Here is a 115,343-nt window from a genome sequence, read left to right as displayed (position 1 = left end):
CGGCTACACCGGTGACGAGCTGCTCATGCTCGTGGTCCGGGACCTGTCCGGAACCGTCGACACCGAGGCGGAGCTGGCGCGCTCGCAGCGGCAGACGGAGATGATCCTGCGGGCCGCGTCGGAAGGCGTCGTCGGCACCGACACCGACGGGCGGATCGTCCTCGTCAACCCGGCCGCCGCCCAGATACTGGGATACCGGGCCGGTGAACTGGGCGGCAAGGAGCTGCACAGCCTGGTGCTGCACTCGCGTGCCGACGGCTCGCCGTTCCCGTACGAGGAGTCGCCGCTCGCCGACACCCTGCGTTCCGGGCGCAAGCACCGGGTGCGCGGGCAGGCGCTGTGGGCCAAGGGCGACCGGAAGGTGCCGGTCGACCTGACCACCGCGCCGGTACGGGACGGGGACCAGCTCGTCGGCGCCGTGATGACGTTCACCGACCGGCGGCCGTTCGACTCCCTCTCGGAGGAGAAGGCCGCGCTGGAGAAGACCCACGCGCAGGAGCTGGAGCGGCTCTCCGAGGAGCACGCCTCCGACCTGACGGCACTGCGCCAGCAGCACGTCACCGAGCTGGAGGAACTGCGCGAGAGTCTCGCGGAGGAGGTCGCGGCCGGCGAGGAGCGGTACGCCTCGCTCGCCGAGCGGGAGAAGGACCGGTACGAGGCGCTGGCCGGCCGGCACGAGCAGCTGCTCACGTTGCTCGGGCAGTCGCTGCGCGGGCCGCTCGACGAGCTGCGCCGCGAACTGGCCGCGCTGGCCGCCGACGACGCCGGGCAGCTGTGGCCCGAGGCCAACCAGGTGCTCCACCATCTGTCGGCCGGTTACTCGCGCATCACGACGCTGATCGACAACGTCCTCGGGTACCAGCGGCTGGACACGGGCGCCGAGGACATCACCCGTACGAAGGTGCTGCTGGACGCCGTCGTCGCCGCCGGTGTGGACGGTGCCGTCGAGCTGATCGGGCCGGGGCGGGTGCAGTTCGCCGTCCACGCGCCGCCCATCGAGGCGGAGGTCGACCCGCAGCGGCTCGCCACCGCGCTCGCCCATCTCGTGGCGGATGTCGCCGGAGTCGACGCCACGGGCAACACCCCCGTCTCGGCGGGCGGTTATCTGGACAACACGGTCGTGGTCGCGGCAGCGCAGCGCGGAGAGGTCGCCCGGATCGAGGTGCGCGGGCCGTACGCCGGCGGAGACCCGGTGCACGAGCCGATCGTGCGCGGGATCGTGCGCGCCCACGGCGGTGTCCTCCAGACGCACGAGGTGCCGGGCATGAGCGGCAGCGCGTACGTGCTGGAGGTGCCGCTCGGCGGCGGAGCGGGTGCGGTCGCCGGGGGCGCGGGCCAGGCAGCGCTCGGGGGGCGGGCAGCCGTCCCGGACCAGGCGGCGCCCCCGGGGCAGACCGCCCTTCCGGAGCGGACGCCGGGTGCCACGGTCGAGGCGGCTGCCGACGACGGCGGCATGGATGAGCAGGGGGTCGGCGGAGGGCGGCGGCGGGCGCGCCGGGGCTCCACGGACGCCTTCCTGGAGAGTGACGTGGCCGGCGCGGTCGACGCCGGTGACCCGGACGCCCTGCCGACCGGGCGACGCCGGCGCCGGGCCTCCGCACCCGTCGGGGAACCGGCCGCGCTGCTACCGCCCGCGGTACCCGCGGAGGCTCCGGAGGCCGCGTCCGGCGGCACCGGACGGCGCCGTGGCCGGCCTTCCGGCATCGACGGCGGTGACGGTACCGGCGCGCCTGCCGGCGAGGCCGGCGGTACGGGCATGGTCGAGAACGTGGCCGCCGAGGGCGCCGTGGTGACCGCGGCCGAGCACGCCGCGGGGGCCGCCGCCTCCGGTACGGGGCTCGGTGGCACCGTGCCGCCGCGGGGCGTCCCCGTGCCCACGGGCCGGCGCGCCCGCCATGACTCCGACGCCCGGCAGGCCGCCCTGCCGCCGGCCCTTCCCGTGGCGGGCGGTGCTTCGCACGCGGTGCCGGCGCACGGTGCGGGCCTGGCTCCCGGGGAGGGTGCGCAGGCGGCCGGGGACGACGACGGGCAGCCGACCGGACGGCGCCGGCGGGCGCTGGCCGCCGCGGCGGAACGGGCCGCGGCGCAGGACGCGGCGGCGGGCAATCCGCGCGCGGTCTTCGCCCTGCCCCCGGCCGAGGCCGACCGGGCCCCCGACACCCCTGACACCGCGAACACGGCGGACACGGCCGACGCGGTGGTCCCGGGTACGGGTTCGGGCCCGGTGGTGCCGGTAGCGGCTCCGGGCGCCGTCGCGCCCGTGGTGGCGGGCACCGGTGTTCCCGGGGAACCGGCCACGGACGCCCCCCTCGCTCCCGCACCACCCGCGGTCCCGGCAGCCTCCGGGACGCCGGGTACCGGCGCCGGTCAGCCGCATCAGCCGCCGGCCGCCGGTCCCGGGGAGTTGCCCGGCCAGGTGCAGATGCCCGCGCAGCAGCCGGTGTCCGTCACGGGGATCCCGGGCGCCCCGGGCTTCCCGGGTGAGGACGGCCGGCACGACGCCGTACCGCTCGACCAGTCGGAGGACCACACCCCGCCGCAGCCGCATCCCACCAGCGCCCCGACCGGCCGGCGCCGCCGGGCGGTGGCACCCGGGACCGTCCCGGGGCAGGCCGTCCACGGACAGTCGGCTCCCGGACAGGCGGCTACCGGGCAGCCGGTGCCGGCGGCGCCCGTCGCTCCCGGCCAGGCCCCGCACGGCACGGCCGTACCGCCGGCTCCCGGGCACCCGGGACACGGCGTCCCGGCGCAGGGTACGGCCGGAGCGGGCATCCCGGTCCAGGCCGGTCCCGCCGTGTCCGCGGGCCGGCCGCAGGCCGCGGCTCCGGGTGCCGGGCAGGCGGGCCCCGGTACCGGGTCCGGCGCCGTCGCCCAGGGCCGGCCGGCCACGGCCACCCAGCCCGTCGTCCCCGCCCAGGGCACGGCGCACGGCCAGCCCGTGCCCGGCCCTCAGGGAGCACATCCGTCGACCACCCCGGCCCACGGCACCGCCGCACACCCCGCGTCCGTCGGCCAGGCCCGGCAGCAGGCCACGGCCGTGCCGGCCCAGGGCACGCACGGACATGCCCGGCCCGTCCAGGCCCCGGCGGCACAACTTCCGGCCGGGCAGCCCGGGACGCCGTCCGCCGGCAGTCCGGCCGTGCCGCCGGGTGTCCTTCCGCCGCCCACGGAGACCGGTGCGGCGGGGCAGGCCCTGCCCGTACCGCCCGGTGCCCCCCGGCAGTGGCCGGGCGCCGGCGACACCGGCGGTGCGGGGACACCCACGCCCGCGCCCGGCACTCCGCTGCCCGGCACCCCGTCGACCGGTGGACAGCCGCTGCGGGCCGCGCAGCCGTTGCCCGCGGAGGCCGCGGGTGGCACGCCGGTCGACCCCGACTCGACGCAGGGGCGGGCGATCAGCGTCCGTACCCTCGGCCAGGGCGTGCCGTTCGCACGGCAGGCCGCGCAGGTGCAGCAGCCGACGCCGCCTCCCCACGCGCCGGGCGGTTCGGGCCGGCGGCGCAGGCTGGGCACGCCACCCGACCCGGCCGCCCGTCCGGAACCGCAGCCGGAGCAGGCGGCCCGGCCGCACCCGTCGGCCGGACCGGCGCCCGCCCAGCCGTCGCTGGGCGGCCAGGCACCCCTGTCCCCCTCGCGGCAGGCCGCCGGGACGGAGGGGATCGGTCGGTCGTACGCCATAGGGGCGCCGGGGCCCGACGCCGCCGAGGGGCCGGAGCCGCTGGACGGGCCGGGCGGGGCCGTCGAGGTGGCGGACAGCCCGCGCCCGCAGCCGCTGGACGACGAGCTGCCCCCGGAGCCGCTGGACAACCCGCGCCGGCTACTGGTGTGGCCCGCGCCGGACGTCACGACCCAGCAGGCGCTCAGCGACCGCGGGTACCGGCCGGTCATCGTGCACTCCCGCGAGGAGGTGGACGCGCAGATCGCGGCCTTCCCCGCCGCGCTGTTCGTGGATCCCCTCACCGGGCCCATCACCCGTACGGCGCTCCAGTCGCTGCGGCAGGCCGCCGTGGCGGCGGAGGTGCCGGTGCTGGTGACGGCCGGGCTCGGGCAGGCGACGCGCGAGGCGGCGTACGGCGCCGATCCCGCCGTCCTGCTGAAGGCGCTGGCCCCCCGGGACAGTGAGCAGCATCCGCCGCGGGTGCTGCTCATCGAGGAGCACGCGGAGATCGCGCTGGCGCTGACCTCGACGCTGGAGCGGCGCGGGATGCAGGTGGCGCGGGCCGCGAGCGACGACGACGCGGTGGCGCTGGCGGGGCAGTTCCGGCCGAACCTGGTGGTGATGGACCTGCTGCAGGTGCACCGGCGGCGGGCCGGACATGCCGGGATCATCGACTGGCTGCGGGTGAACGGACAGCTCAACCGCACCCCGCTCGTCGTCTACACCGCCGCTGTCGACCAGGCCGACCTGCCCCGGCTGGCCTCGGGCGAGACCGTGCTGTTCCTCGCCGAGCGGTCCACCAGCACCGAGGTGCAGAGCAGGATCGTCGACCTGCTCGCGCGGATCGGTACCAACTAGCCGCGCGGGTCGGTACCGACCGGTGCCGACCCGCCGCGCGGGGTGGCCGGCCGGATCGGACGCCCCGGTCGGCCGGGTGTGCCGGACGCCGGGGTCAGCGGGCGACCAGTCGTCGGGCCGCTTCCCTGACCGAGGCGCGCAGGCGGTCCCGGTCGGTGTCCTCGGTACCCACGACGATGCGGCGCATCTGGGGGACGACGGCGGCCCAGTTGGCCAGGCCGATGAGGAGGAAGAGCAGGTCGCGGGCCGGGATCGCGTCGGTGATCACGCCCCGTTCCTGGCCGTCCCGGAGCGCGTCGATCTTCTGCCGGTAGTGCTCCTGGCGCCCGCTCTCATCGGGCAGTTCGGTGTCGGCGCCGTACTCCAGGCCCTCCCAGAAGAGCAGGCGGAGCACCTCGGGGTGGGCGGCGTGGTAGTCGATCACGCGGTCGGTCCAGCCCTCGATGTCGTCGGGGGTCACGGGGACGGCGACGGCCAGGTCGAGCATCGACTTCTCCAGGACCCGGGTGAACAGCTCCGCCTTGTTGCCGAAGTAGGCGTAGATCAGCTGTTTGTTGGCCTTCGCCCGGTCGGCGATGCGGTCGATGCGGGCGCCCGCGATGCCGTGCCGGGCGAACTCGGCGAGCGCCGCGTCGAAGATGCGGGCTCTGGTGGCCTCGGGGTCCCTGACTGCTCCCATGCGGACAGGGTAGAGCGCGGCGGGCGTGAACCAACTATTTGGTTGCCACGGAGGGCGGGAATGCGGGGGCCGGGTGCGCTGTTGCAGATCCCAGGTTCCAACCAACCAGTTAGTTGTGCGAGTGCCCAGTCCGTCACGCGAGCCGGTTCCCAAGGAGTAGCTCCGCCCATGCCGTCAGCGACCAGCAGCCAGCAGGCACACGAGATCCGGGTCCCCGCACGCGGACGGCCCGCCGCCTCGGGCTCCCTCTTCCTCCTCCTCATCGCCGTCTGCACCGCCGTCACGGCCGCCAACATCTACCTCGCGGCCCCGCTGCTCCCCCTCATCGCCCACGACTTCGGCACGGTCCCCTCGGCGGTGACCTGGATCGCCTCCGTCGCCCAGTTCGGCTACGCCGCCGGACTGCTCTTCTTCGCCCCGCTCGGCGACCGCGTCAACCGGCGCCCGCTCGTCGCCGGCCTCTCCGTCGCCACCGCGGTCGCCCTGGTCGTCGCCGCCGTGGCCCCCGGCACCGCGGCCCTCGCCGCTGCCGTGTTCGCCGCCGCCGCCGCGACCGTCGTCCCCCAGCTGCTCGTCCCGCTGGTCGCCGAGCGGGCACCCGCCGACCGGCGCGCCCGCCATGTCGCGGCGGTCATCGCCGGACTGTTCACCGGCATCGTCGCGGCCCGCGTCCTCGGCGGTCTCGCCGGACAGGCCTTCGGCTGGCGCTGGGTGTTCGCCGGGTCCGCGGTGCTGACTCTCGCCCTGGGACTGGCCACCGCCCTCGCCCTGCCGGTGGAACGGCGGACCCGGCAGGGCGCCCTGTTCTCGGGCATAGCCGAGCTGCCGGGGCTGCTGCGCCGCTCCCCCGACCTGTGGCGGGCGTGCGTGCGGCAGGCGGGGATGTTCGGCGCCTGGAGCGCCCTGTGGACCACCCTCGCGCTGCTGCTGACCGGCCCCTCGTACGGCCTGTCCACCGCGACCGCCGGGTTCTTCGGCCTGTTCGGTCTCACCTCCACCGCGGTGGCGCCGCTGGCCGGCGGCCTGGTGGACCGGTTCGGCGCCACGCGGGTCGTGGGCACGGCGTATCTGCTGGCCGCGGTGGCCGTGCCGCTGTTCTGGCTGGGCGGACACGTGCTGGTCGCGCTGTGCGCCGCCGCGATCGCGATCCACGCCGCCCTGGTCGCCTCCCACGTCGCCAACCAGACCTTGGCCCTGACCACGACCTCCACCCCGGCCACCGCCAACACGGCCTATGTCGTCTCCGGTTTCGCCGGCGGCGCCCTCGCCTCGGCCGCCGCGGGCCCCGCCTTCGGCCACTGGGGCTGGGGCGGGGTGTGCGCGGTGGCGGCAGTGTGGCTGGTGCTGGGCTGGGCGGCCACGGCGAGCCGGCCGGGGCGGTAGGAGCGGTAGGGGCGGTAGGGGCCACTCGGGGCGGCGATGAGGGCCCCGCCCGGACGGACGGGGGCCCGACGGCATCGCCGGCCCGGGACCGTCGGCGGCCGCCGTGCGGCACGACGGCCATCGGGTCGTACGGGGCCCATGGGGTCGTACGACCCGATGGCCCTGCGGCGCCCACCGGGCGTACGGAGCCCACCGGCCCTGCCGCGCCCACCGGGTCGTACGGAGCCCACCCGCCCTGCGGCGCCCACCGGGTCGTACGGAGCCCACCCGCCCTGCGGCGCCCACCGGGTCGTACGCCTGCCGGGCGAGCGCCCGCGCCGCTCAGAGAGTGGTGACGTCCAGGCGGCCGTCCGCGTAGTGCCTGCGCAGCACCTTCTTGTCGAACTTGCCCACGCTCGTCTTCGGCACCGACTCGATCACCGTCCAGCGTTCCGGCAGCTGCCACCTGGCGATGTGGCCCTCCTCCGCGAGGAAGGCGCGCAGGGCGGTGAAGTCGGTGGTCGCGCCCTCGCGGAGGACGACCGTGGCCAGCGGGCGCTCGCCCCACTTCTCGTCGGGTACGGCGACCACGGCGGCCTCGGTGACGTCCGGGTGGGACATCAGCGCGTTCTCCAGCTCGACGGAGGAGATCCACTCGCCGCCGGACTTGATGACGTCCTTCGCGCGGTCGGTCAGGGTGAGGAAGCCGTCGGGGGAGATCGTGCCGACGTCACCCGTCTTCAGCCAGCCGTCCTCGCTGAACTTGTCGGCGGGGCGCAGGGGTTCGGCATCGGGGCCGTTGTAGTAGGCGCCGGCGATCCAGGGGCCGCGCACCTCCAGCTCGCCCGCCGACTCGCCGTCCCAGGGCAGGCGTCCGCCGCCGGGACCGGTGAGGCGGGCCTCGACACCGGCCGGGAAGCGGCCCTGGGTGAGGCGGTAGGCCAGTTCCTCCTCGGTGCCGACCGCGTGGGCCGGCGGGCGGGCCACCGTGCCCAGCGGGGAGGTCTCCGTCATGCCCCAGGCGTGACAGACCCGCATGCCCAGCTTGTCGAAGGCCTCCATCAGGGAGGGCGGGCAGGCCGAGCCGCCGATGGTGACCTGGGTGAGGGAGGAGACGTTCCGGGGGCGGGCGGTGAGTTCGGCGAGCAGGCCCTGCCAGATGGTGGGCACGGCCGCGGCGTGCGTCGGCTGCTCGGTCTCGATCATCCCGGCGAGCGGGGCGGGCTGGAGGAAGCGGTCGGGCATCAGGAGGTTGACGCCGGTCATGAAGGTGGCGTGCGGCAGGCCCCAGGCGTTGACGTGGAACTGGGGGACCACGACCAGGGAGGTGTCCTGGTCGGACAGGCCCATCGACTGGGTCATGTTGACCTGCATGGAGTGCAGGTAGATCGAGCGGTGGCTGTAGACCACGCCCTTGGGGTCGCCGGTCGTGCCGGAGGTGTAGCACATGGCGGCGGCCTGGCGTTCGTCCAGCTCCGGCCAGTCGTAGTGGGTGGACCGGCCGGCGATCAGCTCCTCGTACTCGTGCACCCGCGCGCCGGCGCCGGCCAGCGGGGCGCGGTCGCCGGGGCCGGAGACGACGATGTGCTCCAGCGTCGGCAACTTGGGGAGCAGCGGCGCGAGCAGCGGGATGAGCGAGCCGTTGACGATGACGACCTTGTCGGCCGCGTGGTTGACGATCCACACGAGCTGTTCGGCAGGCAGCCGCAGGTTGAGGGTGTGCAGCACGGCGCCCATGGACGGGATCGCGAAGTACGCCTCGACGTGTTCGGCGTTGTTCCACATGAGCGTGGCGACCCGGTCGTCGCGGCTCACCCCCAGCTCGCCGCGCAGGGCGTGCGCCAGCTGGGCGGCGCGGGCGCCGATCCCGGCGAAGGTGCGCCGGTGCGGCTCGGGCTCCCCGGTCCAGGTGGTCACCTGCGACGAGCCGTGGACCGCCGCCCCGTGGGTCAGGATCCTCGAGATCAGCAGCGGTACGTCCTGCATGGTGCTCAGCACGGCGGGGTCCTCCTGGGCGACATTGCCTACGCGGTGGGAGAGGTCGCGCTGATTCTGCGCACATACCGCGCGGTATGTCACTAGGGGGAGGAAAATTGGGGGCGGCGCGCGAGGGGGTCAGCGGACGAGCACCAGCTCCGCGTCCTCCCGCAGCTTGCCGAGCGCGCGCGACACCGCCGACTTCACCGTGCCCACCGACACCCCGAGCACCTCGGCGGTCTGGGCCTCGCTGAGATCCTCGTAGTAGCGCAGGACGACCATCGCCCGCTGCCGCGCCGGCAGCTTCATCACCGCGCGCCACATGGCGTCGTGCAGGGCCTGCCGCTCGGCCGGGTCCTCGCCGCCGGGCGCACGGTCCGGCTCGGGCAGCTCCTCGCAGGCGAACTCGTCCACTCTTCGTTTGCGCCACTGCGAGGTCCTGGTGTTCAGCAGCGCCCGGCGCACATAGCCGTCGAGCGCCCCCTGGTCCTCGATCCGTTCCCACGCGACGTACGTCTTGGCGAGCGCGGTCTGGAGCAGGTCCTCGGCGTCGCACGGGTTGGCGGTCAGCGAGCGCGCGGCGCGCAGCAGGACCGCCTGGCGGGCGCGCACGTACGAGGCGAACGACGGGTAGGCGGGGCTCTCACCGCCCGGGCGGAGCCGGGTGTCGTGGAGGGTCTGCCGCGCTGGTGCGGCGGCGGCCGAGGCGCTGGTGCACACGGGCGTGGTCATGGCTCCACGCTAGGAGCGGGCCCCACTCGGCGGATCGCCCGCAGGTCCCGAAGCGAAGTCCCCCTCAGGTTGTAGGTGTAGGGCTGGCTCCACCTCCTGTAGGTGGAGTACGGGGTGCTTCCGTCTGCGGGTACGTCCCGGGAACCGCCTGCGGGTACGTCCCGGGCATCCGGCCGCCCGCCCACCGCGGTTCTCCCCACTCCACCACCTTCCCTTTTTCGAACATACATACGAACATGGAGTCATGGCCACCACCGACCGGCAGGCCACGACGCTGGCCCTCGCACATGCCCTGTCAGCCGCCGAACGCGGCCTGGCCGTCATCCCCCTCTCCCGGACGAAACTCCCGGCCCTGCGTTCCCCCCACCACGGCGACCCCGACCCGGCCGGCCCCCGCTGCCACGGCCGGTGCGGCCGTTACGGCCACGGCGTGTACGACGCCTCGGCCGACCCCGTCCGCGTCCGCGCCCTCTTCGCCGCCGCCCCCTGGGCCACCGGCTACGGCATCGCCTGCGGACTGCCCCCGTACCACCTGATCGGCGTCGACCTGGACACCAAGTCCGCCACGGACTCCTCGGCCGCCCTGCGCGAACTGGCCCTGCGCCACCTGTTCACGATCCCCGAGACGGTCGTCGTCCTCACCCCCAGCGGAGGCCGCCACCTGTGGCTGACCGGCCCACCGGACGTCACCGTCCCCAACTCGGCCGGCCGCCTCGCTCCCGGGATCGACATCCGCGGCGCCGGCGGCTACCTGGTGGGCCCCGGCTCCCGCACCGAGCACGGCGTCTACGCCACGGCCCCCGGCACCACCGCCCTGCACCCCGCCCCCTGCCCGCCACCCCTCCTGCGCCTCCTCCAGCCCCCGCCGCGCCCGAGCCACCCGGCACCGCCCGTCCCCGGCGACCACGGCCGCGGCCTGGTCCAGTTCGTCCTCGCCGCGCACGAGGGCCAGCGCAACACCCGCCTGTTCTGGGCGGCCTGCCGCGCCTACGAGAACGGCATCGGCCCGGCCCTGGAGGCCCCCCTGACCGAGGCGGCCCTCCACACCGGCCTCTCGGAACGCGAGGCCCGCGCGACGATCGCCTCCGCGGCCCGCATGGCGGCCCACCGCCCCTGACCTGACGTCAGACGGGCCCTCCGGCGCTCAGGCCCGGACGCCGACAGCCGACAGCCGACAGCCCCCGACCGGCGTGTGCGGTCGGGGGCCGTTCACCCGCGGTGGGTGTTCGATAAGGCGACGAGGGAAACGGACGACGCGCCGGAAGCTTACGGGGGCCATGATCACTCGCGCCGAAGCAGCTCCAGCCCAAAGCCGTTCCACCACCCTCGATATGCGGCTTCAGGTGGTTCGCTGAAGTCCTCGCCGATAAGACGCAGGGCCGATTTTTTGATGCTTTGAATCGTTGCAGATTCCACAGAAAAGTGCCCACTCGGTGCGACGGCGGGCTCGACCTCTTGCTTCGTCGTGGGCACCGTGATGAGCTGGAAGTGCCCTGCTCGGAGCTCAGTTGGTGCCGAAGCATCGTGGATTCGAGGGCAACAGACAGGGCGGTGCTGGTTCAGGCAGTTTTCTCTGCTCAATTCATATATTCACACCAAATCGAGCCATATTCGATCTCATTGAAGCGTAAATGCCATGAAAATCTTCCCGGGCGCTTACCGAATCACACAGGTTGCCACCGCTTTCATCCTGGCAACCTCAGGACTGATCGGTGTCGTCGGCACCTCCAGCGCTACGGTGCCGTCGGCGACTCCGACGCTTGCGTGTGTCTCTGATGCCGATTTGGGCATACCAGGCAACTACCTGTACTGCGACAACGGCGTCACCTACGACCAGCAGACCGGACAGCCGGTCCACAGTAGCGGCCACGTATCCGAACAGACATACCAAAACATAAAGAACGCCATCGGTTGATCCACGCAGCATCACGGTCGCTCGGCGCGGGCGCGGGCCGGCCCCTGGGGCCGCGGCGAACTACGGCCCATGAGTCGAGTCCCATACCGAGCCCATGTGGGGTCCGGTCGTCCTCAGACGGACGGATGAGCCCTTGATACCGTCCCGCCTGTGAAGGATGTGCACGGGTGGCCGAAGGCAAGACACCTGCTCGTGGCCTGGCTCATTACGACGCCGGCCTTCTGGGCGGTGGGCAGGCTGACGGGAGAGCGTGAGGGCATCGTTTTTTGCGCCGTCCTCGCTGCCTGGGTGACCGCGTGCGGTGAGCTTGCGCCCAAGTGGCGTCGGTACCGCCGAGCAAGGAAGCAGGCCCGGAACGCTGCCAGTAGCCGGCACCTGGTCGATGGTGCCCCTCTCGTGCCCGTTCAGCCGGGAAGCAACGGGGAGCCACGGTTGCTGGCGGACAACGCTCATGAGAACGGCCCCTGACCGATTTACCTGGTCAGGGGCCGTCCACGTGCGGTGGGTGTGGGATTTGAACCCACGGTGACTCGCGCCACGACGGTTTTCAAGACCGTTCCCTTAGGCCGCTCGGGCAACCCACCTGCGCCCCGGCCCACCTGGGGCGGAGCGGGTACAGACTACCGGGCACGGACGGCAAGCGGGGAGCATGGTCCACACGGGGTCCACAGGCTCTCGTCTCGGGTGCCGGCCCTCCCCTTCCCGGCTCCGCTGCGCTCCTGCCTCCGGCCCGCTCCGCCGACGCGCGCTCCTGTGCGGATAGGGCCGGTGGCCATGAGTCGATCACCGGAGGGGACACGCCACGGTCGAAGCAGTGCCTCCGGCGGGGATCGGCCGGCACCGGGATGGAAGGGGCGCCGCTCCCGGCTGGTGTTCCGCACGATCTGGAGCCCTTGGAGCAACGACCTAGCGGCCCGGCTGGCGCTCCGCCAGCACCCCGCACAGGTGATCGGCAGCCCTCGATGCCCCCGGCGTTTGGCGGGGAGCGTCAACCCCGGTTCAATGACGTCGAGTTGGTCATGTCACGGGACCGTTACGGCGTCGTCTTGGATCAAGGACCGACGCATCCGCTCGACTCCTGGGCCCCTCATAATGATCAACTACGGCCGAGGAACGCCCGCGCCTCAGCCCCAACCGATTGATCACGGGGGAACTGACACATGATCCGCAATCGCCGCAAGGCCTTCCTTGTCTCCGCCGCGTTCCTGGGCAGCACCCTGCTGATGACGGCGTGCAACCAGAGCGACGACGCCGCCGACAGCTCCTCCGGCAAGGCCGGCGCGTCTGCGACGGCGAGCAAGTCTGGTGCCACAGGCGTCAGCGGTGCCCCCGCGTCCTCCTCCGGTTCCGGGAACACGTCCGGCGGCAGCACGTCCGGTTCCGGGAACACGTCCGGCGGCAGCACGTCCGGTTCTGGGAAGACGTCCGGCGGTGGCACGTCCGGTTCTGGGAAGGCGTCCGGCGGTGGCAGCACGTCCGGTTCCGGAAGCACGTCCGGTTCCGGGAGCACATCCGGTTCCGGTGAGACCGTCGTGGAGGGCCTCAACAAGGGCAAGGGCGTCAGCGGCACCTGGTACGGCATCGTGCGGTACGTGGCGCCCGGCAAGTACCTGGTCGACGGTCCTGCGACCCAGGGCTCCGGCGGTGAGCAGCAGGCGTTCTTCCTCGCCGAGGACACCGTGATCCTGGGCGGGGGCCAGATCTGCGGCACCGCCGGCTCCAAGGTGGACGCCCCCTGCGAGGAGGCCGACCTGGAGAAGGCCGCCAAGAAGGGCGTGGAGGCCAAGGTCGTGGTCAAGAACGGCATAGCCACTCAGATCACCGACGGTGCGCTCCTCTGATCCGATGGCTCGCAACGAGCAGAGGCGGTCTGCCGGAAGCCACGCTTCCGGCAGACCGCCTCGCTCATTGCCGCGTCTCGGCGTCCATGACCTGCGGTGCCACCTGGCTCCGTTCCCACGGAAACGGGGTCACGCTCGCGCGTTATTCAAGACCGTTCCCTTAGGCCGCTCGGGGAACCCACCTGCGCCCCGGCCCACCTGGTGCGGAGCGGGTACAGCCTACCGGGATCGGGGCCGGGTGCGTCAGCTGTCGCCCACTCGGGCTCCCAGGGTGAGGTCGGCCGTGTGTTCCTGGCCGCCCCGCTTGTAGGTGACCGTCACCTTGTCGCCGGGCTTGTGGGTCCAGATCTCGCCGATCAGGGTGGGGCCGCTGTCGATCACATGGTCGTCGAGCTTGCTGATGAGGTCGCCGGGCTTGAGGCCGGCCTTGTCCGCGGGGCCGCCGGACTCGACCGCGGCGGAGCCGCCCGTGCCCTGGTCGGTGATCTTCGCGCCGTCGCTGGTGTCCTCCAGGGAGACGGAGGCACCGATCTTGGCGTACACGGGCTTGCCGGTCTTGATCAGCTGCTGGGCGACGTACTTGGCCTGGTTGATCGGGATGGCGAAGCCCAGGCCGATGGAACCGGACTGGCCCGAACCGCCGAACCCGCCGCTGCTGCTGGACTGGATCGCCGAGTTGATGCCGATGACCGCGCCCGAGGAGTTCAGCAGCGGGCCGCCGGAGTTGCCGGGGTTGATGGACGCGTCCGTCTGGAGGGCGCTCATGTACGAGGCCTTGCTGGTGGAGCTGCCGTCGCTGGAGGCCACCGGACGGTCCTTGGCGCTGATGATGCCGGTCGTCACCGTGTTGGACAGGCCGAAGGGGGCGCCGATGGCGATGGTCTCGTCGCCGACGGCCACCTTGTCGGAGTCGCCGAGGGCGAGGGGCTTCAGGTCCGAGGGGGCGTTCTTCAGCTTGATGACGGCGACGTCGTAGCCCTGCGCGTGGCCGACGATCTCGGCGTTGTACTTCTTGCCGTCCGGGAAGGTGGCCGTGAGCTTGCCACCGTCCACCGCGTCCGCGACCACGTGGTTGTTGGTGACGATGTGGCCCTGGGTGTCGAAGACGAATCCGGTGCCCGTGCCGCCCTCGCCGTTGCTGCTCTCGGCCTCGATGGTGACCGTGCTGGGCAGCGCCTTGCCGGCGACGTTGGCGATCGTGCCGGGCGCGCGCTTGACCTGGGCGGCGCCGTTGTCGGAGGCCGAGACCGTGGTGGAGCCGTGGTCGTCGTGGTCCCTGGCCAGGGTGTAGCCGAGGCCGCCGCCCAGACCGCCCGCGACCAGCGCGGCCACCAGGACCGCCGCCACGAGGCCGCCGCGTCCGCTGCGCGGCTTGGGGGCGGGCTGCTGGTACGCGGCTCCCCAGCCGGCGCCGGGGCCGCCGGAGCCGCCGTCACCGTAGGACGGGGTGCCCGGCGGCGGGGGCGGCCAGGCGCCGCCGGCGGCCGGGCCGGACTGGTGCGCCTGGCCGGACTGGTGCGCAGGACCGTGCCCGGACGCCGCGAACGCCGCGGGGGCCTCGGGCGCCCCGAAGGCCGCGGGGGCCTCGTGGGGCACGGGCGGGAGCGGCGCCGTCGGCGCGTTCCCCCCGGGCACGGGGCCCTGCGGGGAGGCGTCGTGAGGGGCCACCGGCACGGGAGGTGCGGACGGGGCCGGGGGTACCGCGTTGCCCTCGTTCTCGGTGCTCACAGCTCTTCTCCTCGATCCACGCCTGTGTCGTCGGTCGCACTCGGTCGGTAGTCAGCTTTTCCCACGGGCCGTCAGAGCACCATAAGCGGTGGCTGTGGGTCCCAGACTCTTCTTTATATAGGATATTTGACGCAAAGGTTATACAAAGGAACAGGGCGACCACTCTCGTTCGCCGACCGGCCGTGCGGGCGCCGCCCGCGCACCCGATGACGGTGGCACCATGACGCGGTGACCCACGCACCACAGCACTCCATCCAGGTCGTCGCCCACCGAGGCGCCTCCGAGGACGCCCCCGAGCACACCCTGGCCGCCTACCGTAAGGCGATCGAGGACGGCGCGGACGCCCTGGAATGCGATGTACGGCTCACCGCGGACGGCCATCTGGTCTGCGTCCACGACCGGCGGGTGAACCGTACCTCCAACGGCCGCGGCGCGGTGTCCGCGCTGGAGCTGGCCGATCTGGCGGCCCTCGACTTCGGGTCCTGGAAGACGCGCGAGGCCTGGCACGGGCGGGACGAGGAGCCCGACTGGGAGCACCGCCCGGAGGACCGCGAGGAGACGTCCGTGCTCACCCTGGAGCGGCTCCTGGAACTGGTCGCGGACGCCGGGCGGCGGGTGGAGCTGGCCATCGAGACCAAACACCCCACGCGCTGGGCCGGCCAGGTGGAGGAGCGGCTGCTGACCCTGCTGAAGCGGTTCGGCCTGGACGCGCCGGACCCGGCCGCCGGTTCGCAGGTGCGGGTCATGAGCTTCTCGGCGCGCTCGCTGCACCGCGTGCGTGCCGCGTCGCCGACGCTGCCGACGGTCTACCTGATGCAGTTCGTCTCACCCCGGCTGCGCGACGGGCGGCTGCCCGCGGGCGTGCGCATCGCGGGCCCCTCGATCCGGTTCGTGCGCAGCCACCCCGCGTACGTGGAGCGGCTGAAGCGGGCCGGCCACCAGATCCACGTGTGGACCGTGAACGAACCCGCCGACGTCGACCTCTGTGCCGGACTGGGCGTCGACGCCATCATCACCAACCGCCCGCGCGCGGTGCTGCGGCAACTGGGGCGCTGACCCCCGTAATGCGGAAATCTCGGGATCCGAGACTCGGAGTCCCGGGATTCCGGCCGCTTTCCGAAAGCCCGAAATCCTGCTATTTCGCTGAAATCCGACGGCTTACGTCACGGAAAGTGCTCCGGCGCGTTCGCTGCGTACGGTCTTGCCCCGAGTGCGTCATCGGAAGGGGACCGGCCGGTTTCCGGCACAGACCGATGGGGCATCCACACCGTGGCGTGGGGCGAAGGAGGTCTCGGGGGTGGCGTTGGTGGTGGCACAGGAGGTGCCCACGTCGTCGAGCATGGCCGTACCCCATGGTCCTGCGGGCGTGGGGAAGGCGCGGCGCCGGATGCGTACGCAGCTGCGCGGCGGTGGGGTCGCGGAATCGGTCGTGGACGACGCCGTACTGATCCTTTCCGAACTCTTGAGCAACGCCTGCAAACACGGCCGGCCCTTGGGCGACGCGCCGGCCGGGGACGGGGACGTCCGCGCCGCCTGGCGCGTGGACGCACGCGGGCGGCTCATCGTGGAGGTCACGGACGGCGGCGGCCCGACCCGCCCGGCGCCGGCCACCCCGTCGGTGACCGCGCGCGGCGGTCGCGGGCTGAACATCATCACGGCCCTCGCCGACGACTGGGGCGTCCGGGACGACGTCCACGGTGAGGTGACGGTCTGGGTGCTGGTCCATGAGGACGTTCGCAATCCCGATGCCGGGTGCCGTCACGGCACGCTCGCTACGCGCGTCACACCGGCCGCACCCGGCACGCCCGGTGCACTGCCGGAACTGACACTGGCGGACCTGGCGTCCACGGACATGACCCTTCCGGACCTCGCGGCGGCGGATGCGCCCCTCCCGGACCTGACCTCGCCGGACCTGACCATGCCGGACCTGACCTTGCCGGGCCTTCCGTGCACCGACGGCACCCTGCCGCACCTGGCGTCCGCCGACGGCACCCTGCCGGACCTCACCCTCCCGGACCTGGCGCTCCCGGACCTGCCCGCCCTGGGCCTCGCGGACGCCTTCGAGGACCTCGACTGAGCCCGGCGGCCGGGGCCGGCTCCGGTTCCGGCCCGCCGGGGGCCGTCGTCCACAGGTTCACACCTCCGGTGTCGAGCGCGCGCACGTTGTCCACAGGTTCCCGTCGCTCCCGGTCCGAACGGCTAGGCTCCGGACGTACGAGAAGCGCCGTAACCGGGAGACCCCACCATGGCCAAGAAGCGACCCCAGACGAAGGCCAAGCCGCAGCTGACCGACGGGGAGATCCCGGTCGTCGGCGCCCGCGAACCCTGCCCCTGCGGCAGTGGCCGGCGCTACAAGGCCTGTCACGGCCGGGCCGCCGCGCATGCCGCGACCGAGCTGGTGCACCGCCCCTTCGAGGGACTGCCGGGCGAGTGCGACTGGGTCGCCCTGCGCGAGCTGGTCCCGGCGGCGACGGCGGAGCTGACCCTCAAGGACGGCCTGCCCGCGGGCGTCCCGTCGGTCACGCTGGCCACCGTGCTGCCGATGGCGTGGCCCGCGCTGCGCCGCGACGACGGCTCGATCCTGATCGGCCTCCAGAACGACACGGCGTCCGGCGACATCAGCCGCGACCTCGCGGACACGCTGCTGCGCGCGCTGGAGGCCGAGCCCGGCAGCCCGGTGCAGGGCCGCCGTGCCCCCGCCGAGGGCCCCCGGCTCCAGGACCTGCTCGACCCGGAGGGCGCTTTCGAGCCGGTCGTGCACAGCGGCTTCGAGTTCTGGGTGCCGGACGCGGAGAACGCCACGCCCGAGGTGACCGCCTCACTCGAGCGGGCCAACGCCGCCGCCATCCCGACGGTGAAGCTGGCCGGGGTGGACGCCGCGTACTGGTGCCGGACGCCGGAGAAGAACCACCTGCGCTGGGTCATGCCGTACCCGGAGGAGCAGCTTCTGGACGCTCTCGCGCGACTGCACGCGGCGGGGCGCTCCAGTCTCGGTGACGGCACCCGGCTCGTGGGCTCCTTCCGTGCTCACGGCCTCACCGTGCCGGTCTGGGACTTGCCGAGCGAGGTCGGGGCGGAGGACGTGGAGAAGCCGGCCGCCGAGTTCGCCGAGCGACTGGCCGCCGCGCTCGCCGTCACGGAGCCGCTCACGGCGGACGAGCGCCGGGCGCGCGGCGGACTCACCAACCGGCAGGTCACGCTCAGCTGACGCGCCACGCGCGGGCGCGGCGGGGGGGGGGGGGCCGCCGCGGGGGCCGGGGCGGCCCCCCGCGGCGCCGGACCGCACAGCAGGTGACTCCTGTCACAACTCCCCGTCGTGACAGGGAAATCGGTGTCCGAATAGCCCAGACGGAATTTGCGAACCGCCGATCTCTTGTTACGGTTCCAGTAGCCCGGTTGCTGGTGCATCCCCCGTCGCCAGCAACCGGGCCTTTCCATGTCCACAGCCGCTGTACAGCACCTCTGTGGATGTCAACTCCCCGGTGAGCGCTACGAGTTGCTGCCCGAGCGCAGCAGCAGCGCCCCGTCGGTGCCGTGCGCGGCGAACTCGGTGACGGCCGAGTAGGCGTCCGGCCGGCCCCGGCTGTGTTCGCGGGGCGTCTCACAGGTGGCGGGCTCGTCGCCGGTATCCGTGACACAGCGCATCTGCACCGTCCGGCCGCCCGGCCCCATCAGGCTCAGCACGGAGTCCAGCGACTCGCCGGTGGCGTTGCGGTAGTAGGTGCGCGCCCAGGTGTCCGCGCCCTGCGTCATCACACAGGTCTGCGCCTCGATACCACCGGGAGAGGTGAGTCCGGGGCCGCAGCGGGCGGCGGTGGCGAGGCCCAGGCCGAGCAGGAACGGGGAGCGGCCGGAGTGGGCCGTGCGGGCCTTGGCGTCGCCACGGGGGGCGGTCGGCACGGCGGCCCGGCCGGTGCCGGCCCCCTGTCCCGCGGACGCCACGGCCAGCGGCAGCGCGGCGACGGCCGCCACGACGCCCAACAGGGCGAGCAGACGGAGTCTTCGGCCGTCCGGCCCGCCGCGGAACGGCTGGAGGGCGCTGTGTCCCCGGGAATGACGCGGCATGAGCCGAACAGTACGAGCGGAGGGGGCCCGTCCGCCGCGTCCGCGCCCGACATCCCCTACAACTCGGGTGCGCTCACACCCGTACGAGTGAGGGCGTCGACCACGGCGTCCACCACGGCCTCCACGTCGGGCACCCACGGCGAGGCCGAGCCGGGCAGCGGGGCACGCTCCCAGCGGACGGCGCCCTGGCCGGTCTCGGAGGGAGGCAGGGCGACATAGCCGCCCTCGCCGTGGAAGCGCAGGGAGCCGGGGACGAAGTCCTTCGCGTAGAGCAGCTCGCCGAGCTGCTCCATGGAGTACGGCTTGACCAGCAGCGCCCACCGGGTCGGCGCGGCGATCACCGGGCCCAGCCGCATGCCGCGCCGGTCGAGCAGGGCGAGCGCGCGGGAGGCCGCGAGCGCCGGCAGGCTGACCGCGCAGGGCGCCTTGCCGCCGGTGGCCATGATGACCGGCGCGGCCGGCCGGTTGGTCCACCACCAGCGCACCAGGCGCGCGTCGGTGGTGGCCGCGAGCAGGCCGGGGTCGAAGGGGTGCGCGCCGGGCACCGTGCATTCCGGGTCCGGGCAGGCGCAGCGGGCCCGTCCCTGCGGGTCCGGAGCCACGCCCGGGAGTACGGGCCACTGCCATTGCGCCGCGAAGGTCAGGGCCGCGCTGATCAGCTCAGGCCGCCCGTCGTTCCGCCTGGACAGGAGCCTGCGTCGCCTTCCGAGGATCTCGCGCATCAGCGCTCGTTCCTTTCCGTTGCACCGCTGGCAACACCGTGGTCCACATCACACCATGTGTCGATCGCTTCACTGTGCGTACCTGTTGGCGCATCACACCCTTGCGCACGGCAGGGGGAACCCCCGGGGGGTCGAGCGTGGGCCGCGTCCATGGTGCGTCTATCACATGCACGGCTGCGGCACGGGGGTGGCGAAGTCTGGCGTTTCGCCGTCGCGCGTGGTTCTTCCGCCTCCGCCACGGGAGGATGGGGCTCGGCCGTCGGTGGCTATGACGCCCGGGTCCGTCGCCAGGTTCCGGGCGGTCCCCAACCACCCCTGGCCTTCTCCGAGTACGTACCCAACACGACCGCTGTGACGCTCCGTGGAGCAAGGCCAGTCGACCGCAATGAACCGATACCTAAGACAGTTTTGAGCCAACTTGCCGGTAAGGCAAGGAGTTCGAGAAAACCTCGTCCGCCCCATGGACACCAGGAATCCTCGCAGGACAATGCTGGACATCCCCTCACGAGTGCGTGTACATGTGGAGACACTGCCAGCGGCGCAGAATGACATGGGGGTTTGCGATGCTTCTGAGCCATACGCACCGGTCTGAAAGCCGGACACCATGAACGCCCCGCACCCTCCGAAAGTGGCCGGAATCGATCCGACGGTTCCCACGCCCGCCCACACTGTCGCGCCCACCTCTCCCGCCTCCGTCCCCGCCTCCGTCCCCGCTCCCCACCCGCCCGCGCCCGGCGCCGTCCTCCAGGACCGGCTGGCCGGCTGGGTCTCGGACCTCACGACCCTGCACGAACTGACCGAGCGCCTGACGCGCACCAACGCCCTGGACCCCGCCCTGCACGAAGTGCTCGGTGCCGGTGCGTCCCTCGTCGGCGCCCGTCGCGGCCTGGTCGTCCTGGAACCCGGCGACGGCCACGGCCCCCGCACCACCCTCGGCCTCGGTCTCGGCCGCGCCGACCTCGGCCTCATCGAGACCGTCCCGCACGGTGCCCTGCCGTACGACACGGGCGGCGGCGCCGAGATCGTCCACCCCGATCTGCTCGCCGAGGACGGCCTCGACCCGCGCCACCGCGAGGTGGCCGCCCGCCTCGGCTACGCGGCCAGCTACGCCGTGCCCCTCGCCACCGCATCCGCCGGCCGCCTCGGTGCCGCCGTCTGGTTCTACGACGAACCGGCCGAACCGCACGAACGGCAGCGCCACCTCGCCGGCCTGTACGTCCGGCACGCCACCGAGCACCTCGCCCGGCTGCTGGAGGTGGAGCGCACGCGCGCGTGCATGGCGACCATCACCGAGGAGCTGCTGCCCGCCCGGCTGCCCCGGGTGGCCGGTGTGCAGCTCGCCGCCCGGCACCTCACCGGCCCGCGCGGCGGTGGCGACTGGTACGACGCCCTGCCGCTGCCGGACGCCGCGCTCGGCCTGTCCGTCGGCTCGGTCACCGGCTCCGGGCCCAGCGCGGTGGCCGCCATGGGCCGGCTGCGCGCGTCCCTCCGGGCGTACGCCGTGATGGAGGGCGAGGACCCGGTGGCCGTCCTGTCCGATCTGGAGCTGCTGCTGCGGCTGACCGAGCCCGCACGCTCGGCCACCGCCCTGTTCGCCTTCTGCGAGCCCGCCCTGCGGAAGGTCACCCTGGCCGGCGCCGGACACAGCCCGCCGCTGCTCATCGGGGAGCGGCGCACCGAGTTCGCCGAGACCTCCGTCTCCGCCCCGCTCGGCATGCTCGCCTGCTGGGAGGCGCCCAGCGTGGAGATCGAGGCACAGGCCGGGGAGACGGTCCTGCTCTACACCGACGGCCTGCTGCACCGTACCGGCGACCCGATGGACCGCGCCTTCGCCCGGCTGCACGCGGCCGCCGCGGGCGTCCCGCGCGCGGTGCGCCATGATCCGGGAGCCGTCGCCGACCACGTCCTGCACACGGTCCTGCCGGACGGACTGGACGCGGCGGACAGCGACGAGGACGTGGTCCTGCTGGCGGCCCGCTTCGACTGAGCCCCGAGCCCGGGACCGGCATGACCGGGCATAACAGGTCATCCGGCCCCGGTCCCCCCGCGCTACGACCGTACGATGATGGAGGTCCCCGCTCGGCCACAAGCAGGAGCGTCGCGGGCCCCGGGGGAGATCACATGGCGTATCGAGGAGGATCACGTGTCCGACGAGCTCAACCCGGCTGTGCCCGACTCCGCTACCGCGGAGGGCCCCGAGACCGAGTCCGACGAGCCCATCAAGCAGCGGAAGAACGGCCTGTACCCGGGCGTCTCCGACGAGCTGGCCGAGAACATGAAGTCCGGCTGGGCCGACACGGAGCTGCGTGACCTGGAGCCGGTCGAGCAGGCCGGGCACACCGCCCGCCGCCGTGCCGCGCTCTCCGCCCGCTTCCCGGGCGAGCGCCTGGTGATCCCGGCGGGCAACCTGAAGACCCGCTCGAACGACACGGAGTACGCCTTCCGCGCCTCCGTCGAATACACCTACCTCACCGGCGACCAGACCGAGGACGGCGTCCTCGTCCTGGAGCCCACCGCGGACGGCCACCAGGAGACGATCTACCTCCTGCCGCGCTCCGACCGCGAGAACGGCGAGTTCTGGCTCTCCGGCCAGGGCGAGCTGTGGGTCGGCCGCCGCCACTCCCTCACCGAGTCCGAGGCGCTCTACGGCATCCCGGCCGCCGACGTGCGCGAGCTGGCCGAGCAGCTGCGCGAGGCCACCGGGCCGGTCCGCGTCGTCCGCGGTCACGACACGGGCATCGAGGCGGCCCTGACCGACAAGGTCACCGCCGAGCGCGACGAGGAACTGCGCGTCTTCCTCTCCGAGGCCCGGCTGGTCAAGGACGAGTTCGAGGTCGGCGAGCTCCAGAAGGCCGTCGACTCGACGGTCCGCGGTTTCGAGGACGTCGTGAAGGTCCTCGACAAGGCGGAGGCGACGAGCGAGCGCTACATCGAAGGAACGTTCTTCCTCCGTGCGCGGGTGGAGGGCAACGACGTCGGCTACGGCACGATCGCCGCCGCCGGCCCACACGCCTGCACCCTGCACTGGGTCCGCAACGACGGCCCGGTCCGCTCCGGCGACCTGCTCCTGCTCGACGCGGGCGTGGAGACGCACACGCTGTACACCGCCGACGTCACGCGCACGCTGCCCGTCAGCGGCACGTACAGCGAGATCCAGAAGAAGATCTACGACGCCGTGTACGAGGCCCAGGAGGCCGGCATCGCGGCCGTACGGCCGGGCGCCAAGTACCGCGACTTCCACGACGCCGCCCAGCGTGTCCTCGCCGAGAAGCTCGTCGAGTGGGGACTGGCCGAGGGCCCGGTCGAGCGCGTCCTGGAGCTGGGCCTCCAGCGCCGCTGGACGCTGCACGGCACCGGACACATGCTGGGCCTGGACGTGCACGACTGCGCCGCCGCGCGCGTGGAGACGTACGTCGACGGCACGCTGGAGCCGGGCATGGTGCTCACCGTCGAGCCGGGCCTGTACTTCCAGGCCGACGACCTGACGGTGCCGCAGGAGTACCGGGGCATCGGCGTCCGCATCGAGGACGACATCCTCGTCACGGAGGACGGCAACCGGAACCTGTCCGCCGGGCTCCCGCGGCGGTCCGACGAGGTCGAGGCGTGGATGGCCGCCCTGAAGGGCTGAGCGGTACGAACGGTACGAACAGGATGATGATGGCCGGGCACCACGGCGGTGCCCGGCCATCGGCACGGGGCGGGCGCGCGAAGGTCTGACGCGCCCGGGGGGAGGGTGTGCGTGGACGGTCTCCGGTCCGGTGTGGGCGTGGACCTGCACCTCGAACCCGACGCGGCGGACGGGCGCCGGGCCGGGCTGGAGCGGGCCCTGCGGAACGCCGTGCGGGACGGGCGGCTCACCCCCGGCGCCCGGTTGCCGGCCACCCGGCGCCTCGCGGCGGAACTCGGCATCTCGCGCGGCACCGCCAAGGCCGCCTACGACCAGCTCGTCGCCGAGGGCTACCTGACGGCCCGGCAGGGCTCGGGCACCCGGGTCGCCGAGCTGCCGGCCGTCCGGGTGCCGCGGCCGGAGCCGTCCGCACGCGCGCGTGCCCCGCGTTTCGACCTGCGCCCCGGAAGCCCCGACGTCAGCGCCTTCCCGGCCGCGGCCTGGCTGCGCGCGCTGCGCCGCGCCATCGCGACGGCACCCTCACTGGCGTACGACTACGGCGACCCGCGCGGCCGGATCGAGCTGCGCACCGCGCTCTCCGGCTACCTGGGGCGGGTACGGGGGGTACACGCACCACCGGAGCGGATCGTCGTCACCTCCGGGTACGTACAGGGCCTGGCGCTCCTGACCCGGGTGCTGGACGGCGCCGCGGTCGCCATGGAGGACCCGGGGCTGCCCTTCCACCGGGAGGTGGTGCGGCGCAACGGCGGGACGGTGCTGCCCGCCCCGGTCGACACGCGCGGGGTACTGCCGGAGGAACTGGGCGAGGCGGCGGCCGTGGTGGTCACGCCGGCCCACCAGTATCCGACCGGGGTGACCCTGCGGCCCGAGCGGCGCCGGGCGCTGACCGACTGGGCACGCGCGCGCGGCGGCCTGGTCGTCGAGGACGACTACGACGGCGAGTTCCGCTACGACCGGCAGCCGGTGGGCGCGTTGCAGGGGATGGCGCCCGGCCAGGTGGCCTACCTGGGCACGGTCTCCAAGACCCTCGGCCCGGCGCTGCGGCTGGGCTGGATGGTGCTGCCGCCGCACCTGGTCGACGCGGTCACCGACGCCAAGCTGCACAGCGACCACCACACCGAGACCATCGGCCAGCTCGCGCTGGCCGAATTGATCGACAGCCACGCGTACGACCGGCACGTGCGGGCGTGCCGGCTGCGCTACCGGCGGCGCCGGGACCAGCTCCTGCACCGGCTGGGGGCGCAGTGGAGCGTACGCGGGATCGCGGCCGGGCTGCACGCGCTGATCGAGGTCCCAGACGAGGCCGAGGTGCTGGCCCGCGCGGAGACGGAGGGCCTGGCACTCGGCACCCTCGGCGAGCACTGGCACACCCCGGCCCCCGACCGGCCCCAGGGCCTGGTCGTCGGCTACGGCACCCCCCGGGAGCGGACGTACCCCGAGGCACTGGAGGCGCTGGCGAGGGTGCTGGGCACCGGCGGCTGAGACGGCGCGCCCACGAGGGGGTGCACCGACACCGGGGCCTGCCTGTGCCGGGGCCGTCCTGTGCCGGGTATGCGCCGGCAAGGGGGCGCGCCGATGACGGGCGAGTTCGCCACCGGGCGCGTCCACCACCCGGGCGTCCCCAGCACACCTCGCGCGCGCCGGCCGCCGCCGTACGCACCCGGTGGCCCTGCCGGGCCGTCAGGCGGTGAGCAGGGAGGGGTCCTTCGTCCACTTGAGGATCTTGTCGAAGCTGACCACCGTCCCGCCCCGGCCCGGCTTGGGCCCGATGTGGACGTGGTCGGCGAGTTCCCGGATCAGACACAGGCCGCGGCCGTGCTCGGCGTCCGGGCGGGCGGGCCGGATGTCCTGGGTGCGGACGGTGCCGGACCCCCAGTCGGTCACCTCGATACGGCACTTCTCACCGTCGAGGTACGCGGTCACCCGGTACGCCTCCGAGGCGCCGGGCGCGGGGTCCCCGCCGTGCTCGACGGCGTTCGCGCAGGCCTCGCTCAGGGCGACGGACAGGTCGTACGAGATCTCCGGGTCGACGCCCGCCGTCTCCATGGTGCCGATCAGCAGCCGCCGGGCGAGCGGCACGCTCGCGGCGTCACGCCGCAGATGGAGTGACCACCAGATGCTCATGCTCCAGCCTCCCGGCCGCGGCTCGACATACCGTTACCTATTGCCGCCTGTAGGCGCCCGTAAGCACAGCGTGGGCGTGACGCCGCCCATACAGCCGATGCGCCGGGGGAGGAATCGGTGTATGAGGGGACGGCGCGACCGCCCTGCCGTGGGCGCCCGGCGGGCGCAGTGCGATGATGACCGCGCCATGACTGCCCCCCACCCGCGCACGGCGCGCCCCGGAGCCGGTCTCCGGATACTGCGGGCCGCGGTGTTCACCGCGGTCTGTGTCGCGCTGGCCGCGGCCGGGCACACCCTGGCCTCCTGCGCGCGCGTGCCGCTGTGGACGCTGGGCGCGGGCTTCCTCGGCTCCCTGCTGCTCGTGGCCCCGCTCACCGGGCGGGCCCGTTCGCTGCCGGGTATCGCCGCGCTCCTCGCCCTCGGCCAGACCGTGCTGCACACGCTGTTCGGGCTGGGCCAGCACGGGGCCGCCGCGGCCACCGGCGGGATGACGTCGATGGCGTCGTCCGGGCCGGCGTCCTCCGCCGGCGGAACGCTGAGCGACAGCGCGCTCGTCGAGCAGGCCGCGCGCCTGGTGTGCGGCTCGACCCCGTCGTCCCTGACCCCGGGGCACGCTTTCCGGCTGCTGCTCGACGCGCACCTCATCGACCGCGCCGGCCGGCCGACGGGCGCCCTGCCCGCCCTGCACCACGCGCACGACGCCACCGGCGCCACCACGGGGCTGCTGCCCTCGCTGCCGATGCTGCTCGGCCACGTGCTCGCGGCCGTCATCGCCGGCTGGCTGCTGCGCCGCGGAGACCTCGCCGTGCTGCGGCTGATCGAGCTGTCGGCGCACGGAGTCGTGGAGGGGGCGCTCGTACGGTCCCTGCGCGCGGCGCTGGCGCTGGCGCACGCCCTGTGCGCCGGGCTGCTGCCCGCGGCCGACCCCGGCCCGCGCGGCCGCCGTACCGACCGCGACGAGGCACCGGCCCCGCACACAGCCGTACTCCAGCACACGGTGATCAGGCGCGGCCCGCCCGCCGCCGCGTTCCGCCTCGCCGCCTGACGCGACCCCCGCTCCACGGACCCCGGTGGGCCGCCGACACGCGGCACGCGCGCGTGCACCCCTTTTCCCGGCGGTACGGCCGGCATCCCGGCCCCGCACGCGCGTATTCCTCTTCACCACCGGACTCACTCAGAGTGGAGTACCTCCTTCCATGAAGGCTTCTCGTGTCGCCGCCGCCGCTGCCGTCGCCGGCTCGGCCGTCCTCGTCCTGTCGGCCCCCGCTTTCGCGCACGTCAGCGTGCAGCCGGAGGGCACCGCGGCCAAGGGCGGTTACGCGGTCGTGGACTTCAAGGTCCCCAACGAGCGCGACGACGCCTCGACCACCAAGATCGAGGTCAACCTCCCGGCCGACCACCCGATCGCCTCGGTGATGCCGCAGCCGATCCCCGGCTGGAAGATCGACGTCACCAAGTCCAAGCTGGCCAAGCCGCTGACCATGCACGGCGAGAAGATCGACGAGGCCGTCACCAAGGTGACCTGGACCGCCGACGGCAAGGGCATCGCCCCCGGCTACTTCCAGAAGTTCCCCCTCTCCCTGGGCGCCCTGCCCGAGAACACCGACCAGCTGGTCTTCAAGGCGGTGCAGACGTACTCGAACAAGGAGGTCGTGCGCTGGATCGAGGTGCCGCAGAAGGGCCAGGACGAGCCGGAGAACCCGGCGCCCGTCCTGGAACTGACCGCCGCCTCCGGTGACGACCACCCCGGCACGACGGCCGCCGCCGACGACACGGACGGCAAGAGCGCGAAGACGGCCGCCGCCGGGGACTCCGGCAGCGGCAGTGACACCACCGCGCGCGTGCTCGGTGTGATCGGCATCGTCGCCGGCGTCGCGGGCGTGGCCTACGGCGTCCTCGCGGGCCGCCGCCGCACCGCCTGACCCCTTTTCCCCAGCGCGCGCCGGGCGTCGTACGGCACTGTCCGCCGGCCCCGGCCGAGGACCCCTCGTACGACCCCGGTGCGCGCCGGAATTCACACATCTGGGACATTTTTTCTATGCGCAAGAAGACGTTCGCCGCGGCCGTGACGCTCGCCGCCGCCGCCCTGACCCTCTCCGCCTGCGGCACCGACGGCAACAGCGACGCGCCGGTCGCCGTCGTCTCGGGCGGGTCGGACGCGGGCAAGGGCGCCACCGTTCTCGACCCGCCGTTCAAGAAGCCGGACCTGGTCCTCACCGACACCCACGGCAGGAAGTACGACCTCCGCAAGGAGACCCAGGGCCACCCGACCCTGCTCTACTTCGGCTACACCCACTGCCCCGACATCTGCCCCACGACGATGAGCAACATCGCCGTCGCCCAGAAGACGCTGCCCAAGGCGGAGCAGAACGATCTCCGGGTCGTGTTCGTCACCACCGACCCCGGCCGCGACACCCCCGCCGAGCTGGGCAAGTGGCTCAAGGGCATCGACTCCCGGTTCATCGGCCTCACCGGCGACTTCGCCGCCGTCAAGGCCGGTGCCCGCTCGGTCGGCATCTCCGTGGAACCGACCACGAAGGACAAGAACGGCAAGCTCGTCTCGGTGCACGGCACCCAGGTCATCGCCTTCTCCCCGAAGACGGACGCCGGTTACGTCCTCTACGGCGAGGACACCACGGTCGACGACTACAGCCGTGACCTGCCCAAGCTCGTCAGGGGAGCCAACCCGTGAGGCGTCGCACGGCCGTCCTGGCCGCCGGCGCGCTCGCCGGCGCCCTGACGCTCACGGGCTGCTCCCGGTCCGGTTCCGGTTCCGGGCCGGACCGGGCCGAGCTGTCCGTCAGCTCCCCGTACATGCCCCAGCCGGTCTCCGCCGACATGGCCGCCGGTTTCCTGACGATCACCAACCGGGGCGGCGCCGGGGACGAACTGACCTCGGTCAGCAGTGACGTCGCCGGCCAGGTCACCATGCACAGCACGGAAGGCGGCGCGATGGCGGAGAAGTCGTCCTTCGCGGTGCCCGCCCACGGCCGGCTCGTCTTCGAGAGCGGCGGCAACCATCTGATGTTCGAGAAGCTGAAACGCGCGCCGAAGCAGGGCCAGAAGGTCACCGTGCAGCTCACGTTCGCCCGGTCGGGGCGCCTCACCGTCGAGATGCCGGTGGAGTCCGCCACGTACCACCCGTCGACCGGCCACTGAGGGAGGGACCACCGTGACCCGGACCATCACCCCCCGCCTGCGGTACCTGGTGCTGCTGTTGCTCGCCGTCACCGGCGCGCTGCTGGCGGGCGCCGGACCGGCCTCCGCGCACGCGGCACTGACCGGCAGCGACCCCGCGCAGGGGGTGGTGGCCGACAAGGCGCCCACCCAGGTGTCGCTCACCTTCTCCGAGAAGGTGGCGATGAACGACGACTCCCTGCGCGTCCTCGACCCCAGGGGCAAGCCGGTTCAGACGGGCAGCCCCGCGAACATCAGCGGAACGACGTACGCCGTGCGGCTCAGGAGCGGCCTCGGCAAGGGCACCTACACCGTCACCTACCAGGTCGTCTCGGCGGACAGCCACCCCGTCTCCGGCGCCTACACCTTCTCCATCGGCGCGCCCTCGCAGACCGTCGTGCAGGACACCGGACCCGCCGCGGGCGGCGGGGTCGTGGGCGCCCTGTACGCGTTCGGACGGTACGTGTCCTACGCCGGTTTCCTCGTGCTCGCCGGCGGTGCGGCCTTCGTCCTCGCCTGCTGGCGGCGCGGCGCGGGCGTACGGGCCCTGCAACGACTGGTGGCCGGCGGCTGGGTCGCGCTGACCGCGGCCACCCTGTGGCTGCTGCTCCTGCGCGGCTCGTACACCACCTCCGGCAAGCTCGCCGACGTCTTCGACCTCGGTCTGCTCGGCCAGGTGCTCCAGACCAAGACCGGTGCCGCGCTGGTCTCCCGGCTGCTCCTGCTCGCCGCCGCCGCGCTGTTCGTCGCCGTCCTCTTCGGCACCTACACCCGGCGCGAGGAGGAGCAGGAGAAGCGCGACCTGACCTTCGGGCTCGCGGTCGGCGGGGGCGTCGTCGCGACCGGACTGGCGACCAGCTGGGCGATGGCCGAGCACGCCTCCACCGGGCTCCAGCCGGGCATCGCCATGCCGGTCGACGTCGTCCATCTGCTGGCCGTCGCCGCCTGGCTGGGCGGGCTCACCGCGCTGCTGGTCGCCCTGTACCGGGCGCCCGCCGAGACCCCGGTCGGGGCCGCCGCCGTGCAGCGGTTCTCCCGGGTGGCCGCCGGTTCCGTCGCCGCGCTGGTCGCGACCGGCGTCTACCAGTCCTGGCGGCAGCTCGGCTCATGGTCGGCGTTCACCGGCACCCGGTACGGGCAGCTGCTGCTGGTGAAGATCGGGCTGGTGGCGCTGCTGGTCGGTGTCGCGGTGGTGTCCCGGCGCTGGACGGCCCAGCTCAGGGACCCGGCTGTCCGTACCGAAGACAAGGAGAGGTCCGAGGCCGGGGAACCGGTCATCGCAGCGAGGGTGAGCGGTGGCGACACCGACCCCGGCACCCAGGCCTGCGGCACGGCGCCGGGTGGGGGCAAGGGGGCCGAAGACGTCCCGGACTCCGGTGCCGGGACCGGCGAGGATGCCGCTCCCGGTGACTCGCGGCGTGCCGCCCAGCTCGCCCGGCAGCGCGCGGCCGTCGACGCCGCCCGGCGAAAGCGCCTGCGCGACGCCGACCCGCACCGCTCGGGCCTGCGCCGCTCGGTGCTCGCCGAGACCGGCGTCGCCCTGGTGCTGCTCGCCGTCACCACCGCGCTGACCCAGACCGAGCCGGGTCGCACCGAGCAGGAGGCCAAGGCAGCCACCTCGGCCGTGTCCGGCTCCGCCACCTCGTCCCCGTCCGGGGCGCTCACCCTGGACATGCCGTTCGACACCGGCGGCACCGACGGCAAGGGCGTCGTCAGCATCGACCTCGACCCCGCGCGCGTCGGCGGCAACGAGATGCACGTCTACGTCCAGCGCCCCAACGGGCGGGCCTTCGACGTCCCGGAGGTGAAGATCTCCTTCACCCTCCAGGCGAAGAAGATCGGCCCGCTGCCCGTGACGCCCGACCACATCACCTCCGGCCACTGGTCGGCGAGCGGGGTGCAGATCCCGATGGCCGGTGACTGGACCGTCGCCGTCACGGTCCGCACCTCCGACATCGACCAGACGACCGTCTCCAAGCACGCGCAGATCGGCTGAACCACCATGTCCGACCAGTCCCTCCCGCAGACCCGTACGCCCGGCACGCCGGTGGCCGGGCCCGTGTCCGGGGCGCGCGGCGTCTCCCGGCGCGCCCTGCTGGGCACGGCCGGGGCCACCGGGCTCGCGCTCGGCGCGGCGGGCGGTGCCGTGGGGTACGCCGCCGCGCCCGCCCAGGCCGCTCCGCTGTCCTCGGTGGGCTCCGGCCGGGCGATGTTTCACGGGAAACATCAGCCCGGCATCACCGACGGACTCCAGGCCTGCGGCCATCTCGTCGCCTTCGACCTGGCGGCAGGCGCGGGCCGCAGGGAGGCGGCGGCCCTGCTGCGCCGCTGGTCGGTGACCGCGGAACGGCTGATGGCGGGCGATGCCGCCCCGCACGGCGACACCGCTGTGGCCCGGGACGCGGGTCCCTCCTCGCTGACCCTCACCTTCGGCTTCGGTCACAGCTTCTTCGCGCGGACCGGCCTGGAGAAGCAGCGGCCCGGCGCCCTCGACCCGCTGCCGGACTTCTCCTCCGACCATCTCGACCGGGCGCGCAGCAACGGCGACCTGTGGGTGCAGATCGGCGCGAACGACGCCCTGGTCGCCTTCCACGCCCTGCGCGCGATCCAGAAGGACGCGGGGTCCGCCGCGCGGGTGCGCTGGCAGATGAACGGTTTCAACCGCAGCCCGGGCGCCACCGCCCACCCCATGACGGCCCGCAACCTCATGGGCCAGCTCGACGGCACCCGCAACCCCAAGCCGGCCGACACCGACTTCGAGAAGCGCATCTTCGTGCCCGAGCCGGGCGAGCCCGCGTGGATGGCGAACGGCTCCTACGCCGTCGTGCGCCGCATCCGCATGCTCCTGGACGACTGGGAGGAGCTGTCGCTCACGGCGCAGGAGCATGTCATCGGGCGCCGTAAGGCCGACGGGGCACCGCTGTCCGGGGGTGACGAGACGACGCCGATGGACCTGGAGAAGACCGACGCCCACGGCGAGTACGTCGTCCCGCTCACCGCGCACGCCCGGATCACCCGGCCCGACAAGAACGGCGGCGCGGCCATGCTCCGCCGCCCCTTCTCCTACCACGACGGCATCGGCCCGGACGGCACGTCCGACGCCGGGCTCCTCTTCATCTGCTGGCAGGCGGATCCGCTGCGCGGCTTCGTACCGGTGCAGCGCAAGCTGGACCGGGGCGACGCGCTGTCGAAGTACATCCGTCACGAGGCGAGCGGTCTGTTCGCGGTGCCGGGGGGCGTGGCCGAGGGCGAGTACGTGGGGCAACGGCTGCTGGAGGGCTGACGGGACAGCGGCTGCCGGAGGGCCGACCGCGTACGCGCATCGGCGTCCGTCCGGGGGACGGTCCGGGTCGAAACCACTCGGTCGAGTGGCGCTCATGAGACGGCGGGGCCGGCCGGCCGCACGGCCATTAGGGTGAGGGCATGCCAGCGAGCTATGCCTATCTCGGTCCGCAGGGCACCTTCACGGAGGTCGCCCTGCGCACGCTTCCGGAGGCGGCCACCCGGGAGCTGATCCCGTACGTGTCGGTGCAGTCCGCGCTGGACGCGGTGCGGGCCGGTGAGGCCGAGGCCGCGTTCGTGCCGATCGAGAACTCGGTCGAGGGCGGGATCACCACCACACTGGACGAGCTGGTCGCGGGCGCGCCGCTGACGATCTACCGCGAGGTGCTGCTGTCCATCACGTTCGCGCTGCTGGTCCGGCCCGGCACGAAGCTCGCGGACATCAAGACCGTCTCCGCCCACCCCGCGGCCCAGCCGCAGGTGCGCAACTGGCTGCGCGCCCACCTCCCGGAGGCGCTCTGGGAGTCGGCCGCCTCCAACGCGGACGCCGCCCGCCTGGTCCAGGAGGGCCGCTACGACGCCGCGTTCGCCGGTGAGTTCGCCGCCGCCCGGTACGGCCTGGAGGCACTGGAGACCGGCATCCATGACGCGGAGAACGCCCAGACGCGGTTCGTACTGGTCGGCCGCCCGGCCCGGCCCGCCGCGCCGACCGGTGCCGACAAGACCTCGGTGGTGCTGTGGCAGCGGGACGACCACCCCGGTGCCCTGCGCGACCTGCTCGGCGAGTTCGCCTCGCGCGGCATCAACCTCATGCTGCTCCAGTCCCGGCCGACCGGCGCCGGCATCGGCAACTACTGCTTCTGCATCGACGCCGAGGGCCATATCGCCGACCGGCGGATGGCGGAGACGCTGATGGGCCTGAAGCGCATCTGTCTGCAGGTGCGCTTCCTGGGTTCCTACCCGCGCGCGGACATCACGCCGGACGCGGTCCGTGCGACTCTGCCGGGGACATCGGACGAGGAGTTCATGGCGGCGGCGGACTGGGTGGCGCGCTGCCAGGACGGCCGGTTCTGACCAGCCGTTCCAGCCGGTCCTACCTGCATACCAACGTTATCCACAGGAGTTATCCACAGGCACCCTTCTCGACCTGGGGACAAGTCGACAGTGGAGGCCCGGTGGGTCGACAAATCGCCCTAGAGCGCCCAGCCGCCGCTACCCCCCGTTGAACCACCCTTCGTTCAGCCGTTTGCTTCGATTCATCTATCGGAGCGGCCATTTTCCACCCGAACGCGGGTGTGGATGGGGTTTGACCCGGGCATTCCTCGGCCCGTCCCGGGTTTGCGGAGTGATCAATTCCGAAATCCACAGATCTTCCACACAGCCTGTGGATAACTTATCGGAGGGTGCGGATCTCTGTGGACAACCGAGTCGCCAAATCCCCTCCCCCGCAAGGAAATCCGGTCAACGCGGCGGCCGGCACGTGCCCCGTCCCAGGGAGTGGGACACTTTCCCTTGACTCGTTCCGGCAATTAGCACATAGCGCAACGTAAGCGGCGAATCACAACACCCCGGAATAGTGATTCGTGAGCCACGACCGCGCACCGGTAGCCTTGGCCCCGTGATTGACCTTCGCCTGCTCCGTGAGGACCCCGACCGTGTGCGCGCGTCCCAGCGCGCCCGTGGAGAGGACGTCGCGCTCGTCGACGCCCTCCTGTCTGCCGACGAGCGGCGCAGGTCCTCCGGCGTCCGCTTCGACGAGCTGCGCGCCGAGCAGAAGCAGCTCGGCAAGCTGATCCCCAAGGCCTCCCCCGACGAGAAGGCCGAGCTGCTCAAGCGTGCCGAGCAGCTGAAGGCCGACGTCAGGGCCGCCGACACCGAGCGCGACGCGGCCGACTCCGAGACCCAGGACCTGCTGCTCCGGCTCGGCAACCTCGTCCACCCCGACGTGCCCGTCGGCGGCGAGGAGGACTTCGTCACGCTGGAGACGCACGGCACGATCCGTGACTTCGGTGCCGAGGGCTTCGAGCCCAGGGACCACCTGGAGCTGGGCCAGCTGCTCGGCGCGATCGACGTCGAGCGCGGCGCCAAGGTCTCCGGCTCCCGCTTCTACTTCCTCACCGGTGTCGGCGCCCTGCTGGAACTGGCCCTGGTGAACGCGGCGATCGCGCAGGCATCCGCGGCCGGTTTCACGCCGATGCTCACCCCGGCGCTGGTCCGCCCGCAGTCCATGGCGGGCACCGGCTTCCTCGGCCAGGCCGCCCAGGACGTCTACCACCTGGACAAGGACGACCTGTACCTGGTCGGCACCTCCGAGGTCCCGCTTGCGGCCTACCACATGGACGAGATCATCGACGCCGACAAGCTGCCGCTGCGGTACGCGGGCTTCTCGCCCTGCTTCCGCCGCGAAGCCGGCTCGCACGGCAAGGACACCCGGGGCATCTTCCGCGTGCACCAGTTCGACAAGGTCGAGATGTTCTCGTACGTCGCTCCCGAGGACTCGCAGGCCGAGCACCAGCGCCTGCTGGCGTGGGAGAAGCAGTGGCTGGAGTCGCTGGAGCTGCCGTTCCGCGTCATCGACGTCGCCTCCGGTGACCTCGGCTCCTCGGCCGCCCGCAAGTACGACTGCGAGGCGTGGATCCCGACCCAGGGCAAGTACCGCGAGCTGACCTCGACCTCGGACTGCACCGAGTTCCAGTCCCGCCGCCTGTCCATCCGGGTCCGCGACGGCAAGCAGGTCAAGCCGCTCGCCACGCTCAACGGCACGCTGTGCGCCGTCCCGCGCACGATCGTGGCGATCCTGGAGAACCACCAGCTGGCCGACGGCTCCGTCCGGGTCCCCGAGGTGCTGCGCCCCTACCTGGGCGGCCGTGAGGTCCTGGAGCCGGTGTCCCGGTGACCTTCCCGTACGGGCTCATCGCCACCGACCTCGACGGCACGCTGCTGCGCTCCGACGAGTCGATCTCGCGGCGCACCCGGGACGCGCTCGCCGCGGCGACCGCGGCGGGCGCCGCGCACATCGTCGTCACCGGCCGCGCGGTGCCCTGGACCCGGCACATCCTGGACGACCTCGGCTACGACGGCCTCGCCGTCTGCGGCCAGGGCGCCCAGGTGTACGACGCCGGCAGCCACCGCCTGCTGACCTCGGTCACCCTGGACCGGCAGCTGGCGGGCGTGGCCCTGGCCAAGATCGAGGCCGAGGTCGGCCCGCTGTACCTGGCGGCCAGCCGGGACGGCCTGGACGGCGAGGTCCTGGTGGGCCCGGGATACGCGGTCACGGGCAGGCTGCCCGCGACACCGTTCACGGACGCGTCCGACATCTGGAGCGCTCCGCTGAACAAGATCTACATACAGCATCCGACGCTGAGCGACGACGAGCTGGCGGAGGCCGCCCGGCAGGCGGCCGGCGGCTTCGTCACGGTGGCCATGGCGGGAGCGGGCATCGTGGAACTGCTCCCGCTCGGGCTGTCCAAGGCCACCGGCCTGTCCCTCGCCGCCCGCCGGCTCGGCCTGAAGGCCGCCGACACGATCGCCTTCGGCGACATGCCCAATGACATCCCGATGTTCGCCTGGGCGTCCCGGGGCGTGGCCATGGCCAACGCCCATGAGGAACTCAAAGCGGTGGCCGACGAGGTGACGGCCTCCAACGAGGACGACGGGATCGCGGTCGTGCTGGAGCGTTCGCTGGCGTAGCGCTCCCGCGCCGGGCCCACCGACCGCCGTCACCGAGCGCGGAAGGCGACGGGGGCCGCTCGCGCGGCCCCCGTACCTCTTGCTCCGTGCGCCGCGTACCTCTTACTCCTCGCCCGCCAGCGTCAGCGCCCGCAGCTTCTGCCCGGCGTACCAGGTGGCGAGCACGGTGACCGCCACCAGCAGCACGGTGGCCGTCGGCAGGCTCACCTCGGAGGTCACCAGGTCCCCGCCGGCCAGCTTGTGGGCGACGGCCAGCGACCACTGCTGGACGCTCAGCGTGCGCGCACCGGGCACGAGGGAGCCGAACAGCGCCTCCCAGACCAGGGCGTAGACGAGCCCGAAGACCACCGCGTGCCGGGAGACGGTGCCCAGCAGCAGGAACAGCGCGGAGTAGGCGATGGAGGAGATCAGCGCGGCGACCGTGTAGGCGACGGCGATCTGCTGGCCGTTGCCGTTCAGGATCAGGCCGGCGATCAGGGTCGGCACCGCCGAGAAGACCATGGTGACGCCGACGGCGACGATCAGCTTGGTCAGGATGATGGTGGGCCGCTTGAGCGGCTTGGACAGCAGGTAGACGACGGAGCCGTCGTCGATCTCCGGGCCGATCGCGCCCGTTCCCGCGATGACACCGATGATCGGCACCATCGTGGCGAGCGCGAAGCCGCCGAGCACGTCCGACGCCGTCTGGTCGTCGGCTCCGGTCAGGCCGCGCACGGCCACGGAGATCACGATCAGCAGCAGCGGCAGCGCACCGAGGATGAGGGCCCGTCGGCGGCCGAGCAGGGCACGGTAGGTGAGTCGGGCGACGGTGGGGTCATACATCATGGGCCTCCTACGCCGCGACCAGGTACGAGAAGACGGATTCCAGGGACTCGTCGGACGGCGAGACCGTGAGGAGCCGGATGCCGTGGTCCCTGGCGACCTTCGGCAGCAGGGCGGTGAAGCGGCCGAAGTCGACGGCCTGGACGCGCAGCGCGCCCTCGGTCACGTCGACCTCGATGCCGGACGTCGACGGGTCGGCGATCAGCGCGGCCGCGAGGGCGCGGTCGTCGCTGGAGCGCACCAGGTAGCGGTGCGGGCGGTCGGTCATCAGACGGCGGATCCGGCGGAAGTCACCGCTGGCCGCGTGGCGTCCGGCGACGACGACCTCGATGTGCCGGGCGAGCTGCTCGACCTCCTCGAGGATGTGCGAGGAGAACAGGACCGTACGGCCCTCGTCGCCCATCCTGCGCAGCAGCTCCATCAGCTGCATGCGCTGGCGGGGGTCCATGCCGTTGAACGGCTCGTCCAGCAGGAGCAGCGACGGGTCGTGGACGAGGGCGCTCGCCATCTTCACGCGCTGCCGCATGCCCTTGGAGTAGGTGGAGATCTTGCGGTCCTGCGCGTACTCCATCTCGACCGTGGCGAGGGCGCGCTGGGCCGCCTTGGCGCCCAGGCCGTGCAGCTCGGCGTTGGCGACGACGAACTCGCGGCCGGTGAGGAAGTCGTACATCGCCTCCCGCTCGGGGACGATGCCGATGTGCCGGTAGATGGCCTCGTTGCGCCAGACGGGCTGCCCGTCGAGGGTGACCGTGCCGGTGGAGGGGGCGAGGAAGCCGCCCATCATGTTGATCAGCGTGGACTTGCCGGCGCCGTTGGGGCCGAGCAGTCCGGTGACACCGGGGCCGATGGTCATGGTGATGTCGTTGACGGCGACGACGTTGCCGAACCAGCGGGACACGTGGTCGATGGTGAGCGTGGTCACAGTCCCACCTTCTTGTAGCGGCGGTTCAGGAGGCCGTAGCAGGCCGCGATCAGGGCCAGGACGAGGACGACGTACACGGCGCCCTCCCCGCTGGACGGGCCGACCCCGCCGGGGAAGCCGGAGCTGCCGCCGAGGAAGGCGTGCTGCACGCCGTCGATCAGCGTGACCGGCGAGAACAGGCCGATCCACGGGACGGCGCCGCCGCTGCCCTGGGCGTCGGCGATGGCCTGGAGCGTGGACACGGCGCCGTAGGAGATGGTCAGCACGGCGATCACGGCGGCGATGCCGAATCCCCGGCGCGGGGTGAAGGCGGCGATGACCAGGCCGATGCCGGCGAAGAGCAGGGAGAGCAGGGCCACGCAGACCAGTCCCTGGGCGAATTTCTCGGTCTGGTGGACGAAGCCCATCTTGGACAGCAGCGCGCCGATGTACATCACGAGCAGCGGGGCGCCGGTGAGGACGAACAGGGCCGAGGCGAGCGCCGCGAACTTCGCGCGCACGTAGTCGGCGCTCTCGATGGGCCGCGAGAAGTAGAGCGGTACGGTCTTGAAGCGCAGGTCGCGGGAGACCGCCTGGGGGGCCTGCGAGGCGACGTACAGGCTGATCACGGCCTGCATGGTGATCGCGTAGCGGGTGTAGGACACCGGCAGTTCGTGCGCCTTGGTGGCGACGGCGACGGCCACCATGATGGCGGCGGGCACGCACATCACCGCGAACAGCAGCATCGGCAGCACCTTGGACTTCACCGACCGGCCGAGGCCGTAGGCGCCGCGCAGGGACTGCGAGTACAGCGAGCGGCGGGCGTAGGCGCGGCCGAGGCGGGGGCCGTCGTAGCCGCGGTAGCCGATGTCGTGGATGCGGGACCGGTCGCCGGTGGGCGTTGCCGGGGAATGCTCAACCGCCATGGCCGACGGCCTCCTTCCGCTGTTCGTCGTTGCCGGTGAACACCTCGGAGATGTGGTGCCGGCGCTGTTCCATGCGCACCAGGCCGAGCCCGAGGTCGGCGACCACGTCCCGGACGAGGTCGTACGTCTCCTCGCCCGCGGCGGTCAGCAGCAGGATGTGCCCGGCGCCGGGCAGGCCGCCCGCCTCGGCGTGGGTGTCGACCCCGCGCGCGTGGAGCGCCTCGCGGACCGCGCGGGTGCCGTCGGGGTGGCTGTCGCTGTCGGTGACCTCGATCGCGAGGGTGGTCGTGGTCTGGGTGAAGTCGGTGGTGGAGCTGGAGCGCAGGAGCTTGCCGCCGTCGACGACGACGACGTGGTCGCAGGTGCGTTCCAGTTCGCCCAGCAGGTGGGAGGTGACCAGGACGGAGATGCCGAAGTCGGTGTGGATGCGGCGGATCAGGCCGAGCATCTCGTCGCGGCCGACCGGGTCCAGGCCGTTGGTCGGCTCGTCCAGGAAGACGAGCTGCGGGTCGTGCACCAGCGCCTGGGCGAGCTTCACCCGCTGCTTCATGCCCGTCGAGTAGCCGCCGATCGGGCGGTACCGCTCCTCGTACAGGCCGACGTGGCGCAGGGTGTCGGCGGTACGTTCGCGGGCCGCGGTGGGCGGCAGGCCGGACATGCGGGCCATGTGCACGACGAACTCGGTGGCCGAGACGTCCGGCGGCAGGCAGTCGTGCTCCGGCATGTATCCGACGCGCTCGCGGATGGTGGCGCCCTTGGTGGCCACGTCGAGGCCGAGCACCTCGGCGCGGCCCTCCGTGGCGGGGGACAGACCCAGCAGGATCTTGATCAGGGTGGACTTGCCGGCGCCGTTGGCCCCGACGAGTCCGGTCACACCGGGTCCGATGTCCACGGACAGCCGGTCGAGCGCGGTCACCCGGGGGAACCGCTTGCTCAGGCTTTCGGTCGCGATCACAGTCACGGTTCCGACAGTAGTGATCGGGACCACGCCGGTCGTCAGACTTCAGAGCCGTTTCACGTCAGACCCAGGTAGTACGGGGCCCTAGGGGAGGCCTCCCCAGGGGTGGTGCGAGACGGCCGCCGACGCTGACGGACTCGGGGATCACCCCTATTGACGACACCTCTAACAACTGTCACATTCACAGTGTCAAGTTACGGGCGGGTGCGCGGTCGACGGACGCGTCGCCGGGGCGAGTCGCCGGGGACGACGGGACGGGGCGGCATGACGACGGCAGTGAGCAACGGACTCTCCGTGGACCTACGGGGGTTCGGCAGAGTGCAGCGCCTCGCCTACGCGTGCGCGGAGGCGGTCGCCGCACGCCTCGAGCCGGGCGTGACCGAGCGCGAGGCCGCCCGGATGCAGCGCGAGTGGCTGCGTGGGCGCGGGGTGCGGGACTGGTTCCACCTCCCCTTCGCCTGGTTCGGGGACCGCACGGCGTTCACGGGCTTCCGCGTCCCGCTCCAGTTCTTCCCGACCGGCCGCGCGCTGGAGCCGGGAATGCCGTTCATCCTGGACATGGCCCCGGTGTTCGAGGGGTACGCGGCGGACATCGGCCACTCGGGCTCCCTGGGCGTGAACCCCGTGCAGAACCGGCTGAGGGCCGACCTGGGGGCGCACCGCGAGCTGATCCTGCGCGAGGTGCGCGAACGGCGCCCGCTGCGGGGGATCTACGAGGACGTGGACCGGCTCATGACCCGCCAGGGCTACGCCGACCGGCACCGGGCGCACCCCTTCGGGGTGATCGCCCACAAGGTGGGCCGGGTGAGACAGCGGCGCTGGTCGCCGCACCTGTTCGGGTTCGGCACCCAGTCCCTCAAGGGCCTGGCCGCCGACCGCTGCACGGCCACCGCGAGGGCTGGTCGACGCTGGGGTCGCCGTACCGCTTATCGGACCACCCGCCGCGGCCGGGCCTGTGGGCGGTCGAACCCCACCTCGGCTTCCGCGGCACGGGCGCGACGTTCGAGGAGATCCTGGTGGTGACCGACTCCCGGGACCCCGCGGAGAGCACCTTCTGGCTGGACGACGACCTGCCGCACGTGCGGCGCCGGGCGGAGGAGAAGTGACACGGAAAGACGCGCGTGAGCGCTGGGTGCGGACCGGCGGGGTCGAGCTGTGCGTGGCCGAGCTGGGCGACCCGCGGCGGCCGACGGTCGTCCTGCTGCACGGCTACCCGGACAGCAAGGAGGTCTGGTCCCAGGTCGCGGACCGGCTCGCCGACCGCTTCCACGTGGTCCTGTACGACGTCCGGGGCCACGGCCGCTCGACGGCACCCCGGCCGCTGCGCGGGGGCTTCACGCTCGCCAAGCTCACGGACGACTTCCTCGCCGTCGTGGACGCGGTGAGCCCGGACCGGCCGGTGCACCTCGTCGGGCACGACTGGGGCTCGGTGCAGTCCTGGGAGTTCGTCACGGTCGGGCGGACGAAGGGCCGTATCGCCTCCTTCACCTCGATCTCCGGGCCCTCACTCGACCACTTCGGGCACTGGATCGACGCGCGTGTGAAACGTCCGACGCCCCGCCGGGTCGGCCAGCTCCTGGGCCAGGGTGCCCGGTCCTGGTACGTATACCTGCTGCACACCCCGCTCCTGCCGGAACTGGCCTGGCGCGGCCCGCTCGGCAGGCGCTGGCCGCGGATCCTGGAGCGGGCCGAGCGGATCTCCGACGGCGACTACCCCACCGCCTCCCTGCCCGCCGACGCGGCCCACGGCGCCTGGCTGTACCGGGACAACGTCCGCGCCCGGATGCGCAGGCCGCGTCCGGACGCGTACGCGCACGCGCCCGTGCAGCTCATCACGCCCCAGGGCGACGCGTTCCTCTCCGAGCGGCTCTACGACGACCTGGACCGGTGGGTGCCGCGGCTGACCCGCCGCACGCTCCCGGCCCGGCACTGGGTCCCGCGCACCCGCCCCGACCAGGTCTCGGCCTGGATCGCCGAATTCGTCACGTCCGTGGAAGGCGGCCGTCCCGCCCCGAAGGGCACCGGCCCCCACGCCGACCGGTTCGGCGGGCAGTTGGTGCTGATCACCGGCGCGGGCAGCGGCATCGGCCGGGCGACCGCGTTCGCTTTCGCGGAGGCCGGCGCGCGCGTGATCGCCGTCGACCGGGACACCGACGCCGCGGCCCGCACCGCCGAACTGTCCCGGCTGGCCGGCGCGCCGGACGCCTGGGCCGAGCCCACGGACGTCTCCGACGAGCAGAGCATGGAGAAACTCGCCCACCGGGTCCACCGCGAGTACGGCGTACCGGACGTGCTGGTCAACAACGCGGGCATCGGCCTGTCCGGCTCCTTCTTCGCCACGACGGCCGACGACTGGCGCAAGGTCCTGGACGTCAACCTGTGGGGGGTGATCCACGGGTGCCGGCTCTTCGGCGCGCGCATGGCCGAGCGCGGTCAGGGCGGCCACATCGTCAACATCGCGTCCGCCGCGGCCTACCAGCCCTCCCGCGCCCTGCCGGCCTACAGCACCTCCAAGGCGGCGGTACTGATGCTCTCCGAGTGCCTGCGCGCCGAACTGGCCTCCCAGGACATCGGCGTCACGGCGGTCTGCCCCGGCTTCGTCAACACCGGCATCACCTCCACGGCCCGCTTCACCGGTGTCGACGAGGCCGAGGAGCGGCGTCGCCGGCAGCGGTCCGCCCGCCTGTACGGCCTGCGCAACTACCCACCGGAGAAGGTCGCCACCGCCATCCTGGACGCGGTGGCCCGCAACAGGGCGGTGGCCCCGGTGACTCCGGAAGCCCGGGCCGCCCACCTGCTGTCCCGCTTCCTGCCGGGCACGCTGCGCAGAATCGCCCGGGTCGAACCGAGACTGTGAGCGGGGGCCGAGCGGGGGCCGGTCCGGCTCGTCGACCGCCGTCACCGCGGGCACCCGCCGCACCGAGGACCGTTCGCGAAGCCCCCGACGGGCCCACCACTTGTCCACACTTTCGCCAAATTCCCTGTGGATAACCCCACTTGGCTGTGGACCAAACCTACGGAGAAAAAAACCTGCGTGATCCACGTCTCTCCCGCACGCTGGACCCATGAACGAACGACGCACCGTGCAGGTGTCCAAGTACCTCTCCAGACACCTGCGCCACCAGCCCGAGCGCATCGGGATCATGCCGGACCCGGGCGGCTGGGTGGACATCGGCATCCTGATCGCCGCGGCCACCGCGCACGGATTCCGGTTCACGCGGGACGAACTGGACCACGTCGTCGCCACGAACGACAAACAGCGCTTCGTGACGGAAGGCCACAGGATCCGCGCCAGTCAGGGGCACAGCATCGAGGTCGACCTCGGCCTGCCCCCGGCCACTCCGCCGCCGCACCTCCACCACGGGACGGCGGACCGTAGCCTGGACGCGATCCGCGCGGAGGGCCTCAGGCCCATGGGGCGGCACGACGTCCACCTCTGCGCCGACCGGGAGACCGCCACCCGGGTCGGCGCCCGCCGGGGCCGGCCCGTGGTGCTCACCGTCGACTCCGGCGCCATGCACCGCGACGGCCATGTGTTCCACCTCAGCGCCAACGGAGTCTGGCTGACGGCGGCCGTCCCCCCGCGTTACCTGCGCTTCCCCGACCCGCGCTGAGCACCGGCTCGCGCCGGGCGCTTACGCTCGGACCCATGAGTCTGCGTCTGAGCACCGTGATCCTGCCGTACCGCCGCTGGAACGAAGGCGGGCGTGCGTCCTGGGAGCGGGCCGAACAGCTCGGCTTCCACACGGCGTACACCTACGACCACCTGTCCTGGCGCAGCTTCCGTGACGGCCCCTGGTTCGGCGCGATCCCGACGCTGACCGCGGCGGCTGCGGCCACCGACCGACTGCGCCTGGGCACGCTCGTCACCTCGCCGAACTTCCGGCACCCGGTCACGCTGGCCAAGGAACTCGTCAGCCTCGACGACATCTCCGGCGGCCGGGTCACCCTGGGCATCGGCGCCGGCGGCACCGGCTTCGACGCGACCGCCCTCGGCCAGGACCCCTGGAGCCCACGGGAGCGCGCCGACCGGTTCGCCGAATTCGTTCCCCTCCTCGACCGCCTGCTCACCGAGGACACCGTGTCGCAGGAGGGCCGGTTCTACTCGGCGCACGAGGCGCGGAACGTACCCGGCTGTGTGCAGCGGCCCCGGCTGCCGTTCGCGGTCGCGGCCACCGGTCCCCGCGGTCTGACACTGGCCGCGCGGTACGGCCAGGCCTGGGTGACCACCGGCGACCCGAAGCTGTACGAGACGGGCACTCCCGAGCAGTCCGTGGAAGCACTGCGCGGGCAGCTCGGCAGGCTGTCCGAGGCCTGCGACGCCGCCGGCCGGGACGTGGCCGGGCTGGACAAGGTCCTGCTGACCGGCTTCACCCCGGACCGCGGCCGGCCGCTCGGCTCTGTCGACGCCTTCGTGGACTTCGCCGGCCGGCACCAGGCGCTGGGCTTCACCGAGATCGTGATCCACTGGCCCATCCCGGACTCCGACTTCGCCGCGGACGAGAAGGTCTTCGAGCGGATCGCCGCCGAAGCCCCGGCCCAGCTGGACTGAGCCCCGCCGGGACCGGGCGGACGGTCCCGGCCACCAGGGCCGCCGGCCCCGACAGGTCCGCGAGCGTCATCTGCGTCTCATCTGTGCGCACTTCCGCACGACCGTGCAGGCATATGCGCGAGAATGACCGGGTGACCTCAGCGACCAGACAGCCCGGGACCCCGTCCGCCGCCATCCGGCCGCGGCTGATCGCCACCGACCTCGACGGCACCCTGCTGCGTGACGACAAGTCGGTCTCCCCGCGGACCGTCGCCGCGCTGGCCGCAGCCGAGGCGGCCGGCATCGAGGTCTTCTTCGTCACCGGCCGGCCCGCCCGCTGGATGAACGTGGTCAGCGACCACGTCCACGGCCACGGCCTGGCGATCTGCGGCAACGGCGCCGCCGTGGTCGACCTGCACGGCGGCCCCGGCGCCCACCGGTTCGTCAAGGTACGCGAGCTGCTCCGGGAGAACGCCCTGAGCGCCGTACGGCTGCTGCGCGAGGCGGCACCCGGCACGGTCTTCGCGGTGGAGCAGACGTACGGCTTCCACCAGGAGCCGGACTATCCCAAGCTGCACATGGAGATCCCCGACAACCTCCGGCCCGCCGAGGAACTGCTCGCGCCCGACGGCCCGGACACCGACCAGCCCGTCCTGAAGATCCTCGCCTACCACCCGTCGCTCGACCCGGACGCCTTCCTCACCCTGGCCCGCCTGGCCGTCGGCGGCCACGCCAACGTCACCCGCTCCAGCCCCAGCGCCCTGCTCGAACTGAGCGGCGCCGACGTCTCCAAGGCCAGCACCCTCGCCCTGTGCTGCGCCGAGCGCGGCATCTCGCACGAAGAGGTCGTGGCCTTCGGGGACATGCCCAACGACGTCGAGATGCTCACCTGGGCCGGCCAGTCGTTCGCGATGGGCAACGCCCACCCGGACGTCATCGCCGCCGCGTCGGGCCGTACGGTCGCCAACAACGACGACGGGGTCGCCGTGGTGATCGAGAGCCTGCTCACGGACCACACTCCGTAACGCTCCCCGATCCCCACGCCGATCCCGGCTCCCGGCGAAGCCGCCGCCTACCGGGGGATTCCGGCGGGGGCGGCCGGGGCCCCCACCAGGGACTCCGCCTCCGCCTCCCGCCGGGCCAGCTCCCGCAGCGGCCCCTCCTCGCTGATCAGCCGCGCGTACGGCCCCCGCTGCACCACCCGGCCCGCGCCGAGCACGAGCACCTCGTCCACCGCGTCGAGCCCCGCCAGCCGGTGGGTGATCAGCAGTGTCGTACGGCCCTCGGTGGCGGCCAGCAGGTCGGCGGTCAGCGCGTCCGCCGTCGGCAGGTCCAGGTGCTCGGCGGGTTCGTCGAGCACCAGGACGGGAAAGTCCGCCAGCAGCGCGCGGGCCAGCGCCAGCCGTTGCCGCTGCCCGCCGGACAGCCGCGCCCCGTGCTCGCCCACCAGCGTGTCCAGGCCGTCGGGCAGGGAGTCCACCCAGTCCAGCAGCCGGGCCCGGGCCAGGGCCTCGCGCAGGCCGGCCTCGGTGGCGTCCTTCCTGGCCAGCAGCAGGTTCTCGCGCACCGAGCTGTCGAAGAGGTGGGCGTCCTGGGCACACAGCCCGACGAGCCGCCGCACGTCGTCACCGGCCAGCGCGCAGGCGTCCACACCGGCGAGCGTGTACGAGCCCGCCTCCGGGTCGAGGAACCGCAGCAGCACCTGGGCGAGGGTCGACTTGCCGGCCCCGGACGGGCCGACCACCGCGACCCGGCGGCCCCGCTCCAGGGTCAGGTCCAGCCCGGCCAGCGCCTCCCGCCGCTGTCCCGCATACCGTGCGGTCAGCCCCTTGACGACCACCGGGAACGGCGAGGCGGGCGCCTGCCGGGGCCGCTCCGGCTCGCGTACGGGCTCGGGGGCGTCAAGGACCTCGTACACGCGCTCCGCGCTGCGCCGCACCCGCTGCCGGTGACGCACGGCGAGCGGCAGCCCGAGGACGGCCTCGAACGCGGCCAGCGGGGTCAGGACGACCACGGCCATCGCCACACCGTCGAGCCGGCCGGCCGTCACCGCCTGGGCCCCGAGCAGCGCGGTGGCCGTGACGGTCAGCCCGGAGACGAGCGCGGTCAGCCCGTCACCGAGCCCGGTGACGGTGGCGGCGCGCGTGGCGATCCCGGTGAGGGTGCGGTCGGCTCGCCGGACGGCGGCCGTACGGGCGGGCAGCGCGCCGGCGACGGTCAGCTCCGCGGTGCCGGTGAGGAGGTCGGTCACCCGGGCCGCGAGCACTCCTCGGGTGGGCGCCAGCCGCCGCTCGGTCCGCCGGGCCACGCGTGCGGTCAGCCAGGGGACGCCCACGCCGGCCGCGAGCAGACCCGCCGCGAGAGCGGCCCCGGCCTCGGGCAGCAGCCAGGCCGTGAAACCGACGGAGGCCGCGGAGACGGCCAGGGCGACCGCCGCGGGCAGCAGCCAGCGCAGCCAGTAGTCCTGGAACGCGTCCACGTCCGCGACCAGCCGGGTGAGCAGATCACCGCGGCGCACGGTACGCAGTCCGGCGGGCGCGAGGCGTTCCAGGCGCCGGTAGACCGCGACCCGGGTGTCGGCCAGCATCCGCAGGACGGCGTCGTGCGACACCAGCCGCTCGGCGTACCGGAACACGGCCCGCCCGATGCCGAACGCGCGCGTGGCGGTCACGGCCACCATCAGGTACAACACCGGCGGCTGCTGGGAGGCGCGCGAGATGAGCCACCCGGAGGTCGCCATCAACCCCACGGCACTCCCGACGGCCAGACTCCCGAGCCCCCAGGCAAGCCCCATCCGCCCACGCCAGGCCCCACCGCCCCGCAAGACCCGCCCGAGAACCGTCCCACCGGCCTCGGCCCCCACCGGCCCGCGCCCGGCACGCCCGGTTCCTGCCGGCCCGCCGAGGCCGGCGGGCCCACCGGCCTCGGCCCCCATCGGCGCCCCCGCCGGTCCACCCGGCCCAGCCATCTCGGGCTCGCCCGCCAGGTCGCCGAGACGGGGGCGGGGGCCCGGGTCCCTGGTCGGCCGGCTGCCCGCCGAAGGCGTCACCAGCCCGCCGCGACCCAGCCGTACCACCCGGTCAGCCACCTCCAGCAACGCCGGCCGATGCACGACGAGCAACACGGTCCGCCCCACCGCGAGCCTCCGCACCGCAGCGACGACCTCCCGCTCCGTCACCCCGTCGAGCGCGGCCGTCGGCTCGTCCAGCAACAGCACGGGCCGGTCCGCGAGGAATGCCCGCGCCAACGCCAGCCGCTGCCGCTGCCCCGCCGACAGCCCCGCCCCGCCCTCCCCGAGCACGGTGTCGGCCCCGTCGGGCAGCGCCGTCACGAACTCCCACGCCCCCGCGTCCCGCAGCGCACGCCGGACCGCGGCGTCGTCGGCTTCGGGCCGCGCGAGCCGTACGTTCTCCGCGACGCTCCCGGCGTACAGATGCGGTCGCTGCGGCACCCACGCGATCCGCGACCGCCACTCGGCCACGTCCAGGCCCGCGAGGTCGGCTCCCCCGATCACCACCCGCCCCTCGCTGGGCCGTACGAACCCCAGCAGCACGCTCAGCAGGGTCGATTTGCCCACTCCGCTCGGCCCGACGAGGGCGACGGTCTCCCCGGGCTCCACGGTGAAGGACACACCGGTCACGGCATTCTCGGAGCGCCCGGGATAGCGCACGGTCACGCCGTCGAAGGCCACCGCGCCCGCGGGCACCACGCCGGTACCCGGCTCCGCCACCGGCGTCTCCAGCACGCTGAAGATCTCCTCCGCGGCGGCCAGCCCCTCCGCCGCCGCGTGGTACTGGGCGCCCACCTGCCGCAGCGGCAGATACGCCTCGGGCGCCAGCACCAGGATCACCAGTCCGACGTACAGATCCATCTCGCCGTGGACCAGCCGCATCCCGATCGCCACGGCGACCAGCGCGACGGACAGCGTGGCGAGCAGCTCCAGCGCGAACGAGGAGAGGAACGCGATCCGCAGCGTCCCCAGCGTGGCCTGCCGGTACTCACCGGTGATCCGCCGGATGGACGCGGCCTGCGCCTTGGCCCGGCCGAACACCTTCAGTGTGGGCAGCCCCGCCACCACGTCCAGGAAGTGTCCGGACAGCCGGGACAGCAACCGCCATTGCCGGTCCATCCGGGACTGCGTCGCCCACCCGATCAGCATCATGAAGAGCGGAATGAGCGGCAGGGTCCCGACGATGATCGCCGCCGACACCCAGTCCTCGGTGACGATCCGGGCGAGCACCGCCACCGGCACGACCACCGCGAGCCCCAACTGCGGGAGATAGCGCGAGAAGTAGTCGTCCAGGGCGTCGACCCCGCGTGTGGCCAGGGTGACCAGCGAGCCGGTCCGCTGTCCGCTCAGCCATCCGGGCCCCAGAGCCGCCGCCCGGTCCAGGAGCCGCCCGCGCAGCTGCGACTTCACGGCCGCGCCAGCCCGGTGGGACGCGAGTTCGGTGAGCCATGCGACAACCGCCCGCCCCACGGCCACGGCCGCCAACAGCAGCAGGGGAGTGCCCAGGTCAGCCGCCGACTTCCCGTGCTGGAACGCGCCGACGACGATCTGGGCGACCAGCATCGCCTGGGCGATGACCAGGCCCGCGCCGGCGGCACCCAGGACGACGACCGCCACGAGGAAGAACCGGGTGGCTCGGGCGTACCGCAGAAGGCGGGGATCGATTGGTTTCACGTGAAACAGGCCCTTCGGTCCTGAGGGTGTGTTCCATGTGGAACACACCCTCGGCGGACTCAGTGCGCGGTGCCGGCAGCGGCGTCGGCTGCGATGTGCTGGGTGCCGATCCGCTTGCGGAACACCCAGTAGGTCCAGCCCTGGTAGAGCAGGACGATCGGTGTGGCGATCGCCGCACACCACGTCATGATCTTCAGCGTGTACGGGCTCGACGAGGCGTTGGTGACCGTCAGGCTCCAGTCGCTGTCGAGGGTGGACGGCATGACGTTCGGGAAGAGCGACAGGAAGAGCATCGCCACGGTAGCCACGATGGTGATGCCGGACAGTGCGAACGCCCATCCCTCGCGCCCGAGCTGATTGGCCATGAGGGCGGCCACCAGGGCGGCCACCGCCACGATCAGGGCCACCAGGCTCTTGCCGTCACCGCTGTCGGCCTGTGTCCACAGCAGGAACGCCAGTGCCGTGACGGCCGTGACGAGACCGACCCACCGGGCCAGCCTCCGCGCCCGCACCCGGATGTCGCCGACGGTCTTGAGCGCGGTGAACACCGCCCCGTGGAAGGTGAACAGCGTGAGCGTCACCAGGCCGCCGAGCAGGGCGTGGGGGTTGAGCAGGTCCCAGACGCTGCCGACGTACTCGAAGTCACGGTCGATCCGCACGCCCCCGACGATGTTCCCGAACGCGACACCCCACAGGAACGCCGGGAGCAGCGAGGTCCAGAAGATCGCCGTCTCCCAGTTGCGCTGCCAGTTCTCCTCCGGGCGCTTGGCCCGGTACTCGAAGGCGACGCCCCGGACGATCAAACAGACCAGGACGAGGAGCAGGGGCAGGTAGAAGCCGGAGAAGAGGGTGGCGTACCACTCCGGGAACGCGGCGAAGGTCGCGCCGCCCGCGGTGAGCAGCCACACCTCGTTGCCGTCCCAGACGGGCCCGATGGTGTTGATCAGTACCCGGCGCTCGGCCCGGTCACGCGCCAGCAGCCTGGTGAGGATCCCGACTCCGAAGTCGAAGCCCTCCAGGAAGAAGTAGCCGGTCCACAGGACGGCGATCAGGACGAACCAGACGTCGTGAAGTTCCATGACTGTTCCCTCGGCCTAGTACGAGAAGGCCATCGGCTTGTCGGCGTCACGGGTGTCGCCGCCGATCTTCGTGGGCGGGTTGAGGTCGGCCTCGGTCAGCTTGGGCGGGCCGGCCTTGACGTACTTCGCGAGCAGTTTCACCTCGACGACGGCGAGGATCGCGTACAGCGCGGTGAAGACGGTCATCGAGAGGAGGACCTCGCCCTGCGAGACACCGGGGGAGACCGCGTTCCGGGTCTGCAGGACGCCGTAGACGGCCCACGGCTGGCGGCCCATCTCGGTGAAGATCCAGCCCCAGGAGTTGGCGATCAGCGGGAAGGCCAGGGTCCACACCGCGATGCGCCAGTACCAGGCGGTGAGCTTCGGTCCCAGGGCCTTGTCCCTGAACAGCACCAGGTGGGGCACCTCGTCGTCGCCGACCCGGAGGTGCTGCGCCAGCATGAACTTCTTGCGCGTCAGCCAGAGCCCGGCCAGGCCGATCGCGAAGGAGGCCATGCCGAAACCGATCATCCAGCGGAAGCCCCAGAAGGCGACCGGGATGTTGGGCCGGTAGTCACCGGGCCCGAACTTCTGCTGCTCGGCCTTGTTGACGTCGTTGATGCCGGGGACGTACGAGGTGAAGTTGTCGTCGGCGAGGAAGGACAGCAGGCCGGGTATCTCCACGGCCACGGTGTTGTGGCCCTTGTCGACGTCACCGTAGGCGAAGATCGAGAACGGCGCCGGCTTCTGGCCGTCCCACAGCGCCTCGGCGGCGGCCATCTTCATCGGCTGCTGCTTGAACATGACCTTGCCCAGCACGTCACCGCTGACCGACGTGAGCAGACCGGCGACGACCACGGTGATCAGGCCCAGCCGTAGCGAGGTCTTCATCTCGCGGATGTGCTTCTTGCGGGCCAGGTGGTAGGCGGAGATGCCCACCATGAAGGCGCCACCGGTGAGGAAGGCGGCGGACAGGGTGTGGAAGGCCTGGCTGAGGGCGGTGTTCTGGGTCAGCACGGCCCAGAAGTCGGTCAGCTCCGCCCGCCCCTTCGCCTTGTCGATCCGGTAGCCGACGGGGTGCTGCATCCAGGAGTTGGCCGCGAGGATGAAGTACGCCGACAGCACCGTTCCGATCGAGACCATCCAGATGCAGGCCAGGTGGATCTTCTGCGGCAGCTTGTCCCAGCCGAAGATCCACAGGCCGATGAAGGTGGACTCGAAGAAGAAGGCGATCAGTGCCTCGAAGGCCAGTGGAGCACCGAAGATGTCACCGACGAACCGCGAGTAGTCCGACCAGTTCATGCCGAACTGGAACTCCTGCACGATGCCGGTGACCACGCCCATCGCGATGTTGATCAGGAAGAGCTTGCCCCAGAACTTCGTCGCCCTGAGGTACTTCTCCTTCTCCGTGCGCACCCAGGCCGTCTGGAGCCCGGCCGTGAGGGCGGCCAGGGAGATCGTCAGCGGGACGAACAGGAAGTGGTAGACGGTGGTGATGCCGAACTGCCAGCGCGCCAGTGTCTCCGGCGCCAGAGCCAGGTCCACGTCGTCACTCTCCTTACTACGCCGTGGTACAGCGGCGATTTGCCCCGCTTGTCAGCTGCATACCGGAGCAATCGGGACGCGCTTGTGAACGCGTTCACATTCACAAGCCATTATGCACGCACTTGATTTCGACTGTCGAAGGGGGGTCCACCCTCCGCCTCCACGTCAGAACCTTGGCAGCGACTTCAACACGTTGTGGGAGTCGCTGTCGTGCAGATACGCATCTTCTGGCCCGCGGGCAACATCACCGCGAGCCTCGACGCAAGCACGCCACCCACCAAGGCCCTCTCGAAGGCACTGCGGTCGCTTCGATCGCGCACACATGGGGTGAGGATGTGTATTTCGACACAGGCGTCTCTGTTTCACGTGAAACGGACGCCCGGCCGATCGTGGCACCGGGCACGGTCGCCGCCCGGACGGACGGCGACGCGCTCACCCTGCCCTACGGCCCCCCGCCGATCTCACAGGGCTGAGGATCCCCCGGAGTGAGTTCCGGGGGGCCGCCTCGCGAGCCCACGCACCGTCCCCGGCGGCGTGGACGGGGACGCCGGCGCCCTGGCGACCGTACGGAACGGCGCCCCCGTCCGTGTGGAGCTGATCGAGGAGCAGAGAACGGCGGGTGGGCTACAGCTCCCCGCGGAACGCCTCCGCGGCCTTCAGGAAGATGTCGTTCGCCTCGGTCTCCCCGACCGTCACTCGCACACCCTCGCCCGGGAACGGCCGCACCACCACACCGTGCTGCTCACAGGCCCGGGCGAAGGCGACCGTACTCTCCCCCAGCCGCAGCCACACGAAATTGGCCTGCGTCTCGGGCACCGTCCAGCCCTGGTCCCGCAGCGCGTCGACCACGCGAGTGCGCTCACACACGAGCGAGCCGACCCGGCCCAGCAGCTCGTCCTCGGCCCGCAGCGAGGCGACCGCCGCCTCCTGCGCGAGCTGGCTCACGCCGAACGGCACCGCCGTCTTGCGCAGCGCGGCCGCCACCGGCTCATGGGCGATCGCGAAACCGACGCGCAGCCCGGCGAGCCCGTACGCCTTGGAGAACGTGCGCAGGACGCAGACATTGGGCCGCTCCCGGTACAGCTCGACACCGTCGGGCACCTCGGGGTCCCGGATGAACTCGCGGTAGGCCTCGTCCAGCACCACCAGTACGTCACCGGGCACCCGGTCGAGGAACCGCTCCAGCTCGGCCCGCCGTACCACCGTGCCGGTCGGGTTGTTGGGGTTGCAGACGAAGATCAGCCGGGTCCGGTCGGTGATCGCGTCCGCCATCGCGTCCAGGTCGTGCACATCACCCGGCGTCAGCGGTACCTGCACCGACCGGGCACCGCTGATCTGCGCGATGATCGGGTACGCCTCGAACGACCGCCAGGCGTAGATCACCTCGTCACCCGGCCCGCTGGTGGCCTGCACCAGCTGCTGGGCGACCCCGACCGAGCCGGTTCCGGTGGCCAGGTGGGAGAGCGGGACGCCGAAGCGGTCCGACAGCTCGTTCACCAGCCCGGTGCAGGCCATGTCCGGGTAGCGGTTGAAGGTGGAGGCCGCCGCGGTCACGCTCTCCAGCACACCGGGCAGCGGCGGGTACGGATTCTCGTTGGAGGACAGCTTGTAGGCGACCGGTCCGCCGGTCGCCGCCGGCTTGCCCGGCTTGTAGGTGGGGATCCCCTCCAGCTCGGCGCGCAGCTTGGGGTTCGTCTCGCTCACCGCAGTCCTCCTCGCGACCACCGGCGGACCATCGACGCCGCCGGCTTCCCATACTCCTCACCTTAAGAGGATTCGGCGCCCCTGCGTACAGGCGCGGGACGCGCATGTGTGCGAGCGCGGCCCCGCGAACAGGACGAACCCCGCCGGGCCCGGCGGCATCCCGGGCATCACCGTACGAAGGCGTGCGTTTCGGGGGGCGCGCCGTACATATATCTACGCGCCCATGGCTCGCGCCGTGGCGCGCGTCCCCCGTGAAGGTGAGTTGAGACCTCTTCGAGACATCGGACCCTCGGCAGGTTCATCCGCGTCGACACGTCACGTCGTACCATTGAATTAGACAACTACCTGGGTTTCCAAGGGAGTTGACTCCGTATGACCATGCAGAAACGTGCCTGTCAACGCGTGCATATGCGTCCGCACCACCCCACCGCATGAGCCCTACTATCGGCTCGCCATGACAGCAGCAGGGAAGCACCAGGTGAGCCGCGCGGAAACCTCGCGTCGAGGCAACCGGCCCGGTCGGGCCGGCATCAGAGACGTCGCCGCAGCAGCCGGGGTCTCCATCACGACCGTCTCCGACGCCCTCAACGGCAAGGGCAGGCTGCCCGACGCCACCCGCCGCCATGTCCGCGAGGTCGCCGACCGGCTGGGGTACCGCCCCTCGGCCGCCGCACGCACCCTCCGTACCGGCAAGTCCGGGCTGATCGGCCTGACCGTGACGACGTACGGGGATGAACCTTTCACCTTCACGGAGTTCGCCTACTTCGCCGAGATGGCCCGGGCCGCCACCTCGGCCGCGCTCGCCCGCGGCTACGCCCTGGTCATCCTGCCCGCGACGTCACGGCACGACGTCTGGTCCAACGTCGCCCTCGACGGCACGATCGTCATCGACCCCTCCGACCAGGATCCCGTGGTCAGCGAACTGGTGCGGCAGGGACTGCCCGTCGTCTCCGACGGCCGCCCGGCCGGCGCGCTCCCCGTCACCGCCTGGGTCGACAACGACCACGCCGCCGCCGTACTCGACATCCTGGACCACCTCGCCGCCTCCGGCGCCCGCCGCATCGGCCTGCTCACCGGCACCTCGACGGACACGTACACCCACCTGTCGACCTCCGCCTACCTGCGCTGGTGCGAACGGGTCGGCCAGGAACCGGTCTACGAGGCCTACCCCGCGCACGACCCGTGCGCGGGCACCGTCGCCGCCGACCGGCTGCTCGCCCGCCCCGACCGCCCCGACGCCGTCTACGGCCTGTTCGACCCCAACGGCACCGATCTGCTCGCCGCCGCCCGCCGCTACGGGCTGCGCGTCCCCGAGGACCTGCTGGTGGTGTGTTGCAGCGAGTCGGCGGTCTACGCCGGCACCGAACCGCCCATCACCACGCTCTCCCTGAAACCCCGCCGCATCGGCACGGCGGTCGTGCAACTGCTCATCGACGCCATCGAGGGTGTCCAGGGAGACCGGCCGGTCGAGCAGGTGATACCGACCGAGCTGATCGTGCGCACCTCGTCCCAGCGACGTCCGCCGCGCACGACGATCAGCCCGCCCCGTACCCCCGACGACACGTGACGCCGGAGCGGCACCGCGGGCGCCAGGGGGGACCGGGAGCCCGGGGCACCCCGACGGGGTCCGGGCCGGCGGACGCGTGCCCGGCCGGCGCTCCGGTCGCCCGACAGCCTGCCGAACACCTGCCCAAACGGGGCGAAAGCCGCGGCGAACCGGAGTCTTGTTCCGATTCACCACCCCTGGGTCATCACATGGCGCTACGCGCATTCCTATGATGGGCCCACGACACCGCGGACCGCTGCGACCAGGCAGTCCGAAGCGGTGCAGATGCGGCGCGATGGTGGAGGGGTCTGATGACTCAGGGGGCCGGTCAGGGACCCGAGGTGGAGCGGACGGCGACGCTACGCGATTTCCGGGTACCCGCGTACGTCCATGACACCGCTCCGTACGTCCACGGCATCCACCCGGGCGACGCCGAACCGCCCGCCGACGAGGCGTACCCGGAGGGTTACACCCCCACCCAGCGCGACCTGCCGGTCATCGGCCCCGGTGACACCCTCCAGGTCCCCGTCGAGCCGGCCGCCGCCGCCCCGGTACCCCAGCCCGTCTCCGGTCCCGGACCGCTCTACGTCGTCGGTGACGTCCACGGCTACCTCGACGAACTGATGACCGCCCTGCAGGCGCAGGGCCTGGTCGACGCCTCGGGCCAGTGGTGCGCCGGCACCTCCCGGCTGTGGTTCCTCGGCGACTTCACCGACCGCGGCCCCGACGGCATCGGCGTCATCGATCTCGTCATGCGGCTGTCCGCCGAGGCCGCCGCGGCCGGCGGCTACTGCAAGGCCCTCATGGGCAACCACGAACTGCTGCTGCTCGGCGCCAAACGGTTCGGCGACACCCCCGTCAACTCCGGTGCGGGAACCGCCACCTTCCAGGCGGCCTGGCTGCTGAACGGCGGCCAGAAGACCGACATGGACCGCCTCCAGGACCACCACCTGCAGTGGATGGCCCGCCTCGACGCCGTCGAGGAGGTCGACGGCTATCTGCTCATCCACTCCGACACCACCGCCTACCTCGACTACGGCGACTCGATCGAGGCGGTGAACGACACCATCCGCGAGGCCCTGACCCGCAACGACGCGGACGAGGTCTGGGATCTGTTCCGCAAGTTCACCAAGCGCTTCTCCTTCCGTGACGAGGGCGGCGCCGACGCCGTACGCTCCCTCCTCGATACGTACGGCGGCGCCCGGGTGGTTCACGGGCACAGCCCGATTCCCTACCTTCTCGGTGAGGTCGGTTCCGAGGAGGGCGAGGACGGCGCCGGCCCGGCCGTCGAGGGACCGCACGTGTACGCCGACGGCCTCGCCATCGCCATGGACGGCGGAGTGACCATGGCCGGAAAGCTACTCGTCCAGCAACTTCCCCTGAGCGGCTGACCGTTCCGCGGGCACGGCTCGCCCGGCCGCGAAAGCGCAGGCCGGAACGCAATTTCCGGTAACCTCTGTCACCGCGCGCCGTGCCGGCTCTACCATCGGCTTATCCGTAGCAGGCTCCCCTCCGTTTCTGCCCGACGGCTCGCCGGCGTGCGAGCCCCAGCCCTACGGAGCACCGGGGGATGCACATGAACAGCGTTCCGCAGCACCTTCAGAACGAGGACCGCCAGGATTTCGAGCGGCTCCTCGATGAGGCGCTGCGCTCCGCACCCGACCGTCCGGAACTGGCCGCTGTGGGTCAGCGGCTCGATCCCGAACAACTGCGCACCATGGCACGAAGCGCCAGCGCCCTGATCACGGCAGCCGCGGCGGCCGAGTACCAGCACTACGTCAAGGTCCGCGACGAACTGCGTCACCCGGCGTTGTCCGTCCAGCCCTCCGCCGGCGGCCCCGGCGCGGTGGAACCGGGCCCGGACACCACGGACCTCGCCACCGCCCTCGGGGAGGCCGCCGAAAGCACCGGCGCGGGCGCCGTCGCCGTCATCGCCGTCCTCGCTCCCCTCCTCTCCGGAACCGCGGCCGTCCTCTTCCTGCTCGTCGGCTACCTCCTGAAGGTGCTGGATCCCGGGCAGACCTTCGCCCGGACCATGCTCACCACCGGCTGGGTGTTCGGTGCTCTGACGGCGGCCGGGATCCTCGTCGCCGCCGTCGGGCTGCTGCTCACCGCCCTGCGTAACAGCACCTCGGCGGAGGCCCGGGCCCAGGAGGCGGCGCACGAGGAACTGGCCAGGGCCAGAGAGGCGTGGCGGAAGGCGCTGCTGGAGCGCGGCATCCTGCCGTTCCTGCGGGAGGCGCTCACGGAACCGGGTCCGCCCGCCGTGCGCCCTACGGCCCCGCCGGCGCCGACGACCGGCCGCATCCCGCGCCTGGGCTACGACCGTCCCGGCTTCAGCAGCCCCGGGGACGACGGCACCGTGCGCGGCCGCCCCAGTTTCACCAGCCCCGACTACACGAGCCCGGACTACGGCGGCCCGGAGCACCAGCCCGACTGACGGCACCCGCGGCAGTCCGGCCCCGTGCGCCGGACGAGTGCGGCCCGCCGCGTCGGCCGCCCCCGCAAGGGCCCGGCCGGCGCGGCGAGTTCAGCGCGCCTTTCAGTCGACGACCGGCAGGTACACCCGGTTGCCCGCCGCCGCGAACTCCTGTGACTTCTGGGCCATGCCCTGCTCGATCTCGGCCCGGTCGCCACCGTGCTCGCGCCGGATGTCCTGCGAGATCTTCATGCTGCAGAACTTCGGCCCGCACATGGAACAGAAGTGGGCCGTCTTGGCGGGTTCCGCGGGCAGGGTCTCGTCGTGGAACTCCCGTGCCGTGTCCGGGTCCAGGGCGAGGTTGAACTGGTCCTCCCACCGGAACTCGAAACGGGCGTCCGACAGCGCGTCGTCCCACTCCTGAGCGCCCGGGTGCCCCTTGGCCAGGTCGGCCGCGTGCGCGGCGATCTTGTAGGTGATGACACCGGTCTTGACGTCGTCCCGGTTGGGCAGGCCCAGGTGCTCCTTGGGCGTGACGTAGCAGAGCATCGCCGTGCCCCACCAGGCGATCATCGCGGCACCGATGCCGGAGGTGATGTGGTCGTACGCCGGCGCGATGTCCGTGGTCAGCGGGCCGAGCGTATAGAACGGAGCTTCATCACAGATCTCCTGCTGAAGGTCGATGTTCTCCTTGATCTTGTGCATCGGGACGTGCCCGGGGCCCTCGATCATCGTCTGTACCTGGAAACGCCTGGCGACACGGTTGAGTTCCCCGAGCGTCCTCAGTTCGGCGAACTGCGCCTCGTCGTTGGCGTCCGCGATCGAGCCGGGCCTGAGCCCGTCGCCCAGCGAGTACGTGACGTCGTAAGTGGCGAGGATCTCGCACAGCTCTTCGAAGTTCTCGTACAGGAACGACTCCTTGTGGTGCGCCAGGCACCACGCGGCCATGATCGAACCGCCGCGCGAGACGATGCCCGTCTTGCGGTTGGCGGTGAGCGGGACGTACGGCAGCCGGACGCCCGCGTGGACGGTCATGTAGTCCACGCCCTGCTCGGCCTGCTCGATGACGGTGTCCTTGTAGATCTCCCAGGTCAGTTCCTCGGCCCGGCCGTCGACCTTCTCCAGGGCCTGGTAGAGCGGCACCGTGCCGATGGGGACGGGGGAGTTGCGCAGCACCCACTCACGGGTGGTGTGGATGTTGCGGCCGGTCGAGAGGTCCATGACCGTGTCGGCGCCCCAGCGGGTCGCCCAGGTCATCTTCTCGACCTCCTCCTCGATGGAGGACGTCACCGCGGAGTTGCCGATGTTGGCGTTCACCTTCACCAGGAACCGCTTGCCGATGATCATCGGCTCGATCTCCGGGTGGTTGACGTTGGCCGGCAGCACGGCCCGGCCCGCCGCGATCTCCTCGCGGACCACCTCGGGAGAGACGTTCTCCCGGATGGCCACGAACTCCATCTCCGGCGTGATCTCGCCCCGTCGGGCATACGCGAGCTGCGTCACCGGCCGCCCGCTCCGGCCCCGCCGCGGCTGGCGCGGGCGCCCGGGGAAGACCGCGTCCAGGTTGCGCAGCCCGCCGCGTGGCGAGGTGTGCCGGAGCCCGTCGTCCTCGGGACGGACGGGACGACCCGCGTACTCCTCGGTGTCACCGCGGGCGACGATCCAGTTCTCCCGCAGCGGTGACAGCCCCCTGCGGACGTCCGTGTCGGCGAGCGGATCGGTGTACGGCCCCGACGTGTCGTACAGCGTGACCGACTCCCCGTTGGTGAGGTGCACCTGACGGACCGGCACGCGCAGGTCGGGGCGCGACCCCTCGACGTACGCCTTGTGCCAGCCGATGGACTTCCCGGCCTCGTCGGACTTCTCGTCCCGAACGGAGGCAGGCGTGCGTGCGTCCTTGTTGGTCATCGGACCTACTCCCTACGCCGGCATTACCCGGTAACAGGTTCGGCGGTCGACGCAGCGATGTCCGTGTGCCGATGTCCTGCGTGAGACCTGCTGGTTCCACGTGAAACATCGCGTCTACGGAGGTCAGCGCCCTCTCAGCCCGGTGCTCCGAGCTCCCGCGTGTGCAAAGGTGCCTCCACGCTAGCGGCATGGGGGGCGCGGTGAACAGTGGGCCCCCACCGTTCTTGCGATGATCGGGCGGTGACCAGGATGGAGCAGTACCCCCATCAGCCGCCCGATCCGCCCAGCCGGGACGGTGAGGGACAGGACAACGCGCTTGGCCGCCGAACCGGTGCGGGCGGGCACCACGGTCACGGACACGGCCACGGAAGCGGTGCGGGCGGGCACCACGGTCACGGACACGGCCACGGCCCCGCCGCGCCGGTCTCCCAGCATCTGCGGAAGGTGATCGCGGCGATCCTGATTCCTTTCACCGTGGCGGTCGTCGTCGGTCTCGCGGTGCTCTGGCCCGGCGGAGCCCCGTCCCACTCGCGCACCGGCGTCGGATTCGACCGGCAGACCCAGCAGGCCACGGTCATCCGGGTCACCGAGGTCAGCTGTGCATCGGTGAACGCATCGAGCGGCGCCCCGGCCGGCGCCCCCTCCGCCACCGGCGGCGCCCCCGCGAAACAGGAGGTCGGGAAGACCTGCAAGAAGGCGACCGTCCGCGTCGACACCGGCGAGGACACAGGCCGTGTGTTCACCGAGATCGTGCAGCCGGACCAGACGCGGCAGTTGCACCGGGACGAGAAGGTAGTCGTCGCCTACGAGCCTTCGGCACCGAAGAACCTCCAGTACTCGGTGACCGATGTGAACCGGACGTTGCCCATGGCGTTGCTCGCGGGGATCTTCGCCGTGGCCGTCGTCGTGGTCGGCCGGCTGCGCGGTCTCATGGCCCTGGTCGCCCTGGCGGTGAGCTTCCTCGTGCTGACCCTGTTCATCCTGCCCGCCATCCTCCAGGGCTCCGATCCGCTGGTCGTGGCCGTGGTGGGAGCGAGCGCCATCATGCTGATCGCGCTGTACATGTGCCATGGCCTCTCCGCCCGTACGTCGGTGGCGGTGCTCGGCACGCTGATCTCCCTGTCACTGATCGGCTTGCTCGGCTCACTGTTCATCGGCTGGTCCGCGCTGACCGGCAACACGGATGACAACACCGGTCTGATCCACGGCCTGTATCCGTCGATCGACATGAGTGGTCTGCTGCTGGCCGGTGTCATCATCGGCTCGCTCGGCGTCCTGGACGACGTGACGGTGACGCAGACGTCGGCGGTCTGGGAGCTGCACGAGGCGAACCCGGCGATGGGCTGGCGGGGGCTGTACCGGGCGGCCATCCGTATCGGCCGCGATCACATCGCCTCCGTGGTCAACACCCTGGTACTCGCCTACGCCGGCGCCGCGCTGCCGCTACTGCTGCTGTTCTCGATCGCGCAGAGCAGCGTGGGGACCGTGGCCGACAGCGAACTGGTGGCTGAGGAGATCGTGCGCACGCTGGTCGGCTCGATCGGCCTGGTCGCCTCGGTGCCGGTCACCACCGTGCTGGCCGCGCTGGTGGTCTCGGCCGACCGGCCGGGAGCGGCTGCCCCGGCTCCGGGCGGGGGGCGTCCCGCACCGGCGCGCGGCGGCCGGGGCCGGCGCCGGAAGCGGTGAACGCGGGGGCGGGTGGGGCGCTGGTGCCTTCCACCGGTTGCAGAAGCGTTCCTGCACGGACGCCGACGAGATGACGGTGCGTCGGCGCCTCGTACCGTGACGCTTCAGCCGGCGCTCTGTTCCTCGGCCAGGATGCGGTCCAGCGCCTCGTCGAGATGAGCGTCGAAGTCCGCCAGCGCACCCTCCTGACCGAGCGGCACGAGCTTGTCCGTCCGGTCGAGGAAGGCCACCAGCGGCGGCGCGGACGAACGGAACAGCGCTTGGTCCCCGCCCACCTGAAGCCGGATCAGCACTTCGCCCAGCACCTCGGAATCGGCGGGAGCAATGCGCACATCACCCTCCCCGCAGGGCCGCCCGACCCCGTCGATCAGCAGCTCGCGCCCGAAGGCCCAGGTCACCGGGGCGTCGCCGGGGAGGTGAAAGGTGAGCCGCACCGCGTACGGATCACAGGTCTCGTAACGCAACTCCACCGGGATGCGGAAGGAGAGCTCCTCCGACACGAGAAAGCTCATCATGACTTCTGCCTGTACGGACTCGCGCATCGCCTACCCCGTCATATGACATCGACTGGCCGGGATTGATCCCTCTAGCCATGGGCAAATCTTGCTGAAAGTATGCGATAGATCACAAGGAGTAAGTTTTCACATGCTGATAGAGAGCGTGAGCGAGCCGACATGCCGCCCGATCTCCGCCTGGAGCCGGCGGGCGGCGGGCAGCAGCCGGTCGGCCCGCTGGGCGGGCAGGGAGATGGCCATGGTGGCCGCGGTCGTGCCGACCGTGATGGGGACCGCCGCGCAGACCGTCCCGAGCGCGTACTCCTGACGCTCCACCGTCAGCTCCATGCGCCGGGTGCGGGCCAGTCGCCGCAGCAGCGCGCCGTGGTCCCGCACGGTGTACGGCGTGAGGGGCTCGGCCGGGTAACGGGCGAGGTGGTCGCGCCGGGCGTCCTCGTCCAGCTGGGACAGCAGGCACTGTCCGATGGCGTGGGCGTGGCCGGTCTCGCGGAAGTCGGCCCACTCCTCCACTGCGGGCGCCTCGCGGGAGTCGGAGACGCACATCACGTCGATCTCGCCGTCCCGGTACATCGCGTAGTACACCGGTACACCGATCGAATCACGCCAGTGCGCGAGCGTGTTCGCCACCGAGCTGCGACGCTTCTGCTGTGCTCCGCTGCTCGCGAGCCGCGCGGCGGCATCACCGAGGAAGAACAGTCCCTTCTCGCGGTACAGATAGCCCTCGTGCACGAGGGTGCGCAGCAGGTGGTACGTCGTGGGCAGCGCTAGGCCCGTCTCCCGGGCGAGCTGTTTGGCGGGGGCGCCGTAGGGCCGGGCGGCGACGGCCTCGAGCAGGCGCATGGCGCGCTGGACGGATCCGATGAGCGTCGCGCCGGCCGGCGGTCCCGGGGCGGCGGCCGAGGGCCGGCCGGGGACGGCCAGGGGGGCCGGTCGCTGAAGGGGCGGCGCGCACGAGCGCGGTGGGACGGGGGGTGCGCCGGGTTCTGCCGGTGCGGTGTCGACCGTGGCCAAGGGGTACTCCCGTAGCGCGAGGGGCAGCCCGTGCGGGGAAGAGCACGGAGGGGGGTCTGCGCCACCCACGGGGCCGGATCCCGTGGGGAGTTCCGGACTCTAACCGTCGGCCACCGCGTGCAGACGGCTCCTGCGGAAACTTCCCTCCCCCGAGGGAACCGTCGGCCCCGTCACCGGCCGTCGGGCCCCCTCGGTCTCACCAGTCGCTGCGCGACGAGGAGCTCGCCGCGAACTTGCGCACGACGTAGATCAGTCCGCCCACCAGGGCGACGAAGACCAGCGCCTTGAACAGCAGGCCGATCACGAACCCGACGACGGTCGCTATCAGGCCGCCGAACACGACCAGGGCGATGACCGGCACCGCGACCCACTTCACCCACCACGGCATACCCGCGAAAATCTCCCGCATCGTCCTCGTCCTTCGTGTTTCGTGCGCTGTTGATGTCCTGCACCCGATGCTAGGGCCGCGAAGGGGCCGCACGGGGACCACGCACCCCTTGTCCTCCCCTGATCCGTCCCCTAGGGAGTCCGGGATCCGGGCTCACGCCTCGGGCGGAGAGAACACGACGAGAACCCTGAGGTCCTCGCTGATGTGGTGGAACCTGTGCGGCACCCCGGCCGGCACGTACACGATGCTGCCCCGCGCCACCTCCGTCGTCTCGGGACCGACCGTGATCGACGCCCGGCCGCTGACGACGAAGTACACCTCGTCCTGGTGGTGGGGCTTCTGCGGGTCGCGCTCACCCGCGTCGAGGGCGTACAGGCCGACCGACATGTTCCGCTCGCGCAGGAACTGGAGGTAGGCACCCTCGTGGGCGGCGCGCTCCGCCTCCAGTTCGTCCAGCCGGAATGACTTCATCGCCGTCGCCTTCGCTCACTGTTCACGGGCCCTGCTCGCCGACCGCAAGGTCTGCCACGATCAGACACATGAAGAATTTCGTAGTCAAGACGATCGCCAACGCGGGCGCCCTGGCGGTCGCCGTGTGGCTGCTCGACAAGATCACCCTCACGGGTGACAACACCGCCGAGAAGGCCGGCACGCTGATCGTCGTCGCGCTGATCTTCGGTCTGGTGAACTGGCTGGTCAAGCCGGTTGTGAAGCTGCTCACCCTGCCGCTGTTCATCCTGACCCTCGGCCTGATCACCCTGGTCGTCAACGCGCTGATGCTGCTGCTGACCTCCTGGCTGTGCGGCAAGCTCGACCTGAGCTTCCACGTGCAGGGCTTCTGGGCGGCCGTGCTCGGCGGCCTGATCATCTCGCTCGTCTCCTGGGCGCTGCACGTCGTCCTGCCCGACGAGGACTGAGTCCGCCATGACCTACCGCGTCTGCTTCGTGTGCACCGGCAACATCTGCCGCTCCCCGATGGCCGAGTCCGTCTTCCGCGCGCGCGTGGCGGAGGCCGGGCTCGAGGGTCTGGTGGTGGTCGACAGCGCCGGCACCGACGGCTGGCACGAGGGCGAGCACGCCGACCCGCGCACCGTCTCGGTCCTGGAGGAGCACGGTTACGGCGGCGAGCACGTCGCCCGTCGGTTCGAGCCGTCGTGGTTCGCCCGTCTCGACCTCGTGATCGCCCTCGACTCCGGTCACCTCGGGACCCTGCGCCGCCTGGCGCCGACCGGGGCGGAGGCGCGCAAGGTGCGCCTGCTCCGCTCGTACGATCCCGCCGCCGGCGACGACCTCGACGTACCCGATCCGTACTACGGACACCGGGACGGCTTCGAGCGGTGTCTTGAAATGGTGGAGGCGGCGAGCACGGGGCTGCTCGCCGCCGTACGAGAAGAGCTGGAGGGACGGGCCGCATGAGCGACGCCACGAAGGACGAAGACCGTACCGGGGACGGCACGCGCGCGGTGCGGGCCGGGCTGCCCGAGCCGGTCAAGCACGAGCCGACCTTGCCCGGCCCGGTGTTCGCGGCCCACTTCCATCTGCCGGGCGAGGTGACGGGACCGTACGCGTACGGCCGTGACGACAATCCGACCTGGACGCTGCTGGAGCGCGCGGTCGGTGAGCTGGAGGCGCCCGGGCGGGAGGATGTCGAGACCCTGGTGTTCGCCTCCGGCATGGCGGCGATCTCCGCAGTGCTGTTCTCCCAGTTGCGCGCGGGCGACGCGGTCGTGCTGCCGTCCGACGGCTACCAGGTGCTGCCGCTGGTGGGCGCCCAGCTGGAGGCGTACGGCGTCGAGGTGCGCACCGCGCCGACCGGCGGCGACGCGCAGCTGGACGTGCTCGACGGCGCCCGGCTGCTGTGGATCGAGTCCCCGTCGAATCCGGGGCTCGACGTCTGCGACATCCGGCGGCTCGCGGAGGCGGCACACGCGCGTGGCGCTCTGGTGGCCGTCGACAACACCCTCGCCACCCCGCTCGGGCAGCGCCCGCTGGAACTGGGCGCCGATTTCTCCGTGGCCAGCGGCACCAAGCAGCTGACCGGCCACGGTGATGTCCTGCTGGGCTACGTCACCGGCCGGGACTCCCAGGCGATGGCCGCCGTACGCCGCTGGCGCAAGATCGTCGGGGCCATCTCGGGGCCGATGGAGGCCTGGCTCGCGCACCGGTCCATCGCCACGCTCCAGATGCGTGTCGACCGGCAGAACGCCACCGCGCTCGCCGTCGCCGAGGCCCTGCGGCAGCGGCCCGAGATCTCCGGCCTGCGCTACCCGGGGCTGCCCGACGACCCCTCGCACAAGATAGCCGCGCAGCAGATGCGCCGTTACGGCTGTGTCGTCTCCTTCACGCTGCCCACGCGCGCGCGTGCCGAGCGTTTCCTCCAAGCCCTGCGCCTGGTGGAGGACGCGACCAGCTTCGGCGGGGTGCGGTCCACGGCCGAGCGCCGCCGCCGCTGGGGCGGGGACGCGGTCCCGGACGGCTTCATCCGGATGTCCGTCGGCGCCGAGGACCCCGAGGACCTCGTGGCCGACGTCCTGCGCGCTTTGGACGAGTCCGCGGACTGAGCCGGGGAGCCCGGGCCTGGGGCGGCATGCCGAGCAGGCCTTGATGACGGTCCGAGCCTCCCCCCCTCGTGGCTCGGACCGTCTGCGGTTCCGCTCGAGAAGAGCCGCGTGAATAAGGCTAGTTGACTCTGCGTCAGTGTCCAATCACGCTAGCGACAGGAGCCTATCGACATATTTATAGTTGGTGCCTGCCCGGGGGCCGGAGAGGCAGGTACAGGGAGGCATGCCATGGATCTGGCCCTGCTGCGGACCTTCGTCACCGTGCACCGGGCCGGTTCCTTCACTCGCGCCGCCGCCCTGCTCGGCCTCTCCCAGCCCGCTGTCACCTCGCAGATCCGCACGCTCGAACGGCAACTGGGCAGACCCCTCTTCCTTCGCCAGGCACGCGGCGTCATCCCGACGACCATCGGTGACGAACTCGCGCACAAGGCCGCACCGCATCTCGACGCCCTGGTGGAGATAGCCGAGAGCGGCTTGGACGAGGAGTCCTCGCCGCGGACGCTGCACCTGGCCGGACCCCCGGAGTTCACCGCCGAACGTGCCCTGCCCGCCCTCACGGGGCTGACCGGCGAGGACGGCCGCCCTCTGGCACTGCGCGCCTCCTTCGGCACCGCCGAGGAGGTGCTGGAGGGACTGGCCTCCGGCCACCACGACCTGGCCATCAGCACGGCCCGGCCACGGGGCGCCCTGCTCAGCGCCACTCCGCTCTGCGACGAGGAGCACGTCCTGGTCGCCGCGCCGCACTGGGCCGACCGCATCGGCTCGGAAACGCTGCGGCTGAAAGGCGCGCCGGCCCTCGATCACCTGCCCGTCGTCGAGGTCCACGAGTCGCTGCCGTTCGTCGCACGCTACTGGGCCTCCGTCTTCGACTCCCGCCCAACCGCCTCGGGCACGGTCGTCGTCCCCGATCTGCGAGCCGTCCTCTCCTGCGCGATCGCGGGAGCCGGGCTGGCGGTGCTGCCCCGCTATCTGTGTGCTCCGGCCCTCCGCCAGGGCACCATCGTCGCCCTGCACGATCCGGCGGTCCCACCGCTGCGCACGTACTTCCTGGTGGTACGCACCGGCACCCTCGCCCTGCCCCTTGTAGCCCGGGCTTACGAGTGGCTCCAGCGTGCCGCCACGATCTGGTACTGACGCCGGACGGCCGGGCATGCACGCGCTGCGGTCATGTCGTGGCGCTTTGCGATGTTTCACGCGGAACCAGCGGGGCCACATTCCTCCCATGACCGTCCGACCCGTGGTCAAGCGCACCGCCCGTGCCGTTCTCCTGGACGGTGACGACCTGATCCTCATCAAGCGCACCAAACCCGGTGTCGATCCCTACTGGGTCACCCCTGGTGGCGGAGTCGAGCCCGGGGACTCAACCGTCGTGGACGCCCTGCACCGCGAGGTGTACGAGGAACTCGGCGCCAAGATCGCCGATGTCGTGCCGTGCTTCGTGGACACCGTCGAGCACATCGGCGAGGACAGCAGCACGACCGGCGTGAAGGTACAGCACTTCTTCGTCTGCCGACTGGAGTCCATGGACCCCTCGCTGCGTCACGGCCCCGAAGTGGAGGAGCCGGCCGGGGAGTACGAGATCGTCCGCGTCCCGTTCACCCGCGTCGGCATCGCCTCCGTCCACCTCGTCCCGCTGTCCCTGCGTCACTACCTCGACGGCAACATCGAGGGGGTGCGCGCCATGCACGCCCCCGACCTCGGCTGACACGGTCAGTCCGCGGTGACGAGCCGCTCCTCCACCGCGTCGTGCCGTATGCGGCTCGGCGGGATTCCGGCGTCCCGCAGCGCGTCGGTGCCACTGGGGATCATCCCGGGCGGCCCCGCAGGCTGCTTCCCCCGAACAAGGCGCCGTCCACCGCGCGGTCCGCCCATGCCCCGTCGAACAGGAAGACGGTGATGACGTAAGGCTCGTTGGCTGTCTATGTTTCACGTGAAACACCTGCAGCTGTCCCCGTGCTGTCCACAAGACCACGAGATGGCCAAAAGCACGTGCGTCCGCATCGAAACGGGTGGACGGCGAGGGTCCCGGTCGGACAGCCTGACCTGCGTGCCGACTCCTCCGCTCGCCGCTCTGCCCATCCGCCGCCTGACGCTTCGCGACCTCACCGCGTGCGCCGATCTGTCCGAAGACCGGGGGTGGCCCCGCGAGGAACACAAGTGGGGTTTCCTGCTCACGGCCGGGAAGGGCCTGGGCATCGACGACCCCGCGGGCGGCCTCGTCGCCGCGTGCGTGGTCACGGAGTACGGCCCGTGGGGGCAGCCGGATCTCGGCGCGGTCGGCATGGTCCTGGTGGCCGGACGCCACGCCCGCCGGGGCGTCGGCCGCCGCTTGATGCAGCACGTCATGTCGGCCATGGGAGCCACACCACTGACCCTGCACGCCACGCCCTGCGGCCGCCCCCTGTACGAGGAGCTGGGCTTCAAGGTGACGGGCCGGGCGGAGATGCTCACGGGCGGCTTCGTTCCGGGCGGGACCGAGCCGAGGATCCCCACCCGTGCCGCCACGGCGGACGATCTCCAGGCGATCCTGCGTCTCGACGAGGAGGTGTTCGGCACCGACCGCACACCCCTCATCACCCGGCTGCCCGCCTTCGCCGATCAGCTGCGCGTGGCCGAGGAGGGTGGCCGGCTCATCGGTTACACGGCCGCATGGCCCAACATGGACACTCACGTCATCGGTCCGCTGGTCGCCCGGGACACCGAGACCGCCCAGGCGCTCATCGCCTCGCTGGCGGCCCGCACGGACCGTCCGCTGCGCACCGACATCGACGTGCGCCACGAAGAGCTGCTGGCGTGGGCGAAGTCACGTGGGCTGGCCTCTGTGGCCTTCAACGCCGTGATGACCTACGGCATCACGGATCTCCCGGGGGACTGGACCCGGCGGTTCGCGCCACTGACGGTGGCCGCGGGCTGAACCACCGTACGACGCACGTGGGCCCCGCCGCTCGAAGCGGGGGGGCCCGCGTCATTCACTACGGCCGGGTGCTCAGCCGAGTGCCTCCACCGCCGCGGTGGCGAAGCCGTGGTCCTGCTCCGGTGCGCCGCCTCCGACACCGATGGCGCCGATCAGCCGGCCGTCCCGGTGGACGGGGACACCGCCGGCTATGAACAGCAGGGGCCGGTCCAGCGCCGTGGGCAGCGTGTGGAAGAGGCCGCCGGGCTGGACGGCATCGACGAGGCCGGCGGTGGGCGCGTTCAGCTGGAGCGCCGTGTAGGCCTTGCGGGTGCTGGTCTCACCGGAGATCAGCACGGCCCGGTCGTCCCGGCGGAAGGCGAGCAGGTTGCCCCCGGCGTCCAGGACGGTGACGCTGACGGGGACTCCGGCGTCCTCGGCCACTCGGCGGGCCGTGCCGATGAGCAGCTCGGCGTCCTCAATGGTCAGCGGGGCGACGGCGGTGGTGCTCATGGAACTGTCTCCTTGGTGGTGCTGAGGTGGATGTCTGCCGTACCGGGGGCACGCCCCGGTAACGGGTGTCCGATTTGCCGGACGGCTCAGTGATGAACGGACGTCCGCTGCCCGGAGGCGGTGCCGGAGGCGACCGCGGTGGTGCGTGCGCCGTCTCGACGCTCCAGGGCGGCCGAGAGGACGGCGAGGACCAGAGCGGCGGTGGCGAGGACGGCGCCGACCCAGTTGGGGGCCGTATAGCCGAAGCCGGCCGCGATCACGAGACCGCCGAGCCAGGCGGACAGGGCGTTGCCCAGGTTGAAGGCGCCGATGTTCACCGCCGACGCGAGCGTCGGGGCGCCGTGGGCCTGGTCGAGGACGCGCTTCTGCAGCGGCGGCACGGTGGCGAAGCCGAGGGCGCCGATCAGCGCGATGGTCACCGCAGCCGCGACCTTGTTGTGGGCGGTGAACGTGAAGAGAGCGAGGACGACGGCCAGGGCGCCCAGCGAGACGTACAGCATCGGCATGAGGGCGCGGTCGGCGAACCTGCCGCCGAGGAGGTTGCCGCCGACCATGCCCAGGCCGAAGAGGACCAGCAGCCAGGTGACCGAGCCGTCGGCGAAGCCGGTGACGTGGGTCATCATCGGCGCGATGTAGGTGATGGCCGCGAAGACACCGCCGAAGCCGAGAACGGTCATCGCCATGGCGAGCAGGACCTGGGTGTTCTTGAAGGCGGCCAGCTCGTGCCGCAGCTGGACGCCGTGCGGGCGCGGCAGGTCCGGCACGAGTTTGGCTATGCCGGCGAGACCGATGACGCCGAGGGCGGCGACGATGCCGAAGGTGGCACGCCAGCCGGCGGTCTGTCCGACGAGTGTGCCCAGCGGGACGCCGACGACGTTGGCCACGGTGAGACCGGTGAACATCATGGCGATGGCGCCGGCCTTCTTGTGCGGCGCGACCAGCTCGGCGGCCACGACGGAGCCGATGCCGAAGAAGGCGCCGTGGGCGAGCGAGGCGACCACGCGTCCGATCAGCATGACGGAGAAGGCCGGGGCCACGGCGGAGAGGAGGTTGCCGGCGATGAACAGGCCCATCAGCAGCATCAGCATCCGCTTGCGCGGGACCTTGGTGCCGAGGACGGTCATCAATGGGGCACCGACGACCACGCCGAGCGCGTAGCCCGTCACGAGCAGTCCCGCCGTGGGGATGGAGACCCCGAAGTCGCCCGCGACCTCGGGCAGCAAGCCCATGATCACGAACTCGGTCGTTCCGATTCCGAAGGCCCCGATCGCGAGGGCCAGAAGCGCGAGAGGCATGGGGGGACACCTTCCCAGACGATTGCAGGAGCGCTTTGCGTTCGTCCACAATAGTTGCACACGCGGGTTACTTGCAAACGCCGTATGTTGCGTACGTGCCCTATCCTGGTGGTGCAGCAGCTCCGGGACGGAGGAAACGCCCATGACAGCGACGGACCCCGCGCTCACCGCGCTCGCCCAGGGGTGGTGCGCCCTTTCTGCGCTGCACGGAAGGATCGAGGCGCACATCGAGCGCGCTCTACAGGCCGGACACGACCTGAGCGTGCGCGAGTACTCCCTGCTCGACGTGCTCAGCCGGCAGCACGACGGCGAGGGCGGGCACCTCCAGATGAAGCAGGTCGCCGACGCGGTCGTGCTCAGCCAGAGCGCCACCACCCGCCTGGTGACCCGGCTGGAGGACCGCGGCCTGCTGGAGCGGTACCTGTGCCCCACCGACCGGCGCGGCATCTACGCCAACGTCACTCCAGCGGGCCTGCGCCTGCTGGGCGAGGCGCGGCCCACCAATGACGCCGCCCTGCGCGAGGCCCTGGACGAGGCCTCCAAGAACGCCGAACTGGCGCCGCTGGTCCGCGCGGTGGAGTCCCTTAACGTGCCCGCATAGGGTGCGGGCATGGGAGATCTTGACATACGGGACGCGACCGCCGGTGACCTCCCGGCGATCGTCGCCATGCTCGCCGACGATCCGCTGGGCGCTCAGCGTGAGTCCCCCGACGATCTGACGCCGTACCGGGCCGCACTGGAGCGGCTCGACGCCGACCCGAACCAGCACCTCGTCGTGGCGGTGCGCGAAGACCGTGTGATCGGGACCCTCCAGCTCACGATCATCCCTGGCCTCTCGCACAAGGGAGCCACCCGCGCGCTCATCGAAGCGGTACGCATCCACGCCGACGAGCGCGGCAGCGGGCTGGGCAGCCTGCTGATCGAGTGGGCGATCGACACGTCCCGGCGGCTCGGTTGCCAGTTGGTGCAGCTGACGTCCGACAAGTCGCGCACCGACGCCCACCGCTTCTATGAGCGGCTGGGCTTCGCCGCGTCGCACGAGGGCTTCAAACTGCGCCTCTGACCGCCTTACCGGCCGGACGCGAGGGCCGGAAATCGAGCAAGGGGGTGTGTTTCACGTGAAACACACCCCTCGGACCCCAGGGCTAGCCGATGCCCCGCCAGCCTTCCGCGTCGACCCCGCCGGGCACGGGTGCCGCAGGATCGTACGGCTGCCGTGTGAACACGAACGAGCCGAGATCGAGGTGGCTCAGAGTTCCGTCGGGACGCCGTACCGGCCGCAGCAGTTCACCGGCGTAGTAGCCCTCCACGCCAGTCCACGTGCCGTCGCCGTTCGCGCGGAAGCGGGCACGACGGCCGCCACCGGTCAGCGGTGCCAGCAAGAGAGGACCGTCGGCGGTCGCCCGCAGGGCGAAGGCATGCGTGCCCCAGTACCACTGCCCCGCCAGCTCCAGCACCGCCGGATCCACCTCCCGCAGGGGCCGCCAGGGCTCGGGGATCCGCGGCTCCGCCTCGGCGACGATCCGGACGAGGTCGGCGCCCACCGCACCCAGCAGCGGTCCGCTGGTGCAATTGGCGAGGAGCACCGCGGCCACGTCGTCCTCCACGCTGAGGGTGAGGTTCGCCAGGAATCCCGGCAGGGAACCGGAGTGCCCGACCAGGAGCCGGCCGTCGCGACGCTGGATCTGCATCCCCAGGCCGTAGGTGGCCCCGTCCATCACGTCCGCGGCCTCGATGGGTGCCGCGGGGGTGCGCATCTCCCGTACCGACTCCGCCCTTAGGACCCGGTCGTCCCCCCGGGCCAAGAAGGCGGCGAACCTCGCCAGGTCCCCCGTGGTCGACCAGAGCTGGCCGGCCGGGGCCATCCGGCCCAGGTCCTCCAGCGGCTCGGGCAGCAGGGCGTCGGCCCACGGGTGCACCGCCCAGCCACCCGCATGCGGGGCCCGCGGCCGCGCGCTCGTCCGGTGCAGGCCCAGTGGCTCCAGGACCTCGTCATGCAGCACCTTCTCCCAGGAAGCACCGCGCAGCTCCTCCACCAGGGCGCCGAGCACCGTGTAACCGGGGTTGGAGTAGTGGAACCGCCGGCCGACGGGGTGCAGCAGGGGCTGGTCACCGAGCACATCGCTCAGCGCGGGCCGCAGCGCACCGGGGGTGCGCTCCCACCACGGCGCGGGTGATTCGGCCGCCAACCCCGCGGTGTGCGCGAGCAGCTCCGCGATCGTGGCCTCCCCCACGCCGGTGCCGGGCAGATGCCTCTCCAGCGGATCACCGAGGTCGAGCACGCCCTCGTCGCGCAGCCGCATCACCAGCACGGCGGTGAAGATTTTGGTGAGGGAGCCGATCCGGTACTGCACGGTCTCGTCCGGCCCGTGCCCGTCCACGGAGGTCCGCGCCCCGTGCCACACGGCCTGTCCGTTCCGTACGACGGCGGCAACGAGCGAGGGAGCCCGCCCCTCGGCCTGTGCGACAGCGATCCGGTGCAGCAAGGCACGTCGGGTGCCGGGGAGCAGTGCTTCCTGAGATGTCGTCATGGGCACAGTCCACCGGTTGCGGCGCCGGACGTCGAATGTGGACCTGTGCGGCGCGGGCATGGCCTCGGGACGCACGGACCGAAAAGGGGGGCTGTACCGGCGGGGGCGGACAGTGCCATGGTCATCTCCGGCGCGTTGAGCCAATGAGCGCCGGAGCGACCGGCCTTCACCGGATCGACCAACGAAACCCGCTCGCACCACTCCGATAACATGTTCTAACTTACGACGATCGCTCCCATCACCTGCCCTTACCGGAAAACCATGCCAGCCAGCACGATGAGTGACCTATTCCACCAACCCCTATCAAATCGGCCGGACCATTGATACTTATGGCATCGCGGGTATTGTCACGAATAATGCGCGGAATTAAATCTTCTGCGTGGCGCCGTCCACGGCCCCTCCTGTGGGCCACAGCGGGCGTGGTGGCCCTCGTGTTCCTCATCGCGCTGGAGATCGCCGCTCGTCGCTACGGCCTGCCGGGGCCGATCACCAACCAGGTGAAAGAAGTCGTCGTCGTCCCGAAATCGGGGCCCCTGCTGTACGCCAGCATGGGCTTGATGATGGTCGTACTCACCTGGCGACAACGGTTGATCGCCGCTGGTGTCGCGATCGGCATCGACGTCGTCTTCCTGCTGGTGCGCTGGGCGGCCGACGCCAAGCTGGGCTTCGGCAACGGCGCGCTGTGGGTGGTCCTGGGCTACGCGGTCATCGCTGTCACGCGCCGCACCGGACGGGAACGTGTCCTGCTGCTGAAGGGCGTCGGGCTGGGCCTGCTACTGGTGGCAGGCCGCAAGACCGGTGACACCTGGCTGCTCATCACGTCGAAGACCCGGCCGACGGTGCTCGACCAGTACGTGGCGACCGCCGATCACGCGCTGGGCAACCCGTCCTGGGTGGCAGGCCGGATCGTCAGGGCCACCGGCCCGATCGGCGACCATGTCCTCGACTACGTCTACATCCAGCTCGCGGTGGCCGCGGTCGTCGTCGCGCTCTACCAGCTGCGCAACGTGGCGGCCGAGCGCCGATTCCCGCGCCATCATCTGGTGCGCACCTTCCTGGTGATCGGCCTCCTGGGGCCCGGCATCTACATGCTCTTCCCCGTGGTCGGACCCATCTTCGCCTACGGCGCGGACGGCGGGCACTGGGCGGTGGCCGACCAATGGCCGCACACACCGCCGGTCATGGCGACCCCGCACGACATGGCGTTCGACGCGATCACCCCGCGCAACTGCATGCCGAGCCTGCACACCGCGTGGGCTACCGCGATCTTCATACATTCCCGCAAGGGCCCGCGGCTTCTGCGCTTCGCCGGCACCTTCTGGCTGATCGCCACACTCGGCGCCACCCTGGGTTTCGGCTACCACTACGGCACGGACATCATCGCCGGCGTGGTGTTCACCCTCACGATCGAGGCGGCGCTGCGTTCGCTCGAACGCGGCTGGGACCGGTCGGGAATCCAGCTGGTCGCTTACGGCACGACGGTCTTCGCCGCTCTGCTGGTGTCCTACCGCTATCTGCCGGTGCAGATGGCCGGGCATCCGTCGGTGTTCGGGCCACTCCTCGTTCTGGCGATGGTCTCGGTGATCTATGCCTACGTACGGACCACCAGGCCGTGGGAACCGAAGACCGCACCGGTCCCCCAACCGGCACCCCAGCCGGAACTGGTCTGAGACCCGAGACGAGTCCGAGGGCTGCCACGCGAACGCCGCTGCCAGGCGGACACCCGCCTGGCGGCTATGGCCACTCAGGCCATGTGCCGCCGCGAGGTACGCGGGTCCGCACCCGCGGTGTTCTGCCGACAGTGAAGACCGGTCCGACCGGGCTCGGCGATCACTACAGTCCGGTCTCATGGCGACGGTCACCACGCGCACGGTCGAGTACCCTGCCGACGGCCTGACGATGATCGGGCACCTCGCACTCCCCGCCGGTGTCGGCCGCCGGCCCGCGGTGCTGCTCGGACCGGAGGGCCCGGGGCTCAGCGACGTCGAACGCCGCCGGGCCGACGCGCTCGCCGAGCTGGGATACGTAGCGCTGGCCTTCGACCTCCACGGTGGGCGCTACTTGAGCGACCCCGAGGAGATGCTGGCCCGGTGCATGCCGCTGCTGGCCGACCCCGACCGGATGCGGGGAATCGGCCACGCGGCGCTCGACGTGCTGCGCGCCGAACCGCGGACCGACCCCGACCGGATCGCCGCTATCGGCTACGGCACCGGGGGCGCCATCGGCCTGGAACTCGGGCGCGACGGCGTCGACCTGCGCGCCATCGGTACGGTCAACGCGCTGACCACGGGCCGACCGGGCGAGGCGGCGCGCATCCGCTGCCCGGTGTGGGCCGGGGTCGGGTCGGAGGACCCCATCATGCCGCCCGCACAACGCGACGCGTTCGCCGCCGAGATGCAGGCCGCGGCCGTCGACTGGCGCCTCGTGGTCTACGGCGGGGCGTTGCACGCCTTCCACCACCCGCCCGTCGACCAGGCCGTGGTCCCCGGTGTCCGCTACCACCCGCGACACGCGAAGCGGGCCTGGCGCGACATCATCGGCCTGCTCGCCGAGTGCCTGCCCGTGACGGAGCGCGCCGGAGCCTCGGGACCGTCGTCGTGATGACGCGACAGCCGGGGAAAGGACACGGAGCCCGGGGCGCGGCATGAGCAGCGGCTGCAGGGGCTCGAACAGCGCTGCCAGTCGGTCTTCGGCCGCGCGGCACCTTGAGATGCGGCGATGATCGACCTCTACACCGGCTGGGACGCACGGTTCACCGCACTGATCGCCGCCTGCTACGACACGATCCCGCCCCGCTCGATCATCCCCCCCGGTCGGCCTGACCTGGCCGTCGGCACCGGGGTGACGCTGCTCGGCGATGCCGCCCACCTGATGCCGCCGGTGGGGCAGGGGTCAGCATGGTGCTACACGACAGCGCACTGCTCGGCCTCGGGCTGACCGGGCACCCGGACGACTTTCGCGCCGCCGGCAGAGAATGCGAACACGTGATGCTCGAACACACCAGCGCCACCGGCCGGCAGTCCGCGCATTTTCAGGAAATCCTGATGTCGCCGGACGCCGGCCGAAAAATGCTCGCGTTCTTCCCACCTGGCTGACGCAGCCGAATGCGACCCGGGGGCGGCAGGGCGGTCAAGTGCCCGTGTGTCCTCCGGATTCCTCTGCCGTGCCTGTCCATCCCTTGTCGAGGAGGGAGAAGATCCGGTCGAGGGCGGCCTCGGTGTCCTCCCGCCCCCGGACGAGGGTGACGGCATCGAGGGCGAAGTGGGCCAGTGCCTGGCAGCCGGCATCGTCGGCGGGCAGACCGGTGTCGGCGGCGATCGCGGCGGCCAAGGCGTTCTCGTGGCGCAGCCACATGCGGCGGGCGTACTCGCGCAGCACCGGAGTGGTGTCGATCAGGCGGAGGAATTCGGCGAAGCGGGGATCGTCGCGGACCCGCTGCGAACTCTCCTCGCGCAGCAACTGACGCAGCGCCTGCGGGATCGACCGGCCGACCGGGCGGTCGCGGACGGCGGCGACCAGCGCGGCCTCACGATCGGTGTCCTGGTCGAAGACCAGCGCGTCCTTGCCGTCGGGGAAGTGCTTGAACAGCGTGGTCACCGAGACATCGGCGGCCTCGGCGATCTCTCGCACGCCGACCGCGTCGTAGCCGCGCTCCAGGAACAGCCTCAGCGCCGCGTCCGCCAGAGCTTGGCGGGTGGCGGCCTTCTTGCGCTCACGGCGCCCCATGTCGGTCACGCCCCGACCCTAACAGAAACATTGATCCGGTCTTTTTGTGTATCGGTTGCACTTTCAGAGCGGCTACACCTACGGTGCATGAGATCAGAGAGCGCCACCGACAGGAGCGGACCATGACGACCACACCCCGAATCGCCATCATCGGCGGCGGGCCCGCCGGGCTGATGTGTGCCCGGATCCTGCAAGGACACGGCATCGCGCCGACGGTGTACGACGCCGATGCCGCCGCAGACTCCCGCGACGCGGGAGGAACGCTCGACCTGCACGCCGACTCCGGCCAGATCGCGTTGGAGGATGCCGGGCTGATGGACGCCTTCCTGGCGTCGGCCCGCGTCGAGGACCAAGCCAAGAGCCGCCGGGACCACCACGGCACGGTCCTGGGGGAGTTCCGCCCCGCCGCGGGCGACCGGGCAGCGCCCGAGATCGACCGCGGCCAACTACGGACCATGCTGCACGAGCACCTGTGGCCCGGCACGGTCCGCTGGGGACATGAACTCGTCAAGACGACACCACTCGGCACGGGGGTGCACCGCCTGGAGTTCGCCAACGGCGCCAGTGCGGAAGCGGACCTGGTGATCGGCGCCGATGGCACCTGGTCGAAGGTTCGCCGCCTGCTCACCGACGCGGTTCCGGAATACCTGGGGGTCTGTTTCCTCGACGTCCGATTCGACGCCGTGGACACCCGGCACCCCGAGATCGCCGAGATCGTCGGTGCCGGGCACATGTTCGCCAACGACTGCGACGGCCGCGCGGTCATAGTTCAGCGGAACGCCAACGGCGTGGTCCGCGGCTACGTGTCATTCCGTGCCGAGCTTGACTGGCACGTCAGGGCCGGCGTGGACCTCGCCGACCGCGACTCCGTCCGGTCCTGTCTGCTGCGGGAGTTCAGCGGCTGGTCCTCGGCCATGCGGCCGCTGCTCACCGACAACGACGGTGACTACGTACCGCGTTCCTTCTGGGCACTGCCCGCCCCGCTGACCTGGGACCGCGTCCCCGGGGTCACTCTGATCGGCGACTCCGCCCACGCCATGGCCCCCTTCGGTGGCCACGGCGCGAACCTCGCCCTGCTCGACGGCGCCGAACTCGCGCACGCCGTCAAGGAAGAGGCGAGCCTCGACAAGGCAGTCTCGCGCTACGAAGCGGCGATGTTCGCCCGATCCGGCGAACTCGCCGTGAGTTCGAACAACGCGCTCGAACGGTTCTTCGCCACCACGTCCCCGGACGCGCCGCACCTGCCCCCGGACCATGCGCGGGAGCACCGGGACTACGAGGCCAGGGCAGCGGAATACCGACGCCGGCAAGCTTCCACGCGAGCGTGAGGACATCGTGGACGATGCGGCCGCGAAGTGTCGCGTCCGCCGCCGTGCGTAGGGGTGGTGAGGGCGCGACAACCAGGCGCACGTCACAGGCCGATACGGCCGAAATCTGCGACTCCGCGAGTTGTAGGTTCCCATTACCTGATTCAGCGTCAACTCCTGTGACCTGCGGCTTTGCGCACCGTTCCAGCATCGTGTCAGTGCCGGATTCCCATGGTGCGTGTCATTTTCCTCGGCGCACGGGCCCAGAGGCGTCTGCGTGCGGGCGCCGGCCGCATGTAGGTGAGCGCGGACGATGGTGGAGTCGACCGAGATTCCCCAGTCGATCCCATCTGCCGCGTCGGCAGCGGCCTGGGCCTGCTGGAGCAGAAGCTCCCACGTTCCGTCCGCGGACAAAAAATCACACGGCCTGTGCAGGTCCTGCTTTGCGATGCTCATCGCCGGGTCCGGGTCTGGGCTCCGAATGATGTTCACGAAGACACCGGGGGCGTCGCTGTTGTCCCCAGACGTGTATGCGTACTCAAAGATGAGGGAGAACGGTATGGAGCCATTAGAACTCCGCCGAGCAGTTGCGGCAGGACGGGCAACCGCATCCGAGCCGTGCCTTCAGGTCGACGATGCCATCGTCATCCACAACTCGGACCGCGTCGCGCTGCGCCTGGTCCTTGCGATGTTCTCGCTCGGGTCGCGCCTTCGGGGCATCTGGCTGGTTCCGAGTTCGAAGTGGAGGTTGCTCACCGTCTCGCCGACGTCGACGCACCGGTGGCTGAGCTCGATCCTCGGGTCGAGCCCCGAGTCTATGTGCGTGACGCCTTCGCCATCTCGCTCTGGACCTACTACGAATCTGTGGGATCAGAGATCGCGCCGACCGACTATGCAGACGTGCTCACGCGGCACCATGCCGCCCTGCGCCAGATCGATCTGGACTCACCGCATCTCACCGATCGAGTCGCCGCGGCGCTGAGAGAGGTGAACGACCGGGAGCAGTCCCCCGAGCTACCTGATTCTGACCGGGAACTCCTCAGTGAGTCAGCGCGCCAGGCAAGGGGGGCTCTCACAGTACCTGTATCACCAGGGTCTCCCAGACGTCCCAAACGCCTGTCAACATGGACACGCACTGCAGCTTTACCCCCATCAGTTCAATTCAGCTGCCCCGAATGCGCGACCGTGTCGGCGCATTGTTCCACGACAGAAGGGACGGAAACCAATGGCGGACAACCAATTCACCACTCACACAGAAATTTTCGATCTGAGTGGGAAGTACGCCCTTGTCACTGGCGGTACCAAGGGCATTGGGATGATGATAGCGCGCGGCCTTCTCCAGGCGGGCGCCCGCGTCGTCATCAGCTCACGCAACGCAGACACATGCGCGGAGGCACAGCATCTACTGTCCAAATTTGGCGACGTTCAAGCAATCCCCGCCGACCTGTCCAGGCACGACGAGTGTCAGCGCCTCGCTGATCTTGTCAAGGCCGAATCGGAACGCCTGGACATCCTTGTCAACAACGCGGGAGCAATGTGGCTGGAGCCGCTAGCGACGTTCCCGGACGAGGCCTGGGACACAGTGATCGACCTCAACCTCAAGTCACCGTTCTGGCTGGTGCAGGCGCTGCTCCCCGCACTTCGCAGGGCGGGCACCGCCGATGATCCCGCGCGGATCATCAACATCGGCAGTATCGCCGGCGGCATCCACGTCGCCCAGTCGCCCAACTACTCGTACGCCAGCAGCAAGGCGGCACTCCATCAACTCACCAGAGTGCTTGCCAGAGAGCTGGGCCCACAGCACGTCACGGTGAACGCGGTAGCACCGGGAGTGTTCCCGTCGCAGATGACGGCGTCCACGCTCGATGCCGTCGGCGACACGATCGCGGCGGCGGCCCCTCTGCGCCGGCTCGGCCACGACGACGACATGGCGGGTATCGCCGTGTTTCTCGCCAGCCGGGCTGGGTCCTACCTCACGGGCACCATCATCCCGGTAGACGGCGGCATCGCGACGACCGCGACGGGTACTCCGTAGACTGCGTGGACGGGCTTATGGTGAGGGGATGGCCACGATGGATCCACGCGCCGAGATCCGGGAGTTTCTCAGCTCGCGTCGCGCCCGCATCGCACCCGAGCAGGCGGGCCTGCCCGCTTACGGCGGCAAGCGTCGGGTCAAAGGTCTGCGCCGCGAGGAGGTAGCGCTACTGGCGGGGGTATCGGTCGACTACTACGTGCGCATGGAGCGCGGCAGCCTCGCCGGTGCCTCCGATGGCGTGCTCGGCGCGTTGGCCTCTGCCTTGCAACTCGACGAGGCCGAGCGCGACCACCTGTTCCACCTCGCGCGCCAATCAAGGGCGCCCAGCGGCCCACGCCGGCGTAGGCCTGCCGTGACGGTGCGCTCGACGCTGCAGCAGGTGCTCGACGTGATCTCCGATGCGCCGGCCTGGATCGGTAACGGCCGTTATGACGTGCTTGCCATGAATCAACTCGCTCGCGCGCTGTATTCACCGGTGCTGGCCGACCCGCGACGGCCCGCGAACACAGCGCGGTTCGTCTATCTAAACCCTGAGGCGGCCAGAGATTTCTTTGTCGATTACGACCAAGTTGCCGGTGCCGTGGCCGCGAAGCTACGCATGGAAGCCGGCCGCAATCCGCACGACGAGGAGCTGATCGCCCTAGTCGGCGAACTGTCAACGTGCAGTGAGCTATTTCGGCAGCGATGGGCATCTCAGGACGTGCGGCTGCACCGGTCCGGCCGCAAGCGTGTGCGCCATCCGATCGTGGGCCAGCTCGACTTGGACGTCGAGCCCTTGGAACTGCCCGCCGAACCCGGCCTGCACCTCAACGTCTACACCGCGCCCGCGGGCACACCGACCGCTGACAATGTAGCGCTCCTGGCGTCGTGGGCGGCCACCCAACAGACGCTGGCGACCGAGCTCGAAGCACACAACGGATAGTCCAACCCCTTCAGCCGTACTAGCCTCGACCGGACAAGTCCTCATTCTGTCGCCGCATGGATCGCTGCGACTACGGCTTCGCCGGTCGGGGTCAATTTCATTGGCGACGCCGTGGTTGCGCGGATGAGGAGTGGGTGTCCGATCTCGCGACGCAGTCTTCCGACTCTCGTGATCAGGGCCGTGTGATGGGTTCGGCCCAAGCTCGATGCTTGCGACCTCGGAGAGTCGGTAGCCGCAGCGTTTGTGCCTTCTGCCGGGTTCTCCGCGCTGGCCTGGGAAGGCGCATGTTCCCGGCTCCGGGACATAGCGCTGCTGATGCAGCCGTTTCCAAGGCATTTGATCGCACTGGGAGCACGCGTCGGCGAGCAAGCGGTTGTGATCGAGGCAGGCGAACATCCAGCCCAGCCGCCAGCTCAGCTTCCACCGGCCCTTCGTTTCGGCCAGGCAGTCCGGGCAGAAGCGTGATCCGGCCTGGCGTCCCCAGTGGTGCCATCGGCTGACCTGCCTCGTTTCCCGTTTGATCTTGAGTGCTCGGCCGTCGAAGTGTGCGAGCGTCATCGCGTGCAGAACCTGGGGGTTCACGCCGGTGGCGTGAGAGATGCCGGCGGCTTCGTTGTCACGGAGCAGGATCGCCCAGCGGGCTGGGATGTCGCGGTGGCAATCGCCGGCTTCGACCCGTCGGGCCAGGCCAAGAGCTGGCAGCAGGTCGCTCAAGGGTGTCCGCAAGCGATGGGCGATCACCTCGAACCACGAGTCCACTCATGCGGTCCTCCGCAGCACGTGCCCCGCGCTCAGCGGCCGGTCCAGCGCGGTCATCACATGGCCGGACCACAGCAGGTGCAGTACTGCCGACTTCACCAGCGGCCGGGGACGCTCGGGCAGCAGCCGGAAGGCGTCGCCCAGCAACATCCCGTCCAGATCCACGGCCTGCAAGGCCGCCACCAAGTCAGGGTCGAACAGCCAGTCTCGGCGGTAGCCGGCCAGGAACCGGACGTTTTCCCACACGTGCGGCTCCGGCTCACTCCACACCTCGTACCGCCACCCGCGCGACATAACCGCCTCCCGCGTCCAAGTGAACGTGAAGGCGACCTCCGGGCTTCTGAAGCCGGTGGCGCGGCTTGACGTCCACGACCAGCGGGCCGTCGTCCGTCAGCAGCAGATAGTCCGGGATGTGCTTGCGGACCTTGCGGTCCAAGTCGGCCTTGAGCAGGAAGGGCTGGGCGACGATGTGCCGCACCTCCGGAGCGAAGTCGGCGAACAGCAGCCGTCCCAGCTCCAGCCGCGACTCGTAGATCACGTGATCGCCCACGGTCGCGGACCAATACGTGCCGGAATAGTGCTGCTGCCCCTTGTACCAGCGCCACGTCCGCCACGGCCGGGCCTCTCGAAGCAGCCCGAGCGGCACCGACAGCCAGTCCAGGTCCTCCACCACTGCCTCGCAGCGCGCCGGACACTCACTCGTACCGGCGCGGCCACCGCTGTACCCATCGGACCACCTACCCCGCGTTTCCCGAGGCGGCCCGTCAGCCGCCAAACGCTGGGGTCCTGCCTCGGCAAGGCGTGATGACGACTACTGGGGAGGTCCTGTACACGAAGAGGGGAACTACTCGTTCACGGAGCATGATTTCCATCCCCGTGTCCCATTGGCCACTCAGTGGCCATCACTGATGGAAAGTGGCCACGGAATCTGGAAACCTACACGAGTTCCGATCAGGTCTGAGCCATGTCAACGAAACGGGAGTAGTGGCCCTGGAAGGCGACCGTGATCGTGGCGGTGGGGCCGTTACGGTGCTTGGCGACGATCAGGTCGGCCTCGCCCGCGCGCGGGGACTCCTTCTCGTACGCGTCCTCGCGGTGCAGCAGGATGACCATGTCGGCGTCCTGCTCGATGGAACCGGACTCACGCAGGTCGGAGACCATCGGCTTCTTGTCGGTGCGCTGCTCGGGGCCACGGTTGAGCTGGGAGAGGGCGATGACCGGGATCTCCAGCTCCTTCGCGAGCAGCTTGAGGTTACGGGACATGTCCGAGACCTCCTGCTGACGGCTCTCGGCGCGCTTGGAGCCGCCGGACTGCATCAGCTGGAGGTAGTCGATGACGACCAGCTTCAGGTCGTTGCGCTGTTTCAGGCGCCGGCACTTGGCGCGGATCTCCATCATCGACAGGTTCGGGGAGTCGTCGATGTACAGAGGCGCGGCCGAGACGTCCGGCATGCGGCGGGCGAGCCGGGTCCAGTCCTCGTCGGTCATCGTGCCGGAACGCATGTGGTGCAGGGCGACCCGGGCCTCGGCGGACAGAAGTCGCATCGCGATCTCGTTGCGGCCCATTTCGAGAGAGAAGATGACGCTCGGGAGGTTGTTCTTGATCGAGGCGGCCCGCGCGAAGTCCAGTGCGAGCGTCGACTTACCCATGGCGGGGCGGGCCGCGATGACGATCATCTGACCCGGGTGGAGGCCGTTCGTCAGTGAGTCGAAGTCGGTGAACCCGGTGGGTACGCCCGTCATCTCACCGCTGCGTGAGCCGATCGCCTCGATCTCGTCGAGGGCGCCCTCCATGATGTCGCCGAGCGGCAGGTAGTCCTCGCTGGTGCGCTGCTCGGTGACCGCGTAAATCTCCGCCTGGGCGCTGTTGACGATCTCGTCCACGTCGCCGTCGGCCGCGTATCCCATCTGCGTGATGCGCGTGCCGGCCTCGACCAGGCGGCGCAGGACGGCCCGCTCGTGGACGATCTCCGCGTAGTACTCGGCGTTGGCCGCCGTCGGCACGGTCTGGACGAGGGTGTGCAGATACGCGGCCCCGCCGACCTTGTTGATCTCGCCGCGCTTGGTGAGTTCGGCGGCGATGGTGATCGGGTCCGCCGGCTCACCCTTGGCGTAGATGTCCAGGATGGCCTGGTAGATCGTCTCGTGCGCGGGCTTGTAGAAGTCGTGGCCCTTGAGGATCTCCACGACATCGGCGATGGCGTCCTTCGACAGCAGCATGCCGCCCAGCACCGACTGCTCGGCATCCAGATCCTGGGGAGGCACCCGCTCGAACGACGAGCCGGCACCCTCCCAGGCACCGTTGTCCCGGCCCCGGTCGTGCTGTTCGTCACGGCCCCGGCCGCCGTCACCACGCCGCCGGGAGGCCGGCAGACGATCACTGGGCCCGCTGTCGGCCCACGGATCGTCCAAGGGCTCGGAAATGCTCACCGAGCCACCTCCTCCCGTCCGCACGGCGGACCTCGCCGTGACGTCTTTTGTACGGCACGACACTGACAAACCAAGAGGCCCAACTCCGCTTCGATTGCGTCGGATTTGTGACGTTTCCCGCGCCGGAACAGGGATGCTTCCGGGGCCGCGGGAAGGAGCGGGCGCCGGACCACGGTAGGCCCGTCGGCACCGTCAGCCAATCTGGTTATCCACAGGCCATGTGGACGACCGCCCCGATGCTGTGGAGAACTCGCCGAAACCTGTGCACGACCCGGTGGACAGCCCTGTGAACAAGCCCTCGATCCTCTCAAGAGGAGCCCGCTGACCAGCACTTTTGCCGTCCACTGGCTGTGCAGAAGAAAAACTTTCCCCATCGGGCCAAGATCGCTTCGAACGGTTCCCGAAAGGACACGCCATGAGACCGCAAGTAAGGATCAATAGCCAGTTGCATCACTTACCTGTGGACGATTAGATTGACGCGCATGACACAGGCTCCAGCGACCCCCCGCGCCACCCGGCGACGGCACGACCGGGACATCGTCGCACTGGCCGTCCCGGCCTTCGGCGCCCTGGTCGCCGAGCCCCTGTTCGTCCTGGCGGACAGCGCCATCGTCGGCCATCTCGGGACCGCCCAGCTCGCCGGTCTCGGCGTTGCCTCGGCGCTCCTCACGACCGCCGTGAGCATCTTCGTCTTCCTCGCCTACGCCACCACGGCCGCCGTGGCCCGCCGCGTGGGCGCCGGTGATCTCCAGGCAGCCATCCGGCAAGGCATGGACGGAATCTGGCTGGCGCTGCTGCTCGGTGCCGCGGTGATCGCCGTCGTCCTGCCCTTCGCCCCGGTGATCGTGGACCTTTTCGGCGCCTCCGCCACAGCGGCCCCGTACGCCACGACGTACCTGCGCATCTCCGCACTGGGCATCCCCGCCATGCTCGGGGTCCTGGCCGCCACCGGTGTCCTGCGCGGCCTGCACGACACCCGGACTCCCCTCTACGTCGCGGTCGGCGGCTTCGTCGCCAACGCCGGACTGAACCTGGTGCTGGTCTACGGCGCCGGACTCGGCATCGCCGGTTCCGCCTGGGGCACGGTCATCGCGCAGTGCGGGATGGCGGCCGTCTACCTGGCCGTCGTCGTCCGCGGGGCCCGGCGGCACGGTGCTTCCCTCCGCCCGGACGCCGCCGGCATCAAAGCCTCGGCCCGGGCAGGCGTCCCTCTTCTCGTCCGCACGTTGTCCCTGAGGGCGATCATCATGATCGCCACGGCCGTCGCGGCACGGCTCGGTGACGCCGACATCGCCGCACATCAGATCACCCTGTCGCTGTGGAACCTGCTGGCCTTCGCGCTCGACGCGATCGCGATCGCTGGACAGGCCATCATCGGCCGGTACCTCGGCGCCGACGACGCCGAAGGCGCACGCGAGGCGTGCCGCCGCATGATCCAGTGGGGGATCGCGACCGGTGTCGTTCTCGGCCTGCTCGTGGTCGCCGCCCGGCCGCTGTTTCTGCCGCTGTTCACCAGCGATCCCGCGGTCCAGGACGTCGCCCTGCCGGCGCTGCTGCTGGTGGCACTCTCCCAGCCCGTCTGCGGGATCGTCTTCGTCCTGGACGGGGTTCTGATGGGCGCGGGCGACGGCCCCTACCTTGCCTGGGCCATGGTCGTCACCCTGGCGGTGTTTGCTCCGGCGGCCCTGCTGGTGCCCGCTCTCGGCGGCGGACTCACCGCTGTCTGGGCGGCGATGGCGCTGATGATGACGGTGCGCATGCTGACCCTGTGGCTCCGTGCCCGCTCGGGCCGCTGGATCGTGACAGGCGCGGCCCGCTGACCGTTTCACGTGAAACACGGCGCCACCGCACTTCCGCCATGGTGAAAGGGGCCGCACCCGTCACGGGTACGGCCCCTTTCATCTGCTGCTCAGGTGAGCACAGTGATCACGCAGCGATCAGGCCGCGACGACCTCGATGCTGACCTTGGCGGCAACCTCGGGGTGCAGACGCACGGACGTCTCGTGGGCGCCCAGGGTCTTGATCGGAGAGGTCAGCTCGACGCGGCGCTTGTCGACCTCGGGGCCACCGGAAGCCTTGATCGCGGAAGCGATGTCGGCCGGGGTGACAGAACCGAAGAGACGGCCGGAGTCGCCGGAGCGGACGGCCAGAGTGACCTTGACGCCCTCGAGCTGGCCCTTGATCTGGTTGGCCTGCTCGATGGTCTGGATCTCGTGGATCTTGCGAGCGCGACGAATCTGCTCGACGTCCTTCTCGCCACCCTTGGTCCAGCGGATAGCGAACTTCCGCGGGATCAGGTAGTTGCGAGCGTAACCGTCCTTGACGTCGACGACGTCGCCCGCGGCACCGAGGCCGGAGACCTCGTGGGTGAGGATGATCTTCATGAGTGGGTCACCCTTCCCTTATCGCGCGGTGGACGTGTAGGGCAGCAGCGCCATCTCACGGCTGTTCTTGACGGCCGTGGCGACGTCACGCTGGTGCTGCGTGCAGTTGCCGGTCACGCGGCGGGCACGGATCTTGCCGCGGTCGGAAATGAACTTCCGCAGCATGTTCGTGTCCTTGTAGTCCACGTACGTGACCTTGTCCTTGCAGAATGCGCAGACCTTCTTCTTCGGCTTGCGCACAGGCGGCTTCGCCATTGGTGTTTCTCCTGTGTGATCAAGAAGTTGGGGTACGGCCCACCCTCAGCCCGAGGGCTTAGAAGGGGGGCTCGTCCGAGTAGCCGCCGCCGCTGCCGCTGCCGCTGCCGCCGGAGCTTCCGCCCCAGCCGCCGCCGGCCTGGTTGCCACCGGCGGGAGTGCCGGTCGCCCAGGGGTCGTCGGCCGGAGCGCCGGAGCCGGCACCCTGCTGGGCGCCACCGGAGCCACCGCCCCAGCCGCCGCCCTGCTGGCCGCCGCCACCGCCGCTGTAGCCCCCCTGGCCACCGCGGCCGCCACCACCGGCGGTCTTGGTGACCTTGGCCGTGGCATTGCGCAGGCTGGGGCCGACTTCCTCGACGTCCAGCTCGTAGACCGTGCGCTTGACGCCCTCACGGTCCTCATAGGACCGCTGCTTCAGCCGGCCCTGCACGATGACGCGCATGCCTCGCTGGAGCGACTCGGCGACGTTCTCCGCCGCCTGACGCCAGACCGAGCAGGTCAGGAAGAGGCTTTCGCCGTCCTTCCACTCGTTCGTCTGGCGGTCGAAGGTGCGGGGAGTGGACGCGACACGGAACTTCGCGACCGCCGCACCGGACGGGGTGAAGCGCAGCTCGGGGTCGTCGACAAGATTGCCGATGACCGTGATGACGGTCTCGCCTGCCATGGGGGAACCTCTCGGCGGGTTTGCTGCTGGCTGCTTGGTGCTGCTACTCGAGTCCCGGGATCAGCTGAGCGGAAGCTCAGTGCATCTCGGGGCGGAGGACCTTGGTCCGGAGGATCGACTCGTTCAGGTTCATCTGGCGGTCGAGCTCCTTGACGACCGCAGGCTCGGCCTGGAGGTCGATGACCGAGTAGATGCCCTCGGGCTTCTTCTTGATCTCGTAGGCGAGACGACGACGGCCCCAGGTGTCGACCTTCTCGACCTTGCCGCCACCGTCACGGACGACGGACAGGAAGTTCTCGATCAGCGGGGAGACAGCACGCTCTTCGAGATCGGGGTCGAGGATGACCATCACCTCGTAGTGACGCATGTGGAACCCACCTCCTTCGGACTCAGCGGCCACGGTCGTTCCGTGGCAGGAGGGTTGTGATGCGTACGCAACGGTATCGGCCACCACTGACAGTCGAGGGCCCCGAGGGGCACCCGGTGGGTGTGGGCAGACACCGTGCAGACGGTACAGACTACCCGCACACCCGCTTCCGGTTGAAATCCTGCCGCCGAGGCCGTCAATCTGTACGCATCGGGTGTCGACGGCGCTACCATGCGCCGCTTCCGCAGGAGGTGCCCTATGGCACAGGCATTGCAGCCCAACACAGCCGGATCCCTGTTCGCGACGGACGGCAAGTCCCATCCGCTCCAGGACGCCCTCATGGCGGCGACGCTGGTCCTGGGGCTGCTGTCCTTCATCACGTCGTTCTTCCACGGACTCCACCTGCTGACGTCCTGGGCCGGCCTGGCCGGGCTCCTGGTCGGCGTGTACGGACAGTGGATCTCCGTGACCACTCGCGAGCGCTTCGGTCTGATCCTGGGCCTCGGTGCCTCGGGAATCGGTTTCCTGCTCGGCATGGCACACGGCGGGCTGTTCGGGGGGCTCATCTGACTGACCCGTCCGGGCTAAGGCCCGTACGCCCAGTCGGGGCGCTCGCGGGGCGCAGTAGGCTTCGGCGCGAGAGCCGGAGCCCCTGTACCCATGGGGACACACCAGCCCGAGGAGCGCCCCGACATGAGCCTGACCCTGAGGACCATCAGCCGTGAGCAACATCTGGCTTTCATCCAGAGCCTGCCTGCGGCGAGCCACATGCAGGTCCCGGCATGGGCCGATGTGAAGGCCGAGTGGCGCTCGGAGAACCTCGGCTGGTTCGACAAGAGCGGCCAGCTGGTCGGCGTCGGCCTGGTCCTCTACCGCCAGTTGCCCAAGATCAAGCGCTATCTGGCGTACCTGCCCGAGGGCCCGGTCATCAACTGGTATGCGCCGAACCTGGACGACTGGATCCAGCCGATGCTGGCGCACCTGAAGCAGCAGGGCGCCTTCTCCGTGAAGATGGGTCCGCCGGTGATCATCCGGCGCTGGAACGCGGACACCATCAAGCGGGGCATCCAGGACCCGGACATCAAGCGGCTGCGCGACCTGGAGGCCGACTTCATCGAGCCGCGCGCCTTCGAGGTGTCCGACAAGCTGCGCCGCATGGGCTGGCAGCAGGGCGAGGACGGCGGTGCCGGCTTCGGTGACGTGCAGCCCCGCTACGTCTACCAGGTGCCGCTGGCCAACCGTTCCCTGGAAGAGGTCCACAAGAACTTCAACCAGCTGTGGCGCCGCAACATCAAGAAGGCCGAGAAGGCCGGCGTGGAGGTCGTCCAGGGCGGCTACCAGGACCTGGCCGAGTGGCAGCGGCTGTACGAGATCACGGCCGTCCGCGATCACTTCCGGCCCCGCCCGCTGTCGTACTTCCAGCGCATGTGGACGGCCCTCAACACCGAGGACCCCAACCGCATGCGGCTGTACTTCGCCCGGCACAACGGGGTGAACCTGTCCGCGGCGACCATGCTGATCGTCGGGGGGCACGTCTGGTACTCCTACGGCGCCTCCGACAACATCGGCCGCGAGGTCCGGCCGTCCAACGCGATGCAGTGGCGGATGCTGTGCGACGCCTACGCGCTCGGCGCCACCGTCTACGACCTGCGCGGTATCTCCGACTCGCTGGACGAGACCGACCACCTCTTCGGCCTCATCCAGTTCAAGGTCGGCACCGGCGGCCAGGCCGCCGAGTACCTCGGCGAGTGGGACTTCCCGTTGAACAAGCTGCTCCACAAGGCGCTCGACATCTACATGTCGCGCCGCTGAGCGGCGCGGGCGTTTGATTCCATAGCCTTCACAGTTCTCACTTCACCGATCCACCGCAGTCACGAGAAAGGTCCCGGGTCCGGCCATGGCGCTCACGCTCTACGTCGACACCGCGCGCTGGCGTGCGCACCACAAGCACGTGCAGGAGCAGTTCCCGGGGCTGGTCCCGGTCTGCAAGGGCAACGGCTACGGCTTCGGGCACGAACGGCTGTCGGAGGAGGCCACACGGCTCGGTGCCGACCTGCTCGCCGTCGGCACCACGTACGAGGCCGCGCGCATCAAGGACTTCTTCGGCGGTGACCTGCTGGTGCTGACGCCGTACCGGCGTGGCGAGGAGCCGGTGCCGCTGCCCGACCGGGTGGTGCGCTCGGTGTCGTCGATCGACGGCGTGTACGGCCTCGTCGGCGCCCGTGTCGTCATCGAGGTGATGTCCTCGATGAAGCGGCACGGTGTCAGCGAGCAGGAGCTGCCGCAGCTGCACCAGGCCATAGAGAACGTCCGGCTGGAGGGCTTCGCCATCCACCTGCCGCTGGACCGCACCGACGGTTCGGACGCCGTCGAGGAGGTCATCGGCTGGATGGACCGGCTGCGCGCGGCCCGGCTGCCGCTGCACACGATGTTCGTCAGCCATCTCAAGGCGGACGAGCTGGCCCGGCTCCAGCAGCAGTTCCCGCAGACGCGGTTCCGCGCCCGCATCGGCACGCGGCTGTGGCTGGGGGACCACGAGGCCACCGAGTACCACGGTGCCGTACTGGACGTCACACGCGTGGCGAAGGGTGACCGGTTCGGTTACCGGCAGCAGAAGGCGGCCTCCGACGGCTTCCTGGTGGTCGTGGCGGGCGGTACGTCGCACGGGGTGGGCCTGGAGGCCCCGAAGGCCCTGCACGGCGTCATGCCGCGGGCCAAGGGTGTCGCACGGGCCGGGCTCGCCACGGTCAACCGGAACCTCTCGCCGTTCGTCTGGGGCGGCAAGCAGCGCTGGTTCGCCGAGCCGCCGCACATGCAGGTGTCCATCCTGTTCGTCCCCGCCGACGCCCCCGAGCCGAAGGTCGGTGACGAGCTGGTGGCGCATCTGCGGCACACCACCACCCAGTTCGACCGGATCGTGGACCGCTGAGCCCGTCCGGACAGCGCGAAGGCCGTACACCGGAATTCCGGCGTACGGCCTTCCGCATGACCTGACGGACAGGCCAGGAGGGTTGTTCGCTCAGAGCGAACTGTCGTTGCCGGCCGGTGCCCCCGGCCTGCCCCAGTCCACCTGCGGCCCCTCGAAGCTGGCCGCGTGCGGCGACGGACGGGCCGCCGCGCCGAACACGAAGGCGTCCTCCGCACCGTCGAGCACCCCGCCCGAGGGATCGTCGTCTCCGGCCCGGCGCACGACGTCACGCTCCGGCATGAGGATGTCCCGTACGACGACGGCGCACAGGTACAGCGTGCCCAGCAGATGGACGACGATCGTCCAGTGGTAGCCCTGCGTCGGCAGGCCCTTGTGGGCCTCACCGCTGGTCGTGTAGGCGAGGTACAGCCAGATGCCCAGGAAGTACGCCACCTCGCACGCCTGCCAGATCAGGAAGTCGCGCCACTTGGGCCGGGCGAGGACCGCCAGCGGCACCAGCCACAGGACGTACTGCGGGGAGTAGACCTTGTTGGTGAGGACGAAGGCCGCCACCATCAGGAACGCCAGCTGGGCGAAGCGCGGGCGGCGCGGAGCCGTGAACGCCAGCGCGGCGATGCCGAGGAAGCACAGCACCACCAGCACCATGGCGGCGCTGTTGACGAAGCCGGTGGTGGGCGGGTTGCTGGAGTTCTGCGACCAGATCAGCCAGAAGGAGCCGAAGTCGACGCCGCGCTCCTCGCTGAAGGTGTAGAACTTCGCCCAGCCTTCGCGGATGTGGAAGCCCGACGCGTCATGCGTGAGCATCACGGGCAGGTCCACCACGAGCCAGGCAACCACCGCACCTGCCACGGCGTGACCGAACTGCCGCCATCTGCCGGCCCGCCAGCAGAGCACCAGCAGCGGACCCAGCAGCAGGACGGGATAGAGCTTGGCGGCCGTGGCGAGGCCCAGCAGGACGCCGAAGGCGAGGCCCCGGCCCCGCGACCACATCAGCATCGCGGCGGCCGTCAGAGCCACCGCCAGCAGGTCCCAGTTGATGGTCGCCGTCAGGGCGAAGGCGGGCGACAGGGCGACCAGCAGGCCGTCCCAGGGGCGCCGGCGATGGGTGCGGGCCACGCCGACGGCGACGACCGCGGCGCACACCATCAGCATCCCGGCGTTGACGAACCAGTACCACTGCTCCTGGTGCTGGATGCTGCCGCTGTGCGGGGTCAGCCAGGAGGCCACCTCCATGAACAGACCGGTCAGCACCGGGTATTCGAGGTAGCCCATGTCGCCCGGCAGCTTGTCGAAGTACGGCACGAGATGGTCGGCGAACCCACGGCCCTGGTAGAGGTGCGGGATGTCCGAGTAGCAGGCGTGCGTGTACTGGCTGCTCGCGCCGAAGAACCAGGCGCTGTGGTAGCAGGGCGCCTTCTGGACCAGGCCTAGGGCGAACATGCCGATCGCCACGAGCACCACGATCCGTACGGGCGTCCACCAGGAGGTCCCGGACAGGGCGCGCTGCCCCAGCGGGCCGCCGATCAGCTCACTGCCGGCGGCGGCGACCTCGTCCTCCCTGGTCGGCTGCACCGGTTGCGCCGTGGCGGCCCGCACGGGCTCGGGCTCGCGCATGCTCGCGGGCGTCATCTCTGCACTGGGCATGAGGCACATCCTGCCGTACCTGCCCCGGGACACGCCGAGGGCCGCCGCACCTCGTGGGTGCGGCGGCCCGTGTTTCACGTGAAACACCCTCCGTCGGCGATATGGGCACCAACCGGGCAGGTCGCCTCGCTAGCCGGTCGGGCCTCCGAAGAAGCCGCCGTTACCGTTGCCGTTGCCCCGGGTGTTTCCGTTGCCGGCTGTGTCCGTGGGCGTCGGGGTGGTGCCTCCGTCGGTGCCCCCACCCGTGTCCGTGCCACCGGTGCCGGTGGTGTTCCCGTCGCAGGTGTTGCCCCACCCGAAGGTGCAGGACGCGCTGGCCGAGGGAGACGGCGTGGGCGTCGTCTCACTGGGCGTCGGACTCGGTGTGGCGCTGGGCGTCGGCGTCGGAGTCGGGGTGAAGGTGGCGCTCGGGGTCGGGGAGGGGGCGCCCACCTCGTCCTGGACCGAGCCGATCTCGGTGGCGGCCGGGAAACCAGGGTCGTTCTTGCCCTTGAGCGCGGACCTCATGTACTCGGTCCATACCGATGTCGGGATGTCGCCACCGTGGATGGAGTCCACGCCCGCCGTACCGTTCATGGACAGCAGCTTGTGGTCCTTGGGGTTCTCGCGGAACATCGCCACGGAGGTCGACAGCTGCTGGGTGTAGCCGACGAACCAGGCCGACTTGTTCTCGTCGGTGGTACCGGTCTTGCCGGCCGCCGTCCGGCCGAGAGCCTTGGCGTTCGTGCCCGTGCCGTTCTGGATCACGTTCTCCAGGACGTCCGTGACGTTGTTGGCGATGTTCGGGTCCAGTACCTGCTGGGGGGCGGGCCTGGGCTTGACGAAGCTGGGCGCGTCCGCGCCGTTGACCTTGACCGCGGTCACCGAGTACGGGTCCGTCTGCTTGCCGGACGCGGCGAACGTCGCGTAGGCGTCGGCCATGCGGATCGCGCTGGGCGTCGACGTACCGATGGCGAAGGACGGGTTGAGGTCCTGCGACATGCTGTCACCGAGGATGCCGGCGGACTTGGCGACGTCCCGCACGTGTGTCATCCCCACATCGACACCGAGCTGCACGAACGGTGTGTTGACGGACTGCTCCATCGCCTTGCGCAGGGTGATGTACCCCCACGGATGGTCGCTCTCGTTGTTCTGGAAGAAGTACGAATTGTCCTTGTTGAGGTAGAACGACCCGTCCGGCTTGTGGACCTTCAGGTGGTCGTTGCCGTTGTACTTGCTCAGCGGAGAGAGACCCTCGCCCTTGGAGTCGTACGTGCCGTACTTCATGGCCGCGGCGAGCACGAACGGCTTCCAGGTCGAACCCACCGGGACGCCGGAGGTGTCGGCGTTGTTCGTGAAGTGCCCGTTCTCGTAGCCGTCACCGCCGTAGAGCGCGACGATGGCGCCGTCCCTGGGCACCACCGAGGCGGCGCCGAACTGGACGTACTTGTCGAGGTCGCGGTGCTTCGGATCGAGCCGGTCCTTCTGGACGTTCTTGACGGCCTTGGCCAGGGCGCTGACCTTGCCCTTCTGGAACGTCGTGTAGATCTGGTAACCACCCCGGTCGAACTGGGCCTCCGTGATGTCGGAGTGGGCGAGCACGTACTTCTTCGCCGTGTCGGCCAGGTAGCTGATCTGCCCGGTCATGCCCTTGGTCGCCTTGCGGCCGTCCGGCATCGGGTACTTCTTGATCGCCTTCTGGTAGTCGACGTCGCTGAGGTGCTTGTCCTTGTGCATCTCGCCCAGGATCCAGGCCCAGCGGGCCTGGGACCGCTTCTTGTTGGCCTCCGCGCTCGCCGACTTGTCGAGATCTTGGGCGCCCGCCGGGTCGTAGTACGTCGGGCCCTTGAGCAGGGCCGCGAGGACTGCGCACTCGCTCGGCTGGAGGTCGACCGCGTCCTTGCCGTAGTAGGTCTGCGCCGCGGCCTGGATGCCGTACGCGCCCCGGCCGAAGTACGAGGTGTTCAGGTAGCCGCGCAGGATGTCGTTCTTCTTCAGCTTCGTGCCCACCTTGATGGAGATGAACATCTCCTTGAACTTACGGGTGAGCGTCTGGTCCTGGCTGAGGTACGTGTTCTTCACGTACTGCTGGGTGATGGTCGAGCCGCCCTGCGTCTGACCGCCCCGCGCCATGTTGGCCACGGCGCGCGCGATGCCCATGGGGTCGATACCCGAGTCCTGGTAGAAGGACTTGTTCTCGGCGGAGATCACGGCGTAGCGCATCGCCACCGGGATCTGCTCGATGTTGACGTTCTGCCGGTTGACGCCGGTACCCGTGGCGACCATCTGGCTGTGGTCGGCCCAGTAGTAGACGTTGTTCTGGGACTTGGCCGCGTCGTTCTCGTTGGGGATCGAGACCATCGCGTACCCGATGCCCACCATCGCGACCAGACCGCCGACGAAGCCGATGAACAGGCCGCTGACCAGCTTCCAGGACGGCACCCAGCGCCCCCAGCCGTGCCTGCCGGCCCGGGGATAGTCGATCAGCCGCTTCTTGCCGGGTGCCGTTGCCGCCCGGCCCCTGCCGCGTCCGGGACCGGCCGGACCGCCCGGACCACCGCGCCGGCCGTCCGCGGCCGCGTCGGCCGGTCTGCGGCGGCCGCCCTTCTGCGCCGCCCGGCGGGCCTCGGCACGGCTGCCGTAGGCATCGCCTCCCGAGTCCTGGGAATCCGGACCATAGGAACTGGACGCATAGGAGTCGGCAGGGGACCCGGTGGCGCCTCGCGGTGCCGCACGGCGGCCGGGGGACGAACCGGACTGGCCGCGTCGGGCCGCGGCACGTCCGCCTCCCTGCGGCTGCGGCGGTTTGCGACGGTGCTCGCTCATCGAACGATTTACTCCTCGGGCAGGCGCACCCGTGCGCGCCTGGAACGGCGGCTGGTTTCCGGTCCCCCCGAAGTACGGATGTGGTCGGTTCCGCATTCACCCGTACTGCACCTAGGACGACGACGCGTCCCGGGCACCACGTGGTTCCCGGTGGTGTGCATGCCGCACAGACTACGCACCGCCAAAACCTGCCGAGCCGCGAAGTTCACCCCAAACCAGGCAACTTGCCTCCAACGAATCGGTGATGTGATCCCGTTCACCGTCGTCCCCCTTGTCGCCCGCAGTCGGGCCGCTCTATCGTGCTGATGTATCGAGTCGATACATCAGCACGGTATAAAGACACGGACAGGCACTGCGAGACCTGCGGGATCGGCCTGCGGGACCGGGAGGAGGCGACGATGAGCCGGCGTTCCGGCATCCTTGAGTTCGCCGTACTCGGCCTGCTCCGCGAATCCCCGATGCACGGCTATGAGCTGCGCAAACGCCTGAACACGTCACTGGGTGTGTTCCGTGCGTTCAGCTACGGGACGCTGTACCCCTGCCTGAAGACGCTGGTCACCAACGGCTGGCTGATCGAGGAGCCGGGAAGCACCCACGAGGACGCGCTCGCCGCTCCTCTCGCCGGCCGCCGCGCCAAGATCGTTTACCGGCTGACGGCGGAAGGCAAGGAGCACTTCGAGGAGCTGCTCTCACAGACCGGCCCCGACGCGTACGAGGACGAGCACTTCGCCGCACGGTTCGCCTTCTTCGGGCAGACCTCGCGCGATGTGCGCATGCGCGTGCTGGAGGGCCGGCGCAGCCGCCTGGAGGAGCGCCTGGAGAAGATGCGCGCCTCGCTGGCGCGCACCCGGGAGCGCCTGGACGACTACACGCTTGAGCTACAGCGCCACGGCATGGAGTCCGTGGAGCGCGAAGTGCGCTGGCTGAACGAGCTCATCGAGAGCGAGCGGGCCGGGCGGGACCTGAAGGGTTCCGCGTCCGGGGGGACCGCTCAGCAGGACACCACCACAGGATCGACGGGCGGCCTGCCCCGCCCCGGGGACACCCCCGGGACGGATACGCCCGACGACACCGCCACGTGAGCGCCCAGTCAGGGCCTCACTCGTACACACAGGGAGCAACCGGAATGGGTTCGGTTCGCGTAGCCATCGTCGGCGTGGGCAACTGCGCGGCGTCGCTGGTGCAGGGAGTCGAGTACTACAAGGACGCCGACCCGGCGTCCAGGGTCCCCGGCCTGATGCACGTGCAGTTCGGTGACTACCACGTGCGCGACGTCGAGTTCGTCGCCGCGTTCGACGTCGACGCCAAGAAGGTCGGCCTGGACCTCGCGGACGCGATCGGCGCCTCCGAGAACAACACCATCAAGATCTGCGACGTTCCCACCACCGGTGTGACGGTCCAGCGCGGCCACACCCTCGACGGTCTCGGCAAGTACTACCGAGAGACCATCGAGGAGTCGGACGCCGAGCCGGTCGACATCGTCCAGATCCTGAAGGACAAGCAGGTCGACGTCCTGGTCTGCTACCTCCCCGTGGGTTCGGAGGCCGCCGCGAAGTTCTACGCGCAGGCCGCCATCGACGCCAAGGTCGCCTTCGTCAACGCCCTCCCGGTCTTCATCGCCGGCACCAAGGAATGGGCGGACAAGTTCACCGAGGCCGGTGTGCCGATCGTCGGTGACGACATCAAGTCCCAGGTCGGTGCCACCATCACGCACCGCGTCATGGCGAAGCTCTTCGAAGACCGCGGTGTCGTCCTCGACCGCACGATGCAGCTGAACGTCGGCGGCAACATGGACTTCAAGAACATGCTCGAGCGCGAGCGCCTGGAGTCCAAGAAGATCTCCAAGACGCAGGCCGTCACCTCCCAGATCCCCGACCGGGACCTGGGTGAGAAGAACGTCCACATCGGCCCGTCGGACTACGTGGCCTGGCTGGACGACCGCAAGTGGGCCTACGTCCGCCTCGAGGGCCGCGCCTTCGGTGACGTCCCGCTGAACCTGGAGTACAAGCTCGAGGTCTGGGACTCCCCGAACTCCGCGGGTGTCATCATCGACGCCCTGCGCGCCGCGAAGATCGCCAAGGACCGCGGCATCGGCGGCCCGATCCTGTCGGCGTCCTCGTACTTCATGAAGTCCCCGCCGGTGCAGTACTTCGACGACGAGGCCCGCGAGAACGTCGAGAAGTTCATCCGCGGTGACGTCGAGCGCTAGTCACAGCTGATCGCCGGCTCGGTACAGCGGCGCATCGCACAACGCTCCTGCCAGGGCGGTGAAGGTCCCCGGGTCCCCTGACCCGGGGACCTTCCTCATGTGTGAGGCTGTGCCCCATGCCTGTCGTACGAGACCTGCGTCTCCTGTCGCGTCTGCGGTACTTCCGGCGTCTGCTGTCCGTCCGTCTCCTGTCCCAGGGTGCCGACGGCGTCTTCCAGGTCGCGCTCGCCGCTTACGTCGTCTTCTCCCCGGAGAAGCAGACCTCGGCCACCGCGGTCGCCTCGGCGATGGCGGTCCTGCTGCTCCCCTACTCCCTGGTGGGACCGTTCGCGGGGGTCCTGCTCGACCGCTGGCGGCGTCGGCAGGTCTTCGTGTACGGCAATCTGCTGCGGGCCGTGCTCGCCGCGGCCACCGCGGGGCTCATCATCGGCCGTGCCCCCGACTGGCTGTTCTACGTCTCCGCCCTCTGCGTCACAGCCGTCAACCGCTTCGTTCTCGCCGGGCTGTCCGCCGCCCTGCCCCGCGTGGTGGACGCCGAGCGCCTGGTGCTGGCCAACTCGGTCTCCCCTACGGCCGGCACACTCGCCGCGACCGCCGGCGGGGGCCTGGCTCTCGGTGTGCGGCTCCTGGCCTCGGGGTCCGACGCCGCGGTGGTACTGCTCGGCGCGCTCCTCTACCTGTGCGCGAGCCTGGCGTCACTGAGCCTGGCTCCCGGCCTCCTCGGCCCCGACCGGCACCCGGCTCGCCTCCCCCTCGGTACGGCGCTCGCCGAGACGGCACGCGAACTGGCAGCGGCCGTCCGGCACCTGGCCGCGCCCCGGCGCCGGGAGGCCGCGTGGGCCCTGGCCGCGATGACACTGATGCGCTTCTGCTACGGCGCGCTTCTCGTGCTGCTGCTCATGCTCTGCCGCTACGCCCTCTCCGACACCGCTGAAGAAGGACTGCGCCTGCTCGGCCCGGCGCTGGCGCTGTCCGGCGCGGGATTCTTCGCGGCGGCCGTGGTGACGCCCTGGGCGGCGGGCCGGCTCGGCCCCGGCCGCTGGATCGTGGTGTGCTCCGGTACAGCGACGGTGCTCGTACCGGCTCTCGCTCTCCCTTTCGCCACCGCCCCGCTCCTGGCCGCGTCCTTCGTCCTGGGCGTGATCACCCAGGGCGCGAAGATCACCACGGACACCCTCGTGCAGGCGGGGGTCGACGACGACTTCCGTGGCCGCGTCTTCTCCGTGTACGACGTTCTCTTCAACGTGGCCTTCGTCGGCGCGGCAGGTGTGGCGGCCCTGATACTGCCACCGGACGGCCGCTCGACCGTATTGGTGGTGCTGGTCGCCCTGATCTACGGCGGAATCTCCGTGACGCTGGCTCGCTTCGTACGGCATGGGGCCGGGCGCGACGAGGGCGGTGTTTCACGTGAAACACCGCCCGGATGCCGCCGGCCCGCGTAGATGTTTCACGTGAAACATCGCCGGGGCGCAGTTCGGCTCAGCTTTGCGCGGCCCACCACTCCTTGAGGGCCTCCACCGCGGCGTCCTGCCCCATCGGACCGTTCTCCAGGCGCAGCTCCAGCATGTGCTTGTACGCCTGGCCGATGACCGGGCCGGGCCCGATGTCCAGGATCTTCATGATCTGGTTGCCGTCGAGGTCGGGACGGATGGAGTCCAGCTCCTCCTGCTCCTGCAGCTGGGCGATGCGCTCCTCCAGGCCGTCGTAGGCCCGGGACAGCGCGGCCGCCCTCCGCTTGTTGCGAGTGGTGCAGTCGGAGCGGGTCAGCTTGTGCAGGCGGTCCAGCAGCGGCCCCGCGTCACGGACGTACCGGCGGACCGCCGAGTCCGTCCACTCCCCGGTGCCGTACCCATGGAAGCGCAGGTGGAGTTCGACCAGCCGTGAGACGTCCTTCACCAACTCGTTGGAGTACTTCAAGGCGGTCATGCGCTTCTTCGTCATCTTCGCGCCGACCACCTCGTGGTGGTGGAAGGAGACACGGCCGTCGTCCTCGAAGCGGCGGGTACGCGGCTTACCGATGTCATGGAGCAGCGCGGCCAGCCGGAGCGTGAGATCCGGCCCGTCCTGCTCCAACGCGATCGCCTGCTCCAGCACGATCAGCGTGTGCTCGTAGACGTCCTTGTGCCGATGGTGCTCGTCGCGCTCCAAACGGAGCGCCGGCAACTCGGGCAGGACGTGTTCGGCGAGCCCGGTGTCCACGAGGACCGTCAGCCCCTTGCGCGGATGGGTGGACAGGACGAGCTTGTTCAACTCGTCACGGATCCGCTCCGCCGAGACGATCGCGATACGCCCGGCCATCTCCGTCATGGCGGTGACGACCTCGGGTGCGATCTCGAAGTCCAGCTGGGCGGCGAACCGGGCGGCCCGCATCATGCGCAGCGGATCGTCCGAGAACGACTCCTCGGGCGTGCCCGGGGTTCGCAGCACGCGCGCCGCGAGGTCCGCCAGGCCACCGTGCGGATCGATGAACTCCTTCTCCGGCAGTGCCACGGCCATCGCGTTCACCGTGAAGTCGCGACGGACCAGGTCCTCCGCGATGGAGTCGCCGTACGACACCTCGGGCTTGCGCGAGGCGCGGTCGTAGGCCTCCGACCGGTAGGTGGTGATCTCGATCTGGAAGTCCCAGTCGGTGTCGCCGACGCGGGCGCTCTTGTGTGCGCCCACCGTGCCGAACGCGATCCCCACCTCCCAGACCGCGTCCGCCCAAGGCCGGACGATCTTCAGTACGTCCTCGGGACGGGCGTCGGTGGTGAAGTCCAGGTCGTTGCCGAGCCGGCCGAGCAGCGCGTCGCGGACCGAACCGCCGACCAGGGCGAGTGAGAACCCGGCCTCCTGGAATCGGCGGGCGAGGTCGTCGGCGACGGGAGCCACCCGCAGCAGCTCGGCGACCGCGCGCTGCTGCGCCTGGCTCAGGGCAGAGGGAGTGTCTTCGTTGGGGTTCGGCACAACAGAAAAGGGTACGTGCCCGCGCGACCGGGACGCCCCGTCGAGCGGCGCGGACAGCTCCTTACATACCCGTCCAAGCGCTGCCCTTGCGGCGTACGGCTGCTCTCCCGTCGATACTGCGTATAGAGGGCGGGTCGCCGTTGTCCTTCCGATCTTGTGGAGGAGACCGCGGCACTTCCCCTCGGCGCGCATCGTTACCATGCGTGGACGCACATTCCGACGACCACTGACGACGACGAGGGACGGGCGAGCGCGTGGCCGAGGCGGCTGACTTCCAGGGGACCAGTGCCTCACCTGCCCGCCGGTGGATGCGACGCGCGGGAGCCCTGCTCGCCGGGGCGCCTCTGCTGGCCGGTCTCCTCCAGCTGCCCGCCGCGGCGCCCGCGCAGGCCGCGTCCTCGGCCCCGGTGTCCGTGTCCCTGGACAACCTGAGCCCCGGCGTTCCCACGGACGGCGACACACTGACCGTCACCGGCACGGTGACCAACAACGGCAAGCGGACCGTCACGGGCGCCCACGTGAACCTGCGGGTGGGGCCCCGGCTCACCACCCGATCGGCCATCGACTCCGTCGCCCGGCACTCCGACGAGCCACAGGGCGGCACCGGCGCGGAGGTCGACGACAAGTACGAGGAGAAGTTCGCCACACTGCCCCCGGGCGTCGCCGAGCACTTCAGCATCTCCGTCCCCGTGGACAAGCTCGACCTCGGTGAGGACGGGGTCTACGCGTTCGGGGTCTCCCTGTCCGGGCAGACCTCCGCCCAGCCCTGGGACCAGCTGCTCGGCATCCGGCAGACGTTCCTGCCGTGGCAGCCGTCCGAGGCCGACACGCGGACCAGGACGACGTTCCTGTGGCCGCTGATCTCCACCGTGCACATGACGGCCAAGACGGGTGCCGGTGACCTTCAGACACCGGTGTTCCTCGACGACGACCTGGCCAAGGAGCTGGCACCGGGCGGCCGGCTGGCCCAGATGGTGGATCTGGGCAAGGACCTCGACGTGACGTGGGTGGTCGACCCGGACCTGCTGGCCTCGGTCGACGCGATGGCCACGGGCAACTACCGGCTCCCGGACGCCGACGGCACCACCACGCCCGGCTCCCGGGAACACCAGGCGGTCGCCAAGCAGTGGCTGGCCAGCCTCCAGAAGGCCGTGGCCGGCAAGGAGGTCGTCGCCCTGCCCTTCGCCGACCCGGACCTGGCCTCCCTGGCGCACAGCGGTACCAGCGTCACCGGCTCACTCAGCCACCTCAAGGACGCCACCGACGTCGCCGCGACCACGGTTCAGACGGTGCTCCACGTCACACCGACCACCGACTTCGCCTGGCCCGTGAACGGCGCCGTGGATCCCTCGATCATGAAGGTCGCGACGTCCGCCGGCGCCGACCGGGTGATCGCCCGCAGCGACAGCCTGCAGGAGACCGCCGGACTGCCGTACACGCCGTCCGCCGCCCGCCCGGTCGGCGGCGGCACCACGGCGGTGGTCGCCGACGCCCGCCTGTCCAGGGCGTTCGAGGGCGACATGACGAGGGCCGGCTCGGCCACACTCGCCGTGCAGCGGTTCCTGGCGCAGAGCCTGGAGCTGAACGCGCAGACGGACGAGGAGCGCAGCGTCGTCGTCGCCCCGCAGCGCGTGCCCACGGCCAGCCAGGCACAGGCGATGGCCGCAGCATTGAGGGAGCTCCAGGGCAGCGGCTGGTCCCAGTCGCAGGACCTCACCGCGGCGGCCAAGGCCAAGCCAGATCCGGGTGCCACCACGCGCATCCCCTCGACGTCCGTGTATCCGCCCTCGCTGCGCCGGCAGGAGCTGCCGCGAGCGGTCTTCGGGCAGATCGCCCGAACCCAGGACAAGCTCGACAACTTCCAGGTGATCCTCACCGACCGGTCCCGTGTGGCCACCCCGTTCGGGCTGGCCATACACCGCGAGATGTCCACGTCATGGCGCGGTAGCGGCGACGAGGCGGCCGGCTACCGGGACGGTGTGGAGACGTGGCTCGACGAGCTGGCCGATCAGGTCAGGCTGATCGACAAGTCGGAGACCAAGCTCTCGGGCCGCAGCGCCACCATCCCGGTGACCGTCCAGAACCGCCTGGTGCAGCCGGTCGGCCACCTGGTGCTGCGCCTCACCTCGACCATGCCGACCCGCCTCAAGATCGGCGGCAAGGCCTACTCCGAACAGTCGGTGGACGTCTCCGGCGGGCACAGCCAGTCGGTGAAGTTCACCACCTCGGCCAACGCCAACGGCCGGGTGACGGTCATCGCCCAGTTGTTCACCGAGGACGGTCAGGAGTACGGCAACGCCGTCACCTTCGATGTGAAGGTCACCGAGGTCACCCCCACCGTGATGCTGGTCATCGGCGGTGGCGTGCTGCTCCTCGTCCTCGCCGGTTTCCGGATGTACACCCAGCGCAAGCGCGCCGCCGCCCGGCAGGCCGACGATGACGGTCCCGGTACGGCGGAAGGGGACACGGACGAAGCCGGGAACCCCGGAGCCCCTGAGGACCGTCTCCCGGAAGAGCCGGACGCCGCCTCCGGGGCAGGCGACCCCGAGCAGCCGAGTGACCCTGCGCCGGACACCGCACCGGAAAGCGCCGACCCCTCCGGGACGGGTGAGAGAGTGGACCGTTGAGCGATGTCGTGGCCGGTGGGCCCGGGACGATGAGGTGGGGTAAGCATGAGCGCGCCGTACGACGGTGACCGCGGCGAGGGCGCTGCCGGTTCGGGCCACCCCGAGCCGCAGCGCGAGCCTGGCCAGGTGCCGCCGCAGCACGCGGCGGACATGTACCTCCAGGACGCCTACGGGCAGGATCCCTACCGAGCGCACGACCTGTCCGCCCAGGACCCGGTCGCAGAGGCGCTCTACGACCGCGCCGCGCACCCGCCGCCGCCCCCGGGCACGTACGACCCGCAGCAGCCGCTGTACGCTCCGCCCGCCCAGTCGCCGTACTCGCCCGACCCGCACGTGTGGGCGCAGACACCGGCCCCCGAACCGGAAGCGCCGGCCCCGTACCTGCCGTACGGCGATGACCCACGCACCACCCAGTTCGTGGGGGTGGACGACCTGGTCACGCACTCCGGCGAGGAGTACCACGAGCCGGACGCGTTCGCGCATCTCTTCAAGGACCAGCAGCACAGCGGTGGGCACTCGCCCATGGATCCGCCGGTCGTCCCCGGCCCGGCCGGCGCGCCGGGCGGCGGGCACGGCGGTCCGTACGGCCAGGGCCCGCAGCAGGACAACCCGTACGCCGGGGGCGCCTACCCGGCGCGGGCCTCCTACGCGGCCGGCGCCGGACATCCGGGCCAGACCCCGGTGCCCGCTCCCGCCGCAGCGCCGGACCCGGGCGGTCCCCGGACCGCGGTGCCGGTGGACCGCCCGGCCGACGCCGCGCCCGCCGCGCCCGCCAAGAAGGGGGGACGAGCCACCGGACTGCTGAAGTCCAGTGCCGTGATGGCGGCGGGCACGATGGTCTCCCGCCTCACCGGCTTCGTCCGCTCCGCGCTGATCGCCGCCGCCCTGGGCCTCGGCTTCCTCGCCGACTCCTTCCAGGTGGCCTACCAGCTGCCGACGATGATCTACATCCTCACCGTCGGCGGCGGCCTGAACTCCGTGTTCGTGCCACAGCTGGTGCGCTCCATGAAGGAGGACGAGGACGGCGGCGAGGCCTTCGCCAACCGGCTCCTGACCCTGGTGATGGTGGCGCTGGCGGCGCTGACCGGTCTCGCGATGTTCGCCGCGCCCCTCCTGGTGCGCCTGCTGTCGAACCCGGTCGCCACCAACCCGGCGGCCAACGACGTCGCCGTCACCTTCACCCGCTACTTCCTGCCCTCGATCTTCTTCATGGGCATCCACGTGGTGATGGGTCAGATCCTGAACGCGCGGGGGAAGTTCGGCGCGATGATGTGGACCCCGGTCCTGAACAACATCGTCATCATCGTGACGCTCGGCATGTTCATCTGGGTCTACGGCACCGCGGCCAACTCCCACATGACCGTCACGAACATCCCGCCGGAGGGCCAGCGCCTGCTCGGCATCGGCGTGCTGCTCGGTCTGGTCGTCCAGTCGCTGGCGATGATCCCGTATCTGCGCGAAACCGGGTTCCGTGTGCGGCTGCGCTTCGACTGGCGCGGCCACGGCCTGGGCAAGGCCGCGATGCTCGCCAAGTGGACGGTCCTGTTCGTCCTCGCCAACCAGGCGGGCGCCATGGTGGTGACGCAGCTGTCCACCGCCGCCGGCAAGGACTCCGGCATCAAGGGCGCCGGCTTCGCCGCCTACGCCAACGCCCAGCTGATCTGGGGTCTGCCGCAGGCCATCATCACCGTCTCCCTGATGGCCGCCCTGCTGCCGCGCATCTCGCGCTCGGCCGCCGAGGGTGACGGCGGCGCGGTCCGGGACGACATCTCGCAGGGCCTGCGCACGACCGCGGTCGCCATCGTCCCGATCGCCTTCGGCTTCCTCGCGCTCGGCGTCCCCATGTGCACGCTGATCTTCGGCTCCGCGGGCACCAGCGCCGCCGTGAACATGGGTTACATGTTGATGGCCTTCGGTCTCGGCCTGATTCCGTACTCGGTGCAGTACGTCGTCCTGCGCGCCTTCTACGCCTACGAGGACACGCGCACCCCCTTCTACAACACGGTCATCGTGGCCGCGGTCAACGCGAGCGCTTCGGCCCTCTGCTACTTCCTGCTGCCGCCCCGCTGGGCGGTCGCCGGCATGGCAGCCGCCTACGGCCTCGCCTACGCCATCGGTGTGGGCATCGCCTGGCGGCGGCTGCGCAAGCGGCTGGGCGGCGACCTGGACGGGGCCCGGGTACTGCGCACGTACGCGCGGCTGGGCATTGCCTCCCTGCCGGCGGCCCTGCTCAGCGGCGCGGCCGTCTACGCCATCGGCCACACCCTCGGCCAGGGCGTCGTCGGCTCGTTCGCGGCGCTGCTCGCCGGCGGCATCGTCCTGCTGGGTGTCTTCTTCGTGGCGGCCCGACGGATGCGCATCGAGGAACTCAACTCGCTCGTGGGTATGGTGCGCGGGCGTCTGGGGCGATGAGGCGGGGGTAGGCGCACAACCATCGTCCGCCGCTGTGTGTCGTGCATAGCGGCGGACTGTGGGCACAATTGGTTTCGGCGTCGGACAGTGTGCAACGGATGGGGAGGCAGGGACGACGGTGGCGGAACGGAGCACGGCTGCCGTCGACGTGGCAGACACCAGCGGTGAGCAACCGCTGACCGCCAAGGCGGACCAGTCCACGGCCGACGGGGTGGCCAAGAACCCGGAGCGGGACACGGACAGCGACCAGGCACAGGGAAGTGGCGGCACCGAGAGTCCCGCACAGAAGGCTTCGCCTCCGGAACTGCACAGCGGTCACAAGCTGGCCAGACGTTACCGGCTGGAGGAGTGCGTCACCCGTCTGGACGGCTTCAGCAGCTGGCGGGCGGTCGACGAGAAACTCCGCCGTGCCGTCGGCGTCCATGTCCTGCCCGCGAACCATGTCCGGGCCCGCTCCGTCCTGGCCGCCGCCCGTTCCTCCGCACTGCTCGGCGATCCGCGTTTCGTCCAGGTCCTCGACGCCGTCGAGGAGAACGACCTCGTGTACGTCGTGCACGAGTGGCTGCCCGACGCCACCGAGATGACCACGCTTCTCGCCGGCGGCCCGCTGGAACCGCACGACGCCTACCAGATGGTCAGTCAGATCTCCTCCGCCATGGCCGCGGCACACCGCGAGGGGCTCGCCCATCTGCGGCTGAACCCGAACGCCGTACTGCGCACCTCCACCGGCCAGTGGCGCATCCGCGGCCTCGCCGTGAACGCCGCGCTGCGCGGGGTCAGCTCGGACACCCCGCAGCGGACCGACACCGAGGCCATCGGTGCCCTGCTGTACGCCGCGCTGACCCAGCGCTGGCCGTACGAGAACGACGCCTACGGCCTGTCCGGCCTCCCCAAGGACATCGGGCTCATCGCACCGGACCAGGTGCGGGCCGGGGTGCACCGCGGTCTGTCCGAGCTGACCATGCGCGCCCTGGTGAACGACGGGGCCACGGCGTCACGTCACGAGGCCGCGTGCACCACGCCGGAAGAGCTGGTGAAGGCGATCGGCGAGATGCCCCGCATCCGCCCGCCCGAGCCCTCGTTCACGGCCCCTCCGGACTATCAGCGCACCACCTACCAGCAGGGCAGCTACGGCCGCCCCGCGCCGCACCCCGGTATCGGTCAGCCGATCGCGGCCCCGCCGCCCCCGCTCCAGAGCCGCACGGGCAAGGCCCTGAAGTGGGCGGTGTCGGCGCTCCTGATCGCCGCCCTGGGCCTGGGCAGCTGGCAACTGGCGGATGCCCTGATGGACCGGAGTGACACGTCCGGCGACACCAACAAGAGCCAGACGACGGACGACGGCGACAAGAACCCCTCGAAGTCGAAACCGGTCCCGATAAAGATCGAGTACAGCCAGGAGTTCGTCGCCGGGGGCAACGCCCAGCGCCCCGACGACGTGGCCAAGACGTACGACGGGGACGCCTCCACCTACTGGAGGACGAGGAGCTTCAACGAAGGCCCCACCATCGCGCCGCTCAAGCCGGGCGTCGGCATCGTCTACGACCTCGGCTCGGCCAGGAAGCTCAGCACCGCCACCCTCGACATGCGCTACGCCGGTGACCACACGACGGTCGAGCTGTACGCGGCCGACTCGCTGACGCCGCCCTCGCTGGACTCGATGGACCAGATCGGCAAGGTCACGACGACGGGCACCAACGCTACGGTGAAGGTCACCAAGTCGGTCAGGACACGCTACGTCCTCGTCTGGCTGACGGCCGTACCGAAATCAGGGTATGACTCCGCCCTGTACGCCCAGGCCGGCTACAAGCAGGCCATCGGCGAAGTGAAGTTCACGGGCTGACGTCTCACCCGGACCGGAGGGGGCAGATGGCGGAGGGCGCCGGCGGGTACGACGGAGCGAGCGACAAGGATCTGCTCGCCCGTCACGTGGAAGGCGATCCCGACGCCTTCGGTGAGATCGTGCGGCGTCACCGGGACCGGCTCTGGGCGGTCGCGCTACGGACACTGGGGGACCGGGAGGAGGCCGCCGACGCGGTACAGGACGCCCTGATCTCCGCCTACCGAGCCGCCCACACCTTCCGGGGACAGTCGGCCGTCACCACGTGGCTGCACCGGATCACCGTGAACGCCTGCCTGGACCGGGTCCGCAAGGCGGCCTCGCGCAAGACCGCCCCGGTCGATGACACCGAGCGGCTGGAGCAGCTGCTGGAACCGCACGAGTCCGCCTCGGCGCCCGCCGAGCGCAAGGACGTGCACCGCCAGCTCCTCGAAGCGCTCGGCACCCTCCCGCTGGAGCAGCGGGCCGCTCTGGTCCTGGTGGACATGCAGGGCTATCCGGTGGCCGAGGCCGCGCGGCTCCTGGATGTGCCGGCGGGGACGGTGAAGAGCCGGTGTGCCCGGGGCAGGGCCCGGCTGCTGCCTCTGCTCGCTCACCTACGGCCCGAGGGCGGCGCGCAAGCGCGGTCCGCCCGTACCGGGGGCGGTGAGGAAGTCGTTGCCGCCGGAGGGCGGAACGAATCCGGCCCGGGGCGGAACCGGGGGCCGGGGACATCCGTCCCACCGGCAACGGGATCACCGAGCGGACGCCCCCTGGACACGGGGCCGAGCGATTCAACCGTAGTGAAGGGCGGAGGTGGGCGAGCGTGACTTCCACGACGGACACGGCCGGGCACCCGGACGTCGCCGAGATCTCCGACCTCACCGAGGGCCTGCTTCCGCCGGACCGGAGCAGCGATGTGCGGCGTCATCTGGGCACGTGTGAGTTGTGCGCGGACATGTACGCCTCGCTGGAGGAGATCCGGAGCCTGCTGGGATCCGTGCAGGAGCCGGAACGGATGCCGGACGACGTGGCCGCGCGTATCGGCGCCGCCCTGGCCGCCGAGGTCCCGCGCGCCGGCGGCGAAGGTACCGCTGACCATGTTTCACGTGAAACGGCGACCGTGGCGGATCGTCCCGCTGGACGACCGCGTGCGACGACCGGGCCCGGGCGCAAACCGTCCGAGCGCGGGCGGCGCCGCGGCCGGTTCGTCCTGGGCGCCGTCCTCACGGCCGCGGTGCTGGGCGGCGGTGGTCTGGTCGTGACGTCACTCGGTGACAACGCCGGCCACACGACGACGGCCCATGGGACGCCGACCCCGTCCGCCGTCTCCTTCTCCGGTGACAGCCTGCAGAACCAGGTGCGCGGACTCCTCGCCATGAAGAAGGGGCTGCCGCAGGACAGCGAGAAGCCACGGTCGGACACCGAGGGCGGGTCGGACACGCCGGGGGTGACCTCCGGCACGCACACCTTGATCCAGACCGCTGTCCCCGTCCCCGACTGTGTCCGGCAAGCGCTCAGCCGGGGCGCTGACGTCCTGGGCGCCAAGACGGGCACCTATGCGGGGAGGCCCGCCTACCTCGTCGTCGTGGCCGATGCTCGCGACACCAAGCGGGTCACCGCGTACGTGGTCGACGAGGCCTGCGTGCGGCAGCGGAGCACCGCGGCGGGCGGCGAGGTTCTGCTGAAGCAGTCCGTCGCGCGTCCTTGAGTCGCTGGAACGCTTCTTCGGCCCCCCGGTACGGCGTTGCGTGTGCTCGGACACATCGGGAATGCGCGCCCCGTAGGATCCGTTGGGTGGGTGAGAGTCCTGAAAAGGGCGCTCACCGGTCGACTGACGCTGACCAGAGACGAGGAATCAAGCCGTGAGCGACGTCCGTAACGTGATCATCATCGGCTCCGGGCCCGCCGGCTACACGGCGGCGCTCTACACCGCCCGTGCGTCGCTGAAGCCCCTGGTGTTCGAGGGCGCCGTCACCGCGGGTGGCGCCCTGATGAACACCACCGAGGTGGAGAACTTCCCCGGCTTCCGCGACGGCATCATGGGCCCCGATCTCATGGACAACATGCGCGCGCAGGCTGAGCGCTTCGGCGCCGAGCTGGTTCCGGACGACATCGTCTCTGTCGACCTGACCGGCGAGATCAAGACCGTCACCGACACCGCGGGCACCGTCCACCAGGCGAAGGCGGTCATCGTGACCACCGGCTCCCAGCACCGCAAGCTGGGCCTGCCGAAGGAGGACGTGCTGTCCGGCCGTGGCGTCTCCTGGTGTGCCACCTGTGACGGGTTCTTCTTCAGGGACCAGGACATCGCCGTGATCGGCGGCGGTGACACCGCGATGGAGGAGGCCACCTTCCTCTCGCGGTTCGCCAAGTCCGTGACGATCGTCCACCGCCGGGACACCCTGCGGGCCTCCAAGGCGATGCAGGAGCGTGCCTTCGCCGACCCGAAGATCAAGTTCGTCTGGGACAGCGAGGTCGCCGAGATCCAGGGCGACCAGAAGCTCTCCGGGCTGAAGCTGCGCAACCTCAAGACCGGCGAGCTGTCCGAGCTGCCCGTCACGGGGCTGTTCATCGCGATCGGCCACGACCCGCGCACCGAGCTGTTCCAGGGGCAGCTGGACCTGGACGAGGAGGGTTACCTGAAGGTCGCCGCTCCGTCCACGCGTACCAACGTGACCGGTGTCTTCGCCGCCGGCGACGTGGTCGACCACACCTACCGCCAGGCGATCACCGCAGCCGGTACCGGTTGCTCCGCCGCTCTGGACGCCGAGCGTTTCCTCGCCGCTCTCGCGGACGAGGACCAGGCTGAGCCCGAGAAGACCGCCGCCGTCTGACCTTCCTTTTCTCCCCTCGCCACACCGCACGACCAAGGTAAGGAGCCCGCCGTGGCCGGCAACCTCAAGATTGTGACCGACGATTCCTTCGACCAGGACGTCCTGAAGAGTGACAAGCCTGTCCTGGTGGATTTCTGGGCGGCCTGGTGCGGCCCGTGCCGCCAGATCGCCCCGTCGCTGGAGGCGATCGCTGCCGAGTTCGGCGACAAGATCGAGATCGTCAAGATCAACATTGACGAGAACCCGGGCACGGCCGCCAAGTACGGGGTCATGTCCATCCCGACCCTGAACGTCTACCAGGACGGCGAGGTCGCCAAGACGATCGTCGGCGCCAAGCCCAAGGCCGCGCTTCTGCGTGACCTGGACGAGTTCATCACCAAGTAACGTTTCACGTGAAACACGAATGGGCCAACCCTCCGGGGTTGGCCCATTCGCATGGGTCGGCCATGTGCTGACGGTGGCCCGTCAGCCCCGTCCGCTAGAGCGGCCTCAGTGCGGGTTCCTTCTGGACCGCTCCCAGAAGACGGTCGAGTGCCATCTCCACGTCTTCTTTCCAGGAGACCGTGGACCGCAGTTCCAGCCGCAGCCGGGGATGTGCGGGATGCTGACGCACCGTCTTGAAGCCCACGGCCAGCAGATGATCGGCGGGCAGCAGGCAGGCGGGCTCCTTCCAACGAGCGTCACCGAACGCCTCGATCGCCTTGAAGCCCCGGCGCAGCAGATCCTTGGCGACCGCCTGCACCAGCATCCGGCCCAGTCCCTGCCCCTGGTAACCGGGCAGGATGAAGGCCGTTATCAGCTGAACCGCGTCCGGTGAGACCGGGCTCGTGGGAAAGGCCGCGGAGCGCGGTACATAGGCCGGCGGGGCATAGAGCACGAAGCCCGCCGGCACATCGTCCACGTAGGCCACCCGGCCGCACGATCCCCAGTCCAGCAGGACGGCTGAGATCCAGGCCTCTTTCTCCGTTGCGGAGGTCCCCGCTGTCACCGCCGCTTCGCCGCTGACGGGGTCCAGTTCCCAGAAGACGCATGAGCGACAGCGCTGGGGAAGGTCCTGAAGGTTGTCCAGCGTGAGCGGCACGAGCCGACGCCCCATAAAGGGTGATCCTCGCTTCCTTCGCTCGCCGCATCCTGTGCGGCTGTCAGAGCGCTCCGCTCCCTGAGCAGGCTGCCGACGAATCCGCCGACCGCGCCGAGGCCGAGGCCCGCGCTCACCAGTCCGGTGCGGCTCATCGATCGCATGGCCCCGACTCCCGCTCAGAGATGCAGATGCTGTCCGGTGGATGCGCCATACCTGTTCGCATCGTATCCACGATGCGATTCACTCGATACCGCCTCAAAGCAAAGAGCGGACCGTGTTCCGGCACACACCGGACACGGCCCGCTCCTCTGCACAACGCGGCGGGTCCGCCCGAGGGTCAGTCCTGCGTGTCCTCGCCGACGTCTTCCTGAAGACTCTTCTGGAGGGCCAGCTTCTCGCCCGGGGCGAACGTGCTGAGGATCCGCTCGAGGTCGTCCGGAGAAGCGAACTCGACGGTGATCTTGCCCTTCTTCTGCCCCAGTTCGACCTTCACCCGCGTCTCGAAGCGGTCCGACAGCCGGGTGGCCAGCTCGCTGAGCGCCGGAGAGGGCACCGAACCGGCCCGGGGGCCCCGGGAGCGCGAGGCCTTCTGAGACCGCGACCCCATCAGCGTGACGATCTCTTCCACGGACCGCACGGACAGGCCCTCGGCCACGATCCGGTGCGCCAGCCGGTCCTGCTCCTCGGAGTCCTCCACGGCCAGCAGCGCCCGGGCATGACCAGCCGAGAGCACCCCGGCGGCCACCCGCTTCTGCACGGTCGGCGACAACTTCAGCAGACGCAGGGTGTTGGAGACCTGCGGTCGGGAGCGTCCGATCCGGTCCGCCAGCTGATCATGCGTGCAGTTGAAGTCCCTCAGCAGCTGGTCGTAGGCAGCGGCCTCTTCGATCGGGTTCAGCTGCGCGCGGTGCAGGTTCTCCAGCAGCGCGTCCAGGAGGAGCTTCTCGTCCTCCGTGGCCCGGACGATGGCCGGGATGGCCGCCAAGCCGGCCTGGCGGCAGGCGCGCCAACGGCGCTCGCCCATGATCAGCTCGTAGCGGGCCGGTCCCAGCTGGCGCACGACGACGGGCTGGAGGAGACCGACCTCCCTGATGGAGGTGACCAGCTCCTGGAGCGCGTCCTCGTCGAAGATCTCACGCGGCTGGCGTGGGTTCGGCGTGATGTCGTCCAGCGGGATCTCGGCGAAGTGGGCGCCCATCGGAGCCTCGGGCACCTCCACGGCTGGGCTCGCCGGGACCACCTCGGTCTCGTGCACGACAGGCGGGAGAGTGGCCACCTTCGCCGCGGCCACCCCCCGGTCGGTCGTCAGCACCGGGACGGCGGTGGGAGAGGTCGATGCTCCACCGCCCATCGCCGCCGGCGTCGGGGTCTTCTCGGTCGGGGCAGCGGGGATCAACGCGCCGAGTCCACGACCCAGTCCCCTCCGTCGCTCGCTCACTGGATGCCCTCCACCATGCTCGGGTCGTTCTGGGCGCCGATGTGGGCGTGACCGGCGTCGTAGCCGACACCGATGCCCCTCAGCGCGATTTCTCGGGCGGCCTCAAGGTAGGAGAGGGCGCCGCTCGATCCTGGATCGTAAGTCAGCACCGTCTGCCCGTAACTCGGCGCCTCGGAGATACGGACGGAGCGGGGAATGCTCGTCCGCAGTACCTCGTCGCCGAAGTGGGTGCGCACCTCTTCGGCGACCTGGGAAGCGAGACGCGTCCGGCCGTCGTACATGGTGAGCAGAATGGTCGACACGTGCAGCGTGGGGTTGAGGTGCCCCCGCACCAGGTCGACGTTGCGCAGCAGTTGACCCAGGCCCTCCAGCGCGTAGTACTCGCACTGGATCGGGATGAGGACCTCCTGGCCCGCGACCAGCGCGTTGACCGTCAGCAGGCCGAGGGAGGGAGGGCAGTCGATGAGGATGTAGTCCAACGGCTGCTCGTACGCCTGGATCGCCCGCTGGAGCCGGCTCTCCCGGGCCACCAAGGACACCAACTCGATCTCCGCACCGGCGAGATCGATGGTGGCGGGGGCACAGAAAAGGCCCTCGACATCGACGACGGGCTGGACGACCTCTGCGAGGGGTCTGCTCTCCACCAACACGTCGTAGATGGAGGGGACCTCGGCGTGGTGGTCGATCCCCAGAGCCGTGGAGGCGTTGCCCTGCGGGTCGAGGTCGACCACCAGGACTCGGCTGCCATGCAGAGCCAACGAGGCGGCAAGATTGACGGTCGTCGTCGTCTTGCCCACGCCACCCTTCTGATTGGCGACCACGATCAGTCGGGTCTGCTCCGGTCGTGGCAGGCCTTCCCCGGCACGGCCGAGGGCCTCCACCGCCAGTTGGGCCGCTCGACCGATGGGAGTGTCGTCCATCGGGGGCGGTGTTTCACGTGAAACTTCCGCCCCCATCGACTCGGTGCGGGGACCGGGGACCGGATCGGTCATCGGTCCCGCGATGTTGGCGTCGGACCGCACGGATTCACTCTCCTCGACATCAGGCTCGCAATGAACAGAGCCTCCCATGCCGTCGGGGTCATGAACCAGTGAGGCCTGGTGTTCTGTGGAGAAATCCACCTCTGTGGACAACTCCGTGCCCCGGGAGAGGGGCGGGGCGCCCGTGGAGGGGGGCTCCTGTCCGAGCGAGCCGAGGGACTTCCGGTCGCGGGGCTCGGCCGCGGCGCGACCGCGACCGATGATGCCGTGCAGCAATGAGCGACGTTTCACGTGAAACACGATGCACAGCGCCTGCGACCGAAACTCCGCGACACTCCGGAGCATCGCGGAGGGGCAGCTTGTGTGGAGTACGCCTCGTCGTCAGGACGGATCAGCGACGGCGACGGACACGACCGGTGCGGGCCGCCTTCGCGCGCTTGGCCGCGAAGCGCACACCGCCAGGGCTCTCCCCGACCTCGACCCGCACCACGGTGGACAGGGGATCCACCACGCCCTCGCCCACCTGCAGGATGGATGTCTCGACCGCGCCGAGCTTGCTGAGGGCGGAGGCCGCCGCCTTCAGCTCCTCCTCGGCCGTGTCGCCCTTCAGCGCGAGCATCTCGCCGTACGGACGCAGCAGCGGAATGCCCCAGGTGGCCAGGCGGTCCAGCGGAGCCACGGCACGAGCGGTCACCACGTGTACCGGAGGCAGCTTGCCCATCACCTCCTCGGCACGGCCGCGCACCACGGTGACGTGATCCAGGCCGAGCAGCTCGACGACCTCGCTGAGGAAGTTGGTGCGCCGCAGCAGCGGCTCCAGCAGAGTGATGTTCAGGTCGTCGCGGACCAGGGCCAGCGGGATACCCGGCAGGCCGGCACCCGAGCCGACGTCGCAGACCGTCACGCCCTCCGGGACAGCCTCGGACAGCACCGCACAGTTGAGCAGGTGCCGCTCCCACAGGCGGGGCACCTCCCGCGGGCCGATGAGGCCACGCTGCACGCCCGCCTCGGCGAGCAACTCCGCGTACCGCACCGCATCCGCGAAGCGATCACCAAACACTTCCCGCGCCTGCGCGGGCGCGGGGGGAAGCTCCGCTGCCTCCGTCACGGGGACCGTCCTTCCGTACAGCGCCGGCGCTTCACGCACCGGCCCACCAGAACTACCAGGCTGACAAATATTCGGCCCCGCCTGCTCAACAGACGGGGCCGGTGAAACGCGAGGGTCCGATCAGGCGGGCAGTACGACGACGAACCGCTGCGGCTCCTCGCCCTCGGACTCGCTGCGCAGTCCGGCGGCCTTGACCGCGTCATGCACGACCTTGCGCTCGAACGGGCTCATCGGCGCGAGCTTCACGGGCTCGCCGCTGCTTTTGACCTCGGCGACGGCCTTGGCGCCCAGCTCGGACAGCTCGGCCCGCTTCCTGGCCCGGTACCCCGCGATGTCCAGCATCAGCCGGCTGCGGTCACCGGTCTCCCGGAGCACCGCCAGGCGCGTCAGCTCCTGAAGCGCCTCCAGCACCTCGCCGTCCCGGCCGACCAGCTTCTCCAGGTCGCGGCTGCCGGTGTCGCCGATGATCGACACGGCGGCGCGGTCGGCCTCGACGTCCATGTCGATGTCGCCGTCGAGGTCGGCGATGTCCAGCAGACCCTCGAGGTAGTCCGCCGCGATCTCACCCTCCTGCTCCAAGCGGGAGAGGGTGTCTGCACCCTCGGCAGCGGCGGAGGTGGTGCCTTCCGTCACGGGATGGGCTCCTTCTTACTTCTTGGACGGGGACTTGGGCCGCTGCGGGCCACCCTTGCGCTGGCCGGACTGGGCCTTGCTGCGGGTGCCGGAGCCGGGCTTCTGGGGCTGCTTGGCAGCGGCGGACTTGACACCCTGCGGCTCGTCGGCCTTCTCCAGCGACGGCGAGTCGTCACCCGGCTGCCTGGGTGCGCCGGCCTGACGCTGGGACTTGCTCTGCCGCTTGGGCTGCTGGCGCCGGGCGGCGGTGTCGGTCACGGCCGCGGTGGTGGTCACGCCGTCCTCGGTCTGCGCCGCGGCCTGGGCCGTGCTCCGCACCACGGTGCCGTCGGCCTGGGCGGCGAGACCGGCCTTGTTCAGCGCGTTGACGAACTTGCGCTCGAACTCGTTGCGGTCGCGGCCCTTGGCGACGATCGCCTTGACGATGGCCTTCTCACCGCGCCGGCGGATCTTGCCGTGCTCGGTGACGTGCTTGGTCAGGCGCTCCAGGTAGGCGGCCTGCGCCTTGGAGCCCGGCGTCGGGTTGTTGCGGATGACGTACATCTGCTGGCCCATGGTCCACACGTTGGTGGTCAGCCAGTAGACGAGGACACCGACCGGGAAGTTGATGCCGAAGACGGCGAACATGACCGGGAAGACGTACATCAGCATCTTCTGCTGCTGCATGAACGGCGTCTTCACCGTGGTGTCGACGTTCTTCGTCATCAGCTGACGCTGCGTGTAGAACTGCGAGAACGACATCATCACGATCATGACCGCGGTCACGACCCGGACGTCGGTCAGCGTGGCGCCCAGCGCCTCGACCGTGCTCGCGCTGTCCATGAACTTGGCGGCGAGCGGGGCACCGAAGATGTGCGCCTGACGGGCGCTGTTGAGCAGCTGCTCGTCGATGACGCCGATCTTCTTGTGCGAGGCGATGCCGCTGAGCACGTGGTACAGGGCGAAGAAGAACGGGGACTGCGCCAGGATGGGAAGGCACGAGGAGAGCGGGTTGGTACCCGTCTCCTTGTACAGCTTCATCATCTCTTCGGACTGGCGCTGCTTGTCGTTCTTGTAGCGCTCCTGGATCTTCTTCATCTCCGGCTGGAGCGTCTGCATCGCGCGCGTCGACTTGATCTGCTTCACGAAGAGCGGGATCAGGCAGATGCGGATCAGGATCACGAGGGACACGATGGACAGGCCCCAGGCCCACCCGG

General features: G+C 70.8%; 96 protein-coding genes, 1 tRNA gene, 6 pseudogenes and 1 riboswitch (2 of these 104 cut by a window edge). Of the genes and pseudogenes, 60 read left to right on the top strand and 43 right to left on the bottom strand.

The window, feature by feature from the left end; translation table 11 throughout:
* Positions 1 to 4,516 carry the 3' portion of a PAS domain-containing protein gene (locus ACGFT1_RS10870; RefSeq protein WP_373908668.1) on the top strand. Its footprint begins 350 nt before the window's first position, so only the last 4,516 of its 4,866 coding nucleotides appear in the window; its start codon lies off the left edge, out of view; its stop codon occupies positions 4,514 to 4,516.
* Between the two features lie 94 nt (positions 4,517 to 4,610).
* Here the strand turns inward: ACGFT1_RS10870 and ACGFT1_RS10865 are convergent, their stop codons facing one another.
* Entirely contained in the window at positions 4,611 to 5,195 is a 585-nt protein-coding gene (locus tag ACGFT1_RS10865) for a TetR family transcriptional regulator (RefSeq protein ID WP_373908667.1), read from the bottom strand.
* 168 nt (positions 5,196 to 5,363) lie between these two features.
* On the opposite strand from ACGFT1_RS10865, the gene ACGFT1_RS10860 reads away from it, so the two are divergent.
* Complete coding sequence (locus tag ACGFT1_RS10860; RefSeq protein WP_373908666.1) at positions 5,364 to 6,578, top strand: MFS transporter; 1,215 nt, start codon at positions 5,364 to 5,366, stop codon at positions 6,576 to 6,578.
* Between the two features lie 321 nt (positions 6,579 to 6,899).
* On the opposite strand, the gene ACGFT1_RS10855 is transcribed toward ACGFT1_RS10860, so the two are convergent.
* Both ACGFT1_RS10855 and ACGFT1_RS10850 read right to left on the bottom strand, forming a co-directional pair.
* The gene (locus tag ACGFT1_RS10855) at positions 6,900 to 8,555 is read right to left on the bottom strand and encodes a long-chain fatty acid--CoA ligase (RefSeq protein WP_373908665.1); all 1,656 of its coding nucleotides are present in this window, start codon (positions 8,553 to 8,555) and stop codon (positions 6,900 to 6,902) included.
* Between the two features lie 117 nt (positions 8,556 to 8,672).
* A complete protein-coding gene (locus tag ACGFT1_RS10850) occupies positions 8,673 to 9,266 on the bottom strand; it encodes a SigE family RNA polymerase sigma factor (RefSeq protein WP_373908664.1) in 594 nt (197 codons plus the stop codon).
* Between the two features lie 244 nt (positions 9,267 to 9,510).
* Between ACGFT1_RS10850 and ACGFT1_RS10845 the strand changes: the two genes are divergently transcribed.
* Complete coding sequence (locus tag ACGFT1_RS10845) at positions 9,511 to 10,383, top strand: bifunctional DNA primase/polymerase (RefSeq protein WP_373908663.1); 873 nt, start codon at positions 9,511 to 9,513, stop codon at positions 10,381 to 10,383.
* Between the two features lie 519 nt (positions 10,384 to 10,902).
* A complete protein-coding gene (locus ACGFT1_RS10840; RefSeq protein WP_373908662.1) occupies positions 10,903 to 11,181 on the top strand; it encodes a hypothetical protein in 279 nt (92 codons plus the stop codon).
* Positions 11,182 to 11,680: 499 nt separating this feature from the next.
* Here ACGFT1_RS10840 and ACGFT1_RS10835 read toward each other — a convergent pair.
* Positions 11,681 to 11,765, bottom strand: a tRNA-Ser gene (locus ACGFT1_RS10835).
* 576 nt (positions 11,766 to 12,341) lie between these two features.
* Here ACGFT1_RS10835 and ACGFT1_RS10830 point away from each other — a divergent pair.
* A complete protein-coding gene (locus ACGFT1_RS10830; RefSeq protein WP_373908661.1) occupies positions 12,342 to 13,022 on the top strand; it encodes a hypothetical protein in 681 nt (226 codons plus the stop codon).
* 243 nt (positions 13,023 to 13,265) lie between these two features.
* Here ACGFT1_RS10830 and ACGFT1_RS10825 read toward each other — a convergent pair whose 3' ends face one another.
* Positions 13,266 to 14,750, bottom strand: a complete 1,485-nt coding sequence (locus tag ACGFT1_RS10825; protein WP_373908660.1) for a S1C family serine protease — start codon at positions 14,748 to 14,750, stop codon at positions 13,266 to 13,268.
* A gap of 228 nt (positions 14,751 to 14,978) precedes the next feature.
* Here ACGFT1_RS10825 and ACGFT1_RS10820 point away from each other — a divergent pair, with 228 nt between their 5' ends.
* The 3 genes and pseudogenes from ACGFT1_RS10820 (at position 14,979) to ACGFT1_RS10810 (ending at position 17,958) form a co-directional block, all read left to right on the top strand.
* Positions 14,979 to 15,806, top strand: coding sequence for a glycerophosphodiester phosphodiesterase (locus ACGFT1_RS10820; protein ID WP_373908659.1), 828 nt, complete (start codon positions 14,979 to 14,981; stop codon positions 15,804 to 15,806).
* Positions 15,807 to 15,960: 154 nt separating this feature from the next.
* Positions 15,961 to 16,560: pseudogene (locus ACGFT1_RS10815) on the top strand (ATP-binding protein); the annotation flags it as partial.
* 435 nt (positions 16,561 to 16,995) lie between these two features.
* Positions 16,996 to 17,958 (top strand): DUF5926 family protein, encoded by a 963-nt coding sequence (locus ACGFT1_RS10810; RefSeq protein ID WP_373908658.1) that lies wholly within the window; start codon positions 16,996 to 16,998, stop codon positions 17,956 to 17,958.
* Positions 17,959 to 18,239: 281 nt separating this feature from the next.
* Here ACGFT1_RS10810 and ACGFT1_RS10805 read toward each other — a convergent pair whose 3' ends face one another.
* Positions 18,240 to 18,815, bottom strand: coding sequence for a hypothetical protein (locus tag ACGFT1_RS10805; RefSeq protein ID WP_373908657.1), 576 nt, complete (start codon positions 18,813 to 18,815; stop codon positions 18,240 to 18,242).
* A 56-nt stretch (positions 18,816 to 18,871) separates the two neighbouring features.
* Positions 18,872 to 19,537: a bifunctional DNA primase/polymerase gene (locus tag ACGFT1_RS10800; RefSeq protein WP_373908656.1), complete on the bottom strand. Its 666-nt coding sequence runs from the start codon at positions 19,535 to 19,537 to the stop codon at positions 18,872 to 18,874.
* Positions 19,538 to 20,141: 604 nt separating this feature from the next.
* On the opposite strand from ACGFT1_RS10800, the gene ACGFT1_RS10795 reads away from it, so the two are divergent.
* The 3 genes from ACGFT1_RS10795 (at position 20,142) to ACGFT1_RS10785 (ending at position 24,647) form a co-directional block, all read left to right on the top strand.
* Positions 20,142 to 21,524 carry a PP2C family protein-serine/threonine phosphatase gene (locus ACGFT1_RS10795; RefSeq protein WP_373908655.1) on the top strand — a complete coding sequence of 461 codons (1,383 nt, stop codon included), beginning with the start codon at positions 20,142 to 20,144 and terminating at the stop codon, positions 21,522 to 21,524.
* A 156-nt stretch (positions 21,525 to 21,680) separates the two neighbouring features.
* On the top strand, positions 21,681 to 23,165 hold the full coding sequence (locus ACGFT1_RS10790; RefSeq protein WP_373908654.1) for an aminopeptidase P family protein: 1,485 nt from the start codon (positions 21,681 to 21,683) through the stop codon (positions 23,163 to 23,165).
* A 111-nt stretch (positions 23,166 to 23,276) separates the two neighbouring features.
* Positions 23,277 to 24,647, top strand: coding sequence for a PLP-dependent aminotransferase family protein (locus ACGFT1_RS10785; RefSeq protein WP_373908653.1), 1,371 nt, complete (start codon positions 23,277 to 23,279; stop codon positions 24,645 to 24,647).
* A gap of 198 nt (positions 24,648 to 24,845) precedes the next feature.
* Here the strand turns inward: ACGFT1_RS10785 and ACGFT1_RS10780 are convergent, their stop codons facing one another.
* A complete protein-coding gene (locus ACGFT1_RS10780) occupies positions 24,846 to 25,289 on the bottom strand; it encodes an ATP-binding protein (protein ID WP_373908652.1) in 444 nt (147 codons plus the stop codon).
* 187 nt (positions 25,290 to 25,476) lie between these two features.
* Here ACGFT1_RS10780 and ACGFT1_RS10775 point away from each other — a divergent pair, with 187 nt between their 5' ends.
* The 9 genes from ACGFT1_RS10775 to ACGFT1_RS10735 all read left to right on the top strand — a co-directional run bounded on the left by ACGFT1_RS10775 (position 25,477) and on the right by ACGFT1_RS10735 (position 35,438).
* Positions 25,477 to 26,334, top strand: coding sequence for a hypothetical protein (locus ACGFT1_RS10775; protein ID WP_373908651.1), 858 nt, complete (start codon positions 25,477 to 25,479; stop codon positions 26,332 to 26,334).
* Positions 26,335 to 26,485: 151 nt separating this feature from the next.
* Positions 26,486 to 27,211, top strand: coding sequence for a YcnI family protein (locus ACGFT1_RS10770; RefSeq protein ID WP_373908650.1), 726 nt, complete (start codon positions 26,486 to 26,488; stop codon positions 27,209 to 27,211).
* A 116-nt stretch (positions 27,212 to 27,327) separates the two neighbouring features.
* Positions 27,328 to 27,981, top strand: coding sequence for an SCO family protein (locus ACGFT1_RS10765; protein ID WP_373908649.1), 654 nt, complete (start codon positions 27,328 to 27,330; stop codon positions 27,979 to 27,981).
* A complete protein-coding gene (locus ACGFT1_RS10760) occupies positions 27,978 to 28,448 on the top strand; it encodes a copper chaperone PCu(A)C (protein ID WP_373908648.1) in 471 nt (156 codons plus the stop codon). The genes ACGFT1_RS10765 and ACGFT1_RS10760 overlap by 4 nt, the downstream gene beginning before the upstream one ends.
* Before the next feature lie 13 nt (positions 28,449 to 28,461).
* Positions 28,462 to 30,462 (top strand): copper resistance protein CopC, encoded by a 2,001-nt coding sequence (locus ACGFT1_RS10755; RefSeq protein WP_373908647.1) that lies wholly within the window; start codon positions 28,462 to 28,464, stop codon positions 30,460 to 30,462.
* Positions 30,463 to 30,468: 6 nt separating this feature from the next.
* Entirely contained in the window at positions 30,469 to 31,749 is a 1,281-nt protein-coding gene (gene efeB / locus ACGFT1_RS10750; RefSeq protein WP_373908646.1) for an iron uptake transporter deferrochelatase/peroxidase subunit, read from the top strand.
* Positions 31,750 to 31,889: 140 nt separating this feature from the next.
* Positions 31,890 to 32,822, top strand: a complete 933-nt coding sequence (pheA, locus tag ACGFT1_RS10745) for a prephenate dehydratase (protein ID WP_373908645.1) — start codon at positions 31,890 to 31,892, stop codon at positions 32,820 to 32,822.
* A 544-nt stretch (positions 32,823 to 33,366) separates the two neighbouring features.
* A complete protein-coding gene (gene serS / locus ACGFT1_RS10740; protein WP_373908644.1) occupies positions 33,367 to 34,644 on the top strand; it encodes a serine--tRNA ligase in 1,278 nt (425 codons plus the stop codon).
* A complete protein-coding gene (locus ACGFT1_RS10735; protein ID WP_373908643.1) occupies positions 34,641 to 35,438 on the top strand; it encodes an HAD family hydrolase in 798 nt (265 codons plus the stop codon). Before serS ends, ACGFT1_RS10735 begins: the two co-directional genes overlap by 4 nt.
* Before the next feature lie 102 nt (positions 35,439 to 35,540).
* On the opposite strand, the gene ACGFT1_RS10730 is transcribed toward ACGFT1_RS10735, so the two are convergent.
* From ACGFT1_RS10730 to ACGFT1_RS10715, 4 genes are read right to left on the bottom strand one after another with little or no spacing between them, the layout of a single operon-like run.
* Entirely contained in the window at positions 35,541 to 36,260 is a 720-nt protein-coding gene (locus ACGFT1_RS10730) for an ABC transporter permease (protein ID WP_356819386.1), read from the bottom strand.
* A 10-nt stretch (positions 36,261 to 36,270) separates the two neighbouring features.
* The gene (locus ACGFT1_RS10725) at positions 36,271 to 37,182 is read right to left on the bottom strand and encodes an ABC transporter ATP-binding protein (protein WP_121787943.1); all 912 of its coding nucleotides are present in this window, start codon (positions 37,180 to 37,182) and stop codon (positions 36,271 to 36,273) included.
* Complete coding sequence (locus ACGFT1_RS10720) at positions 37,179 to 38,087, bottom strand: ABC transporter permease (RefSeq protein ID WP_373908642.1); 909 nt, start codon at positions 38,085 to 38,087, stop codon at positions 37,179 to 37,181. The genes ACGFT1_RS10725 and ACGFT1_RS10720 overlap by 4 nt, the downstream gene beginning before the upstream one ends.
* Positions 38,077 to 39,042: an ABC transporter ATP-binding protein gene (locus tag ACGFT1_RS10715; RefSeq protein ID WP_373908765.1), complete on the bottom strand. Its 966-nt coding sequence runs from the start codon at positions 39,040 to 39,042 to the stop codon at positions 38,077 to 38,079. The genes ACGFT1_RS10720 and ACGFT1_RS10715 overlap by 11 nt, the downstream gene beginning before the upstream one ends.
* A gap of 267 nt (positions 39,043 to 39,309) precedes the next feature.
* On the opposite strand from ACGFT1_RS10715, the pseudogene ACGFT1_RS10710 reads away from it, so the two are divergent.
* The 5 genes and pseudogenes from ACGFT1_RS10710 (at position 39,310) to ACGFT1_RS10690 (ending at position 44,601) form a co-directional block, all read left to right on the top strand.
* Positions 39,310 to 40,151 (top strand): annotated as a pseudogene (locus ACGFT1_RS10710) (M24 family metallopeptidase).
* Complete coding sequence (locus ACGFT1_RS10705; protein ID WP_373908641.1) at positions 40,148 to 41,902, top strand: SDR family oxidoreductase; 1,755 nt, start codon at positions 40,148 to 40,150, stop codon at positions 41,900 to 41,902. The pseudogene ACGFT1_RS10710 and the gene ACGFT1_RS10705 overlap by 4 nt, the downstream one beginning before the upstream one ends.
* Before the next feature lie 208 nt (positions 41,903 to 42,110).
* A complete protein-coding gene (locus ACGFT1_RS10700) occupies positions 42,111 to 42,659 on the top strand; it encodes an RNA 2'-phosphotransferase (protein WP_373908640.1) in 549 nt (182 codons plus the stop codon).
* Positions 42,660 to 42,694: 35 nt separating this feature from the next.
* Positions 42,695 to 43,597, top strand: a complete 903-nt coding sequence (locus ACGFT1_RS10695) for an LLM class flavin-dependent oxidoreductase (protein WP_373908639.1) — start codon at positions 42,695 to 42,697, stop codon at positions 43,595 to 43,597.
* A gap of 113 nt (positions 43,598 to 43,710) precedes the next feature.
* On the top strand, positions 43,711 to 44,601 hold the full coding sequence (locus tag ACGFT1_RS10690; protein WP_373908638.1) for an HAD-IIB family hydrolase: 891 nt from the start codon (positions 43,711 to 43,713) through the stop codon (positions 44,599 to 44,601).
* A 47-nt stretch (positions 44,602 to 44,648) separates the two neighbouring features.
* Here the strand turns inward: ACGFT1_RS10690 and cydD are convergent, their stop codons facing one another.
* From cydD to ACGFT1_RS10675, 3 genes are read right to left on the bottom strand one after another with little or no spacing between them, the layout of a single operon-like run.
* Positions 44,649 to 48,260, bottom strand: a complete 3,612-nt coding sequence (gene cydD, locus ACGFT1_RS10685) for a thiol reductant ABC exporter subunit CydD (protein WP_373908637.1) — start codon at positions 48,258 to 48,260, stop codon at positions 44,649 to 44,651.
* Between the two features lie 59 nt (positions 48,261 to 48,319).
* Entirely contained in the window at positions 48,320 to 49,339 is a 1,020-nt protein-coding gene (gene cydB / locus ACGFT1_RS10680; protein WP_373908636.1) for a cytochrome d ubiquinol oxidase subunit II, read from the bottom strand.
* A 15-nt stretch (positions 49,340 to 49,354) separates the two neighbouring features.
* Positions 49,355 to 50,863: a cytochrome ubiquinol oxidase subunit I gene (locus tag ACGFT1_RS10675; RefSeq protein ID WP_373908635.1), complete on the bottom strand. Its 1,509-nt coding sequence runs from the start codon at positions 50,861 to 50,863 to the stop codon at positions 49,355 to 49,357.
* On the opposite strand from ACGFT1_RS10675, the gene ACGFT1_RS10670 reads away from it, so the two are divergent.
* Positions 50,836 to 51,336 (top strand): cyclophilin-like family protein, encoded by a 501-nt coding sequence (locus ACGFT1_RS10670; RefSeq protein WP_373908634.1) that lies wholly within the window; start codon positions 50,836 to 50,838, stop codon positions 51,334 to 51,336. The genes ACGFT1_RS10675 and ACGFT1_RS10670 overlap by 28 nt on opposite strands.
* Before the next feature lie 151 nt (positions 51,337 to 51,487).
* On the opposite strand, the gene hisC is transcribed toward ACGFT1_RS10670, so the two are convergent.
* Positions 51,488 to 52,567, bottom strand: coding sequence for a histidinol-phosphate transaminase (gene hisC, locus ACGFT1_RS10665; protein WP_373908633.1), 1,080 nt, complete (start codon positions 52,565 to 52,567; stop codon positions 51,488 to 51,490).
* A 454-nt stretch (positions 52,568 to 53,021) separates the two neighbouring features.
* On the opposite strand from hisC, the gene ACGFT1_RS10660 reads away from it, so the two are divergent.
* From ACGFT1_RS10660 to ACGFT1_RS10650, 3 genes are all read left to right on the top strand, one after another.
* A complete protein-coding gene (locus tag ACGFT1_RS10660; protein ID WP_373908632.1) occupies positions 53,022 to 54,134 on the top strand; it encodes a LacI family DNA-binding transcriptional regulator in 1,113 nt (370 codons plus the stop codon).
* Positions 54,135 to 54,424: 290 nt separating this feature from the next.
* Entirely contained in the window at positions 54,425 to 55,504 is a 1,080-nt protein-coding gene (locus ACGFT1_RS10655) for a metallophosphoesterase (protein WP_373908631.1), read from the top strand.
* A gap of 179 nt (positions 55,505 to 55,683) precedes the next feature.
* Positions 55,684 to 56,553, top strand: coding sequence for a hypothetical protein (locus ACGFT1_RS10650; RefSeq protein ID WP_373908630.1), 870 nt, complete (start codon positions 55,684 to 55,686; stop codon positions 56,551 to 56,553).
* A gap of 102 nt (positions 56,554 to 56,655) precedes the next feature.
* On the opposite strand, the gene thiC is transcribed toward ACGFT1_RS10650, so the two are convergent.
* Entirely contained in the window at positions 56,656 to 58,440 is a 1,785-nt protein-coding gene (gene thiC, locus ACGFT1_RS10645; RefSeq protein ID WP_373908629.1) for a phosphomethylpyrimidine synthase ThiC, read from the bottom strand.
* Positions 58,433 to 58,609: riboswitch (TPP riboswitch) on the bottom strand. (Overlaps the previous gene by 8 nt.)
* A gap of 80 nt (positions 58,610 to 58,689) precedes the next feature.
* Here thiC and ACGFT1_RS10640 point away from each other — a divergent pair.
* Entirely contained in the window at positions 58,690 to 60,126 is a 1,437-nt protein-coding gene (locus ACGFT1_RS10640) for a YibE/F family protein (RefSeq protein WP_373908764.1), read from the top strand.
* A gap of 104 nt (positions 60,127 to 60,230) precedes the next feature.
* On the opposite strand, the gene ACGFT1_RS10635 is transcribed toward ACGFT1_RS10640, so the two are convergent.
* From ACGFT1_RS10635 to ACGFT1_RS10620, 4 genes are all read right to left on the bottom strand, one after another.
* Positions 60,231 to 60,668: an SsgA family sporulation/cell division regulator gene (locus ACGFT1_RS10635; protein WP_356819159.1), complete on the bottom strand. Its 438-nt coding sequence runs from the start codon at positions 60,666 to 60,668 to the stop codon at positions 60,231 to 60,233.
* Positions 60,669 to 60,767: 99 nt separating this feature from the next.
* Complete coding sequence (locus ACGFT1_RS10630) at positions 60,768 to 61,652, bottom strand: IclR family transcriptional regulator (RefSeq protein ID WP_373908628.1); 885 nt, start codon at positions 61,650 to 61,652, stop codon at positions 60,768 to 60,770.
* A 196-nt stretch (positions 61,653 to 61,848) separates the two neighbouring features.
* The gene (locus ACGFT1_RS10625; RefSeq protein ID WP_373908627.1) at positions 61,849 to 62,061 is read right to left on the bottom strand and encodes a DUF5326 family protein; all 213 of its coding nucleotides are present in this window, start codon (positions 62,059 to 62,061) and stop codon (positions 61,849 to 61,851) included.
* A gap of 132 nt (positions 62,062 to 62,193) precedes the next feature.
* Entirely contained in the window at positions 62,194 to 62,511 is a 318-nt protein-coding gene (locus tag ACGFT1_RS10620) for a cupin domain-containing protein (protein WP_373908626.1), read from the bottom strand.
* A 68-nt stretch (positions 62,512 to 62,579) separates the two neighbouring features.
* Here ACGFT1_RS10620 and ACGFT1_RS10615 point away from each other — a divergent pair, with 68 nt between their 5' ends.
* From ACGFT1_RS10615 to ACGFT1_RS10590, 6 genes are all read left to right on the top strand, one after another.
* On the top strand, positions 62,580 to 62,957 hold the full coding sequence (locus tag ACGFT1_RS10615) for a phage holin family protein (RefSeq protein ID WP_373908625.1): 378 nt from the start codon (positions 62,580 to 62,582) through the stop codon (positions 62,955 to 62,957).
* A gap of 7 nt (positions 62,958 to 62,964) precedes the next feature.
* Positions 62,965 to 63,456, top strand: a complete 492-nt coding sequence (locus ACGFT1_RS10610; RefSeq protein WP_373908624.1) for a low molecular weight protein-tyrosine-phosphatase — start codon at positions 62,965 to 62,967, stop codon at positions 63,454 to 63,456.
* Positions 63,453 to 64,601, top strand: coding sequence for a cystathionine gamma-lyase (locus tag ACGFT1_RS10605; RefSeq protein WP_373908623.1), 1,149 nt, complete (start codon positions 63,453 to 63,455; stop codon positions 64,599 to 64,601). Before ACGFT1_RS10610 ends, ACGFT1_RS10605 begins: the two co-directional genes overlap by 4 nt.
* Positions 64,602 to 64,829: 228 nt before the next feature.
* Entirely contained in the window at positions 64,830 to 65,735 is a 906-nt protein-coding gene (locus tag ACGFT1_RS10600; protein ID WP_373908622.1) for a LysR family transcriptional regulator, read from the top strand.
* An 88-nt stretch (positions 65,736 to 65,823) separates the two neighbouring features.
* The gene (locus ACGFT1_RS10595) at positions 65,824 to 66,306 is read left to right on the top strand and encodes an NUDIX hydrolase (protein WP_356819146.1); all 483 of its coding nucleotides are present in this window, start codon (positions 65,824 to 65,826) and stop codon (positions 66,304 to 66,306) included.
* A 342-nt stretch (positions 66,307 to 66,648) separates the two neighbouring features.
* On the top strand, positions 66,649 to 67,515 hold the full coding sequence (locus ACGFT1_RS10590) for a GNAT family N-acetyltransferase (protein WP_373908621.1): 867 nt from the start codon (positions 66,649 to 66,651) through the stop codon (positions 67,513 to 67,515).
* A 72-nt stretch (positions 67,516 to 67,587) separates the two neighbouring features.
* Here ACGFT1_RS10590 and ACGFT1_RS10585 read toward each other — a convergent pair whose 3' ends face one another.
* Positions 67,588 to 68,007, bottom strand: a complete 420-nt coding sequence (locus tag ACGFT1_RS10585) for a heme-binding protein (protein ID WP_373908620.1) — start codon at positions 68,005 to 68,007, stop codon at positions 67,588 to 67,590.
* Positions 68,008 to 68,093: 86 nt separating this feature from the next.
* A complete protein-coding gene (locus ACGFT1_RS10580; protein ID WP_373908619.1) occupies positions 68,094 to 69,302 on the bottom strand; it encodes an MFS transporter in 1,209 nt (402 codons plus the stop codon).
* A 142-nt stretch (positions 69,303 to 69,444) separates the two neighbouring features.
* On the opposite strand from ACGFT1_RS10580, the gene ACGFT1_RS10575 reads away from it, so the two are divergent.
* The gene (locus ACGFT1_RS10575) at positions 69,445 to 69,903 is read left to right on the top strand and encodes a MarR family winged helix-turn-helix transcriptional regulator (RefSeq protein WP_373908618.1); all 459 of its coding nucleotides are present in this window, start codon (positions 69,445 to 69,447) and stop codon (positions 69,901 to 69,903) included.
* Positions 69,904 to 69,912: 9 nt separating this feature from the next.
* Positions 69,913 to 70,365: an N-acetyltransferase family protein gene (locus tag ACGFT1_RS10570; RefSeq protein WP_373908617.1), complete on the top strand. Its 453-nt coding sequence runs from the start codon at positions 69,913 to 69,915 to the stop codon at positions 70,363 to 70,365.
* Positions 70,366 to 70,447: 82 nt separating this feature from the next.
* On the opposite strand, the gene ACGFT1_RS10565 is transcribed toward ACGFT1_RS10570, so the two are convergent.
* Positions 70,448 to 71,833 carry a serine hydrolase domain-containing protein gene (locus ACGFT1_RS10565; protein WP_373908616.1) on the bottom strand — a complete coding sequence of 462 codons (1,386 nt, stop codon included), beginning with the start codon at positions 71,831 to 71,833 and terminating at the stop codon, positions 70,448 to 70,450.
* A 356-nt stretch (positions 71,834 to 72,189) separates the two neighbouring features.
* Here ACGFT1_RS10565 and ACGFT1_RS10560 point away from each other — a divergent pair, with 356 nt between their 5' ends.
* The 4 genes from ACGFT1_RS10560 (at position 72,190) to ACGFT1_RS10545 (ending at position 74,928) form a co-directional block, all read left to right on the top strand.
* Entirely contained in the window at positions 72,190 to 73,503 is a 1,314-nt protein-coding gene (locus tag ACGFT1_RS10560; protein ID WP_373908615.1) for a phosphatase PAP2 family protein, read from the top strand.
* 178 nt (positions 73,504 to 73,681) lie between these two features.
* Positions 73,682 to 74,434, top strand: a complete 753-nt coding sequence (locus ACGFT1_RS10555; protein WP_373908614.1) for a dienelactone hydrolase family protein — start codon at positions 73,682 to 73,684, stop codon at positions 74,432 to 74,434.
* Positions 74,435 to 74,551: 117 nt separating this feature from the next.
* Complete coding sequence (locus ACGFT1_RS10550; RefSeq protein ID WP_373908613.1) at positions 74,552 to 74,770, top strand: hypothetical protein; 219 nt, start codon at positions 74,552 to 74,554, stop codon at positions 74,768 to 74,770.
* Positions 74,731 to 74,928 carry a hypothetical protein gene (locus ACGFT1_RS10545; RefSeq protein ID WP_373908612.1) on the top strand — a complete coding sequence of 66 codons (198 nt, stop codon included), beginning with the start codon at positions 74,731 to 74,733 and terminating at the stop codon, positions 74,926 to 74,928. The genes ACGFT1_RS10550 and ACGFT1_RS10545 overlap by 40 nt, the downstream gene beginning before the upstream one ends.
* A 34-nt stretch (positions 74,929 to 74,962) precedes the next feature.
* Here ACGFT1_RS10545 and ACGFT1_RS10540 read toward each other — a convergent pair whose 3' ends face one another.
* Complete coding sequence (locus ACGFT1_RS10540) at positions 74,963 to 75,559, bottom strand: TetR/AcrR family transcriptional regulator (protein ID WP_373908763.1); 597 nt, start codon at positions 75,557 to 75,559, stop codon at positions 74,963 to 74,965.
* Positions 75,560 to 75,681: 122 nt separating this feature from the next.
* Between ACGFT1_RS10540 and ACGFT1_RS10535 the strand changes: the two genes are divergently transcribed.
* Positions 75,682 to 76,887, top strand: coding sequence for an FAD-dependent oxidoreductase (locus ACGFT1_RS10535; protein WP_373908611.1), 1,206 nt, complete (start codon positions 75,682 to 75,684; stop codon positions 76,885 to 76,887).
* Positions 76,888 to 77,145: 258 nt separating this feature from the next.
* Here ACGFT1_RS10535 and ACGFT1_RS10530 read toward each other — a convergent pair.
* Positions 77,146 to 77,274: pseudogene (locus ACGFT1_RS10530) on the bottom strand (IS5/IS1182 family transposase); the annotation flags it as partial.
* Between the two features lie 151 nt (positions 77,275 to 77,425).
* Between ACGFT1_RS10530 and ACGFT1_RS10525 the strand changes: the two are divergent.
* The 3 genes and pseudogenes from ACGFT1_RS10525 to ACGFT1_RS10515 all read left to right on the top strand — a co-directional run.
* Positions 77,426 to 77,961 (top strand): annotated as a pseudogene (locus ACGFT1_RS10525) (aminoglycoside phosphotransferase family protein); the annotation flags it as partial.
* 130 nt (positions 77,962 to 78,091) lie between these two features.
* Positions 78,092 to 78,901, top strand: a complete 810-nt coding sequence (locus ACGFT1_RS10520) for an SDR family oxidoreductase (protein WP_373908610.1) — start codon at positions 78,092 to 78,094, stop codon at positions 78,899 to 78,901.
* 37 nt (positions 78,902 to 78,938) lie between these two features.
* On the top strand, positions 78,939 to 79,823 hold the full coding sequence (locus ACGFT1_RS10515) for a helix-turn-helix transcriptional regulator (protein ID WP_373908762.1): 885 nt from the start codon (positions 78,939 to 78,941) through the stop codon (positions 79,821 to 79,823).
* Between the two features lie 375 nt (positions 79,824 to 80,198).
* Here the strand turns inward: ACGFT1_RS10515 and ACGFT1_RS10510 are convergent.
* From ACGFT1_RS10510 to dnaB, 4 genes and pseudogenes are all read right to left on the bottom strand, one after another.
* A pseudogene (locus tag ACGFT1_RS10510) lies at positions 80,199 to 80,582 on the bottom strand (TniQ family protein); the annotation flags it as partial.
* Positions 80,583 to 80,828 (bottom strand): hypothetical protein, encoded by a 246-nt coding sequence (locus tag ACGFT1_RS10505; protein WP_373908609.1) that lies wholly within the window; start codon positions 80,826 to 80,828, stop codon positions 80,583 to 80,585.
* A 13-nt stretch (positions 80,829 to 80,841) separates the two neighbouring features.
* Positions 80,842 to 81,252, bottom strand: coding sequence for a TnsA-like heteromeric transposase endonuclease subunit (locus ACGFT1_RS10500; RefSeq protein WP_373908608.1), 411 nt, complete (start codon positions 81,250 to 81,252; stop codon positions 80,842 to 80,844).
* Positions 81,253 to 81,533: 281 nt separating this feature from the next.
* Positions 81,534 to 83,012, bottom strand: a complete 1,479-nt coding sequence (dnaB, locus tag ACGFT1_RS10495; RefSeq protein WP_373908607.1) for a replicative DNA helicase — start codon at positions 83,010 to 83,012, stop codon at positions 81,534 to 81,536.
* Positions 83,013 to 83,494: 482 nt separating this feature from the next.
* Between dnaB and ACGFT1_RS10490 the strand changes: the two genes are divergently transcribed.
* Entirely contained in the window at positions 83,495 to 84,832 is a 1,338-nt protein-coding gene (locus ACGFT1_RS10490; protein WP_373908606.1) for an MATE family efflux transporter, read from the top strand.
* Positions 84,833 to 84,949: 117 nt separating this feature from the next.
* Here ACGFT1_RS10490 and rplI read toward each other — a convergent pair whose 3' ends face one another.
* From rplI to rpsF, 4 genes are all read right to left on the bottom strand, one after another.
* A complete protein-coding gene (gene rplI / locus ACGFT1_RS10485) occupies positions 84,950 to 85,396 on the bottom strand; it encodes a 50S ribosomal protein L9 (RefSeq protein ID WP_356819125.1) in 447 nt (148 codons plus the stop codon).
* Positions 85,397 to 85,414: 18 nt separating this feature from the next.
* Positions 85,415 to 85,651 carry a 30S ribosomal protein S18 gene (gene rpsR, locus ACGFT1_RS10480; RefSeq protein ID WP_003949403.1) on the bottom strand — a complete coding sequence of 79 codons (237 nt, stop codon included), beginning with the start codon at positions 85,649 to 85,651 and terminating at the stop codon, positions 85,415 to 85,417.
* A 58-nt stretch (positions 85,652 to 85,709) separates the two neighbouring features.
* On the bottom strand, positions 85,710 to 86,315 hold the full coding sequence (locus tag ACGFT1_RS10475; protein ID WP_373908605.1) for a single-stranded DNA-binding protein: 606 nt from the start codon (positions 86,313 to 86,315) through the stop codon (positions 85,710 to 85,712).
* Between the two features lie 76 nt (positions 86,316 to 86,391).
* Positions 86,392 to 86,682 (bottom strand): 30S ribosomal protein S6, encoded by a 291-nt coding sequence (gene rpsF, locus ACGFT1_RS10470; protein WP_121787906.1) that lies wholly within the window; start codon positions 86,680 to 86,682, stop codon positions 86,392 to 86,394.
* A 258-nt stretch (positions 86,683 to 86,940) separates the two neighbouring features.
* Between rpsF and ACGFT1_RS10465 the strand changes: the two genes are divergently transcribed.
* The 3 genes from ACGFT1_RS10465 (at position 86,941) to ACGFT1_RS10455 (ending at position 89,611) form a co-directional block, all read left to right on the top strand.
* Entirely contained in the window at positions 86,941 to 87,252 is a 312-nt protein-coding gene (locus ACGFT1_RS10465; RefSeq protein WP_373908604.1) for a hypothetical protein, read from the top strand.
* Positions 87,253 to 87,375: 123 nt separating this feature from the next.
* Entirely contained in the window at positions 87,376 to 88,494 is a 1,119-nt protein-coding gene (locus tag ACGFT1_RS10460; protein ID WP_373908603.1) for a lipid II:glycine glycyltransferase FemX, read from the top strand.
* An 85-nt stretch (positions 88,495 to 88,579) separates the two neighbouring features.
* Positions 88,580 to 89,611 (top strand): alanine racemase, encoded by a 1,032-nt coding sequence (locus ACGFT1_RS10455; protein ID WP_356819118.1) that lies wholly within the window; start codon positions 88,580 to 88,582, stop codon positions 89,609 to 89,611.
* Between the two features lie 90 nt (positions 89,612 to 89,701).
* Here ACGFT1_RS10455 and ACGFT1_RS10450 read toward each other — a convergent pair whose 3' ends face one another.
* A complete protein-coding gene (locus ACGFT1_RS10450) occupies positions 89,702 to 91,255 on the bottom strand; it encodes a glycosyltransferase family 87 protein (protein ID WP_373908602.1) in 1,554 nt (517 codons plus the stop codon).
* A 669-nt stretch (positions 91,256 to 91,924) separates the two neighbouring features.
* Positions 91,925 to 93,457, bottom strand: a pseudogene (locus ACGFT1_RS10445) (transglycosylase domain-containing protein); the annotation flags it as partial.
* Between the two features lie 1,001 nt (positions 93,458 to 94,458).
* On the opposite strand from ACGFT1_RS10445, the gene ACGFT1_RS10440 reads away from it, so the two are divergent.
* From ACGFT1_RS10440 to ACGFT1_RS10430, 3 genes are all read left to right on the top strand, one after another.
* The gene (locus ACGFT1_RS10440; protein ID WP_373908601.1) at positions 94,459 to 95,142 is read left to right on the top strand and encodes a helix-turn-helix transcriptional regulator; all 684 of its coding nucleotides are present in this window, start codon (positions 94,459 to 94,461) and stop codon (positions 95,140 to 95,142) included.
* 44 nt (positions 95,143 to 95,186) lie between these two features.
* On the top strand, positions 95,187 to 96,269 hold the full coding sequence (locus tag ACGFT1_RS10435; protein WP_373908600.1) for an inositol-3-phosphate synthase: 1,083 nt from the start codon (positions 95,187 to 95,189) through the stop codon (positions 96,267 to 96,269).
* Positions 96,270 to 96,385: 116 nt separating this feature from the next.
* A complete protein-coding gene (locus ACGFT1_RS10430; RefSeq protein WP_373908599.1) occupies positions 96,386 to 97,711 on the top strand; it encodes an MFS transporter in 1,326 nt (441 codons plus the stop codon).
* Positions 97,712 to 97,748: 37 nt separating this feature from the next.
* Here ACGFT1_RS10430 and ACGFT1_RS10425 read toward each other — a convergent pair whose 3' ends face one another.
* Positions 97,749 to 99,215, bottom strand: a complete 1,467-nt coding sequence (locus tag ACGFT1_RS10425) for a CCA tRNA nucleotidyltransferase (RefSeq protein WP_373908598.1) — start codon at positions 99,213 to 99,215, stop codon at positions 97,749 to 97,751.
* 254 nt (positions 99,216 to 99,469) lie between these two features.
* Here ACGFT1_RS10425 and ACGFT1_RS10420 point away from each other — a divergent pair, with 254 nt between their 5' ends.
* The 7 genes from ACGFT1_RS10420 to trxA all read left to right on the top strand — a co-directional run bounded on the left by ACGFT1_RS10420 (position 99,470) and on the right by trxA (position 109,291).
* A complete protein-coding gene (locus ACGFT1_RS10420; RefSeq protein WP_373908597.1) occupies positions 99,470 to 101,842 on the top strand; it encodes a DUF6049 family protein in 2,373 nt (790 codons plus the stop codon).
* Positions 101,843 to 101,887: 45 nt separating this feature from the next.
* Positions 101,888 to 104,254, top strand: coding sequence for a murein biosynthesis integral membrane protein MurJ (gene murJ, locus ACGFT1_RS10415; protein WP_373908596.1), 2,367 nt, complete (start codon positions 101,888 to 101,890; stop codon positions 104,252 to 104,254).
* A gap of 118 nt (positions 104,255 to 104,372) precedes the next feature.
* Positions 104,373 to 106,094, top strand: coding sequence for a protein kinase family protein (locus tag ACGFT1_RS10410; protein ID WP_373908595.1), 1,722 nt, complete (start codon positions 104,373 to 104,375; stop codon positions 106,092 to 106,094).
* A gap of 26 nt (positions 106,095 to 106,120) precedes the next feature.
* Positions 106,121 to 106,900: an RNA polymerase sigma factor SigM gene (gene sigM, locus ACGFT1_RS10405; RefSeq protein WP_373908594.1), complete on the top strand. Its 780-nt coding sequence runs from the start codon at positions 106,121 to 106,123 to the stop codon at positions 106,898 to 106,900.
* The gene (locus tag ACGFT1_RS10400; RefSeq protein ID WP_373908593.1) at positions 106,897 to 107,781 is read left to right on the top strand and encodes a hypothetical protein; all 885 of its coding nucleotides are present in this window, start codon (positions 106,897 to 106,899) and stop codon (positions 107,779 to 107,781) included. Before sigM ends, ACGFT1_RS10400 begins: the two co-directional genes overlap by 4 nt.
* A gap of 154 nt (positions 107,782 to 107,935) precedes the next feature.
* Positions 107,936 to 108,907: a thioredoxin-disulfide reductase gene (trxB, locus tag ACGFT1_RS10395; RefSeq protein WP_373908592.1), complete on the top strand. Its 972-nt coding sequence runs from the start codon at positions 107,936 to 107,938 to the stop codon at positions 108,905 to 108,907.
* 51 nt (positions 108,908 to 108,958) lie between these two features.
* Positions 108,959 to 109,291, top strand: coding sequence for a thioredoxin (trxA, locus tag ACGFT1_RS10390; protein WP_361989602.1), 333 nt, complete (start codon positions 108,959 to 108,961; stop codon positions 109,289 to 109,291).
* 94 nt (positions 109,292 to 109,385) lie between these two features.
* Here trxA and ACGFT1_RS10385 read toward each other — a convergent pair whose 3' ends face one another.
* The 6 genes from ACGFT1_RS10385 to yidC all read right to left on the bottom strand — a co-directional run.
* The gene (locus tag ACGFT1_RS10385; protein ID WP_373908591.1) at positions 109,386 to 110,003 is read right to left on the bottom strand and encodes an N-acetyltransferase family protein; all 618 of its coding nucleotides are present in this window, start codon (positions 110,001 to 110,003) and stop codon (positions 109,386 to 109,388) included.
* A 322-nt stretch (positions 110,004 to 110,325) separates the two neighbouring features.
* Positions 110,326 to 111,426, bottom strand: a complete 1,101-nt coding sequence (locus ACGFT1_RS10380) for a ParB/RepB/Spo0J family partition protein (RefSeq protein WP_373908590.1) — start codon at positions 111,424 to 111,426, stop codon at positions 110,326 to 110,328.
* Complete coding sequence (locus ACGFT1_RS10375; protein WP_373908589.1) at positions 111,423 to 112,496, bottom strand: ParA family protein; 1,074 nt, start codon at positions 112,494 to 112,496, stop codon at positions 111,423 to 111,425. Before ACGFT1_RS10375 ends, ACGFT1_RS10380 begins: the two co-directional genes overlap by 4 nt.
* A gap of 301 nt (positions 112,497 to 112,797) precedes the next feature.
* A complete protein-coding gene (gene rsmG / locus ACGFT1_RS10370; RefSeq protein WP_373908588.1) occupies positions 112,798 to 113,514 on the bottom strand; it encodes a 16S rRNA (guanine(527)-N(7))-methyltransferase RsmG in 717 nt (238 codons plus the stop codon).
* A gap of 120 nt (positions 113,515 to 113,634) precedes the next feature.
* Positions 113,635 to 114,147: a protein jag gene (locus ACGFT1_RS10365; RefSeq protein ID WP_373908587.1), complete on the bottom strand. Its 513-nt coding sequence runs from the start codon at positions 114,145 to 114,147 to the stop codon at positions 113,635 to 113,637.
* 15 nt (positions 114,148 to 114,162) lie between these two features.
* Positions 114,163 to 115,343, bottom strand: partial view of a membrane protein insertase YidC gene (yidC, locus tag ACGFT1_RS10360; protein ID WP_373908586.1) — the 3' portion only. 100 nt of this gene lie beyond the right edge of the window; only the last 1,181 of its 1,281 coding nucleotides appear in the window; its start codon lies off the right edge, out of view; it ends in the stop codon at positions 114,163 to 114,165.

Source organism: Streptomyces sp. Y20, from assembly GCF_043195475.1.
Classification (GTDB): Bacteria; Actinomycetota; Actinomycetes; order Streptomycetales; family Streptomycetaceae; genus Streptomyces.
The sequence above is the reverse complement of the archived record's forward strand: the minus strand, read 5'-3'. Positions and strand labels throughout refer to the sequence as shown.

Coding starts and splice junctions, on each gene's coding strand:
- rpsF (WP_121787906.1), bottom strand. CDS start 86,682: ATGCGTCACTACGAGGTGATGGTCATCCTCGACCCCGATCTCGAAGAG.
- ACGFT1_RS10650 (WP_373908630.1), top strand. CDS start 55,684: ATGCACATGAACAGCGTTCCGCAGCACCTTCAGAACGAGGACCGCCAG.
- ACGFT1_RS10385 (WP_373908591.1), bottom strand. CDS start 110,003: ATGGGGCGTCGGCTCGTGCCGCTCACGCTGGACAACCTTCAGGACCTT.
- ACGFT1_RS10620 (WP_373908626.1), bottom strand. CDS start 62,511: ATGAAGTCATTCCGGCTGGACGAACTGGAGGCGGAGCGCGCCGCCCAC.
- ACGFT1_RS10615 (WP_373908625.1), top strand. CDS start 62,580: ATGAAGAATTTCGTAGTCAAGACGATCGCCAACGCGGGCGCCCTGGCG.
- rpsR (WP_003949403.1), bottom strand. CDS start 85,651: ATGGCGAAGCCGCCTGTGCGCAAGCCGAAGAAGAAGGTCTGCGCATTC.
- ACGFT1_RS10375 (WP_373908589.1), bottom strand. CDS start 112,496: ATGGGAGGCTCTGTTCATTGCGAGCCTGATGTCGAGGAGAGTGAATCC.
- pheA (WP_373908645.1), top strand. CDS start 31,890: ATGCCAGCGAGCTATGCCTATCTCGGTCCGCAGGGCACCTTCACGGAG.
- ACGFT1_RS10540 (WP_373908763.1), bottom strand. CDS start 75,559: ATGGGGCGCCGTGAGCGCAAGAAGGCCGCCACCCGCCAAGCTCTGGCG.
- ACGFT1_RS10565 (WP_373908616.1), bottom strand. CDS start 71,833: ATGACGACATCTCAGGAAGCACTGCTCCCCGGCACCCGACGTGCCTTG.
- ACGFT1_RS10430 (WP_373908599.1), top strand. CDS start 96,386: ATGCCTGTCGTACGAGACCTGCGTCTCCTGTCGCGTCTGCGGTACTTC.
- ACGFT1_RS10640 (WP_373908764.1), top strand. CDS start 58,690: ATGGAGCAGTACCCCCATCAGCCGCCCGATCCGCCCAGCCGGGACGGT.
- ACGFT1_RS10465 (WP_373908604.1), top strand. CDS start 86,941: ATGGCACAGGCATTGCAGCCCAACACAGCCGGATCCCTGTTCGCGACG.
- ACGFT1_RS10655 (WP_373908631.1), top strand. CDS start 54,425: ATGACTCAGGGGGCCGGTCAGGGACCCGAGGTGGAGCGGACGGCGACG.
- murJ (WP_373908596.1), top strand. CDS start 101,888: ATGAGCGCGCCGTACGACGGTGACCGCGGCGAGGGCGCTGCCGGTTCG.
- ACGFT1_RS10865 (WP_373908667.1), bottom strand. CDS start 5,195: ATGGGAGCAGTCAGGGACCCCGAGGCCACCAGAGCCCGCATCTTCGAC.
- ACGFT1_RS10460 (WP_373908603.1), top strand. CDS start 87,376: ATGAGCCTGACCCTGAGGACCATCAGCCGTGAGCAACATCTGGCTTTC.
- ACGFT1_RS10575 (WP_373908618.1), top strand. CDS start 69,445: ATGACAGCGACGGACCCCGCGCTCACCGCGCTCGCCCAGGGGTGGTGC.
- ACGFT1_RS10695 (WP_373908639.1), top strand. CDS start 42,695: ATGAGTCTGCGTCTGAGCACCGTGATCCTGCCGTACCGCCGCTGGAAC.
- sigM (WP_373908594.1), top strand. CDS start 106,121: ATGGCGGAGGGCGCCGGCGGGTACGACGGAGCGAGCGACAAGGATCTG.
- ACGFT1_RS10550 (WP_373908613.1), top strand. CDS start 74,552: ATGATCGACCTCTACACCGGCTGGGACGCACGGTTCACCGCACTGATC.
- ACGFT1_RS10535 (WP_373908611.1), top strand. CDS start 75,682: ATGACGACCACACCCCGAATCGCCATCATCGGCGGCGGGCCCGCCGGG.
- ACGFT1_RS10450 (WP_373908602.1), bottom strand. CDS start 91,255: ATGCCCAGTGCAGAGATGACGCCCGCGAGCATGCGCGAGCCCGAGCCC.
- ACGFT1_RS10800 (WP_373908656.1), bottom strand. CDS start 19,537: ATGCGCGAGATCCTCGGAAGGCGACGCAGGCTCCTGTCCAGGCGGAAC.
- ACGFT1_RS10850 (WP_373908664.1), bottom strand. CDS start 9,266: ATGACCACGCCCGTGTGCACCAGCGCCTCGGCCGCCGCCGCACCAGCG.
- ACGFT1_RS10585 (WP_373908620.1), bottom strand. CDS start 68,007: ATGAGCACCACCGCCGTCGCCCCGCTGACCATTGAGGACGCCGAGCTG.
- ACGFT1_RS10765 (WP_373908649.1), top strand. CDS start 27,328: ATGCGCAAGAAGACGTTCGCCGCGGCCGTGACGCTCGCCGCCGCCGCC.
- ACGFT1_RS10595 (WP_356819146.1), top strand. CDS start 65,824: ATGACCGTCCGACCCGTGGTCAAGCGCACCGCCCGTGCCGTTCTCCTG.
- ACGFT1_RS10545 (WP_373908612.1), top strand. CDS start 74,731: ATGGTGCTACACGACAGCGCACTGCTCGGCCTCGGGCTGACCGGGCAC.
- ACGFT1_RS10490 (WP_373908606.1), top strand. CDS start 83,495: ATGACACAGGCTCCAGCGACCCCCCGCGCCACCCGGCGACGGCACGAC.
- ACGFT1_RS10830 (WP_373908661.1), top strand. CDS start 12,342: ATGATCCGCAATCGCCGCAAGGCCTTCCTTGTCTCCGCCGCGTTCCTG.
- ACGFT1_RS10570 (WP_373908617.1), top strand. CDS start 69,913: ATGGGAGATCTTGACATACGGGACGCGACCGCCGGTGACCTCCCGGCG.
- ACGFT1_RS10810 (WP_373908658.1), top strand. CDS start 16,996: ATGGCCAAGAAGCGACCCCAGACGAAGGCCAAGCCGCAGCTGACCGAC.
- ACGFT1_RS10455 (WP_356819118.1), top strand. CDS start 88,580: ATGGCGCTCACGCTCTACGTCGACACCGCGCGCTGGCGTGCGCACCAC.
- ACGFT1_RS10770 (WP_373908650.1), top strand. CDS start 26,486: ATGAAGGCTTCTCGTGTCGCCGCCGCCGCTGCCGTCGCCGGCTCGGCC.
- ACGFT1_RS10860 (WP_373908666.1), top strand. CDS start 5,364: ATGCCGTCAGCGACCAGCAGCCAGCAGGCACACGAGATCCGGGTCCCC.
- ACGFT1_RS10610 (WP_373908624.1), top strand. CDS start 62,965: ATGACCTACCGCGTCTGCTTCGTGTGCACCGGCAACATCTGCCGCTCC.
- ACGFT1_RS10730 (WP_356819386.1), bottom strand. CDS start 36,260: ATGTATGACCCCACCGTCGCCCGACTCACCTACCGTGCCCTGCTCGGC.
- ACGFT1_RS10605 (WP_373908623.1), top strand. CDS start 63,453: ATGAGCGACGCCACGAAGGACGAAGACCGTACCGGGGACGGCACGCGC.
- ACGFT1_RS10720 (WP_373908642.1), bottom strand. CDS start 38,087: ATGGCGGTTGAGCATTCCCCGGCAACGCCCACCGGCGACCGGTCCCGC.
- ACGFT1_RS10625 (WP_373908627.1), bottom strand. CDS start 62,061: ATGCGGGAGATTTTCGCGGGTATGCCGTGGTGGGTGAAGTGGGTCGCG.
- ACGFT1_RS10520 (WP_373908610.1), top strand. CDS start 78,092: ATGGCGGACAACCAATTCACCACTCACACAGAAATTTTCGATCTGAGT.
- ACGFT1_RS10635 (WP_356819159.1), bottom strand. CDS start 60,668: ATGCGCGAGTCCGTACAGGCAGAAGTCATGATGAGCTTTCTCGTGTCG.
- ACGFT1_RS10440 (WP_373908601.1), top strand. CDS start 94,459: ATGAGCCGGCGTTCCGGCATCCTTGAGTTCGCCGTACTCGGCCTGCTC.
- ACGFT1_RS10580 (WP_373908619.1), bottom strand. CDS start 69,302: ATGCCTCTCGCGCTTCTGGCCCTCGCGATCGGGGCCTTCGGAATCGGA.
- ACGFT1_RS10475 (WP_373908605.1), bottom strand. CDS start 86,315: ATGGCAGGCGAGACCGTCATCACGGTCATCGGCAATCTTGTCGACGAC.
- ACGFT1_RS10515 (WP_373908762.1), top strand. CDS start 78,939: ATGGATCCACGCGCCGAGATCCGGGAGTTTCTCAGCTCGCGTCGCGCC.
- rplI (WP_356819125.1), bottom strand. CDS start 85,396: ATGAAGATCATCCTCACCCACGAGGTCTCCGGCCTCGGTGCCGCGGGC.
- ACGFT1_RS10600 (WP_373908622.1), top strand. CDS start 64,830: ATGGATCTGGCCCTGCTGCGGACCTTCGTCACCGTGCACCGGGCCGGT.
- cydB (WP_373908636.1), bottom strand. CDS start 49,339: ATGGAACTTCACGACGTCTGGTTCGTCCTGATCGCCGTCCTGTGGACC.
- thiC (WP_373908629.1), bottom strand. CDS start 58,440: ATGACCAACAAGGACGCACGCACGCCTGCCTCCGTTCGGGACGAGAAG.
- ACGFT1_RS10780 (WP_373908652.1), bottom strand. CDS start 25,289: ATGAGCATCTGGTGGTCACTCCATCTGCGGCGTGACGCCGCGAGCGTG.
- ACGFT1_RS10690 (WP_373908638.1), top strand. CDS start 43,711: ATGCGCGAGAATGACCGGGTGACCTCAGCGACCAGACAGCCCGGGACC.
- ACGFT1_RS10555 (WP_373908614.1), top strand. CDS start 73,682: ATGGCGACGGTCACCACGCGCACGGTCGAGTACCCTGCCGACGGCCTG.
- efeB (WP_373908646.1), top strand. CDS start 30,469: ATGTCCGACCAGTCCCTCCCGCAGACCCGTACGCCCGGCACGCCGGTG.
- ACGFT1_RS10775 (WP_373908651.1), top strand. CDS start 25,477: ATGACTGCCCCCCACCCGCGCACGGCGCGCCCCGGAGCCGGTCTCCGG.
- ACGFT1_RS10700 (WP_373908640.1), top strand. CDS start 42,111: ATGAACGAACGACGCACCGTGCAGGTGTCCAAGTACCTCTCCAGACAC.
- ACGFT1_RS10845 (WP_373908663.1), top strand. CDS start 9,511: ATGGCCACCACCGACCGGCAGGCCACGACGCTGGCCCTCGCACATGCC.
- ACGFT1_RS10435 (WP_373908600.1), top strand. CDS start 95,187: ATGGGTTCGGTTCGCGTAGCCATCGTCGGCGTGGGCAACTGCGCGGCG.
- ACGFT1_RS10840 (WP_373908662.1), top strand. CDS start 10,903: ATGAAAATCTTCCCGGGCGCTTACCGAATCACACAGGTTGCCACCGCT.
- ACGFT1_RS10560 (WP_373908615.1), top strand. CDS start 72,190: ATGCGCGGAATTAAATCTTCTGCGTGGCGCCGTCCACGGCCCCTCCTG.
- ACGFT1_RS10660 (WP_373908632.1), top strand. CDS start 53,022: ATGACAGCAGCAGGGAAGCACCAGGTGAGCCGCGCGGAAACCTCGCGT.
- ACGFT1_RS10805 (WP_373908657.1), bottom strand. CDS start 18,815: ATGCCGCGTCATTCCCGGGGACACAGCGCCCTCCAGCCGTTCCGCGGC.
- ACGFT1_RS10795 (WP_373908655.1), top strand. CDS start 20,142: ATGAACGCCCCGCACCCTCCGAAAGTGGCCGGAATCGATCCGACGGTT.